Raw genomic sequence first — 115,343 nt, 5'->3', positions numbered from 1 at the left:
AATTGATAAGAATAAAGAGGCATTTGATTAACAGAATCATTTTTCACTTCGATCATTGCTGGATCAAAAGCTGTTCCTAGTTTTTGTTCTTCAGAAGAGGACAAGATCTGTCCTTGATCATTGACCACGTAGATGGTATGCAATGTTGTGTCTAACAACTGCCGATAAATAGAAGAAAAATCAGATTCTTTCAAAAAAATCAATGCGTAACCGAATAAAGCATCGTCTTTCATTAATTTCCGCACGTACATCAGTCCTGGTGAATGGCTCGTAGAAGTGCTCAACCCTTGTTCCAGAAAATAGTATTGACTAATAGCCTCATTTTCATTGATTTGCTGCGTAAATTCACTTGCCAAAAAAGTTTCAACCGACTGGTTTCGGACAGCATCATTTTGAAAGAATGATCGTCCGTTCGTTCCAATCAATACCAAGTTGGAAGGAATCGTTTGAAAAAGCGAGCGAGTATCTTTCAACTGTTCATTGAGTTCTAAAATCGTTCTTCCCTGATTTAGCTGTCCTTTTAAATAATTTTCTACGGCTTTGCTCTCATCGACGACATCAAAAATACGATTGATATTCTCATTCAAGCGCTCATAATCTTCCTGGATCTTATCCAAAAGCAAGCGGTTCGAGCTCTGATACGAAGCCACATAAGCATCTTTGGACCGTCCATAGATAACGATCACTGTCAGTAAACAAACACTGATTACTCCTACCACAACAAACAAAAAGATTCGGCTGAACAATTCATTTTTTTTGAGCCACTGTTGGATTCTCATAATTGGTTCAACCGCCGATACTTAGAAGGAGTGACTTGAAATTCTTTTTTAAAGATTCGAGAAAAATAGCTGATATCGGAATAACCAACTGCTTCACTGATTTCTGACAAATTCAACTCAGATTGGGTCAGCAACTCTTTGGCTTTTTCTAGACGTGTATTTTTTAGATAATCAGAGAAACTCATTTTTAATTTTGAAGAAAGGAAAGCTGACAAGTAGGTATAACTAAAGTGGAACGTTTCTGCCAACTCAGATAGTGAGAGGCTCTTCATATAATTGTCTTGAATGAAGCGCTGGATCGAGACCAGTAAGTCATCTTCATCCATAGGGGAAAGAGTCGTCAATTGCAGACGTATCTCATCGATCGTTGACAATAACAAATCGGAAAAATCTTCTAAATACAAGATATGACCGATCTCATGGAGAAATTCCGCTCGCAAGCGACTAAAGCGGGAAGCTGTTGGAAATTCTTCTTCTAAACGGGACAACAGCGTATAAAAAATACTGCTGGCCTGCTGCTTCAGAAAGTTAGGATCGACATTTGATAGAATCATCTCATTGAAATAGTCTTCGATACGTGTAATCCCCAATAAAAAATTATTGTCTAATAATGCCCGTAAAAATTTTTTTGTATCAAAACGATCACTTTCCATATACAAAAAAAGCTCTTGTTCCAAGACAAGCCGCTGCTGCTTATAAAAAAAAGATTGTTCACGACTTTTATCTTTTAGAGTCAGAAAAGCCGAACGCAAGTCTTCAATCGATTCAAACGGGCATCCAAGGGTAAAAAAGGCATTCGGTTCGGTATAGTTCAACTGGTCCAAACAATTTTTCAAAGAAGCAAAAAAATCACTTTCTTCTGCGTAACTGATCAATAGTCCCGCATCATTATTACTGGTCTTGAACGCCAATGTTTTCAAGCGAGAATTCGATTGCGAAAATTCTGTCAATGCATGAAAAAGCTGTTCAGTAGAACGAAAATAACTGACATTCGTATAAAGAAAACATAGTTGCTGTTTCATAGCTATTTCAAGATAGTCAGCAAAAGGAGTAAGTGGTTCTTCATACCCAGCCAGATAGCGATTCAAAGATTCTTGTAATGGGACCTCAGCGGTTATTTGGCGGGTATCAGATATTTTTTCGCGGATGGTGTTTAGGGCTTTCAGCAACAAAGCAGGCGTCAATGTTGGCTTTAGCAAGTAATCAATGGCACCGTTCTTAAAAGACTGACTGACATAGTGAAAATCATCATAACTGCTCAATACCAGAAAATGGATAGATGGGTATTGTTGTTGAATGATGGTTGTTAATTGGATGCCGTCCATTTGCGGCATTTTTAAATCTGTGATCACGATCTCTGGCTGTAATTGCTGGATCAGGGTTAGAGCCTCCTGTCCGTTTGCTGCATCTCCTAGCAAGCGAAAACCTTCTTGCTCCCAACGAATCATATGTTTTAAACCATCACGAATAGTGGTCTCGTCATCCACAAGCAAGACTGTATGTAAATGATGCATGGTATCCCCCCTATTTCTTTATTCTAGTATAAACGCTTTCATAAAAGAAAGGTATTGGTAAAAATTTTCTATTTTTGGACTATTTTAGTAAGCTCTTCCACGCGTATTGTATCCGTTTACAACTCCAGTGTATAGTAAAAATGTAATTAAAAGGAAAGAGGGAGAAAAATGAAAAAATTGCTTGCATCACTTGTGACTGCCGCTACTGTATTGACATTGACAGCTTGTGGCAGCAACAACGAAAGTACTGGTGACACTGGAGGTTCTTCTGATAAGGTTACAGTTTGGGCTTGGGATGAGACTTTCAATATCAAAGCTGTCAATGAAGCGAAAAAGGTTTACGAAAACAAGGATGTTGATGTGGAAGTAGTGACCATGTCACAGGATGACATCGTTCAAAAGTTGAACACTAGTCTAGCATCAGGCAATACGGATGGCTTGCCAAATATCGTTTTGATCGAAGACTATCGTATTCAAGGCTATTTATCTTCCTATCCGGATGCTTTCAGCGACTTAACTGATATTGTCAATGAAGATGACTTTTCCAGCTACAAATTCGCCGTCAACAAAATCAATGATGTGATCTACGGTGTACCTTTTGATAGTGGGGTAGCAGGGCTGTTTTATCGTACAGATTATTTAGCAGATGCAGGATATGAAGCTGCTGATCTCCAAGATATTACCTGGGATGACTTTATTCAAATTGCCAAAGATGTCAAGGAGAAAACGGGACATGCCATGATGTCTCTAGATCCAAGCGATTTGGGATTGGCACGGATCATCATGCAGTCAGCTGGTGAATGGTATACCGGTGAAGACGGCACCACAGTAACGATTAAAGACAACGAATCATTCAAAGCCGGCTTGAATGTATTGGCGACACTACTGAATGAAGGATTAGTTGAACAAGTCTCTGATTGGGATGGCGGCGTCAATGCAGTCCAATCCGGAAATGTTGCTGCAGCACCAACAGGCGCTTGGTATTCTAGTACGATTCAAGGGGCTGAAGATCAAAGCGGCAAATGGGCGATTGCACCGATTCCGGCACTAGCTGGTGGCAATTCAGTGAACGCATCAAGTATTGGCGGAGCAGGATGGTATGTCATTAAAGGCGTAGCTGGTGAAGAGAATGCGAAAGACTTTTTAGCGAAAACGTTTGCTTCAAATAAAGAATTGATGGGAACATTGGCAACTGAAATTGGGCTGGTTTCAACGATGAATGCTGCCGAAGAGACAAAAGAATATACTTCAGGACTTGATTTTTATGGAGGACAAAAAGTTTTCCAAGACTTCTCTCAATGGTCACAAGAGATCCCGGCCGTCAACTACGGCAATCATACTTATGCGATCGAATCTGTATTGACAGAAAGCTTGCAGCGAGTAATCAATGGGGAAGATATCGATAAAGTACTAGAAGATGCACAAACACAAGTAGAAGCACAAATCGCAAACTAAGCAAATCATTTAGCTATGGTTTCATAATCAACAAATCAGATACGAACGATAGCTGCTGGTACCAATAATTTCCCATTAGAGGAGATTGTTAAGCAGCAATCGTTCGTATAGTCATTAGATTGGTGCCATAGTGTCGTTTGAAGGAGGAATCACCATGAAAAATAAATCGAAAAATTGGTTTGCGAATGGAAACGCGTTTATTTCTTTGCCTGTGATCTTGATTACACTATTAGTATTTGTTCCTATGATTTCAGCTCTTTTTACGTCTTTCCAGTCGGGACCGCCGACAACGATGTCATTCAACGGTTTGGGAAACTATCAGCGGATGCTGAGTGACTCAACCTTTAAGAAAGCTTTTGGTAATACATTTTTATACTTATTAATCCAAGTACCGATCATGCTGTTTTTGGCATTGATCGTCTCGAACATACTAAATGACAAAAAATTAAAATTCAAAGGTCTTTTCCGAACGGCCTTGTTTTTACCTTGTATCACTTCATTGGTCTCTTACTCGTTGATCATGAAAAGTTTATTCTCAGCGAATGGGTTAGTCAATAATTTTTTAATGCAAATTCATTTGATTGAGGTGCCGATTCAATGGCTAACGGATCCTTTCTGGGCAAAAGTCTTGATTATTTTTGCCATTACTTGGCGCTGGACAGGCTATAATATGATTTTCTTTATTTCTGGTATGCAAAACATTGATCCTAGCATCTATGAAGCTGCTGAAATTGATGGTGCGACTAAATGGGATCAACTTTTCAAGATAACTATTCCTAATTTGCGGCCAATCATTTTATTCACGACAATTACTTCAACGATCGGAACATTGCAATTATTTGACGAAGTACAAAATATTACAGGTGGGGGACCTGCCAATGCAACCACCACGCTCTCGCAGTACATTTATAATTTAAGTTATAAATTCACCCCGAACTTTGGCTATGCGGCGGCAGTATCCTTTGTGATCGTGATCGCTATTGTGGTCTTATCCGTCATCCAAACAAAATTAGGAGGGAAAGAAAATTGAAAACACTCTCTTTAAGCTTAAAGTATCTTTTCTTAGGTCTTTTGGCCTTTATTTCCGTCTTTCCATTTGTCTGGATGGTATTGGGAATGACCAATCAAACCTTTGACATTGTGGCAGGAAAAATCATGATCGGTGATCAGCTAGTGATCAATTTCCAAAATTTATTTGCTTCTGAACTGAACTTTACTCGTGCTTTGGGCAACTCTGCAGTGATTGCGGTCATTACGACCGTCTTCGCGTTGCTGTTTTCTTCCATGGCGGGCTATGGGTTTGAGATCTATCGAACCAAAACAAAAGATCGCATTTTCAATATTTTACTCTTATCGATGATGGTTCCTTTTGCGGCTTTGATGATTCCGTTATACCGCATGTTTAGTCAGCTTAGCGGAACCCCAATCGGAATCAATACTTTTGCAGTGGTCATTTTACCTTCTGTTTGTACAGCGTTCCTGATTTTCTTTTTCCGCCAAAATATCAAAGCTTTCCCTAAAGAATTAGTAGAAGCAGCCCGCATTGATGGGCTAAATGAGTTAAGTATTTTCTTCCGAGTCTATATGCCTACTGCTAAAAATACTTATGCAGCAGCAGCGATCATTACCTTTATGAATAGCTGGAACAACTACTTGTGGCCATTAGTTGCCTTGCAATCACCAGATAAACGGACAGTTCCGTTGGTTTTATCTGCGATGGGGGCTTCCTATACACCGGATTACGGCATGATGATGTGCGGGATCGTGATCGCCACTTTGCCAACAGCGATTATCTTTTTCGTATTACAAAAACAATTCGTACAAGGCATGTTAGGTTCTGTGAAGTAAAGAAAAGAGAAAACGAGGAAATGAAATGATCCATTTTGATAAAAAAAACCAAATTTTTCATTTAAGCAACAACAAAATCAGTTATGTGATGCAGATCGAAGAAGGTGGAAATTTAGCGCATATCTACTTTGGAAAGAAAATTACCCATTATTCTGGCCATTATCGTTACCCGCGATTAGATCGTTCTTTTTCGCCGAATCCAGCAGGCAGCAAGGATCGCTTATTCTCGCTGGATACGCTGATGATGGAATTTCCTGGGAATGGGTTCGGTGATTATCGTGAAGCGGCATATGATATCCAACTGCCAAATGGCAGTCATGTTGCGCATTTTATCTATCAAAGCCATGAAATCAGTCAAGGCAAACCAGCACTTGCGGGGTTGCCTCAAACTCACGGTGCTCCGCAAGAAATCGAAACGTTGCAAATCATATTGCGAGATGAAGTTGCCGCGCTTGAATTGGTTTTGAACTATAGTATTTTTACTGATACATCAGCAATCATTCGTTCAAGTGCCTTAAAAAATGACGGTCTTGAACCAATCGTTATCCATCAACTAGCCAGTCAATCACTGGATTTTCCCAACCGACCGCTTGATTTGATCCAATTGAATGGTGCATGGGCGAAAGAACGGCAAATCAGTCGAGAACCAGTTCAGACAGGTATCAAGAAATTGGACAGCAAGCGAGGTTCCAGCAGCCATCAACAGAATCCTTTTGTTATTTTGGCAGATCCCGCTACAACAGAATTCTCGGGAGAATGTTATGGCGTTAGTTTACTGTATAGCGGCAATCACGAAACGATTATCGAAAAAGATCCTTATGATCAAACGCGGCTCATCATGGGCATCAATAGTTATCGATTTGCCTGGACAGTACCACCTCAGGAAAGCTTCCAATCACCAGAAGTGGTTACAGTTTATAGTAATCAAGGGCTCAACCAAATGTCACAAACCTATCATCGCTTTTATAATAGTCATCTTATTCGTGGACAGTATCAGCTGACTGAACGTCCGACGTTGATCAATAACTGGGAAGCCACTTATTTTGATTTCGATGAAGAAAAACTGGAGCAGATCGTCGATGAAGCGAAGGCATTGGGAATTGAATTGTTTGTTTTGGATGACGGTTGGTTTGGTGCACGAGAAAATGATTTGACTTCTCTGGGTGACTGGTATGAGAATGAAGGAAAGTTAGCTTCTGGTCTGCGAGGGTTTGCGGAAAAAGTCCATCAGAAGGGCTTGAAATTCGGTCTCTGGTTAGAGCCGGAAATGATCTCAGAAGCGAGCGAGTTGTATCGTCAGCACCCCGAGTGGGCCTTAAAAGTACCTGGACGTTCTCCCGCATTAAGTCGCAGTCAGTTTGTATTGGACTTTTCTAGAGAAGATGTTCGGAAACATATTTTTGATCAGTTAGCCCTTCTATTTAACGAAGTACCCATTGATTATATTAAGTGGGACATGAATCGCAACATGACGGATGTCTATTCATTGTTGTTAGATCCTACCCAGCAAGGGGAGGTGTTCCTTCGCTATATTTTAGGTCTGTATGACTTTTTAGAACGATTGACAGCTGCTCATCCCACTATTTTGTTTGAAGGATGTTCTGGCGGGGGCGGTCGTTTTGATGCAGGTTTCTTGTATTACATGCCGCAGATATGGACGAGTGATAATACCGATGCGATAGCCCGTTTGAAAATCCAATATGGAACCAGCCTGTCATACCCGGCTTCTAGCATGGGTTCGCATGTTTCAGCAGTGCCTAACCATCAAACACAGCGGATCACTGACTTAGCGATCCGCGGAAACGTTGCAATGTCTGGTGTCTTGGGCTATGAGCTGGATTTGACGACAGTGACCGATGAAGAAAAAGCAGCCATCAAAGAGCAAGTTGCCTTTTATAAAAAACATCGACAACTCTTCCAATATGGCACGTTTATTCGCTTGTTGAGTCCTTTTGCAGGAAATGATACTGCGTGGATGTACGTTTCTGAAGATAAACAAGAAGCGATTGTTTTCTATTTCCGTGTATTAGCCGAAGCATCTGCACCGCTAATCACTCTCAAATTGGCGGGATTAGCGGCAGATACAGTGTATCAAATGGGGGGATATAAAATCGGCGGCGATGAATTGATGCAGATCGGTTTCTATATTGATCCTGCTTTATCCGGCGACTATGCAACACAAATGGTTCATCTAACAGCGATCAACAATGACTAAGGTTCTTTTCAGTAATCACTATCAAATGAAATCAAACGAATAGAGCTGTAACAGAAGCAAAAGCAGACGAAATGATCCAAACTGGACTTGAGAAAGAATTCTTCTCTCTGTGACTAGGGACGAGGATCGGATTGTAGAGAGGATTCGATGTGTCTTCGGATCGTTTGTTTGTTGAAGTGCTTATGTTGCAGTTTTTTCTAGTAGAGTTGTTTTTTCTGCTAAATCTTTTACGTATAAATGGCGATTGTTTTATTTTTTTGTTGATTTAGCTTATGATGAAGGGGGTCAATAAAAGTCAAGCAGTGACGGAGGGAAAACAACGACAGAGCACTTAAAAGAACACGCAGAGGAACAGTTGCTTGCTGATGGGTATCGCAAATATCATGGCTCAGCATTCGATGTTTATTCTCACAAAGACATTTGTATTCACAGTGGGAAGTGTGTTTGAGGTAATCCAACTGTTTTTGAGGTAGGACGTCGACCGTGGGTCATTCCCGATAATGCTCAAAAAGAACAAGTTGCTCAAGTGAATCAATCTTGTCCAAGCGGCGCATTAAAATTTATTCAAAGGGGAGAAAACTAATGGAAATCAAGGAAGAAAAAAATCGTTTTGCCTTATTAGACGGCGAGAAAGAGATCGGCGAAATGACTTGGTCGAATGCAGGAACAAAACGAATGATCATTGATCATACTTTTGTCGATCCAGCCTATCGTGGTCAAGGACTGGCAGAAAAGTTAGTGGCAAAAGGGGTAGAAAAAGCGCGTGCGGAAAAGAAAACAATCATTCCACTCTGTCCATTTGCAAAAAAAGAGTTTGAACGTAAACCGGAATATAGCGATGTTTGGAGTAAATAACAATTCTCAATTTTAAAAAAAGAAGTGGTTCTTTTAGGGAACCACTTCTTTTAGCGTTAATCTATCAACATGTGACTGTTAATGTTGAAATTGAGCATGGTAGAGACGGTAATAATACCCTTTTTCCGCTAACAATTCTTCATGAGTACCTTGTTCGACGATTTGTCCGGCATCCATAACCAAAATTTTATCAGCCGCACGGATCGTTGATAAGCGGTGGGCAATGACGAAACTGGTTTTTCCGTCCATCATTTTCAAAAAGGCATCCTGAATTTTCTTTTCTGTCAGTGTATCGACTGAACTGGTGGCTTCATCGAGGATCAGCATCGGGGGATTACTGATCATAGTACGAGCAATGGTCAGTAATTGTCGCTGCCCATCGGAAATCTTGATGCCCTGTTGCCCAATCGGCGTATCCAATTTATCTGGTAACCGCATAACGTATTCATACATATATGCATTTTTTAAAGCATCGTATATTTCTCCATCGGTAGCCGTGTCATTGCCATATTGGAGATTCTCTCTTAAAGAAGCATCGAACAGCCACGTGTCTTGAAGGACCATACCAAAACTCTTTCGTAACGCTGTTCGCTGCAATTGACGAATATCGACGCCGTCTACTCGGATAGTTCCCTGATCAACATCGTAGAAACGCATCAGCAAATTGACTAGTGTCGATTTACCGGCACCAGTCTTTCCGACAATTGCCACCGTTTCACCTGGTTCAGCTGTAAAAGAAAAGTTTTCGATCAGTTTTTGTCCTGGATCATAAGCAAAAGCCACATTTTCAAAGTCGATTTTACCTTTGATTTCCTTCATCGTTTGTGTTGCTGTGTCATCCGCACTTTCTGGCATTTGATCCAATAACTGGAAGGTTCGTGCCAAACCAGCTAATGCAGTCTGAATCTGAGTGGTGATGCCTGACAGTTCAATAAATGGTTTTGAAAATTGGCTAGAATAGATCGTAAAGCTTGAAATCATCCCAACTGTTACCAGCCCCGAGCCTGAAAAGTACAATAAACCACCGACGAAGCCGACAGACAGATAGGAAAGATGGTCAACAAAACGGGAAAGCGGATTGGTCAACGAGGAAGAAAACTGTGCTTTTCGGCCACGAAGGTTTAATTCGTCATTGATCATTTCAAACTGTTCTTGGTTGATTGCTTCTCGTTCAAATGCTTTGACAATTTTTTGATTGCCGATCATTTCGGTAACGAATCCAGAAATTTCACCGACGATCTCTTGTTGACGCGCAAAATCTGCTTGTGATGTTCGTGCCACGATCCAATTGACTAAAAAGATGATCGGTGTTGAAACAAGAACGACGAGAGTCAGTGGCACACTCATCTTAACCATGACTACCAAGGCAATCAGCACGACAGAGATACCGGAGAATAATTGGTTGAAGACAGCAGCAACCGCAATTGAGATATTATCCATGTCATTGGTAAAACGACTGACGATATTCCCGTGAGACGTTTGATCGTAATAACGCAAGGGTAGTGTATTTAAATGAGCAAAACCTTCTTTGCGCAGATCAGCGACAGACAGATAGGCCACTCGATTCCCTAATCGTTGGATCAGCCATTGACTGACAACAGTAACGATCACTACACCGCCAAACAACGCGAGAATGCGATAAAGTTCTTCGAAATGAACCTTGCTAGGACCAATCATTTTATCGACAGCCTGACCTATTTCATAAGTCATAAAAACCGTTGAGATGCCAGCAGCGATCCCTAAAACGACAGCAGTCCAAGTTTCTTTGGCATACACAGCGAGATAGGGGAGGTAGCGGCGGAAGGCAGACCAATCAAATGATTTCTTTTTCATTTTTCTTCCTCCTCTTGAGATGCCACAATTTCTTGATAAGCTTTTGAAGTGATCATCAACTCGTCATGGGTGCCTTTGGCGACCAGATTTCCCTGATCTAACACTAAGATCTGCTGTGCGTCTTGAATCGAACGAACACGCTGAGAAATGATGATGATCGTTCCGCGAATTTTTTCTTTTAAAGCCATCCGCAGATCCAGATCTGTTTGGTAATCTAGCGCACTTAATGAATCATCCAAAATCAATATATCAGGTTTAGCAATAATTGCTCGAGCAATCGTTAAGCGTTGTTTTTGCCCACCAGAAAAGTTCTTGCCTCCTTCAAAAATCGTCGTATCCAACTTTTGCGGTAGTGCTTCGACGAAGTCGCGACTTTGGGCGATCTCTAATGCTTGCCAGCATTCCTCGTCTGTCGCATCTTTTTTTCCCCATTGTAAGTTTTCACGAATCGTACCAGTGAACAGAACAGCCGTTTGAGGAACCATGGCAATTTTTTGTCTTAATTGTTTCAGCGGCCACTTGCGTACATCCTGTCCATCAACGATCACTTTACCAGCAGCTGTGTCATAAAAACGCGGGATCAGTTGCGTTAATGTCGATTTCCCACTGCCAGTTGGACCAGTGATGCCCAAGGTTGTGCCAGGAGCAATCTCAAAATCGATATTTTTTAATGCTAAGCCATAGTTAGGTGAAAAGCGAAAGTCCACATGTTCGAAACGAAGGGCACCTGCCTGTTTTTGTTGATCCATAAAAACCTCAGATAAACTATCATCAATCGACGGTTCTGTATCAAGAACTTCATTGATCCGTGAAGCCGAAGCAGCAGCGCGAGTAAAAATGATGACGAGATTCGATACAACGATCAGTGCCAACAGCATTTGGTTCATATAATTGACCAACGCCAGTACTTCCCCCTGTTCCAAGTTTCCGATGTTCACTTTGAAACCGCCAAAGTAAAAGAGTGCAATAATTCCTAAGTTCATAATCATGGTTGTAGCCGGGGTCAATAATGCAGAAAGATTGGTCACACGAATATAGACATTGGTCAAATCATCTGTGGCTTGGTCAAAACGTTTGGTCTCAGTTTTTGTTCGAGCAAAAGCACGAATCACACGAATACCGCTCAAATTTTGGCTGACTAGTTCATTTAGTTCGTCCAAGCGGATCTGGACTTTCTTATATAATGGCACTGTCTTGCTAATGATCCAAAATAAAATGATACAAAAAAGTGGCAGCACACATAAGAAAATCAAGCCCGCTTGCCAATCGATGACAAACGCCATGATCACTGAACCAATACTCAAAAAAGGTGCTCTGACGACTAAACGGATCAACATAGCCAATGCAACTTGCATTTGGTTGATATCATTGGTCATTCGAGTGATCAACGTATCTGTTCCAAATAGATTCAATTCATTGTGGGACAACAAATTGATTTTTTTCATTAATGTATTGCGTAATTCCGTGCCAAAACCTTGAGAAGCAGTGGCTGCATAGTATTGACAGATGACCGCACAGATCATCCCGATGACGGACATCGCAATCATCCAGAGGGTCATTTCAACTACTTTCGACCAATTGTTTTGGCGAATTCCCTGGTCCACGAGTGCAGCCATTTGGAGTGGCAAAACCAGTTCAAACACAGCTTCTAAAAACTTAAAAAAAGGACCTAAGACGATCTGTTTACGATAGTCTTTGGCATAGCGTAATAATCCAATCATAAAAACCTCCTGTAAAAATAAAATAGTCAATGAAAGAAAAAATGCATCAGGAGAGGAATTCTCCACTGTGAATTTACGAATAAAAAATCTTTCGTTTCTAGCATATCTTACCATAGTTCCAAACTGAGGGGGAGCAATCAAGAAAGAAAAGAAAGTTTCATTTTTATTTCAGAAACAAACAATTAGTTTTCATTTTTTTTGATAATTATACGATAAATACTGCGTATGATACTTTACTTGGCTATGATCTTTTTAGATTTTTTCAAGGAAAAATCATAGGGAAATTTTTTCGAACAAATTTGCATTAGCATAAAAATTCACAGCAAAAATATAAAATATCTTAAAAAAATAGGCGCTGAAAACAAAATCTGGTACAATCGGGGAGAGTGAAGTAGGAAACATGAAGGAGGCACTATGGATAGAAAGTCGAAATTTAGCAAACAGCGGGCCCGCAAAGCTCGTAATAAGCGCCGAATCATAGGAGGCGTCGTACTTTTTGCGATTGCAGGAGTCTTTTTATTTGCAGGATATACGTATTATGCTGCAAAAAATTCTGTGGATAAAATGTTTAAAGAATCCGCTGTGATCAAATCCAATAAAGAAAAAGACAATTCATTGAAATCAGCAAATGTTGATTCTAAATTTGGGATCCTGTTAATGGGGGTCGACAATGATGCCGAACGAGAAAAGAAAGAGCATCTGGATACGACTCGAGCAGACAGTTTGATCTATATGGTCTATGATGGCGAAAATAAAAAGATCGACATGGTAAGTTTACCTCGAGATATTTGGACAAATATCTACGATGGTACCGGAAACGGGACGGTCGTCAACACGGCAAAAATCAATAGTGCATTTGCGATTGGTGAGGAAGATGCAACGATTGAAACGGTGCAAAACTATTTGAACTTGCCAATTGATTATTATGTCAATATCAATTTTACAAGTTTTGAGAAGATCATTGATGCAATCGGCGGTGTTACCGTAGATGTTCCTTATGACATTAATGAAAAGTATACTTCGGACAATTCTGGTAAAACACTGATTCCAAAGGGCCGACAGTCGTTGAATGGAGAGCAAGCATTGATTTTTGCTCGAATCCGTAAAATGGATACTGACGTGGACCGTGGCAATCGGCAGCAAGAAGTCATTGAAGCAGCCATTAGTCAAGCATTGAAAATCAATAATGTCACAAAATATCAGGAGATTCTTGACTCTGTCAGTGACAATGTCAATACCAACTTTAAGTTTGAAGACTTGGTTTCACTAGCTGGGAATATGCTTTCTGGTTTTACTATCGATAAACATACTTATGAATGGTATGATGGTGAATCTTATGATGGCCAATCAATCGTTTATATTCAAGATTACTCCTATAATGAGATCCGTAATGATATGCTGAAAGCATTGGGTCAATTAGATGAGACGACATCAGAAAATCAAGGGACTACTACGGATACAAGTACAAACTATTAATGAAATGATGTTCTTTTATAATAGGAAATAATAAAAAAAAGAAACGCTGCGGCGTTTCTTTTTTTTTGTTTCTAAAAGGGCCGTTTTTGGCGGTCGTATGCAATAAATTCATAGATCTTTGAGAAGAGAGTGGTTTTGGACATGTAGTTAGAAAATGATTGATTTTCTTCAAAAAATAGACACTATTCAATTTTTCTAATGAAATTCTTAGAAAAAAATATCTGAATGATTATGAGCTAGAGGAGAAAAAAATGGGTAAAAAAAGAGGATAAAAGCGATTATTCATTACGGATGAATAATGCCAATTTTTTGGCATTGGAAATGATAACTGAACCACAATGTAAGCGTTTTTAACTCGTTATCATATACATGTACCTGATAAATAATTGTTATTTCTCAGGAAGAAGAGTGATTGATTTCAGCTGAAAAAATCAATAAATAAAAGGAAAGAGGCGAGAGAGTATTTCATTTAGCTAGATTGGTTTTAATGCTTTTTGTGATTTTTTTTGCAAGTGGGATTTATGCAAGTTACTACACAATACTAAAGAAAGTTGGAGAACAATGGAAAAGAAAAGAGGAATCAGTAAAATCGGCTTGATTGCCTTAGTAGTCAGTTCATCCATTGGTAGTGGAATCTTCGGTATCACGAATGACTTAGCGATGTCCGCTGCTCCTGGACCTGCAATCATCGCCTGGATCATCGTCGGAATTGGCATTCTTGCATTAGTTTTATCATTGAATAATTTAGGCGCCAAACGACCAGATTTAGACGGCGGTATTTTTGGGTATGCAGAAGCGGCATTTGGGAAATTAGGAGGTTTTATCAGTGGCTGGGGCTATTGGCTCTCTGCCTGGCTGGGAAACGTCGCCTTTGCGACAATGCTCATGAGTGCAATTGGTGAATTTATACCCGCATTCAAGGGAGGACAAAACATTCCGTCAATCTTACTAGCAAGTGTTTTTATTTGGGTATTGACCTTTCTGGTGAATAACGGAATTGAGAGCGCTTCATTTATCAACACAATTGTTACGATCTGTAAATTAGTTCCTTTGTTTTTATTTATGGTTATCGCACTCGTTAGTTTTCATGTCGATATTTTCTCAGCAGATTTCTGGGGAAATGTCAGCAGCTCACTACAAAGTGGTGCTTCTGTCAGTCTCTGGTCACAGATCAAAGGTTGTCTAATGGTGATGATGTGGGTCTTTGTTGGGATTGAAGGGGCAAGTGTTTTAGCCAATCGTGCGGAAAAACGGTCAGATGCCCAAAAAGCATCAGTCATCGGTTTGCTTTCCTTGCTAGTCATCTATGTGCTAGCTTCCTTATTGCCATACGGCGTCATGTCGCAAGCTGAATTGATGGCGTTACCACAACCAGCAATGGCCAACATTTTGCGCTATATGGTTGGAGAGTGGGGTGCAGCCTTTATCAATATCGGTCTGATTATTTCCATCATTGGTTGCTGGCTGTCATGGACGATGTTACCAGTAGAAACAACCTTATTGATGTCCCGCGATGGAATGCTGCCAAAAAGTTGGGGCAAGGTCAATCGAAAACAAGCACCAAGTTATTCATTGTTTATCACTGCTGCATTGACGAACGTGTTCTTGTTAACGTTCCTTGTGACCGATTACGCGTATCAATTTGCTTATTCGATGTGTACCGCAGCGATTTTGATTTGTTACTTGCTCGTGGGGATCTATCAAATGATTTATTCCTATCAGCAAAAAGACAATAAACAATTGTTTATTGGTGCAGTCGCAACGGCCTTTCAGATCATTGGGATCACATTAGCAGGCTTTGCCTATGTTCTCTTATGCAGCATCGCCTATTTACCAGGATTCTATTTCTACTTACGGGCATGTAAAGAGAACAACTATCAAATCAGCAATAGGCAAAAAATGGTCATGGCTGTGGTCAGTTTAGCAGCAGTATTATCGATCGTAGCAATCGCTACTGGAATGATCTCAGTATAAGGGGGTTGATTATGGATATTGCTAATTTTGGTGTCGAGGAATGGTTGAATATCTGGGAGAAAAAAGCAACCTATGACATTGCCCAAAGTTCTATCGAAGCACTGACGCTAGAGGAAATCATGGCCTTCAGTGGCAAAACGAGTACAGATTTTTTGAAACGTGTCGCGCAGCAGCCTTTAGATTATGGCTGGATCGAAGGATCGGATCGGTTCAAAGAACTCGTCGCTTCATTATACCAACACATGACACCAGCGAATATTTTACAGACAAACGGAGCTACAGGAGCAAATTTCCTGGCACTATTCGCTTTGATCGAAAGCGGGGATCATGTTGTCTCCATGCGGCCAACGTATCAGCAACTCTATGATTTGCCAAAAGCATTTGGGGCAGAAGTAGACTTTGTTGAATTAAATCAAGCAAACTGGCAGCTTGATCTAGCAGTTTTGAAAGCCAAAGTGAAACCTGAAACAAAAATGATCTGCTTAAATAACGCGAATAACCCCACCGGTACGCTATTTGATCAAGAGCAATTACAGCAGATTGTCGCCATCGCTAAAGAAGCGGATGCCTACATTTTAGTAGACGAAGTCTATGCACCATTAACAGAAGAAGGCACATTTTGTTCCATCGTCGATTGCTATGAGAAGGGAATTGCCACCAACTCTTTGTCAAAAACCTACTCAACGCCAGGTATTCGTATCGGTTGGACTGCCGCTAGTGAAGAACTCACGGAACATTTTCGTAAATACCGAGATTATACGATGATTTGTGGCGGTGTTATCGCTGATGAAATAGCGATTCAAGTATTGGAAAACAAAGAGCAGATTATCGCACGAAACAAGAAAATCGTCACAGAGAATCTTGCCATTGTCAAGCAGTGGGTAGACCAAGAACCGAAAGTGGAATTAATCGTTCCCCATTATGTTTCTACGGCATTTATCAAGTTGAAGATCCAACAAGAGGACTATCAATTCTGTGTGGATCTATTAGAAGAAACTGGGGTCTTGCTTGTTCCAGGAACAGCTTTTGGGGTCCCAGGGCACGCCCGCTTAGGTTATTGCTGTAAGAAAGAGACGCTAGAAACTGGTTTGAGATTACTCTCAGACTATTTAAAAAAAGTTTCATAGAAAAAGGGAAACAAATTGTATAGGAATGAGGAGGATGAAAAAATGAATGAACCTATTCACGTTTTTTCAGAGATTGGACGATTAAAACAAGTGATGCTTCATCGTCCAGGAAAAGAATTGGAAAATTTAATGCCGGATTATTTGGAACAATTGCTGTTTGATGATATTCCTTTTTTACAGCAAGCGCAAAAAGAACATGATTTCTTTGCCGAAACATTGCGAAATAAAGGGGTTGATGTGCTTTATTTGGAAGATTTAGCAGCTGAATCTTTGACCTCTACAGGACTCAAGGAACAATTTGTTGCAGAGTACTTGCAGGAAGCAAACATCCAAAGTGAAAACACCCGCAAAGTGATTGAAGAATATTTACTATCGATCTCTGATAATCGTGAACTGATCGACCGAACGATGGCAGGATTGAGAAAAAATGAAATGAAGATCGCTGGCCATCAGAATCTGACCGATCTTGTAGACGATCAGTATCCGTTTCTGATCGATCCAATGCCGAACTTGTACTTTACCCGCGATCCATTTGCTACGATCGGAAATAGTGTTTCCTTGAACCGAATGTATTCAGAAACGAGACGAAGAGAAACATTGTACGGCAAGTATATCTTTAACTATCATCCAATTTTCAAAAAAGAAGCCGAGCATCTTTTATACAATCGGGATGAATCCACACGAATCGAAGGTGGCGATGAATTAGTCTTGTCATCAAAAGTGTTAGCTGTTGGGATTTCACAACGTACAGATGTCGCTTCAATTGAAAAATTGGCGAAAAAATTATTTGAGAAAGAACCGACTTTTGAACATGTGCTAGCTTTCAATATCGGTGAAGAGCGTAAATTCATGCATTTGGATACGGTCTTTACAATGGTGGATTATGACAAGTTCACTATCCATCCGGAAATCGAAGGCGAGTTAACGGTTTATTCCATCTCCAAACAAAATGACCAAATCAAAATCTATGAAGAAAAAGAAACATTGGAACGGATTCTTTGCCGCTATCTTGATTTAGATGCAGTGGAACTCATTCGTTGCGGAGGTGGGGATATCACAGCAGCTGCCAGAGAACAATGGAATGATGGTTCGAACACGTTGACGATTGCACCAGGAGAAGTAGTCGTCTATGACCGGAACTTGATCACGAATGAAAAACTAGTCGAAGCAGGGGTCAAACTTAATTACATCCCAGGAAGTGAACTCGTTCGCGGACGTGGCGGCCCTCGTTGTATGAGCATGCCATTTATCAGAGAAGATCTTTGAGCAACCTGAAATTTACAAAAATAAAGACTAACGGTATCATAGGAGGAATGAATAATGGAACAAGTATTTCAAGGAAGAAGTTTATTAGCAGAAAAAGATTTTACGAAAGAAGAAATCGAGTATCTAATTGACTTTTCGATTCACCTAAAAGGACTCAAGAAAAAAAATATCCCGCACCGCTATTTAGAAGGAAAAAATATTGCCTTGCTCTTTGAAAAAACATCGACTCGGACACGGGCGGCCTTTACGACAGCTGCCATCGATCTAGGTGCTCACCCAGAATTCTTGGGCGCCAATGACATTCAGCTAGGTAAAAAAGAATCTGTAGAAGACACCGCTAAAGTGTTAGGCAGTATGTTTGACGGAATCGAATTCCGCGGCTTCAGCCAGCAAGTCGTCGAAGATTTAGCGAAGTATTCTGGTGTTCCTGTATGGAACGGATTAACAGATGAATGGCATCCAACCCAAATGATCGCTGATTTCATGACAATCAAAGAGAACTTTGGCACGTTGAAAGACATCACGTTGGTGTATGTGGGAGATGGCCGTAACAATATGGCGAATAGCTTGTTAGTTACTGGTGCGATTCTTGGGGTCAATGTTCGAATCTGCGCACCTAAATCCTTATTCCCAGAAGACGACGTCGTTCGTTATGCCAATGAATTTGCCAAAGAATCTGGCAGCCAATTGATGATCACAGATGACACTGCTGAAGGTGTTCGTGGTGCGAATGTCCTTTATACGGACGTGTGGGTATCAATGGGTGAAGAAGACAAGTTCACCGAACGGGTCAATTTGCTAAAAGACTATCAAATCAATATGGATTTGATCAAAGCGACAGGTACACCAGACGACCGCTTGATTGTTTTACATTGCTTGCCTGCCTTCCATGATACGAATACTGTCTACGGAAAGAAAATCGAAGAAGAATTCGGGATCAAAGAAATGGAGATCACTGATGAAGTCTTCCGCAGCAAATATGGCCGTCAATTTGAAGAGGCTGAAAATCGGATGCATTCGATCAAAGCAATCATGGCCGCTACTTTAGGAAATCTATTTATTCCAAGAGTGTGAGAGGACGAGGGATACCATGACGAATAAAAGAACAGTAGTCATCGCATTAGGTGGAAATGCGATCTTGACCGATGATCCTAGCGCAAGAGGGCAGCAACAGGCGCTTAGACAAACAGCCAAACATTTAGTATCTTTGATCAAACAAGAGATCCAAGTAGTGATCACCCATGGAAATGGACCGCAAGTTGGGAATCTCTTATTACAGCAACAAGCAGCAAACTCTCCCAAAAATCCTGCGATGCCATTAGATACCTGTGTCGCTATGACTCAGGGAAGTATCGGTTATTGGTTGCAGAATGCATTAGAAGAAGAATTAGCAGCAGAAGGCTTACCAACAAAGGTAGCAACGCTGGTCACTCAAGTAGTAGTCAGTGAAAAGGATCCAGCATTTGCCGATCCGACAAAACCAGTAGGACCTTTCTTGACTGAAGAGCAAGCCCAGCAGATGATGACAGAAACCAATGCGATCTTTAAAGAAGATGCCGGTCGCGGTTGGCGCAAAGTCGTTGCCAGCCCGAAACCGATCACAATCCATGACCAAGCCAGCATTCGTGCATTGGTCGACAACGATTTTATTGTCATTTGTGCAGGTGGCGGAGGGATACCCGTTACTGAATCAGGACAAGGAGTCGAAGCCGTGATTGACAAAGATTTTGCTTCAGAGAAACTGGCAGAGGTCTTGGAGGCAGAAGAGTTGATTATTTTGACAGGTGTCTCTAAAATTGCCTTAAACTATGGAAAAGACAATGAGCAATGGTTAGACCAAGTCAATTTGACAGAACTGGAACAATACATCCAGGAAGGTCACTTTGCGCCAGGAAGTATGTTGCCAAAAGTTCAAGCAGCGATGGATTTTGTGCAGGTTAGCAAAAACAATGTTGCGATCATTACCTCGTTAGAAGACCTAGCTGATTTTGATCACGAAACAGGGACTCGTATCATTTCTGATTAACTGGCAAACAAAGTATTGGAGTGATGGATATTAGTGGAAACATGCGAGAATACGTAAAAGACAATTTTGATTGTCTAAAAGTGCTGACGCAAGAAAACAGGGAACGATTGGAAGAAAATATGTATTACCGAACCTTTCCTAAAGGGCAGATTCTATTCAACGATGGAGATTTGCGTGATCGTATTTTTGTTCTGTGTAGCGGACTGATTCGTATCGAAAAAAATGATCAAACCGATTCTTTCTTTTATACGGATTTCATCAGTGAAGGTGAACTGTTTCCGGTAAATGGCCTTTTTGAAGCAGCGTGTTATGACTTTTCTGCCATTGCGGTGACAGAGATCGAAGTCGCGTATGTGGCAACTGCTGTTTTGGAACAATTGATGGTAGCGGATCGAGAATTATTGAAAATGATCGTTAAGAAACAAGGTCGAGTACTGGAACAGCAAGTGAGCAGAATGCAATACTGTATTACTTCCAGTGCCCATGATCGTGTCATCAATACACTAGCGATCCTTATGAAAAAGCATGGAAAGCTAGATGAGTCTTGGTATATTCCTTATCCGATCATGATCAACGATCTTGCGAAATTCAGCGGTACGACGAGAGAAACGGTTAGTCAAGTGCTGAAACAATTGATCAAACAGAAAAAAATTTCCTACCAATATAAAGAATTGATATTTATCGATGATGCGTTTTTCCAATTAGATGAATAATAAAAGCACTGTGACGACAATCATTAAAGGGTGGGATCGATTTTCCAAACAACTACTGTGGCAAGCAGCTGATTTACGGATGATCGATCTCGCTTACTTTTAAATGACTCGAGTGTCCATCAGTGATAATTTTTTGAATGCGGATACATGAGGTATCCGCAGATAATGGATAGAGTAGAAGCAGGTGATCATTTTGAAGAAAAACCAGCGACAAGCGATTATCAAGCGTTTGATCCTCAACCAAGAAGTAGAGACACAAGAAGAACTGATGCGCTTATTGAACGAACAAGGCGTGTGTTCCACACAAGCGACCATTTCAAGAGATATGCGGGAGTTGAATATCGCAAAAACTTATACGAAAGAAGGCAAAACGAAGTATACGATGATTGCTACGGCGGAAGCAGATGTGACCGAAAAGCTGAAGCTATCGATGAATGAATACTTGAAATCAATTGAACAAGTGGAGTTCATCACAGTGATCCATACTGTCAGCAATGGGGCAGATGTTATTGCGAATTATCTAGATGAAATGGATCTTGAAGGGATTGTTGCCACGATGGCTGGCTTTGATGTATTATTGATTCTCTCGCCATCTAAAGAGCAAGCCACACAGTTGATTCATCATTTAGAAAAATATATCGACTAGCGGCGACGATGCCCATCACCAATGCTTGACCACCATTGCCTCTCGGCACGAACAAGCATGGAACAAATGAATACAGAATCAACCAGAGACAAAAAAGCAACGCGATTCACTCGGAACGACAAGCCAGAGAATGACAGTTACTGTCGCAATCCTCTCACTTGTAGCCAGCTTTCGAAGGAGAATGCAACGCTCACTTGTCTCTTTTTTTGTATTAAAAAAGTTAAATTCTATTTCTGGGTCTCGTCAGCGCTAAGCGCAATTGTTTTCCTCCTCTATTGGAAGGTGCTATTCTTAAATAAGCAGAAGGAAACACTTGATAAAAGTGGACAGAACGGAGACATAGAAAATGAAAGAGGCCGATCAAGAAAAACGACAGGCACGAGGGATTGTCTTAGTCACGCATAGTATTGCAGCAGTGGTCAAAATCATTGGATTTCTTTTCAGCGGCAGTGCGGTGTTGATGAATGAAAGTATTCATAGTGTCATTGATTGTCTCAATCAGGGATTACTAGCAATCGGCGAAAAACGAGCACGGCGCGGCCGAAGTGAACTTTACCAATTTGGTGAGGGGCGCGCGACTTATTTTTTTAGTACGGTTGTGGCAATGACGGTCTTTTTCGGTGGCGGCCTGTTGGCAATCATGGAGGCAAGTCAGGATCTTTTGGATCCTACCCACGAAGTGGAGAACATCCAACTAGTTGCAGCCATTCTTTTTGCTGGTTTTTTTATTGAAAGTTCAGCAGTCCAAAGTGGATGGCAAGAAATCAAAGAGCAAAACACGGATAAACAGCCGTTGATCGCTTTTTTGAAAGAAAGCCGAGAGAGCGAGATCCTTTTAGGCTTTACAGAAGACTTGTTTGCATTGATCAGTGTGAGCATTGCATTGGTGGGTATTTTATTGACAGCAATCACCAACAACCCCATCTTTGATTCTTTAGGGGGCGTCATTGGTGGGGTCCTTCTAGTGGTCGTAGCTGGTTTTTTAGGGAAAGAATTTTATAGTTTATTGATCGGAGAGAGTGCTTCGAAAAGTGATCTGAAAAAAATTCGTCAAGTATTATCATCTAGGGAAGTAGCTGAAGTGATTGACCTGCGTACTCTGCATTTAGGTCCAGATGAATTACTGATCGTTGCTGAATTGACGATTTCTCCTAAAACAACTTCGAGTGACTATGAGGTGATCGATCAATTGGAACAAGAAATTCGCACGGGATTAGCTCCGAAAAAAACATATATTTACTTAGAGACAGAAAGACAGCAGCAAGAACAGGTAAAAAAACCGATTCCATGAGGGGAAGAAGACCTCAAAGGAATTGGTTTTTTTACTAAGCAGTGGTTAGTTTTCCTCTAGATGATAAATATCTGGGGTTAAATGATCTTCTGCTACTCTCAAACCCGTTCGTAGTATTTCAAATGAATACTTGCGGCAAGCTGATTTCTTCAAGAGGATCACTTCTTTTTCTGGGTTGACTTGGATTGAATTGGGTTGACTTAAAACGAATAAATTCAGGTGGAAAAGCGCGAGCGAAAGAAATTTCTTATTAAAAAAAGTTGTTATTTTTTTATTTATTTCACAAGGAAAGGGATTGCTCTATCAGATTTATTTGTGAAAAGAAATCGGAAATCTTGATTCTCTTTATTTTAAATTCAAATTTACATAAATTTTGTTTTTTATCTTAATGATATTGATATTTTTCAAGCAAAATAATTTACCTGCCTTTTATTCCATGATAACTTAAAGATGGAAAGATAGTTTTTTTCACAAAGTAAACATCCTTATCTGCAGACACCCTTTTACGAAGTACCCAGATCTCCCTTTCTAAAACCAATGATTTTCAATTGCTGTGTTCCAATCAACTCGTAAAAAACTTGTGGAGGCGTTTTCCCATCTGTATTCGCATTCGATCAAGATTACAGACACCCTCACAACATACGAAAGAAGCAATCCTTGCTTGATTTTTCCGTTTTGTCAATCATACGCCCTGACTCCAAGCACAAGTGACACAACTTTACTTGAAGCCATAATTTGTCATGGACAAAATCTCACTATAAAAACAGAGCTATAGACATAGAAGATACTTATACAAGGAGGAGAATAGATGGAAAATTTTTATCAACGAACACCGACAGAAGCACTTGAATACTTTCATTCAGATCAGACGAAAGGGCTTAGTAAGCAAGGCGCAAAAGAGGCGCTAGATACATATGGTGAAAATACGATTCAGCAACAAGAATCGACCTCCCCTTGGAAATTGTTATGGCACAATTTAAATAATCTGATCGTTTATTTATTACTAGCCGCCGCATTGCTCTCTTTTGCGATGGGAGAAACGATAGAAGGAATTGCTGTGTTGATTGCGGTGGTAATTGCCGTGATGACTGGTTTTGTGACAGAGTTGCGTGCACAGAAGTCAATTGATTCCCTTCAGGAAATGATTTACACTACCGCAAACGTGATTCGTGATGGGCAAGTGATGGAAGTCGAATCTGCTGCGATCGTTCCAGGGGATATTCTCGTTTTGGCAGAAGGTGATGCGATCGCTGCCGATGCACGTTTGCTGGAAAGCCGCAATTTAGCCTGTATTGAGTCCGCATTGACGGGCGAGTCCGAAGCTGTAGAAAAAAATGCGGCAGAACAATATGATGAAGACGTCCCTTTAGGTGATCGCCGCAATGTTGTTTTTGCAGGAACAGCAGTGACAAGAGGAAATGGCTATGCCGTCGTTACAGCCACCGGGATGAAAACGGAAGTCGGAAAAATCAGCGATATGCTGACTGGAAACAAAAGCGCGAAAACGCCTTTGGATATCGAGCTGGATAAATTAGGGAAAGCAATCATTATTGCGGCACTCTTTGCCGCCGTGACGGTCCTAATTGCAGGTCTTCTAACGGATCAGCCTTTGGTAGAAATGCTGCATATCTCGATCATCCTTGCAGTAGCAGCCATTCCAGAAGCAATGCCCGCTGTCTCAACCATTACTCTTTCTCGCGGCATGCGGATCATGGCTGAACACAAAGCATTAGTCAAAACCCTCTCAGCGGTTGAGACTTTGGGCGCTACGAGTATCATTGCCAGTGATAAAACCGGGACATTGACAGAAAATCAGATGACGATCGCTGAGATCATTCTAAGTAATGGAGAGCAATACACTGTGACCGGTAATGGGTACGAACCGACGGGGAGCTTCCATAAAGAAGGACAAGAAATCTCAGTCAATGAAGAGCCAGCACTTCAAGCGATGATTGAAAACGGTGCACTATGTACGTCCGCTTCTTTGAAAGAAACGGATGGCCAGTTTGAGGTCCTAGGAGATCCAACCGATGGAGCGTTTGTTGTATTAGGAAAAAAAGAAGGCATCGATCGTCAAACACTGATGGATCAAGGCATTGAAAAAATCGCTGAGCTTCCTTTTGATTCAGAAAACAAATTTATGATCACCGTCTATGAAAAAGAACAGCGAACGTTGATCATGAAAGGTGCACCGGATGTTTTGATTGAGAAAGCTGCCGTCGATCCGTCTGTGAAAGAGCAGTTGAACGACATCAATCATACACTAGCTTCCAATGGGCAACGAGTGATTGCGGTGGCACAAATCAGTAACTATCAGGGTGGTTTGTCGGAGTCTGAGCTGACAGAATCATTGGATAATTTAGAGATCCAAGGTTTTGTTGGCATCATTGATCCCCCACGAACAGATGTTAAAGAAGCTGTCAAAATCGCTCAAGAAGCGGGGATTCGTGTCAAAATGATCACAGGTGATCACCCGCAAACTGCCTCCATGATCGCACAAGAAATTGGTTTGATCGATTTTGATAAGACGATGACGGGAAAAGAGATCGACGCCTTGGCAGGTAAAGAAGCGTTTAATGAACGGATCGAAGAAGTGGCTGTATTTGCTCGGGTTTCGCCGGAAAATAAACTTCAACTAGTCAAAGCACTGCGGGAAGAAGGAGAGATCGTGTCGATGACCGGTGATGGCGTGAATGACGCTCCTGCTCTTAATGGTGCCGATATTGGGATCGCGATGGGCATTCGCGGCACGGAAGTAGCTAAGGAATCTTCTGATATGATCTTGACTGATGATCGCTTTGGGACGATCGTCGACGCAATCAAAGAAGGAAGAATCATCTTTGACAATATCAAAAAATACGTTTCTTTCCTTTTTTCTTGTAATATGGTCGAAATCGTGACAATCTTTCTAAGTGTCATTTTTCTTCTTCCCATGCCGATTCAGCCGCTGCATATTTTGTTCTTGAATCTAGTGATCGATATCGCTCCTGCGATGGCGTTGGCCTTTGAACCTGCAGAAGAGGACCTGATGAAACGTCAGCCTCGTTCCAAAGAAGACAGTTTGGTCAATAAACGATTCTTAGGTCGAATTATTTTAAGCGGAATAGTGATCGGATTGACGGCATTTGGTTTTTTTAGTTTTTTGATACAAACAAATCATGAATTAGCTTATGCCCAGACCGCTACGTTTACCTTTATGGCGATCGCACAACTGATGCATATTTTTAATGTTCGCAAGCAAAGCGGATTTGGATTAGACAAGTCTTTCTTTAAGAATAAACCGTTGATCGGCGCACTGATCCTTTCGATGGGATTGCAGTTGTCAGCTGTTTATCTCCCTTTCATGAATGAATTATTAGGGACTTCACCATTGCAAGCTGGCACATGGGGAATCATTTTCTTAGCGGCTAGTCTTTCCACACTGGTTGTAATGGGATTAAAAAAAGCCTTTCAGTTGAAGTGAAAAAAACAGCAAGAAAACCAACGATGATGTTGGTTTTTTTGTTTGCTTTTTGTCTATCGCAGGAAATTATTTACAAAGGCAAGAAAAAAAGTTATTATTGACGAGTCAACGATTGATGAGTCAATTATTAGAGAGGAGTATTCCATGCAGCTAAGAGAAATCAGCCGCCTGCTTTATCAGTTGAAAATTGCCAATCAAGAATTGACGGCAACTTTTGAAAAAAGCACCGGGTTCAGTCTGACCCGATATGAATTAATGATGTTCATCAAAGAAAATGGACGTTGTTCGCAATCTGACTTACAGACTGAATTGAAGATCGATAGTGCAGCAGTTACAAGACATCTAAAAATTTTAGAACAAAAGAATTATGTAGTGCGGGAAAGGAACAAAGACAACAATCGTGAAGTCTTTGTGGAAATAACACCTAAAGCCAAACAAGAGCTGTCTGCTTGCGAGAAACACCAAGAGAAGGAAGCATTCGCCCTATCGCTGACCGAAGAAGAAGCAGCTGCGTTTTTGCAGTTGTTGAATAAATTAATGAAATGAAAGAGGCTACTAATATGTCAACCAATAGAGTAAACAACGATTTTTCAGATATCACTTTTGGAAGAAAATCCGTCCGTGTCTATGATGAGACGGTCAAAATCTCTCATGAGGAAATGTTAACGATGATTCAAGAAGCAACGACTGCCCCCTCATCTGTTAACATGCAACCATGGCGTTTCGTTGTCGTTGAAAGTGCTGAGCAAAAAGCAAAACTAAAACCACTGATCCGCTTCAACACACGCCAAAACGACACATCGGCAGCCATGATCTTGATATTTGGTGATTTAGCTTGTTATGAATACGGGGAAGAAATTTACAATCAAGCAGTTGAAGCAGGAAAAATGCCGGCAGAAGTCAGAGACCAACAATTGGCAACGATCATTCCTTACTACAAGAGCTTCACGAAAGATCAAATGACCTCCATCGTAAAAGTTGACGCCAGCTTAGCGGCAATGCAGCTGATGTTAGTCGCGCGTGCCCATGGCTACGAAACGAATCCAATTGGTGGCTTTGAAGCAGACCAATTAGCAGAGGCTTTTGATGTCGATCCAGAACGCTACGTTCCAGTTATGATTCTATCAATTGGTAAAGCTGAAGAATTAGGCTATGAATCCATTCGTTTGGATGCAGAAAAAATCACGACATTTAAATAAATCTACTCTTACTTTCTATGTGGTCTTCCGTTTGTCTTTGTGTTCGCTAAGAAGCATGAAGGACGGAAGATTGCTTGGTTTACTTTATAATAAAGAAAACCAGATTTAAAAAAGGAGGAAGCAAAATGTCCACTATTACTATAGGTTTAATCATGTTCGTTGCACTTGAATTTCTATTTATCATGTATTTGGAAACTTTTGCGACTACTTCAAAGAGAACGCAACGGGTTTTCAATTTATCAAAAGAAGAATTAGAACGCCCTTCACTGAATACATTGTTCAAAAATCAAGGAATCTATAATGGGTTAATCGGCATCGGCTTGCTCTATAGCGTGTTTCTTTCCGCTTCTCCTGTCGAATTGAGTCGCCTGCTTTTGATTTATATCATTTTAGTTGCTCTGTATGGCAGCATCACTAGTGACAAAAAAATTATATTGACACAAGGCGGTTTAGCAATCCTTGCATTGATAGCAACTTTTTTCTGATTTCTGAAAGATAATCAAAATGACCTCTCACAGTTACGTGTTCCATTAAATGATGGAACCGTTGCTAGTGAGAGGTTTTTTTGTTGATTTCATTTGTTAAATGAGAGGACAAGTTTGCACTTGTCGTAAAAAATGATAGGATAAAGCTAACGATACAAACCTAAAAGAATCGGACTTTTGCTCAGCGATTTTCTGGACGTAAACTGGTGGCTGCGAAAAGCACTTTGACTAATATTGGTGTCAGGATCACTGCTGTGATCACTTCAGAAACGCCGTTAGTCACTGCAATAGCTCCTAATGTGACAAACAAAGCGGAAGCATCAACACCATAGGTAGTTGCCACCAAACTAGTGTACAGGGTTCCCATCAACGTTAACACGAGAACCGTGTTGGTAAGGGTACCAAAGATGGCTGCAACAATAGAAGCAAGGACAACTTTCTTTGTTTTACGATAGAGCCAAGTAAACAATATACCAGCGACGAGACCTACTAAGACCCTTGGCAGGACTGAGATGATCGGATTAGTGAATACTGTGATATCCAAAGGGGTCGTAGGGGAAGTGAATGCCCGAATAATCGTGAAAATCCCCCAAACCAAGCCGATAAACATCCCATCTCTCGTTCCTAAAACAATGGCAGCAACAATGACCGTGATATGAATGATCGTCAGACTAGTGATGCCGATAGGAATAAAGCCAAGGAAAGGTACCATAGTTTGTAAGATAATGATTGCGGTTAGAATTGCACGGATCACTAAACGATACGTTTTGTTTTTTGTGTTCATGAGAAAACACCCTTTCTTATAGAATGACACTCGTGTCATTTTTATGTTAGGATGATTATACAATAAAATGACACAGGTGTCATTAATAAAGTGAGGTGGAAGCATGAAAAAGCCGATCGAAGAAAAAAAACGGCAAAAACGAGAAGCGATTTTGGAAAGTGCCAAAGTAGTATTCAGCAAGAAAGGATTGATCGATGCGACGATGCAAGACATCATCGAAGAATGCGGCATCAGTCGCGGCGGGATCTATCTGTACTTTCAATCGGTGGATGCGATTTTCTTAGAAGTGCTGCAACAACGTTCGCAACGACGGTTTAATGAAGTTCGAGCAATGATCAAAGCGAATGCTTCTTTCGAGACTATCTTGACGAAATATTTTGAAGATCATAAATACCGATTGCTTCATAGCATATCCGACAGCATGCTGCGAGCGACGTATGAGTATTATTATACGCATAAGTCAGTTGAGACGAGTTCGTTGCAGCAAACGCAGTTGACTGAGACGAAACGCACGATCCAAGAGATTTTTCAAGTTGGAGTTGCGCAAGGCGTGATTGCCGATCGGAATCTGGAAGCAATCGCAGAGAACTATATGTTTGTTATAGAAGGTCTGGGTATTTTAGCTTTGACGGGTCATATTCAAGAAGAACAAATCGATCATCAAATTCAAGTGATGCGAACACTGTTGCCGTACCAATAAAAGTTTTTAGAAGCTGTGATAGAAGATAATACAAAAAATGGAGAAATAGCCTTTCTCAAGTTCGATTGAGATCGAACGATCTCTGGACTTTTTTGTAGTGAATTCTTCTGTTACGGCTTTTTTCTACGGCTTTGTAATCTTTTTGAAATCAAGAACGGTTTGTATCTTACAGATACTGCTTGATTTCATAAACTCACCAACTTAGATGTCTCTTCGAAAAGTGATCATAATGGAAGGTTGAGTGTTTTTTAAGAAACTATCGAGAATTAAAAAACAAGTGATTTCACTTGTAATGAAAATGTAAACGGGAAATCAATTGGGTTGTGAATAGGAGTATGTTAAAATGATAAATGTCAAATAAATGTAATTTGATGATCAAAATTGACGAATTGGAGGGGAAAATGAAAAAGAAACTTGCATCATCTTTGTGCATTTGTGCAATAGCGCTGACAAGTCCTGTCATCCCAACCGCCGTGTTCGCCGATGATTACGATCAATTGATTCAGCAAAAAAATAACGAAGTAGCTGAATTGAAACAACAGCATCAATCGGTGCAGACACAAATAGATCAGTTAACAAATGAAGTGTCTGATATCAATGAACAAGCAGCTGAATTAATCGCTCACCAGAAAAAACTAGGGAATGAAATTAATGATTTAGAAAAAGAAGTGACTGATTTGGAAGCACGGATCGAGAAACGACAAGTAGCGATCCAGAATCAAGCACGAGACACTCAAGTCAATGGGAAAAGTGATCGCTTTATTTCCGTGCTTTTGGATTCCGAATCTTTCGGTGACTTTGTTCAGCGGTTCCACGGAATGACGACGATCGTCAATGCCAATAATCAGATGATCCAACAGCAACAAGCGGACCAAGCAGCTGTTAAGACAAAGAAAAATGAAGCAGAAACCAAAATGGCGGAAATGCAGCAAATGCAAGGCCAGCTGGAAGCCCAAAAAGGGAAGCTGGCGTCCAAGCAAGCAGATCTGAATGTCTTGCAGACAAGCCTTGCTTTACGGCAAGCAAATAAAGAAAGTGAAAAGGAAGCATTGCTCGCTCAAAAAGAAGCCTATGAGGCAGAACAAACTCGAATAAGAGAAGAATCAGGGCGGGTCGCAGCAAGACAGCAGGCAGCAGCTGAAGATCAGCTCATACCAATGACTACCGAGTCTTCTGAAAATTCTTCGATTTCTGCAGCTGATTCTTCTGAAACCGAACGTTCTGTTCAAGGAGAATCCACTGATGTACAAGGGGATATCCAAGAAACACCAACAAATAATGAAACAAGCCCCGTAGCTACTCCAGATTCTTCTTCGACGGCAGCAAGTACGGAAAGCAGCAGAAATCCTGATCCTCAGCCTGCTCCTAGCTCTAAGCCTGCACCTCCGACACCATCTGCGCCAATTGGGAACGTTGGAGCTGTGATCGTAGCAGAAGCTTACCATCATCTCAATAAGCCGTATGTCTGGGGAGCAAAAGGACCAGATAGTTTTGACTGTTCAGGATTTACCCGCTATGTCTATTTACAAGTAACCGGAAAAGATATCGGTGGCTGGACAGTACCGCAAGAAACTGCTGGTACAATGATTTCTGTTAGTCAAGCGCAAGCTGGTGACTTACTGTTCTGGGGTGCTGCCGGCAGTACCCACCATGTAGCCATCTCTTTAGGAGGCAACCAGTACATTCATGCCCCTCGTCCAGGACAGACAGTTTCTGTGGGGAATACAGCATACTACACTCCGAGCTTTGCTGTTAGAGTCAATTAATTATTTTATCTTTATAAATACTTGATCCAGTGGACTGATTCTCATTGAACCCAATGCGCAGAATGAATCAGTGCTAGTAGAAGGAGAGAAAAATGAAAAGCAGAAAACAGATCCGCAAAGAGTTGCAACGGCAAAAACGCAGTCAATTGTACCGAAAAGGAGCTGCTACCACTACCGTTCTCGTTAGTACGCTGAATTTAGTACCGGTTAGTGCGCTCGCAACTTCTGTTGAAGAATCGAATGACACAGGTGTACAAGTGGTTGAACAGCCTACGGTAGCTTCGTCGGATGATACAGCCGATTTACACGATTTAGTAAATGAATCACAAGCGAGTCAAGCAACAACCACCGAGGATACTGGAACCGAAACATCGTTGACTGAGGACACAGATCCCACAGTATCATCAAGTGAGTCAACTACCAGCGAGTCTTTAGAAGAACCTCTAGGAACGGAGCCTGCCAGTGACGTTGATTCTGCAGAATCGACAAGTGAGATCCCAATGTTGTCAGAGGCAGAGCGAATTGCATTAGAAACAAAGATTATGCCTAATATCGATCGTGTGATGGCAAGATCTAATACACAACAAGCCTTCATCCAGCAAGTAGGACCAATGGCGCAACAAGTAGCAAGTGTCAACGATCTTTATGCCTCCGTCATGATAGCACAAGCGATCCTTGAATCAGGATGGGGACAATCCACACTTACGACGCAAGCAAACAATATGTTTGGGATCAAAGGTTCATACAATGGTCAATATGTTGAGATGCGAACAATGGAAGATGATGGCAGCGGCAATCTTTATGAGATCGTTGCAAAATTCCGCAAATATCCGTCTTTAAAGGAATCATTTGAAGATAATGCCCATGTCTTAAAAACGACTTCTTTTTCACCAGGCGTTTATTTTTACAGTGGGGCTTGGAAATCCAATACCTCTTCCTATCGTGATGCCACACAATGGCTTCAAGGGAGGTATGCGACAGATACGACTTATGCCGGCAAGCTGAATAATTTGATCGAAACCTACAATTTGACACAATTTGATTCCGCGACCGGTGGCGGCAGCGGGAATGGCAACAACACCAATAATTCAGAACAAACCATCAATAAGCAATTCAAGACCACGGCAGCGCTGAATATTCGTTCAGATGCTACAACCAGTGCCAGTGTAGTGGGGTCATTAGCCAATAATACGACCTTCAAGGCAGTGGCCCAAAAACAAGGAACCAGTGTTAATGGCAACAGTACCTGGTATCGGGTGGAAGGCAAAGGCTGGGTCAGCGCCGCGTATGTGACGGAAGTAGAATCCAACAATAACAGCAATAATTCAGAACAAACGATCAATAAGCAATTCAAGACCACGGCAGCGCTGAATATTCGTTCAGATGCTACAACCAGTGCCAGTGTAGTGGGGTCATTAGCCAATAATACGACCTTCAAAGCAGTAGCCCAAAAACAAGGAACCAGTGTTAATGGCAACAGTACTTGGTATCGGGTGGAAGGCAAAGGCTGGGTCAGCGCTGCGTATGTGACGGAAGTAGGATCCAACAATAACAGCAATAATTCAGAGCAAACGATCAACAAGCAATTCAAAACCACCGCAGCGCTGAATATTCGTTCAGATGCTTCAACCAGTGCCAGTGTAGTGGGGTCATTAGCCAACAATACGACCTTCAAAGCAGTGGCCCAAAAACAAGGAACCAGTGTTAATGGCAACAGTACCTGGTATCGGGTGGAAGGCAAAGGCTGGGTCAGTGCCGCGTATGTTACTGAGGCAGGGTCCAACAATAACAGTAATAATTCAGAGCAAACCATCAACAAGCAATTCAAAACCACCGCAGTTTTGAATATCCGTTCCAATCCATCAACTAGTGCTAGTGTCGTAGGGTCATTAGCGAACAATGCGACTTTTAAGGCAGTGGCCCAAAAACAAGGAACCAGTGTTAATGGCAACAGTACCTGGTACCGGGTGGAAGGCAAAGGCTGGGTCAGTGGTGCCTATGTGAAAGAAGTCAGCAGTACCTCTAGTTCTAAGACATATACCGTAAAATCAGGAGATACCTTATGGGGAATTGCACAGAGCTATGGGGTCTCAATCAATCAGCTGATGCAATGGAACAATATCAGCGGCTCATTGATTTTTGTGGGACAACGATTGATCGTCAGCAAATGACCCTAATAATAGGCAAAAGATAGAAACATTAAGATGAAAGTACAATGATAAAGGCACAAGAGGGCAATATTCGAATAGCTGCCAGATAAAAGAAATATGAGAAAAAAATCAGATGTAAAAAATTTCCAAACGAAGGAAGGAGACCGCACAATTTTTGTGTTGGTCTCCTTCTTTTGTTCGTTTGAGTTTAAAGCAACGGCTGTTCTGCATTCATGCCTTTATTGAGGGAGCTCCTGGAAACTATCCATGATCTTTGTTAGTTCATCTTTTGAGGAATCAAAAAGACTTGCTAAGGTCCAACCATACAATTGAACATAATTATTATCGGTTTCTGTTACATAATATAAGTAATGTATGTTCAACCCTTCTACAGTTGCAGCAAAATCAACCATTTGGGTTTGAGTACCAGGAACCGGTAAAAATGTCGCGTTGGTACCAAAATTCGATGCTAAACTGTCTTGAACCAATGCAAGATAACTGTCGAAATCTGTAAAGTCTTGTTTAGACTCCACAACAGCCGCCAGAAATTTTGTTTGTAACGAATCAGAAAGCATAAAATCATTATCTGGATTTAGTGACTCAAAATCGGCTACAGTTTGCCAATTTGTCGGCAGTTCCAGCGAATAGGAATAACCGCTTACACCAGTGATCGTCTGCTTCTCAACAGGAATCACATTTTCTGAAGTGCCAGTGCTGGCTGTTTCAGAAGATCCTACAGAGGAAGAAAGTTGTGTACGTTCTTTTTCTTTTGTGGAAGAATCAACCGATCCCGATGGTTTTTCTGTACATCCTGCTAAAAATAACCCAAACCCAACTAAACCTAAAACCATGTGCTTTTTCATTTTTTTACTCCTTCTAGTTTTTTTAAAAAACTTATTTTATTTATCCTATAATAAGCTCGTAAATAAGGCAATAGAAGAATCTTTATAAATAAGCACTATTGAAAGTAGTTTATCGAATTTTAAAAATTCAAGTTTCGTTTATCTGCTGGCTAAGTCTGGATAGTATAGGAGATTGTACACATTTTTCCTTACATGATGCAAAAATTGATTATAAAACCCACAAATCATTTGCTATGCTATATAAAAAGTGAATGCATCCCTCGCTGCTCAGGATGATTATTGCCGGAAAGGTACACTTGTGCTGTCATTGGCAATCAGAACTTTTTGTTAGCTGTCGATTATCCATTGATAGTCTCCTAAGCAGGGAAATGCTAGAAAACAGAGGTGAGTGGATGTTTTATCCAGATGTCAAAGAGTATTTGCGAAAGATGCGTGGGAATATTGATTTTGCAGTGATGAAGGAACGTCTGCCATTGGTTCATAGATACTGGCAAGTGACGGAAGCAGAAGTAGAAAGAATTGTTCGTGAAGAATCTGAGGAAGATTTCTGGACAAGTGTACAACAAATCATCTTACTCGATGCCAAATTGGTCCTTTTGCGAAGCTATATCAGCGAATTTGATTTCCAAGGTTTTTCAGAGGAAGAAATCATCGAGAATATCGAACTAGATCATAGCACCTATACAAAAGAATTGTGCGGTTACAATTTAACAGATACAGGACATCCCTCGATCCTTTTTGGAAAGGGCAGATGACTCGATCAGATTAACGCAAATCTTTTCTTTAACGACAAACGAAGCGTATACTGGAATAAGAAAGAAAAGTTTTCTACTATTATATTGCTCTTTTATAATGCTTTTCCAAAAAAGTTATTTTCCATTCGTTAGGAGAGATTTCCATGACTGAATTTACTCAGATCGTTTTGCTGTTTTTCTTGTATTCTTTTGTGGGGTGGCTGTGGGAAACGGTTTACTGCTCGATAAAAGCCAGACATTTTGTTTATCGAGGATTTTTGGTAGGACCGATCACTCCTATTTATGGCTTTGGAATTTTAGGTGTCTTGTATTTACTGCGACCGTTACATAACCAATTGCTGCTGCTCTTTTTTGCAGCAGCTGTTTTAGTGACCTTATTAGAGTACGTGACGAGCTTTTTATTAGAAAAACTGTTTCATGCTTCATGGTGGGATTACCACAATGTTTTTTTGAATATCAATGGTCGCGTGGCTGTCCCAATTTCAATCTTTTGGGGCATTTGCTGTGTCTTGATCGTCCGCATCGTTCATCCGCAAATGTTGATCATTGTCCAAATGTTGGCTGAAAGATTCAGTTTTTATCTACCTGTTGGATTGTTGATGGCGATGTCGTGGGATATGGGCTATACATTGGCTAATCTTGCTGCTTTTCAACGAACGGTTCAACGACTGGATCGTGCTATTGAACAGCAGAAAGCCACTTTATCAGAAAGTTTGGAACAAAAGAAAAACAATTGGCAGGAACGTATTTCTGAACTGCCAATCGATTGGCAGCAATTGCGTGAAACGTTACCGAAGCTGAATTTTCATCAGCGAAGACTTTTAAAAAACTTTCAAAAACTGCAAATCAATGAGATTACCAATGTTCAAGACTTACGGCGGTTTGTGGAAGAATTACGTAAGAAGAGAGAGTAATGTTACAAGAGTGTTACAAGAAAAAAAGCCTTTTCAAGGCTCTGATTTCCCACTTTCACGTGAATTATTTTTTAATAGACTCTTATTTCCCCCACTTTGGCTAAAAATTGTAATAAATTGTAAAAGAGTTGCAATATATCTTGCCCCCAGAATTTGTATAATAATAAGCGTTGGAAACCATAGTGAGAAGTGAGGGAATTTTTTTGAAGGCAAAGAAATTACGTACCATGGTCGTCGCAGTCTTTGCGGCAGGTATCGTTTCGCCGATCTTTGCGCAGGCTGAATCTCTGGAATCATTGAAAGAGAAAGAAAGTGCCGTTATGCAGCAAAGTCAGCAAATCAGTACAGAAGTACAAATCGCTTTGACCGATGTCAATAATAAATACAGCGAGGTTGAAGCATTAAAAGCACAAATCGCTAACAATGAAGAAACGTTGGCACAAACCAAAGAAGAAATAAAGGCAACTCAAGAAACGATTGAAAAACGTGAAGCTGTAGTTGCAGAACGAATGAAAGACATTCAGGTCAACGGTGGAGTAACTAGAGATTGGACAGTCTTGTTGGAATCTTCCAATATCCAAGATTTCATCAACCGGGCTTACGCCATGACAATGCTCCAAAATCTAGAAAAAGAAAAAATCGACTCGTTGACATCTGAAAAAGAAAAATTAGAGTCTCTGCAAGAAAAAGCCGAGTCTACCAAAGAATCCTTACAGCAGGATCAATCCTCTTTGGAAGCACAGGCGCAAGAGTTGGATAGTAAGATCGCCAACTTGCAGACACAGTTGAAAGAAAACGAATCGACCTTAGCAAAGATTGCTTCCAGCAAAGAAGCAGAAGAAGCTCGGATAGCTGCTGAAAAAGCAGCCAAAGAAAGAGCAGCCAAAGAAGCGGCCGAACAAGAAGCTAAAGAAAAAGAAGCGAAGGCAGCGGCAAAAGCAGCGAGTGAAAGCTCAAGTCAAGAGTCGTCATCTTCAAGTGAGAGCGCGCAATCAAACAGCAGTTCAAGCAGCAATTCAGCTTCAAGCAATACGAGCAGCAGTTCGACGAATAATAGTTCAAACAACTCGAATAACAGCTCCAACAATTCGGGTAGCAACACACCTTCCAGCGGCAAGACAATGATCATGGAATCAACCGCATATTCTTATGCAGAGAAAGGTGCTAGCCACCTGACTGCCAGCGGCACAGATCTTCGCAGCAATCCAATGGCGGTCGCAGTCGATCCAAGTGTGATCCCATTAGGTACCTTGGTGAATGTTGAAGGATATGGCGTGGCGCTAGCGCTAGATACAGGAGGCGCGATCAAAGGAAATATCATTGATGTCCACTTTGATAATGTAGCCAAATGTCTGCAATGGGGCCGACGTCAAGTAAAAGTAACGATTCTAGACTAATAAACGAAAAAGCGTATCTTGTAACCCTACCATCATTCATGATTGATGGTGGACAAGATACGCTTTTTTATTTAGTGGGTAAAAGCATCATCTAGAAAAGCTCGTTTCATTCCTGCAGCTGTGCCTGCATCGTTTTCAATGTTTGGATGGAATCGTACATTTGTTGTTGCTCGGACTCATTGAGAGGCATTTCAATAATTTCGCGAATGCCTTGACTATTGACGATTGCAGGGGAACTAATACAGACATCGGTTGCTTGATATTGTCCCTCTAAGTGTACAGAAACCGGCAGTACTGCATGTTCATCTTTTAAAATACTGCGGGTGATCCTAGCCAGCGAGATTGCTATCCCATAATGTGTCGAACCTTTGGCAGCAATGATGTCATAAGCGGCATTTTTCACTTTTTCTGCAATCAGGCCGAGATCTTGCTCCGAAAAACTTGGGTGTTTTTCCAGCCACTCGTGAACACTTAAGCCACCAATATTGCCATGGGACCAGACTGGAAATTGGGTATCACCATGTTCCCCTAAGACGTAAATCTGAATATCCCGTGGATCAATGGTCAACTGCTCGCCAATCGCATTACGCAAGCGCGCACTATCGAGAGAAGTTCCAGAACCAATCACTTTGTGAGAGGGAAAGCCAGTGATTTTTTTGACATAGTGAGTCAAAACATCTACTGGATTACTAGCAATCAAGAAGATCCCTTGAAAACCGCTAGCAATAACAGATTTCACGATCTTTTTCATGATCTGAGCATTCTTTTTCGTCAAATCCAGTCGTGTTTCATGGGGCAGCTGTGCTGCACCAGCGGTGATCACTACAAGATCTGCATCTCGACAATCCTCATAATCAGCAACATATAGTGTTTTGGGACCAACATATGCCAAGCCATGATTTAAATCCTGAATGTCACCCGCTGCTTTTGCCTTATCTAAATCAATAATACCAATTTCATTGCCAATTCCTTGAGCGACTAATGCAAAACTGTAACTCGAACCTACATCCCCATTTCCGATCAGAATGATTTTCTCCATGAAAGATCCTCCCAAATTTGATTCGACTTAAATACACCTAAACTGTACCAAAGAACCAGAAAAAAGAGTATTGATACGTTCTCAGGGGCGTTGCTGTCTTATGATTAGGCAAGCAATAGACGCTTAAGAGCACTTCCCCTGTCATAGTCGGAAGTGCTCTTAAGCATTCATATGAGGATTGAGACATTTGGCTAGCTTATTCCAGTCATTTTTGTCAGGGAAAGTTTTAAAAATCAAACAATCAATGTCATTAGCATAATCGGAAACATATTCTGTGTAATTTGTTACCACGAGATCAATGTGATTCATCATTAAATAATCAGGTGACAATTCATTTGAATCAGGAAAGAAAAAGTTTTTTGAGCTATGCAAGTAATGCATCGATTTGCTTTTTAAATACTGACAGAGAATATATGAGCCTTCAAATAAGAAAGCAACATTTTTTTTGGTATGCCAATAAAGCGATTTGATAGATTCCAAATAGATCGTCAGACTGGCGCTTAAATGGGATAAACTCTTTTTATTCCAAGTAGCAACAGCTAATGGATTTTCTGTGAGAAAATTCCGACATTTTTGATAAGACTCAGAAAACAAGCGCTGGGCGTAAAGATTGACATCGGCAATATTATGATTCAACAAAGGGGAGAGCAACTGCTTGATTTTGGCTACGGTAAAGAAAGATTCGATCAAGATATGATCGCGGGAGGAATTTTTGGTTTCAGGAATACAGGTAGCTACAAAATCACTGGCCAGCTGAGTGATTTCTGCCCACTGATTGTATTTTTGGCAGAAGACTTCCTCACCAGTAACGTCACTAATCGAACGCCGGCTCCAAACCAACAGAAAGAGATAGAGAATCTCTTCTTGGGGCAGTCTTTGTTGGTAGTGTTCAAAGATATGCTGATTGATTTCCGCAAATTCTTTGAAATCTTCTTTAGTTGAAAACAGTTTGCTGATTTTTTTTGGTAGTTTCACTGTGTGTCCCCCGCAATAGCGCTCAAGGGTTATGTACAAATAATAATTGAGCTCTCCAAATGAGCAGGCTTGCTTGTTGGTTCGCTGGCAGTCAGAAAAAGCTTTGACGGTGATGTCGTGAATCGCAATAGGGGGAAAGATCGTGTGTGCCGTGATTTCTGATTCATAATAAAAATCATGAAAAAATTTACGGATATCCATTTCATCGCCAATGAATGTGATTGGGTTATAATCCAGCTGCAAGTGGTAGTCGCGAAGAACAGGTTGTACTTTTCTCAAGTAACGAAGAACCGTACTCTCAGAGATATGATATCTTTCTGCCCATTCTGAAGAACGCATTTCTTCATGCTGAAAAATACTCTCGACAATATGGAAAAGAATCTCGTCAGTAATCAGTGCTCGTTTCGCTGCGAGGTACTTCGTCGGGTTCAATACGGTGAAAATATAGCCCTTGTGGGACGAATCGATATGGAGGGCATCCTTGAAATGGGACTTCATGTCTGTGATATCAGTCACAATCGTTCGCGTTGTACTTGAGGAAGCCTTTGCCAGTGCACGAGTAGAGCAAAGCGGCTCTAACTCAAATAAGTCGAGAATGCGCATCCAACGGATCGTTGCAGTATTCGTAACGAATTTCATCTGAAGCTCTCTCACTGGTTTGCTCCTTTCATTTTCCAATTAAAGAATTGAATCTGTCTATAGCTATCTTAATGAAGTTAGAATCGCAATAACAAATCACGTATTTCATCAAACGGTGAAAAAATTGACATGAATTGCCAATAAACCATTCTTTTGCAGTCATTTATTGGCAAAAAAACCAGATGAAAAAGAACAGACACCTTCCCATTTCAAAGAATAGAATATTGAAAAATAAGGTGGTTTATAAAAACAGATCAAAGCGAGCACTTAAAAATAGAAAATTAAATGAGTAAAAAATGGTTTTTTCAACTATTTAAATTTTTTAATTACTAGATTGAAAAAAGACTCAAAAATAATTGCAAACATCCAAGATTCCTTTAAGAAACAAAATCGTGATTTTTCTCGCTGTTCATGATGCTAGTTTTATTACAAGGGATATACCTTAACGAATGCCTGCAGGAAGATGAAAAAGAGAATGAAATTCTTTTAATGAAAAAATTGATCGTCAGGAATTAAATAACAAAATGTATATTTTTGGGTGTTTTTTTATATAAAAGAGATCGCTGTTTTATTCAAGTTAAATCACAATTTTTGCAAAAACATTGTTCTTAATGATGCAAAAACTTGGTAAATTACCTTTATTTAATTTCAATTTTCTCTTATAATTAACTAGAATTGAGCAAATTTGCTTTTCTTGATTGAAAAGATAAATTTATAAAGCACAAATAATTTAGGGAGTGTGTTCATGGGAAAGCCGTTACTTAAGACTTTGACCGTTGTGGCAGTCGGTGTTGGATCCGTTGCCATCTGTTTGGTTGGGTATCGCCAGAACAATCAGCGACAATACCAGCAGCGGGTAGAATATGCGCAAACTGCGATCGCCAGTGAGACCGACAGTATTGCATCATTGAAGAAGGAGGTCGCAAGCCTTTATCTCAATGAGGATCGAACATTCTTAAAAGCGGGCATCACCGCTGATGATATCAGCCAGCTCGTCGGAAAGTTGTCCATGATCAAAGTATCTGGTGAAGAATACGGCATCGAAGAGAATGCATTGCCGGCAGATGCAAAAGAGATCCAAAAGCAGAAACAAGCCATTGACGATGAATTGAAGGATATCGAAGCAAAGCAAAAAATCCAAGAAGCAACCGATAAGCTCTTCACGAAAGGCGTCTCCAACTGGCAGAAAGCCGAAAATGACGTCATCATCAAAAAAGATCTGAAAGAGACTGACGTTGGCAGCATTCGTGAAAACTTGAATTTTTTTGAGGATGACAAATGGACAGCGTTAGTGAAAGAATACCTTGGTTTTGCAGATGCTCAACTTGATCGCGTGACAAAACTGCAAAAAGAATTTGATCGTATGCTTAAAGACGATAAAGTGACGGATGCAGTGACCTACGAGAACTACTTATCAGCCGTTGACAGCATCAGCAAAATTCGCAATAAAGACTTGAAAGAAAAATATACCAAGCTTGCAGAAACCGTTGCTTCACAAATGGGCTATGCTGGTTATTACGGTAATACAACAGATACGGCAACGACTGGTGATGGCTATTCAGATAGTATGACGGATAGTTCAGAGACAGATTCAGAATCCTATTATTGATAGGAAGAGCCAACTGGAGGAATAATTATGTCAAAAGGAAAAAAGATTTTTTTGATTATTTTTGGAATCGTTGCAGTGCTCGTGATCGGTGTGGTAGGAATCGGCGCCAAGTTATACATGGATCTTTCCGGTTCGATCCAAAAGACCTATGAATCAGTGGAGCGTTCACAAGATGAAAAGAAACGGGAAAATCCTGTTGATTTAAAAAAACAAGAGTCCTTTTCAGTTCTATTGATGGGGATCGATACTGGGGACTTGGGACGTGTCGATCAAGGCCGTTCAGATACGATGATGGTAGCGACGGTTAGTCCAGAAGAGCAACAAACAACGATCGTTAGTATTGCTCGGGATACTTATGTGGACATTGTCGGTCATGGTACGAAAGACAAAATCAATCATGCCTATGCATTTGGTGGTCCTGCAATGTCGATGGATACCGTGCAAAAATATTTAGATATCCCCGTTGATCATTACATCTCAATCAATATGGCCGGTCTGAAAGAATTGGTAGATGCCGTGGGAGGCATTGAGGTCAATAACGACCTGACTTTTAGTCAAGACAATTATGATTTCACGATTGGAAAAATCACTCTAGATGGCGATCAAGCATTGGCGTATTCCCGTATGCGGCATGAAGATCCCAATGGCGATTATGGCCGTCAAGAACGACAACGCAAAATCGTTGAGGGAATTGCTAAGAAAGTGTTGAGCTTTGATGGTGTCAGCAAATACCAAGATATCTTGAGTGCTGTCGAAAGCAATATGAAGACAGATATGAGTTTTGATAATATGCGGACGATTGCATTGGATTATCGGGATGCTTTCAAAACGATCAAACAAGATCAACTTAAAGGGGAAGGCTTCATGCAAGATGGCATTTCCTACCAACGGGTTAGTGAGGAAGAACTGAATCGAGTTCAAACAGAACTGAAAGAACAATTAAACCTAGAGAATGAATAAGAAAGTGGAGAAGAAATGGAAGAAACAATTAGCTTAAAAGAGATATTTGAAGTCTTGCGAAAACACTTGGCTTCAATCATTATTGCCATGTTTGCCGGCTTGGCACTTGCAGGAATTGCAACCTTCTTTGTGATCACACCAAAGTATAGTTCACAAGCCCAATTGATCGTGACACTGCCGCAATCGGAAACCGCAAATGTCAATGATGTCAATACCAATCTGCAAATGATCAATACGTATAAAGACATGATTGTCAGTGACTTAGTATTGAACGAAGTCAAAGATCGTCTGGAATCAGAAAGCAATGTCAAAATGACGGCTGGAGAAATCAAAGACGCGATTTCAGTCAATCAATCTCAAAATTCCCAAATGTTTTCGATTCAAGCAACCAATCCGAATGCTGTGACCGCACAAAAAATTGCCAACACCACAGCACTAGTCTTTCAGGAAAATGCCAAAGACGTCATGAATGTGGACAAAATTTCCATCATTTCAAGTGCTGTTGCCAGCACATCACCGGTATCGCCAAATAATAAATTAAATTTAGCTATTGGATTAGTGCTGGGGCTGATGGTCGGTGTCGGACTTGCTTTCTTATTTGAATTATTAGATCGTACCGTAAAAGACGACAAATTTGTTACCGACACGATTGGCTATACGATTTTAGGGACTGTACCTCAAATGTCGCAAAAAGAATTAAATGCGACGATCCAAAAGAAACCAACAAGACCAACTTTGAAGAAACCAACGAATGACAAAACGACGGAATCTCGTCGCAGCCGTTCGAGAGTATAGGAGGAAGAGACATGGCTAAACAACAAGAACGTAAAGGGACCCAAACCCATGCAGTAAGTCTGATCACTTTAGTGGATCCTTCTTCTCCTATTTCAGAGCAATATCGGACGATTCGAACCAATATTCAATTTGCGTCTTCAGCGGATCAACAAATAAAAACATTAGTCGTCACTTCTTCGGGACCAGGAGAAGGCAAATCGACCACATCTGCTAACCTAGCAGTGGTCTTTGCAAAATCAGGTCAACGAGTATTGTTAGTGGATGCAGATATGCGGAAACCCACCGTCTACAAAACGTTTAATTTACTGAATAATGTGGGCGTTAGTACAGTTTTGAGCACTTCAACGAATCTAGCTGAGGCAGCCCAACAAACAGTGATCGACAATCTCTCCATTTTACCAAGTGGTCCTAAACCACCAAACCCTTCGGAATTATTGGGATCATCTAGAATGAACCAAGTGATGGCGGAAGCAAAGAAACTCTATGATATCGTGATTTTTGATATGCCGCCAGTAGTGGCAGTAACGGACGCCCAGATCATGGCTTCCAAAGCAGATGGGACGATTCTCGTTGTGCGCGAAAATGTTTCCCGCAAAGAGCCATTAACAAAGGCAAAAGAATTATTGAATATGGTGCAAGCTCGCGTATTAGGGGTAGTCTACAACGGGGCAGAGAATAACAAAGATTCAGGCTATTACTATTATTACGGGAATTAATGAATTAGGAGACGAACGAAATGATTGATTTACATTGTCATATTTTACCTGGTATCGATGATGGTGCCGAAACGATGGAAGCAAGTATTGCGATGGCAGAAAAAGCCATTAGTCAAGGAATCACTCACATCCTGTGTACGCCACATCACAACAACGGGAAATATCACAATCCAAAATCTGACGTTATTTCGTTGGTCTCTTCTTTGCAATCAGAATTAGACCAACGAAATTTGCCGTTGACCGTATTAGAAGGACAAGAGGTACGGATAACAGGAGATTTAATTGAGGATATTCGTAATGATGAGATTTTATTTACGGATCTGGACGATACGTATATTTTGATAGAATTTCCTACAATGGAAGTACCAACTTATTCCGAACAAGTCTTTTTTGAGTTGAAGAGTCTTGGAAAGACACCAGTTATCGTGCATCCAGAGCGAAACGCCTATTTTAGAAAAGATCCGAATAATTTGATTCCATTCCTAGAAATGGGGTGCTTAGCACAATTGACGGCTCCAAGCTATATGGGAGTCTTTGGAAAAGACATACAAAAAACGGCCAAATTAATGGTTGAATACAATTTGGTTCAGATGGTAGCTTCAGATGCTCACGGAGTCAAGAAACGGACTTTTTATATGAAAGAGGCTTATGAGCAAATCGCCAAAGATTTTGATCCAAATAAAGTAACTTTAATGAAACAAGTGGCGAAAGATTTGATAAATGGGGATCAAATCGATTATCCAGAATACACAATGATAAAAAAGAAAAAGTTTGGGTTATTTTAGGGGGCTTTTGGGTTGTTTGAGTTAACAAGAAGAAGAAAAATAGCCACGTTGATTCTAGTGGACAGCATCTTATTGGTTTTTGCCAATATTGCTTCGTATTATTTTATGAAACCATTTGTTAGTATTCCATTGGATTTCATGCAAATTTCAATTGTCCTTTCAATTGTCTTATACTGGCTATTTGGTTGGATTTTCCGCGTTTTTTCCAGAATCAATCGTTACACGAATCTGCGAGAAATGATCGCTATCTTTTTAGCGTTGACATTAAGTTCATTTGCAACGATCATTATTCTTTTTTTTAGTAAAGAAAATTATAGTATGCGACTAGTAGTCTCAACATACTTTCTTTCGATGTTCTTTATTATTGCTAGCCGATTAGTTTGGCGATTGTACATTGAGAAGAAAAACAGCCGCTGTATAACGAGTGAAGAAGTAAAGAATACCTTGATTCTCGGGGCCGGCGAGGGTGGCCGAATTCTCTATAATAGCTTACTAGGCTCAAAAACTGCAGGGGACATTAATGTCGTTGGGTTCATTGATGATGATCCCAACAAAAGACACACCTATCTTTCTGGCAAGAAAGTACTTGGCTCTATCAAAGATTTACCAGAACTAGTTGAAAAATATGAAATTGCTATGGTCACTATCGCGATTCCATCTCTTTCCCGGAAAAAGCTTCGTGAGATCTTTGACTTGATCGAGCCGTTACATGTAAAAGTGAATAGTATGCCGTCAATGGAAGAAGTCGCTTCAGGAAAAATCAATCTTTCTCGCTTAAAAGAAATCGATGTGGTTGACTTATTAGGACGAGATGAAGTCCAGTTGGACATTGATGCCATCAAAGATCAAATCACAGGAAAAACGATCCTAGTGACAGGTGCCGGGGGATCAATCGGTTCAGAGATTTGTCGTCAAGTAATCCGCTTCAACCCTCGTAGGCTATTGTTACTGGGTCACGGAGAAAACTCAATCTATTTAATTGATCGCGAATTAAGAAACAACTACTCAGAGTGTGTTACGGAAATCGTTCCTATCATTGCAGACATCCAAGACCGTAAGAAAATCTTTGCAATTATGGAGGATTATCAACCAGAAATTGTTTATCATGCTGCGGCCCACAAACATGTGCCATTGATGGAATACAATCCAAGAGAAGCTGTTAAAAACAACGTCTACGGAACTAAAAATGTGGCAGAAGCTGCTAAAGCAGCCAAAGTAAAAAACTTCGTTATGGTTTCAACTGACAAAGCAAATAATCCTCCGAATGTCATGGGAGCGACGAAACGAATCGCCGAAATGATCGTTACCGGATTAAATGAAGCAGGATGTACGAAATTTTCGGCTGTCCGCTTTGGGAATGTGTTAGGTTCTAGAGGAAGTGTGATTCCCGTGTTTCGGGAACAAATCGCAAATGGCGGACCAATTACCATCACGGATTTTCGCATGACACGCTATTTTATGACGATTCCGGAAGCCAGCCGATTGGTAATTCAATCAGGAGCTTTGGCTAAAGGTGGAGAAATCTTTATTCTAGATATGAGTGAGCCAGTCAAAATCATTGATTTGGCTAAAAATATGATCCGATTGAGCGGTTATAGTGAAGATGAGATAGAAATTATTGAGACCGGGATTCGTCCTGGGGAAAAACTCTATGAAGAACTGCTATTAGATAAAGAACGAAACGATGAAGCTGTGTTTGAGAAAATTTTTGTTGGCAATATCACTGGCTATTCAATAGCAGAAGTCATGGAATTCGTTGGACAATTATCTGATGATGACAAACAGCTAGCAAAAGATGTTGTTGCTTTTGCCAATGCTTCAAATAAATAGGAGTGGATCAAGTGTACAAAGATAGGGTAAAGCGAGGGATCGACTTTTTGCTGTCCTTAGCAGGGATAATCATTCTTTCCCCGATTTTTTTGATCTTGTGTCTAGCAATTAAAGTAGATTCAAAAGGACCGATTATTTTCAAACAAAAGCGAGTTGGTAGAGACAAAAGTCATTTTAATATCTACAAGTTTCGCACGATGAAAGTTGATACTCCAAAAGAAATGCCGACTCATTTGTTAGAGAATCCTGATTTTTTTATCACAAAAGTTGGGAAATTCTTGCGAAAAACTAGTTTAGATGAATTGCCGCAGCTTTTTAATATTCTAAAAGGTGATATGGCAGTGATTGGTCCGCGTCCGGCATTATGGAATCAATACGATTTGATTGAAGAACGAGATAAATCTGGGGCAAATGACATTCGTCCAGGATTGACTGGACTGGCTCAAATCAGTGGACGTGATGAGCTAGAGATACAGGAAAAAGCTAAGCTTGATGGGTATTATACAGAACACCTTAGTTTTGGAATGGATGTTAAATGTTTCTTTGGAACGATTACCTCTGTATTTAAAAGTGATGGTGTCGTCGAAGGTGGTACCGGAACGATGAAGAAGGAGGATGTGGAATGAAACGGATTTTAATAACTGGCGCGAACAGTTACATTGGCACCTCTTTCGAGAATTGGATGAAGCAGTTTGGTGATGAGTACCAAATCGATACATTGGATATGCATGGCGACCTTTGGAAAGCAAAAGATTTTTCTCATTATGAGTCTGTTTTTCATGTAGCTGGAATAGCTCATGCTGATGTTTCAAAAGTAAGTGAAGAAACCAAACAACTTTATTATAAAGTAAATTGTGATTTAGCTGTTGAAACAGCTAAAAAGTATAAGAATGATTTAAATGGAAGAATTGGACAGTTTATTTATATGAGTTCAATTATCATCTATGGTGAAGAAACAAATATCAATAAAAAAAGGGTAATAACACCCGAAACTGAACCAAAGCCATCTAATTTTTATGGGGACAGTAAATGGCAGGCTGAAAAACAATTAACATTACTTCAAAGCGAAAATTTTCATCTCGCAATTATTCGACCGCCTATGATTTACGGACCAAACAGCAAAGGGAACTATCAACAATTAGTAAAAATTGCCAATAAGCTGCCAATTTTTCCAAACATCAAAAATGAACGATCAATGCTAAACATTGACAGATTATGTGAATTTATCAAATTTAGAGTCGACTCCTCGGATAACGGGGTGTTTTTCCCGCAGGATGAAAATTATGTTAGGACAAGTTATATGGTTAGAGATCTTGCACTTAAAAATGGAAAAAAGATTTACTTGTTTTCATGGTTGAATTGGTTTATTTATCTTTTAGGATATTTTCCTGGAAGAATTGGAAAATTAGTTAACAAGGCTTTTGGAAGTCTAGTTTATGAAAAATAGTTACTTTTAAGGAGTTTTCCGTATGAAAAAAGCATTAATAGTTGCTTCAGTTGCTTCCATGATAGAACAATTCAACTTAGAAAATATTCAAATTCTTATAAATCTAGGTTTTTCAGTAGATGTTGCTACAAATTTTGAAAATCCAGGAACAATCACAAATGAAATTGTTGATAATTTGAAAAAAAAATTGCAGAAGAAACATGTTAATTGTATTCAAATAGATTTCCCTAGAGGAATTGGTACTTTAAAACAAGATAAAGAGTGTTATCAAGTGTTAAAGCAATTAGCAACGAATAACTATAATTTAGTTCATTGTCATTCTCCTATTGGCGGAGCGCTTACAAGATTAGCATTCAGAAATTCAAATTCTAAAGTAATATATACAGCACACGGATTTCATTTTTTTAAAGGAGGACCAGTCAAAAATTGGATTTTATTTTATCCAATTGAGAGATTCTTATCTAGATATACAGACATTCTGCTTACAATTAATAATGAAGATTTTCAAGTCGCAAAAACATTTCATGCAAAAAATGTAATAAAGATACCCGGTGTTGGAATAAAAGAAATTGATAAAACAATGGCAACAAATAAAGATCAGGAAAATTTAAAAGTTAGTCTTGGTATTAATTATGACGATTTGGTAATAATTTCGATAGGAGAACTAAGTAAACGGAAAAATCATATTACTGCAATTAAAGCATTACATGATCTGAAATTTAACTATCATTATATAGTATGCGGAACGGGAGAAGAACTTGATGTTTTAAAACGAGCTGTGCGCGAATATAATATGGAAGATAGAGTTCATTTCATAGGATATCAAGGTAATATACAGCCATATTTAGAGATTTCTGATTTGTCTATTTTTATTTCCAAAAGAGAAGGACTTGGACTAGCTGGTTTAGAAGCAATGTCAGCTGGTGTTCCTCTTATTTCTTCATATATAGGAGGAATTAAAGATTATACTGAAAATGGTGTAACAGGTTTTACAATAAAAAATCCTATGGATATAAGTGAATTAAGAGAAAAATTAAAGCAATGGGTTTCATTAACATCTCACCAAAAAAAAATTATGAGTAAGAATTGTATATCAATTTCTCAGAAGTATACAATTCAAGAAGTAAATAAAATAATGACTAAAATCTATTCTACTATGTAAAGGAAATGTATGTATGTATAATGTATCCGTAATAATGTCCACTTATAATGGAGAACGTTTTATTGAAGAACAAATCGAAAGCATTTTCCTTCAGAAAAACTGCAAAGTGAATTTATTTGTTCGAGACGATAACTCTAGTGATAATACACTAAATATCCTTAATAAGTTAAAAAATAAATATCCTATAGAAATCATTGCAGACCAAAAAAATTTGGGTCCTGCACAAAGCTTTTTAACTGCGCTAAAAAAATGCCCTTTCGATACTGAATTTTATGCATACGCTGATCAGGATGATGTCTGGTACTCAGACAAATTAGAAAAAGCGTGTTTGAAACTTAGTGAGGTATCAAATGAAAAAGTTTCATTGTATTGCTCCACATATGATGTTGTTGATAAAAATTTAGATGTTATATTTACTCGTGATTTAAATCAATATGGCAAAATAACGATGGAAAAAACTTTAATGGGTATCTCACCTTCAGGATGTACTATGGTTTTTAATAGAAATTTAAAAGAAAAACTGGATTTATCAAATCCCGACTATATGAGAATGCATGATTTTTGGACATTATTAACTTTGCAAGCTTACTCTGGAAATTTAATTATTGATAACGAAGCTACTATGGCATATCGACAACATGGAAATAATACAGTTGGATTTTCCAATAAATTTGAACTTAAGCACTGGAAACGGTTATTTCTGAGTATAAAAAATGATAATGAGCGTCTTAGACAAGCACAATCCGTTTGGAATAACTATAAAGATGTCCTCAATGAAAATAATAGGGTGAGCATTCTTAATCTATTGAATTATAAAAAGAATTTGCGAAATAAATTCAATTTGATTAGAAATAGCAGATATAACTCCAATGTATCTAGAATAAATCTTCTTTTCAAACTATCTATTTTAATGGGGATATTTTAAATGAAAAAAATAAAGGTGAATGTTTTATTATCGTATTACAACGGAGAAGAGTATATTAATGAATTGTTAAACAGCATAAATAATCAAATGGGCCCACTAAGTATTAAAATAATTATTAGAAATGATGGATCTCATAATGATTTTATAAATTCGCTAGCAAGCGATAATATCTCTGTTATAAATTGTCAAAATGTTGGAGTAAAGATGAGTTTTTTAAAATTAATTGAATTATCAGATGACGATGCTGAATATTTTTGTTTTTGTGACCAAGATGATATTTGGGATGCTGATAAAATAATCTCCGCCATTAACAAACTCGAAGAAACTAGCGATTGTGCCTCAATATATATTGGGAAAACAAGATTAGTTGATAATCATAAAAATATAATAGGAGAAGATTCCTTTGAAAAAGGAGCTTTTCCTTTCAGTAGAACATTAATAAAGAATAATGCAGTTGGATGTACAATGGTATTTAATAAGAAGTTTAGAGACGTAATATATATTAACACCGAAGAATATAAATGCATTTCAAAAGAATTACTCCATGATCACCTCTTATATATGGTATGTACAGGAATTAATGGTCGAGTATATTATGATGGAACCCCACATATTAGTTATCGCCAGCACAATAATAATGTTGTAGGTGACAATAGAAACATAATTGATAAAATTAAGACTAATGGATTTTTTGACAAAAAAAATATTCGGTTAAACTGGGCAAACGAATTATATTTGAACTATGGAGAAGCCCTAACTGATGAGAATAAAAATTTATTACTGCAAATTATCCATTATAAACAAGACATTGTACAGAGAATTAGTTTGGCTTTTGGCAATCCTTTAAGTACGAGATCATTATTGGAGAGACTCAATATAAGTTTGTTATTTTTGTTAGGAAAATATTAGGATAGAGGTATAAATGAATAAGATAATTAATAAACAAATTACCATTGATGATTTAAATAAATATATGGTTGTGTTTTTTCTTTTTTTTGCTTTAGTAACACCGGCAGATTCTTTAAAATTAAAACTGCTGAGCTTTGTTTGTGTTATTTTTTTTAATATAAATAAAATACTCGCTTTTCTAACAAAGAAAAAGAATCTGTTTTACACATTTTACATGATTTTCTTCCCTGTAATATTGTTTATCTTATCCTCTTTTAATAATCAAAATTGGGTAGAAATGATAAAGTTTTTTTATGTTTTCAGCTACCTTTTATTGATTCCGATTTGTGAGTCTAGAGGAATCAACTTGTTGAAATATTTCATTTACATTTTAAACATTATATCTTATATAATTGTCATCAGTGCTTTATTAGATAAAATTGGTTTATTGGGGATCAATAATAATCCTATTTTGATGTTTTTAAATAATGCGGGAGAGGCACAAATAAGTGTTTCTCCATATGCTATTTTTCACTATGTAATCTTTTTAAATGCATCGCCTTTGGTATTGATTTCTTTTTCCTATTATCTTTTTCAAAAAAAATATGCATTTGCTGGATTAAACTTTCTTGCATTAATCTTGTCAGGAACACGGGCGAATATTTATTTAGGGATTGTAATGATTTTATTATACGTTTTATTTGATAAAAGTATTAGGTTATTTAAACCATTGTTAGTTTTAGGACTAACAATGCTTATTATTTTGTACGGAAGCAGTTTTTATGAAAAAGTAACTATAATTAATTGGGCAAAAAGTCAAGGAGATGAAATAAGGACATTAAATTTAGAATCAATAAAAATAGCTATGAATAATTCTTGGGAAAATTATATATTTGGTATGGGAGCACGAACATCCTATTTTAGTTATGCAAGAAATGAATTAATCAATGAATCTGAACTAAGTTATATTGAATTATTGAGACAAATTGGACTCATCGGATTAATCCCTTTTATTGCTTTTCTCATTAAACCAATATACCGTCTTATAACAGACAGGAGGTTTATTTGGTTGGCACTTTCATTTTCCCTATATTTGTTTAAGTGCTATTTTGATCCTTTTTTGTTTACTTCAACTGGTTTTATACTAATAGCTGTTGTATATTTTGAATATAGAAAATCACTGACGGAAGTAGGGGAGTAGATGTGTTCTATTTATATAAGTTTAGCTTAAATATTATTTTGAACTTTATTGTATTTACTTTGAATTTTTTTATAAAAAGAGATAAAAATATAATATTATTCGGCTCCTGGATGGGTGAAACATTTTCTGATAATTCGAGGTACTTATTTCAATATATGCATAAAAGCTCAGATAAAAAAGTGATATGGGTCACCAGAAATCATGAGATTTTGAAAGAATTGAATAATTTAGGATATAGAGCATATAATATCCATAGTTTGCATAGTTATTATTACCATTTGAAATCAGGAACTCATGTGGTTTGTAATGTACCTTTTAAAACTAAAAGTTATAAAGGGGATATTCTAGGAGAGCTTTCACTTGGGGCAAAAAAAATCCAACTGTGGCATGGAATTCCATTAAAAGGAATTGGAAGAATTGCTAAAAATAACGACTACAATCGTGATAATACTTTATTAAATAAAATTATAGAGATAATAAAATCCAATAGATTTTTCAATAATTATATTAAGGTATCAGGGGACTGGAACAATTATTATATGCTAGCCACAAATAACCGTATTGGTGAAATTTTTTCAGAAGCTTTTAGTCTCTCTAGTACCAACATCATTATCTCATCATATCCTCGAAATTGTGAGTGTTTAGAATTAGTTAAAAGTGAAGAGCTAATATTAGGTAAAATGAGTGACACGAAAAAAAAAGTTTTACTCTTTGTTCCTACTTTTAGAGAGACAAATTCTATTATACCTAATCCTATACAAAACGACAATTTCAGAAAGTTTTTAAAAGAAAATAATGTGATTTGGGTCCAAAAAAAACATATGGCTGACAAAAAGAATAATATTGATAATTTTGATGATGTAGAAACAATAATGTTACCTGCAACTTTCGATTTAAATATTCTTACATCAAGAATTGATATTCTGATTACTGATTTTTCAAGTATTTCTTTTGATTTTATTTTTTTTGACAAGCCAGTTCACTACTATGTTCCGGACATCAATAATTATATTAGCGAGGAAAGAGGTTTTTCGCTTGATTTTGATGAGTATACTGCAGGTTGGATTTCGATGAATATAGATGACCTTAAAAACAATATAGAAAATCAAATCAGCTGCGAGACACCAATGAGTGAAACTAATTTAAAAGTACGCCAAGTTAAAAAGAAAGTTTATAGTAACAATCAAGCAAGCTATAAGTCAATAGTTAAAGACTTACTTATTTAGAAGGAGTAAATTATGATTGGGATATCCGTAATTATACCAGTGTATAACTCTGAGAAATATATTGAAGAAACATTAAGTAAAATTGCTGAGTGGACGTACCCTAATCTTGAAATTATTTTTGTAGATGATGGGTCAAAAGACCACACTTTTGACTTGATAAAGAATTCTAAAATTAATAATTTTAGATTAGAGTATCAAGAGAATGGTGGTGTTTCCAAGGCTAGAAATTATGGCTTTCAATTAGCAAAAATGGACTATGTTTTTTTTATGGATTCAGATGATTATGTTGAGGATTCTTATTTTTATGAAATGGATTCAATAGTAAAAGGAAACGATGAAATTGATTTAGTAATAAATAAATTTGTATTTGTTTTTGAAAATAAAGAAGAAAAAGTGTTGCAAGATTTTAATGAATTTTCTGGTATAAAAGATTCTCTTTCATCTTTGAAGTTACTATTTATGAATAAGATTGGTCCTGTGGGAAGAAACGTGATTTTTTCAAGAGCATATTTATTAGCTAATTTTGGTAATAAACCATTTCCTGAGGGAAGGACAAAAGAGGATGGTGCTTCGGTTTATAAATTTATTGGCTTTTCCAAGCAGATTTTTTTCTATGATAAAGCTTGTTATTATTATAACCAAAGAGATGAATCAATGGTCCATTCTTATAAAGCAGAAGATATGAATAATATTATAAAAAATTCAATAGAACAATTAGATTTTATAAAAAAATATAATTCATACAAACTTTATGTATTATGTATAAATTTTATTTACCACAATATATTTCAAGAATATAGAAAACAGATACTATTAAAAATAACCGCTGAAGAATTAAAAATGAATAGAAAGAAAATTGATTTGTTTGTAAAAAAATACATAAAATTGAGATTGCTGAATAGTAAGAATTTTTTTAAACAATTTCTTTTTAAAACAAATTTATTTGAATTAACACTAAAGGCTAATTTAAGAATAAAAAAGGGAAGAAACTCATGAAAAAAGTCCTTTCAAATTTAGTTTACAATTCACTTTATCAGGTTTTCATGATAATTGTTCCAGTTATAACTATTCCATATGTTTCCAGAGTACTTGGAGCTTACTACATTGGCGACTATAGTTACTACTCTTCCATCATATTGTTTTTGGGGTCGATAATACTTTTTGGTAAGAACCAACAAGGAGTGAAAGAAATTGCTCAAAAAAACTTTGATGAAAGAAAGCAAGCCTTTTATGACGAATGGATAATACAGATAATTTCTTTCTTTCCTGTAATGGTTCTTAATATAATTTGGTTTTACTTTACAAGTGAAAATTTTATTGGTCTATTTTTATTATTCTTTCCGTATTTATTATCTTACCTTTTTGATATATCATGGTTTTACATAGGAATTGGTGAGATAAAGAAAGTTGTTATAAGGAATACGATTATTAAAGTGATAAGTGTAATATGTATTTTTCTTTTTGTAAAAGATAAATCTGATTACTATCTTTATATTGCAATAAATAGTTTTGGAGCCATAATTTCCAATGTTGTTTTTTTTGTATCATTAGAAAATTATTATAATAAATTCTCACGTATAAAGATCAGAATAAATAAAACCTATCTAAACGAATCATTAAAATTACTAATTTCAGTTATCGCTGTTCAAATTTATACTAATGTTGATAAACCAATAGTTGGGACATTTTCTGATCAAGTTTCCTTAGCGTACTATACCCAATCTCAAAAAATAGCTAGAATTTTGATTGCAGTAATAGTTTCATTTAGTACTATAATTATGCCCAAATTAGCGAGACTAAAGAAAGATGGAAATAATGATAGAATGATAAATATTTTTCGAAAATCTCTAGACTATACGACCTTAATAGCTTTGCTATCAACTCTATTATTAATATTAAACGCTCAAGATTTTGTGCCATGGTTCTTTGGAACTGAATTTTCTGGTATGGTACCAGACATGGTATTATCTTCATTTTTAGTATATTTTATATCAATTGGTGGAGTTTACAGCAGCCAGTTTAGCCTGGCAAATGGAGACTATAATGGATATACAATACCATTAGTGGTTGGGGCAATCACTAGTATACCATTATTAATAGTACTGACATCTATATTTGGTTCAATTGGTTCGGTCATAGCAATTGTATCAACTGAATTTTTAGTTTTTTTATTTAGAGTAGTCTTAGTCAAAAATGAGTTACCAGTAGTTAATTTTTTTAAAGAACAGATTTTTTATTATTTTTCTTTCTTACTAACTACTTTGCTTTTTTTGTTTTTAAATCTTAATTTTATAGTTAGTGATTTTGCTAGAATGGTTGTTAGATCAATTTTAGTAATATTATTCTTTGTTATAAATATCATTATTTTCGACAGAAGTATTAGAATAAACATTTTTAAATTTTTAAAAAAGGAGAAATAATTTCATGAAAGGTATAATCCTAGCAGGAGGTTCAGGTACACGTCTCTACCCGCTAACCAAAGCAACGTCTAAACAGCTTATGCCCATCTATGATAAACCAATGATTTATTATCCGATGTCTGTTTTGATGTTGGCAGGAATCAAAGAAATTTTGATTATTTCTACACCACAAGATACCCCTCGCTTTCAAGAATTATTTGGCGATGGCCATGAACTTGGAATTCATCTCGAATATGCGGTTCAACCAAGCCCAGATGGATTGGCGCAAGCCTTCTTGATTGGCGAAGAATTTATTGGCAATGACAGTGTCTGTCTGATTCTCGGCGACAATATCTACTATGGTGGCGGCTTATCTAAAATGCTGCAACGTGCGGCTCAAAAAGAGCAAGGGGCAACGGTATTTGGGTATCATGTCACTGATCCAGAACGCTTTGGCGTGGTGGAATTTGACGAGCAAATGCAAGCTGTCTCCATCGAAGAAAAGCCAGCAGCACCAAAGTCCAGTTATGCAGTTACCGGTCTCTATTTTTATGACAACGAGGTGGTTGAGATTGCCAAACAAATCACTCCTTCTGAACGTGGCGAATTAGAAATCACCGATGTCAACCAAAGATACCTTGAATTAGGGAAACTATCGGTGGAAGTGATGGGCAGAGGGTTTGCCTGGTTGGATACGGGGACCCATGAATCTCTACTTGAAGCTTCAACGTTTATTGAAACCATTGAAAAACGGCAAAACTTAAAAGTGGCTTGTTTAGAAGAAATCGCTTATCGCATGGGCTACATTAGTCGTGAAGCGCTGATTGAATTAGCGCAACCATTAAAGAAAAATCAATATGGTCAATACCTATTGCACCTAGCAAGTGAGGAATAGAAATGGGAAAATTACGTATCACAAAAACAAACTTAACCGATGTTGTCTTGGTTGAACCAGCAGTCTTTGGTGATCACCGGGGCTTCTTTACCGAAAGTTATTCGCAAGAAGATTTCAAAGCCGCAGGCTTAGACTATGCGTTTGTGCAAGATAATCATTCCTTGTCAGTGGAAGCCGGCGTCTTACGGGGCTTACACTTTCAAAAAGGAGAGGCGGCCCAAACGAAATTGATTCGTGTCGTGACGGGAGCCGTGCTGGATGTAATTGTGGATATTCGCAAAGGAAGTCCGACCTATGGTCAATGGGAAGGGTATATTTTATCGGAAAGCAACCATCGTCAATTGTTGGTGCCAAAAGGATTTGCCCATGGCTTTGTTACATTGACACCGAATGTCAACTTTTTGTATAAATGCGACAACTATTACAATGCACAAGCCGATGCCGGCATTGCGTTTGACGATCCAGATCTGGCGATTGATTGGCCGATTGACAAAGAACAAGCGATTCTTTCGGAGAAAGATCAACACCATCCAACGTTAGAAGCGTTTGAAGCTGAAAACCCATTTGTTTACGGAGAAATTTAAGGAGTGTTCATAAAATGAAAAGAATCATCGTGACCGGCGGAGCTGGTTTTATCGGCTCCAATTTTGTTCATTATGTGGTCAATCACCAACCGGATGTTCATGTGACGGTTTTGGATAAATTGACGTATGCGGGAAACAAAGAAAATCTAGCCGGACTACCGGAAGACCGTGTGAAATTAGTGATAGGCGATATTGCCGATGCGGCATTAGTTGATGAGCTGGTCCAACAGGCCGATGCGGTGGTTCACTATGCCGCAGAGTCTCATAACGACAATTCATTAAAAGATCCCTTTCCTTTTGTCCAGACTAATTTGATCGGTACTTACACATTGATTGAAGCTTGTCGCAAACACCATGTTCGCTATCATCATGTTTCGACAGATGAAGTGTATGGCGATCTTCCTTTGCGGGAAGATTTACCAGGTCATGGGGAAGGGCCTGGCGAGAAGTTCACCGATAAAACCCCCTACAATCCTTCCAGTCCTTATTCGTCGACAAAAGCGGGATCGGATTTATTGGTCAAGGCATGGGTTCGGTCCTTCGGACTTCAAGCTACACTCTCTAACTGTTCCAATAATTATGGCCCCTATCAACACATTGAGAAGTTTATCCCTCGACAAATCACCAATGTATTAAGTGGGATTCGCCCCAAGCTTTATGGCGACGGGAAAAATGTGCGTGATTGGATTCATACTAACGACCATTCTTCCGCGGTCTGGGCAATTTTGACTAAAGGAACCATTGGGGAAACATATTTGATCGGCGCCGATGGAGAAGAAGACAATAAAACAGTGATTGAAATGATTCTTGAATTGATGGGGAAATCAAAGGATGCCTATGATCATGTCAATGATCGTCCTGGTCATGATTTGCGCTATGCCATCGATGCAACAAAATTAAGAGAAGAATTAGGCTGGACGCCAGAATTTACTAACTTTAAAGATGGGCTGGCGGATACGATTGAATGGTACAAAAACAATCGTTCGTGGTGGCAAGCAGAAAAAGAACAAGTTGAAGAAACCTATGCCCAACAGGGACAATAATCTGTAGGATGAAAGCAGGAGGATTCCTGCTTTTTTCGAAAGGAAGCGAAATAAAATGTATTTAATTACTGGTGGCAACGGTCAGCTAGGTACCGAATTACGCCATTTATTGGATGAAACGGGTGTTGCATATGTCTCAACTGATTCCCAGGAAATGGACATTACAGATGCAAAAGCAACGATGACAAAGATCCAAGAAATCAAACCCAAGGTTATTTTTCACTGTGCGGCGTACACAGCCGTTGATCAAGCAGAAGATGAAGGAAAAATGCTAGACGAAAAAATCAATGTCGAGGGAACCCGAAATGTGGCTCAAGCAGCTAAAGCGGTGGGAGCTACACTTGTTTACATCAGTACCGACTATGTCTTTGATGGGACGAAAAAAGAGGGGGAATACCGTGTCGATGACCCAGTGAACCCTCAAAATGAGTATGGCAGAACTAAATTATTAGGCGAACAAGCGGTTCAAGAAATATTGAATGACTACTATATCATTCGTACTTCTTGGGTCTTTGGGCAATATGGTCATAATTTTGTTTACACGTTGCAACGATTAGCAAAAGATCATGAGACATTGACCGTAGTGAATGATCAATTCGGACGCCCTACTTGGACGCGGACATTGGCAGAATTTATGAAGTATGCGATTGATCAAAAAGCACCTACCGGGATTTATCACTTGTCAAATGACAATCATTGTTCCTGGTATGAATTTGCGAAAGAGATCTTGAAAGAGACTGCAGTAGAAGTAAAACCGGTGACTTCAGAGCAATATCCGCAAAAAGCCAAAAGACCACAATATTCAGTGATGGATCTATCAAAAGCCAAAGCGATTGGCTTTGAAATTCCAACATGGCAAGAAGCACTTCACTTTATGTTGAAGTAAGGAATTGTTTTTATTACAATTCTAAAAACTTTTTTTAGGTCAAAGATTTAGCCATTTTTCGTTGTAGAATCAAAACTCTATCTCTTTCGATTAAGTCACTTTAGGTTCATAGATTACTCTATAGGAAGTTGTGATTAAACATTATAAAAAGATTTAGTTTATTTTATAACGCTGTATTACATTGGTCTACAAAGCTATTTTGACCCTATAAAATTGAAAAAATGAGGGAAGACAGTCACCAAATAACCGTCTTTTATTAACTCAAAGCCTAAAAACACCACCCCTAAGAAGATACTCCGTATCTTCTTTTTCTTTCCCGAAAAAATCCCCTCAAAAAACTCCACGAAAACGTATGTTCCCTCTTGCCAAAAGGTAACGCTTTCTATATGATGAAATGGAATAGAAACCAAATAAAAAAGGCACTTTCTACGGGTGTTGGCGCACCTGTAGAAAGCCCTGATCAGTCACCAAGTTTACACAGCTGACCAATCAAGTTGCCATAGTTGTTTCCCGAAGGAACCAACGTGTTTATTTTACCGAAAGTTGATAGCGATTACTAGTCGCTTTGTGCAATTTTTTGAAATTTTCACGTTTTTCCTGAGGTTTATTTCGCTATGTCAAAGGCATTGGACACGCTGGTCTGATGCCTTTTTTGCTGTTTCTTGATCGAGGGGTTTTCATGGGAATGGGACGCTGTTTCGTTATTGGAAGCTGCTTTTGTTGGCGGATCAAGAAATGCTTTCATCCTAGGTAAAAAGCAAGATTTGGTTTCTATTCGCCTTTCATCTTTCACTGTTGGTATTGATAGAATTAGAAACGGAGGAAAAAATATGTCAGTGATCCAGGCGTTGATCATCTCAATTTGGGTGGCGTTGATTCAAGCCCGCTTCTTCGGGTATGCAGGCTTGAATTTGCGTTTTAGTCCGCTTATGACGAGTTTATTTGTCGGTGTCGTTCTGGGAGATGTTGCCCAAGGGGTAACGGTTGGTGCAGCTATCCAATTGATTTCTATGGGTCAGATTGCGCCAGGCGGCCAGATGGCAACAGAACCGGCTGTCTCGGGAACTGTGGCTACAGCAGTCGCTATCTTGGGTAATCTAGAGCCGACAGCGGCAGTAGCAATCGCGATTCCCGTCGGAATTCTAGGAAGTTATTTATATACATTAAAAATTATCGTGAATTCTTTTGTGACCAAATACATTGATCGGGTGGTCAATAATCTGGAGGACAAGAAATTTACTTTTGCAATCGGTCTGTTGCCAACCCTATTGACGATGCTGACTCATGTGCCGGTATTGTTTATCGCTTTATATTTCGGGGCAGATTCGATAGCTAATGTTGTGACACAATTGGAAGGCACGGTTGTCTTTCATATACTGGATGTTGTCGCCAGTGCGTTAGCAGCTGTTGGGATCGCGATTTTGATTCGGATCATTGGTCAAAAGACCGATATGTTCTTTTTCTTTTTGGCATTCTTCTTAACGATTATTTTGAAAGATTTAGGAATCACCATGGTTACTTGGGCTGTCCTGGGTATTGTGACTGCAGGTATTTACACCATGATTATGATCAATGCAAAGGAGGCAGCCTAGATGGATGCAGAGAATACTATGACTGAAAACAATGGACTGACTAAAAAGGAACTGAACCAGATTTGGAATCGCTGGTACTGGATGAACGAGATCCCTCGCACCTATGAGCGACAAGTAGCACCAGCGTTGATGTATGCATTGACGCCTCTGCTCAAAAAAATCTATAAAGATCCTGAAGACTTGCGGGATGCCTACAATCGGCACTTGACCTTTTGGAACACTGATGCGATCTGGGGCGGCAGTACCATTTCTGGGATCACTGCATCTCTGGAAGAACAGCGGGCCAAAGAGTTGGCAGAAACAGGTTCTGAGCAGACCGTTTCAACAGAATTGATCGAAGCAACGAAAGTCGGGTTGATGGGGCCAATGGCAGGGATCGGGGATTCCATTAATAATGGCACGTTGCAGTATCTATTGATTGCGATTGCACTGCCTTGGGCTGCAGATGGTTTGTGGTTCGGTGCGGTTATTCCCTGGATCGTCTTTTCTGTTGTGACGTATCTCTATGGCCGTGCATTTGTCCACTTTAGTTATCGGTTAGGGAGGCAAGCGGCTCGAGAACTGATTGCCGGAACAAGAGCCAATTTAATCATGAAAGCGTTGACGATTCTTGGTATGTTCATGATGGGAGTGACGGCGGCACGGTTTGTGACGATTCAATCTTCATTATCTTTTGTCCTGTCAGAAAGAGAATTTGCTTTACAGAGTATTCTGGACTCTATCTTGCCAGGCATCTTACCACTTTCACTGGTCATGGGCTTGTACTTCTACTTTGAAAAGAAGGGTCTGAATGTACTAAAAGGGATGTTATTGTTGACTGTTATCGTTGGATTGCTGGCAGCGATCGGAATTTTATAAATCAGAAAGAGGGTGTCACAAATGGGGAAAATTACTTTTGCTCGAGTAGATAGTCGCTTGATTCATGGTCAGATCGTGACAAAGTGGGCCAAGTCTTCGGGTGCGAATACGATTTATATTATCGATGACGCGGTGCGTTCCGATGATTTTTCGATGGATATTTATATGGCTTCAGGAAAACGTTACGGTTTTCAAGTGAAGGTATACAGCATAGCGGAAGCGCTGGCAGCTTGGGAAGCCAATCAGTTCGGTGCAGATAAAGTATTTGCTTTGTTCAAAACGGTAGCAACAGCGATCAAGTGTTTGGAGTTGGGGTTACCGTTACCTTGTTTGAATCTAGGCGGCACGCCAAAAAGACAAGCGGCCGAGTTCTTCATCAAAAATGTTGCCCTAACCGAGACAGAGTTGGAACAATTGCGTCAATTATCAGCTGAAAAGGACATCAAGATTTATGCGCAAACGGTTCCTGAAGCAGCGAAGAAATCGATTTAGGGGGGACGTCGATGAAAAAAATTGCAGTAGTCAATTCAAAAAGTTTTGGTAAGTTTTTTCCGGAACATATCCAACGACTGCAAGCATTTGGCGAAGTGGACTTTCATCTGTTTGAACCAACGATTAAAGGGGCACAACTAGCTGAGGCACTCAGGGACTATCAGTGCATTATCGCTAGTGTCACGCCAACTTTCGATCGTACGTTTTTTCAGAATACACCAAAGCTTGGGCTGCTTTGCCGTCATGGTCTAGGGGTCGATAATGTAGACCTTAGTGCTGCAACCGAAAATCAGGTACTGGTGACCAAAGTTTTAGGACCAATCGAACGGCAAGCGGTAGCAGAACATGCGATTGCTTTGTTAATGAACGAACTTCGTAAGATCAATAAAGGGCAGCGGCTGATCAAAAATGATGAGTGGCACTTGCGGTCGAGCTGTAATAGTTTTGAACTCAAGCACGCAACGGTCGGTGTGATTGGCTATGGCAATATCGGCTCCAAGGTTGGCCAGATTCTGCATGAAGGCTTTGGTGCTGAAGTGCTAGTCTATGATCCTTATAAGTCTGCTGAAGACATTCACAAAGCAAAAGGAAAAAAAGTATCTTTGCCGGAATTATTGTCAGAAGCGGATGTCATCACACTTCACTGCAATCTTTCAGATGAAAACCAACAGATGCTGTCCGAAGCAGCTTTTGATCAAATGAAGCAGCATGTCTTGCTGATCAATACTGCACGTGGGGAATTGGTGGATGAAGCAGCTTTGATCCGTGCGTTGGCTAGAAAAGAAATTTCCGGTTATGCTGCCGATGTCTTTTGTCAGGAACCGTTAGAGCCTACGCATCCATTACTGGCTTTTGAAAATGTCACATTGACCCCTCATATCGGTGCGTATACTTCTGAAAGTTTATCCGGAATGGGAGATCATGTAGTGACGAATATTGAGCGCTTTTTTGCGCAACTAGAACCCTTTGATCTGGTGAATGAAAGGAGTTGGTCGGTATGATTGGTATGCAAATTATTTCTCATGGCGAACTCAGCCAAGGGATCGTTCATTCGTTACAAATGATCATTGGTGAGACACAGCAGATGGCGTTCGACACACTTGCTGAAAATGAAGAGGTCGACAGTTTCCGTCAAAAAATTTTAGATCAAAGTCGCAAGCTGGATAGGGGGCATGGGGTCTTGGTATTTGTCGATATGTTTGGAGCAACGCCTTACAACTGTGCTTATTATAATTCACAATTTTTTGACCCTAACCATTATCAGATCGTTGCCGGGTTCAATCTGCCGTTAGTGATTGAAGCAATCATGCAACGTGAACAGATGTCTTTGTCACAATTAGTCGCACATTTGCGTCAGGCAGCGATCGACACGATTGTCTTTCAAGACAAATATGAGTGAAGAGAAAGTGAGGCAGTCTATGTATACGGCATTAATGATGCGTCCCGAGGACAATGTTGCCATGGTTTTGCAACCAACGTCGGCGGAATCATCCGTGAAGATTGTTAATCAAGCGACCTTAAATGAATTCCTGATTGTCCAGTCTATTGACAGCTACCATAAATTTTCTGTAAAAGATATTGAATCTGGCGAAGAGATTATCAAATATGGCGAAGTGATAGGGATTGCTACAGCAGCGATTACCAAAGGTGAACATGTGCATACACATAATGTGAGGAGCATCAGAGTCTAATGAAACCAATAATGGGTTATAAACGATCCGATGGGCAATATGGAATCCGCAACAAAATTTTAGTCATTGCGACAGTGGGCTGTGCCAATGAAACTGCACGCCGTCTGGCTGAACGAATTGCCGGCACGGTCTTTATCCCAGCTGGAAAAGGCTGTGGTCAAATTGGAGATGCAGTAGAAATCACCAAACGAACGTTGACGGGATTTGTCTTAAATCCCAATGTCTATGGGGCAGTCTTTGTCGGGTTAGGCTGTGAGACGATTCAGCCTCACGAAATGGTGGCTCGGGTTCAGAAGGTATCAGACAAACCGGTCTACTCTTTTAGCATCCAGGAAGAAGGCGGGACAACAAAAACAATCGCGACAGTCGTTCCTTTATTAGAAAGACTGGTAGGCGCGGCTGCCCGGATTGTGAGGGAACCCGTTGAACTATCTGCTCTTACTTTAGCGACCAATTGTGGCGGCAGTGATGCAACCAGTGGGTTATCCGTCAATCCTGCTTTGGGAGTTGCGACAGAACTTTTGGTAGCTGCAGGCGGTCGATCGATCCTGGGAGAAACGACAGAATTGATCGGTACAGAGCATATCTTGATTCGTCGTGCCAAAAACCAACAAGTCAAACGGGATATTCAGACTATCATTGGCGGTCTCGAAAAACAATTTGAACGTCTCCAAGTAGATATTCGAGGAGCAAATCCTTCACCTGGTAATCAAAAAGGTGGTTTGACGACACTTGAAGAAAAATCGTTAGGCGCAATCATGAAAGCAGGACACGCCACGATCAATCAAGTCGTCAAATATGGAGAGATCGCCACTGAAAAAGGGTTGATCATCATGGATACTCCAGGATACGATATTGAATCTGTGACGGGTAATGATCAAGATTACCGGTAATCATGAGACGTATCAACGAATGACCGAACATATGGATCTTGAATTATCTGCGATCATTACCGGCGAAATGTCTATCAAGGAAGGTGGCGAAAGAATCCTTTCTGAGATGATCGCAGTGGCAAATGGAAAACGAACTGCAGCGGAGAAATTAGGCTTTCAGGAGCTAGCGATTTATCGCAACAATGAAGTCTGGGGCTGTGATTTATAAAACAGCCCCAACTAAATACTGCTAAACATCCTATCTAGGTGATTTAGCAGTTGCTATTAAGCCGATCGTACTTTTGAAAAACTGTCACTTTTAGCAATCGTCATTACTGCAATAAAAAAGAAATATCACGGAAGTACAATCAAGAAAGAACTGTTATCGAAAAACGATGTAGCGCCCTCCAGAAGTTAGCTGTTTCAGCTATCCTATAGAGGGCGCTCTCTTACGAATAGATTCTTGAAGAAACGTGTGAGAGTGCCTTTTCGGATAGAGAACGGATTTCTTCGTGAAAAAATTGTCTAGAGAGGCGACCCAAATGAGTCTATCTTCTTTGAAACAATAAATGGGTTAGGATTTTAGTATAAACCGGTATATTTTAGTATCATTTAAGCCCTAAACTTTTTATAATTGGATGAAGCGGTTACAAACAAGCATTGATGTCATTGATCAAAAAGAAAGATTCCAAGTTGATAATAGGAGGAATAGCATGTTAGCTAACAGTGAGCCATTACAGCAATTGATGGATTTAATTGAAATCCCCGTTTTAGTCCAAGAGAAAGTGAACGCAGCCATAGAGGAGCTGCAAGAACAAGAGATGATTACTAGTGTACATAAATTGCTCGATCCAGTAACAGCTTCAGCAGAAGCCAAGTGGTTATCCCAACTGTACAAAGAGGAGTCGATGAAGGAATTGGCGATCCATTTGTATGCAGCGACCATCAGCTGGAAACATATTTATCAACCGCTGCAAATTCCTCATGAGATTTATTTGGCTACGATGAGGGCATTTACTCGATTCTTAAAAGAAACGAAACAAGCCGATAATCAGGATGTGTTTGATCGTGGATTTTGGACATGGCGGTATTTGTGCGGATTAGAATTTAGGATCGATCAGCTAGAATTTGAAATGATCGCCGCTGATCATAAGAGCAAAGCACCACAACTTGAAGGTCAAGCCTATCTTTCTCTTCACATCCCTTCAGATGCGAAACTGGTTCATGAGCAAGTCCAAGAAAATTATCAGTCAGCCAGAATGTTTTTTGAAACCTACTTTCCTGCATACGCTTCAGCACCAATTGTGACGGATACTTGGCTGCTTTCGCCCAAGTTGAAAGAATGGCTGCCAGCAACTTCCAACCTCGTTTTGTTTGGAAATGACTACGAACTGCTGTTGACAGAACCAGAAAAAAATGACGGCGTACTCTGGCTCTTCAATACTATTTCTAACGATGTCAGCAAGTATCCCGAAAACACCACCTTACAAAAAGCAGCGAAAGCATGGCTGTTAGCAGGGAATGCGATTGGATCGGCTGTAGGACGATTGAAATAGTTTTTTCGAAGCAGAAGGACGGCGATTATCGCTAAAGTGGATGCGAGTGTTACAGGGAAACTAAGTATGATCGTGTTCGTTTGATAGTTGCTGTGAAAGAAGAGACATAACAGGAGTTTCCTGAAGAACTAAAAAAGCAAAGACCTGGAAATCAGAAAGAGATTCCAGGTCTTTTCTGCTAAGTAGAGGTATACCAGACACATTTATTCTGTGTCGGAATGGCGTCAGTAGAAGGCTATCTTTTAAAAAAAATAATTATTCAGTATAATAGAACCGAAGTACGTAGCACTAATGCGTAAGGAAAAGGGAAAGTCAATGAGAATAAAGAAAAAAATCAGAGAATATCATACACCGTTCGCAAGAGTAGCCGATAAAAGACTGGAATTAACGCTATCATCAGAGACGATTGCAGAAAAGAAAAATTTTTATAATGTATTGTTTAACGACGACCGTATCGGCGACGTTATGCAGCGGGAGTTTCTTTTGCAGGAAGGCAAGAAACCTGTTGCTTTGCTGAAATCGTGGATACCAGTCGATTATTTGGTAGAAAGAAAAAATGCTGATGTAGAATTATTAGTAGACCAGTCAAAAGGGGTATCTAGTATTAGAAAAGAGATTGCCCTGTCATGGCCGAATGAAATCGAGGCACAGCAACTGCAGATCATTGGAGACAGTCAAGTGCTGATTGAAAAAACCTTTTTTTTGGATCAAGATAAAACGATCATCCGCTACGAAGAAGAAATCTCTGATCCAGATGCGTATTTGTTTGAGGAGTGAGACAATGGGAAAGTTTTTGTACTTAGAAGCCAAAAGAAAAATTGTTGAGATGATTCAAGGCGGCGACTTTGGTTCAAATGATAAGATCCTGAGTGAGCGTGAATTGGCAGATATCTTAGGGTATAGTCGGATGACAGTTAAAAAAGCCATTGGTTCCCTGGTAGAAGATGGCGTTCTTTATAAAAAGCGGGGCGCGGGAACTTTTCTATCCAATGAGGGACATTCCAATCGTTTTGAGGTTGGAGACGAGTCGCCGCTATCTTTGACACAGGGGATTCGAATCAAAGGAATGGAGTCTAGCAGTTTTGTTGAATCCTTCAAACTGGTTTACGATGATCCGGAGTTGATGGCTGTCTTTCCAGAATACTTTGAGTTTTTTGAATTGATCCGGGTGCGGGAGGCTAATGAAGACAAAGTATCCTTGCAAATTGCCTATTTCCCTTTTCGTTTATTTAAAGATGCTCATCGCTATGATTTTGGTAGTTTTTCACTCTATGACTATATGGAATACAAAAATAAACGACCTGTCAAATTCAAGAAACAGTTTTATGCTAGCCGAGTGGAAGACGAAAAACAGTTCAGCAAAATCAATATGCGGCCTGGAGAATACGTCTTATGTATTGAATATTATGGCTATACTGATCAGAATGAGTTGGTGGAATATACAAAATCTTTTTTTAATCCAGAAAAAATAACCTTCAATGTAGAGACCGACTATTAAGTGGTTCTAAAATTGGTTGCTAAAAAAGACCTATTCAAGAAATTGGTCTTTTTTTTGTTGTTTTTCTATCGAATGGGTTCTATTATCTAGTTGTAAGTAATTGGGAAACGATTACAGATGAAAGGAGAAGACACATGAAAATTGTTTTGGCGAGTCATTCTAATTTAGCGCAAGGCATGAAAGATACGGCTGAATTTATTATGGGGAAGCAAGAAAATCTATCTGCGATCACCGCCTATGTTGATGAGAAGGTTGACTTTTCGGCACAGCTTACAGCGTTGATCTCAGAAATGGCAGAGGAACCAATCATATTTATCAGTGATCTGCTTGGAGGGAGCGTCAACCGTGTGATCACTGAAACAATTGCAGGAAAAGAGAACCAATTTCTAATTGCAGGGATGAATTTGCCATTGGTATTAGAAATTGTTTCAATGAGTTTTTCTGCAGAACCAGCAAAGATTAAGGAACAACTCCAGCAAGTGATTGTAACCGCTACAAGTGGTGTCAAATTGATTGAAGTAAATCCAGATCGACCAGATGAAGACGAATTTTAAGGGAGAGAGTCAACATGATCAAAATGACAAGAATTGATTACCGTTTATTACATGGACAAGTAGCATTTGCGTGGACAAAAAATTTGTCTGCCAATGCGATTTTGATTGCAAATGACAACGTAGTGAACGACTCATTTAGAAAGCAAACATTGAATTTGGCAAAACCTAATGATACGAAATTGATATTTAAAAGCATTGACGATTCAATTGCTGCGATTAAAAGCGGTGTCACAGATAAATACAATGTGTTCATCGTTGTAGAAAATGTTCATGATGCCTACCGATTGGCAAAAGGAACTCCGGAAATCAACAAAATCAATTTAGGGTTATCCGCAAAGCGTGACGATAGCAAGAACATTGCGAAAGCAGTCTATGTCACAGATGAGGAAATCAAAGAACTAACGGAACTGGAAAATTCTGGCATCGAAATCTTAGTTAAACAAGCACCAAATGATGCCAATATAGAATTCAGATCGTTAGTTTAGCCGAAGGGAGTAAGGATGATGATTGTTCAAACAATTGGTATTTTTATTATTGCACTAATAGCAAATATGCAGGATTTTCTAGGTTCTTCCTTCATTGGTCGTCCCTTAGTCACAGGATTATTTGTTGGGTTATTATTTGGGGACGTGACCCAAGGCTTGATCATGGGCGCAACCTTAGAATTGGCCTTTCTAGGTTTGATGGGCGTCGGCGCCACTGTGCCGCCGGATGAAATCATCGGCGGAATCTTGGCTACCGCACTTGTTTTAAAAAATGGTTATGGTGTCGATGTGGCATTGACACTTGTCTTGCCGATCGCAGCTTTAGGATTAGCCATCAAAAACATTTTATATGTTGTGATCTTTCCGGCAATGACTCATAAAGCTGATCACTTGATTGAAGAAGGCAAGATCAAAGAAGCGGCCAATATGCATTTATGGGCATCTTTCACTCGGATTGGATTGATGACAGTCGTGACTACTGTTGCCTATGTAATCGGCAGCGGTACAGTCGATAAAATTTTGAAATTAATACCACAAGCTTTTATTGATGGGATGAATATTGCAACCAATATTCTGCCTGCTGTCGGATTTGCTATGTTGATCAACATGACTTTCTCTAAAAAAGTGGCACCCTTCTTTTTCTTAGGTTTCGTTTGTGCCGCGTACTTGAAATTAGATATGATCGCAACTGCAATGATTGGCGCTATTTTTGCAGGCATCATGTACATCATTTTTGATGCGATCCAAAAAAACAAAGGGCAAGTGATGACGGATGGGGAGGAACAATATGATGACTTCTAAAAAAATCGCAAAGAAAGATTTGATGGGCGTCTTTTGGCGATCAATGCCGATGGAAGCTTCATTCAACTATGAACGGATGATGAGTTTAGCGTTTGCCTATACGATGGGCGGCGTGATTCAAAAACTTTATCCAGACAAAGATGATCAGAAAAAAGCAATGAAAAGACACATGGAATTCTTTAACTGTACATCAGCGACTTCTCCATTCATTGCAGGTGTTGCTGCTTCAATGGAAGAAAAGAAAGCAAATGATCCTTCTTTTGATGAATCTTCTATCAATGCCATGAAAGCTGGATTAATGGGCCCTATCTCAGGTATCGGTGATTCGATCTTCTGGGGAAGTTTGCGGATCATTGCCAGCGGTATCGGGATTTCATTAGCGAAACAAGGAAGTATTCTTGGTCCGATTTTGTTTCTGCTCGTATTTAACATCCCGAATGTTCTCGTTCGTTATTTCGGTACCATGTGGGGCTATAAAGCCGGGGTTTCTTTTATTGACAAGATGTCAAGCGGATTGATGGATAATATCACTTATGCAATCAATATTCTGGGAAATACCGTAATCGGTGGGATGGTCGCTTCAATGGTGATCATCAATATCCCAGTGAAATTGACCAGCGGTAAAGATGCGCAAACGATCCAAGGATTGCTAGACTCGATGATGCCAGCCTTATTGCCGTTACTGATCACATTCCTATTCTGCCGTTTGTTGAAAAAGGATGTCAAAGTCTTCTATATCTTATTGGCAATTCTAGCTGTAAGTATTTTAGGGGCGGTATTCGGATTTTTAGCGGTATAAAAAAGGAGAGAAACTCATGCCATTTGTAAAAGAACAATTTATTAGCAACTATTCTCAAGTGATCGATCAATTAGATGCGGTGAAAGAAACAGCTGACGAAATGAAGCAGCAGAAATTTACTAAGATCTTCTTGATGGGTTGTGGGGGAACGTTCACCAAATTTGTCGGATTAAGACCACTATTATTTGAAAAATTATCTGTGCCATTTTTGATTGTCAGCCCGGAAGAGTTGCTAAGCCTTTATTTTGATCAAATCGATGATCAAACATTGATCATTGCTGGTACAAAGACGGGTTCTACGCAAGAGATTCTTGATACACTTGGGAAAGTGCATCAAGTTTATCCTGAAACAACGATTTATGGGTTTATCGGTGATGATGACACACTTTTGGATGGAGCGGATATTCTTGATTACCGGACGAGCTCTGTTGATACAGATGTCCATTTGGTTCTGTTCGGCTGGTTCATTGAGTGCTATACTCAAATGGATCAAGACAAACTGGTTAAGATGCGAAAAGAAATTCTCCAACTTGGCACATTTGTCGGAGAAGCCATCGCTGGGGCCAAAGAATTCGCGCAACAACTGATTGCGACTGCCGATGTGGCGAAACCGCAAATGTGGGTGACATCTGGACGTTTATGGGGTGAAGTTTGTTGCTTCTGTAACTATATTTTGGAAGAAATTCAATGGATCCAAGCTCAGCCGATCCATTCTTCTGAATTTTTCCATGGTCCATTCGAAATGGTGGCCGAGGATTACCAAGTCAACTTGATTATGAACGCTGATTCTAATCGTGACCAAGATCAACGGGTGGAACGCTTTATTGCTTCTCACTCTGCGCAAGCTAAAACGGTTGATTTAAATGAGTTTGGGTTGGATCGTTTTTCAAAAGAAACACAGAAATTTTTGATGCCGTGGTTTTTGAATCACTTCTTTGATCTATTATTGACTGTCTATACAGAAAAAACTGGAAAGAGTGCTAAAACACGCAGATATTATCGGAAAGTAGCGTATTAAAAATGAAACAAGAACTGTTCGAATTTCTTTGCTTGTATTTTCCTCGGATTTTTACTCAGAAGCAGAAAAAAGCTTTTCGGCAATGGCTCGGTAAGTATTTAACTGAAGCTACAAATTGTCAGCAATCAGGAAACTATTTCTTCAGAGAAAATGCTACTTACACATTGATCATTGATATCTCGACACCAGAATGGTTTCCTTGGGGGAAAGACCATCTGACAAGAGAAAGTCGGTTACGCTATATCAAAGTTTTGGGGATGATAAAAATAGCTTTGATTTTAGCCGGGGCTCTAGGTATCTTTGCGGTCACAAAAATGATTGGTGAGCAGCAGTGGTTATGGTCCAGTGCGATGGTATTGGTAGTAGGCGGAGTATTGCTTTTAGGATTTGGCCTGCCGCACCGTTATAATTTTTCTAAATTAGCGACGCTGGCAACGGTGATCAATCAATTCATTCAAGACGAGCATTCCAATTTGTTCATTGTCGATTCAGAGATTCAGCTGTATGCTTCAGTATCATCACAAATAACGACAAAGACGATCAGTTCAGTAGATGATTTATACATTGGGGAACAATCTGGATACCATCAAGAGGCTACCGGGCAAAAACACTATTTTAGTTTTACGCAAGTAGCTGGAACGACCTTTATCCCTAACAAGCAGCGGCAAAAGTCGGATGTACCCCCCAAGACGTTCTATGAAGATTTCGCTGCGTTTCGGGAAGTAGATTGAAATGAAACCTAAGATCCAATTCTAAAAGATTCAATGGGGGAGCACATGGTAAAGGGAATTATTTTTGATTTTGATGGTACGCTTGTGGATACCGAGGAAGTTGCTTATCAAGCAGTAAAGCAATACCTTCGTGACACCTACCAGGTAACCTATACAAGGAGAGATTACCAAAAAAGTATTGGTTCAGCAGACGGGGTGTTTTATCAACACTTAGAAAAGTCTCTAGGGAAGCCCGTCGATGTAGAAGCCATTGAAGCATGTTTTACTCAAGCACAGAAAACGAAGTATCCTGAGGTGCCATTGCGGGAAGGCATTGCAGAAGTTATCCAGTATGGCAAAAAGAACCAGTTGAAGCTAGCGATCGTCTCTAATTCAAGGAAAGCAGAATTGATGCATTTCTTTGCTCATCATCAAGAGTTGATGTCTGTTTTTGATCTTATCCTCACCCGGGATGATGTGAAGGAAGGCAAGCCAGCTCCTGAGGGATATCAGAAATGTCTTGCACAGTTGGCATTGTCAGAAGAAGAAGTTATTGCACTGGAGGATAGTCCAACCGGGGTGACGGCCGCTTTAAGTGCGGGCTTGAAAGTATTGGCTTATCCCAATGCTTTTACCACCGGAATGGTTTTTCCTGAAGAAGCGATGGTAGTAGCTGCAGCTGATTTGGCAGCTAGGCGATTCATCTGATTTTGTCGAACGTCAAATGAAACTCCAACGAAGGTAGATGAATGTTCAATGATTGAGCATTCATCTACCTTTTTTTGCAAAAAATTCTTATCTGTTTTTTCCTCATGAAAAGATACAAAAAGCAATTTACGATTCATGCGGGAATCTAACAAGTTGATTGCAACGAGATGTCAGAATTTTGCATCCAGATGTTTTTCCTGTGATTCTGCCCAAAAGCAGCAAAATATTCGGTATGCTAGTAGAAATGAAAAGTAGGATTCAAAAGGAGATAGCATGAAAAAACTGGAAAAATTGATAGTCGCAAGCTCATTGGTGTGGATAGGTTTCCCATTGGTTGCAAACGCAGAGGATGTCGATCGTCAAATTCAACAACAAACCCAGCGAATCAATGAAATCAAAGGGGAATCTGCTTCAATAGAAGCGTTCAAACAAAAGACGGAAGCGGAGATCCAACAACTTGAATCTGAAATGGATTCGATTTTGGCGTCAAAGGCCAGCACAGAGCAAAAGGTCAACAAAATCGCGGTTGAAATCAAGGAATTGGAGGAAAAAATCGCCAAACGGAAAGAAACACTGGCGAATCAAGCAAGAGATATTCAAGTTTCAGAACCTTCGAATGCCATGATGACGACATTACTTGATGCTGACTCACTAGGTGAAGCAATTCAACGAGCCATTGCTTCTGTCACCATCATGAATGCCAGCAATAGTATCGTTGAGCAACAGCAAAAAGACATCGAGACAAGTATCAAGCTCGAAAAAGAACTAGAAGAAAAACTATCCGAAATTGAAACTCATGCGAGCGAGCTGCAACAAAAGCAAGGGGAGCTTGCGGATGTACGATTGAATCAGGATGTGGCATTGGCCGACTTACGATTGTCTCTGAATCAAGAAGAGAGCAAAAAGTCTGATTTGGAAGCAGAAAAAGCGGCTGCTGAAAAGAAACGGGAAGAAACACTGAAACAATTAGCAGCAGAAAAAGCGTTAGCTGCAGAAGCTAAGAAACAAGCACAAGCTGAGGCAAAAAAAACTCAGGAACAAGCGAAAAAACAAGTAGCCGCTAAAGCAGCGGTCTCTCAAGAAAAAGAGTCGGCAAAAGAAACCGGCACAGAAGCAACGACATACGCTAATGCTTCTACACCAATCAATGAAGAGACCAACATTGAAGAAACAAGTAAAAAAGAAACCAATCAAGATACTGATCAAGAAACACCGGAGCTTGCTAGTGGAAATCAAACAAGCGGTTGGTCTTTACCGGTCGATTCTGTCCATATCTCGAGTCGTTTTGGATACCGTACAGATCCAACGGGCTCTTCCGGCAACCAGCACAATGGGATCGACTTTACCGGCAGCAGTGGAACACCGATTTATGCGATTCAAGGTGGGAAAGTGGTAGAAGCCGGTTATGGTCCGTCCACAGGAAATTATGTGATCATAAAGCATCCGAATGGCATCTATAGTTATTACATGCACTTCAATGCATTGCCTGCTGTTAGTAGCGGTCAAAGTGTCACAGCACGTCAATACCTTGGTGGAATGGGAACAACTGGAAATTCGACTGGTGTCCATCTACATTTGGGAATGGCGACAGGACTATGGTCAGGCTTCTTTGACCCTGCGTCTGAATTAGGCCTCTAATAAAAAAAGCAGCGGCTGCTTGCAGTGATCCGAAAAGTTGGACCAAAAGTCAACTTTTCGGACACACTTCATTTTTGCCGCTGTTTTTTATTATGGTCATTGCTTGCTGTCCTCTTTTGAGAAAAGAAAGGCATTTCAGGCATTGCATCAGCCAACTGCCGATGGGTTCAGCTGACTTGCGGTTTCGCTTGCGGATCTTGCTTCGAAGATCAGTTGCTCTACTCGGCTAAACCTTCTAACAACGCTAGCCATCGCTCAGCGAGCTGCTCACTGCTGCATGTAACTGTAAATGATTCTTTCCCTGTCATTTCGACATAGATCTCTGTCTCTGAAATTTTAACGATACGCATACTAGTTTTCCTCCTTCGCAGCATTCCACCACTATTTTCTTAAAGTAATTTTTTCTTAAAGCACTACTTTCTTAAAGCACTATCTTCTTAGAGCACTATTTTCTTAAACTAGTGCTTTTTTGTTTCTCAAAAATAAAATACGCTAAAAGATCAAAAAAATTTTTTCTTTTGAATTTCTTCTAAATTTTCTGTAGCTGCTCCTTTCAGAAGCAAAAGCGTTGGTAAGAGGGAAATTTGACCAAATGCACTCATTTTTGGCGCATTTTTTGTTGGCTTTCTTCTGCATAGAGATCTTGATAAATCAGACTAAAACTTCCTCGTTTGCCGGGCAGATCATGAAAATGAAGATCTTCTAGTAAGTGGTTGGTGAGGGGAGAAAAAGAAAGTTCCAAAAACTCAGTGAGGCTAGTGTTCGCCCGAGGCAGTTGATAGCTATGTTCTCGTTTGATAATGCCGTGAGCAAGGAAACTGATCAGCATGGTTTGCTTTAAGCGGCGGGACTCAACCAAACAGGGGAAAGAGAACTGATTGTGCAGTTCAATGAACAGCTGCGGTCCAGAAGCGGACAAAGTCATGATTTTTCCAGGGTTCACCCAAATCGTGTCTTTTTTGGTCGCGTTTGTTAGGGGTAGCAAGCTATATTCACTAGTCGCACAAGGAATCTTGTATTGACGTTTGATATTCGACTGGCTGAATAAATGGTACAGTGTATCTTTGAAAAGCGCGTACTCATAAAAATGGAAATGGAGAAGAATCTGTTTGATGATAGGAAATGGCGGCTGTGGAAGAAGTGAACAATAGTCTTGATAAATGATCAAAGAATGCGTGCGATCATCATGAACAAAAGGCAGAATGGCAAAAATTTCTTTCTCGAAGTCAATTGTCATGGTTGGACGGATCAAAGCAGCAAGTTCCTGGCAAGTGGCCTGATCACTAGAATTGAGGAATCGTTTACATTTTGGATCAAAGGACAGACGATAAGGATCAAGTTTATTCGAACTTATAGGGGAGTAGCATCTCTTCATAGAAAAACTCCTTCATTTTAGATACTTCAACTATAAAATTATCTGACTATTTTTGCAATAAAAAGTGCATAATTCAAATGATTTATTGATTTTTGATAAAAATAGTCACTTCCTCTTTTTGCTATGGTTAATGTACCCGCGGGAACACCAAGCAAAAGGAGGAATACAATGAAAGAATGGCACACACTGATGGCTTCTTATGAGCGCCTCTTTTACAAAGTGCTGATTCGGGCGGGCATCTTCCCCAGTCATCCAGATTTTGAAGATTATTTGCAAGAGTTGCGACTCATGCTCTTTGAGCGCGCACGAAGGTATCCTGATGAAGGGATCTTTCGCAACGAAAATGAAGTGAATTATCTATTTGGCTTTTTGCTATGGCGAGTGATTGATTTACAACGAAAAAGTAATCGTCAAAAACAACTGATTCAAGCAATCGCATCAGAGCAGGAAGAAACGATTGATCTGAAAGAAGACATCGACAATCATCTATTGCTGATGCAATTCTGGGCATTTCTGAAACCGAAAGAACGACAAATGTGGCTTGATTGGGTCAATCAAGAGGGATCAAAACAGTCTCGCTATTATTATCGTCAGAAGTTGAGAGCCCGTTGGCAGCAATTTATTCACGAGGAGACGACAAGCAGCAAAAAATAGGTGTTCTATTTAGTCAGAATAAAAGTGAAGGACCCAGACAGGAGCTTTCTTACTCGTTCCTCTTGTATCGTGCAGCTTCTTTTTGTAAACTGAAATCAAGGAACAAAAGGCACCTTTTGTCTAAACTGTTCTCGCATTATCGACAGGTAATGACAGTTTTTCTTGGTACTTGATAAACTCCTTTTATGTTGACCATGATTTGGTGCCTTAAGTTCTAATTGAATGAGAAGCGTCTTTTTTTCAAATCATATTAACAGCAATCGTCGAATAAAGCGGTCTTCGAATGGAAGAGGCCGCTTTTTTTCGTCAATTCGCGACTTAAAAAGGCGCTTTTTTTGGTCAGACTATTTCTAGAATACGGTGGATATTTTGGTAGTCAAAAACAGCAACATAGGCTATACTTTGGCTATCATCATACGATATGTATGGCAAAGACCGATTGCCTTGACTGATCACTTGCAAAGCGGGAGTATCAAAAAGCAAGTGGGGCAAACCAGCAAACGATTTGCTAGTGAATAGACGTTGGTCAATAGGAGGAATGAATGATGGGGAAAATTGATATTTCCAATCTGACACGAGATTATGGCAATGGCAAAGGAATTTTTGACCTGTCATTTTCTGTGGAAGCAGGAGCGTTTGGTTTTCTGGGTCCTAATGGCGCTGGGAAGACCACAACGATCCGTCATCTAATGGGGTTCATCAAACCTCAAAGCGGCAACTGTTTGATCAATGGGATGAATTGCTGGCAGCAACGAGAACAAATCCAAAGAAATTTAGGCTACATTCCTGGCGAAATGACTTTTTTTGATGATATGACCGGAAGCGAATTTATTAAATTTATCGCAAAGTATCGGGGAAATACTGAAAATGGACGGGCCAAAGAATTACTTGATCGATTTGAGTTAGATCCGAACGGCAAGATCAAAAAAATGAGTAAAGGGATGAAACAAAAAATTGGCATCGTTGTGGCTTTCATGCACGACCCAGAGATCTTGATTTTGGATGAGCCTACTAGTGGCTTAGATCCCTTGATGCAGTCACGTTTTATTGATTTAATCACTGAAGAAAAAAAGCGCGGCAAAACCATCCTCATGTCTAGCCACATGTTTGAAGAAGTTGAGCGGACCTGTGATCGAATTGGCATCATTCGTGCCGGAAAATTAGTTGCGTTGGATTCCACCGACACATTAAGAGAAAAACATCTGCGTCGTTATACCGTCACTTTGCCAAATGAACAACTGGCGGCAGCCTTTGCAGCAGATTTCAATGGAGAAATCGATCCGGCACAACCTAGTCAAGTTCAAGTCAGTACGAGTCAAACATTGGAACAGATTTTTATGGATTATTATGGAGGTGAAGAGAAATGATCAATTTCACCCTTTACAAACGCGAATTGCGCCGCAGCATCCTGACGCTTGTGATTTTTGGTGCCGTCATGACCCTCTACATCTCAATCATTGTCAGTATGTACAATCCAGAAATGATGCAGTCTCTTGAAGAAATGCGCAAGATGCTGCCGGAGTTGATGTCAGCCGTCGGCATGAAAGCCGGCGCTAACTCATTATTGGGTTTCATGTCTTCTTACCTCTATGGTTTTATTTTAATCATTTTTCCAATGGTATTCTCGATTCTTCGAGGGAATGCATTGATTGCCAAATATGTGGACAGTAATGCGATGGTGGCCCTTTTGGCAGCACCCATCAAACGGAGAACGATTGTCATGACGCAGATGTCGGTTCTTTTAACGGGTATTTTCTTTTTGATCATCTATGGCACTGCATTAGAGATCCTTTGCGGATTACAATTTAAAGGAGAACTCGAGATTCCCAAACTGTTGCTGCTGAATGGTGGGTTGCTTTGTTTGCAGTTGTTTATCGCAGGAATCTCTTTCTTAGCTTCTTGTGTTTTTAATGATTCAAAATACAGTATTGCTGTTGGCGGTGGGATACCAGCATTAATGTACGTCTTACAGATGCTTGCCAACACCGGCGGAAATGCAGAAAAAGTAAAGTATTTTACTTTCTTTACATTGTTTGATCCAGATGCTTTGATCGCAGGAGATCGTAGTGGTCTCATCGGAATCTTTGTCCTATTGATTGGAGCGTGTATCCTGTTCGTGGCATCGGGCATGGTCTTTTGTAAGAAAGATCTTCATATTTAGTGTACAAGCAAAAAACAATCACTCCAATCCTGTATTTGGAGTGATTGTTTGTTTTACCCTTGTGCAGCTTTGCCTGTATAAGAATAAAATTAATTGTTTTTCTCCGCAACAAAAGCATCGACTTCCGCTAGATACAACTTCTTCTCTTCTTCTGGTAACCAAGCAATCTCAAAGGCATTTCTGACCAATTGAATGATTTGGTCCTCTGTTAGCTGATAATTTTTGCTCAATGCATAAAGGTCGTCAGAAATATAGCTTTGGAAATAAGCTGGGTCATCTGAATTGATCGTCACTTTGACGCCTTTTGCCAATAACTCGATGATTTCTTTTCCCTTCATATCATCCACGACGAAACTGTTGGAGACAGGGCAACACGTCAATCCGATTTGGTGCGTCCGCACATAATCGACTAACCGTTCATCTTCTACGATATTTGTTCCATGATCGATTCGTTCCACTTGGATTTCTTCAATGACTTGGCGAATGTGTTCGATCGAATCTTCCTGATCAATGTCGCAGTGCATCGTCAAATGAAATCCAGCGGCTTTTGCTTTTTCAAAGACTTTTTTGAACTTCAGTGGTGGATTGCCTTTTTCATCCGAATCAAGCCCGATCCCCAAAATCTTATCTTTAAAAGGTAGTGCTTGTTCTAAGGTTTCTGCTGCTGATTCAGCAGAAAAATCCCGTAAGAAGCACATAATTAGGGCACTTCGTACACCAATTTGTTCACTTTCTTGTGTCGCTCGATAATAGCCGTTGATGACGGTTTCAAAAGAAATACCGCGAGAGGTATGGGCTTGCGGATCAAAAAAAACTTCAGCATAAGTTACGTGATGTTCGGCAGCTTTCTTGAAGTAAGCCATTGCCAATTCATAAAAATCTTCTTCTGTTTGGAGGACATTCATCGCTGGATAATAAATGTTCAAAAAAGAAGGCAAGGAGTCGAACTGATAACTTGCTTCCACCTCTTCGATTGTTGATTGACCAATATCAATTTGATTTTTTTGTGCCAATCGTAATTTCAAATCAGGCTCCAATGTTCCTTCTAAATGCAGATGGAGTTCAGCTTTGGGAATTTCTTTGATAAATTCGTAGGTTACTTCTTTTGCCATAATTTTCGTCTTTCTCCTTTTAAAGTAAGTATTTTGCACCAAAAACCTTTTTTTATAACTTGAAAAGCGAACATCTTGTTGAATCAACATTCCTTTTATTCATTTTTAACATAAAATCCCCGTTTTCACAAGAGCAAAACTTTGCTGGAAGATACCTGAATAGTCCTTAAAAAGTTGTGCGAATATAGACGATTTTCTTCAGTAGTTTATTTTTTACAACCAAACATCAAAAAGTAATCGCTTGCATGATTTTTGATTTATGCTAAAATTAACTTGTTCGAACAAGTTTGGTTATTATTCGCGATAAAAATGATGAGAGAGGAGTGGATCATAACTATGAGAGGACAAAATCAGTCGTCCGGTGCCAATGCGTACGCACAAAAAAATATGCGATTAAACCGCTATCTGATTTTTCGCTATATGACAGCAATTTTTTTCTTTATCAATCTTTATTGGGCGTTGCTTAGTCTGGCAAATTGGACAGTGATGGGTCTGGTACCGGTGTTCTTGCTTTTGGTCGATGGCGCCATCATCTTTGAGCAGACACAAAAATATTGGCAGACATCAAATCGATTGCACTTGACTAAAGTTGGTTATTGGATTCAAACAGGGGTCAACATTACTGGTATCCTTTTTATCCTGTTAGGGTGGCAAGACGAATTTTTCCCATTTTTGAATCTTGCGGCCAGACCGATTTTACTGGTTAGTCTGACTCTGGGATTGATTTGTTGTTTATATATGGAACGAAAAGCATGGTTGATCGAAAAAGATCGGGATAGTTACTTGAACTATCTGCGGACATTTGAGAATAAAGGAGGAAAAATAGATGAACACAGAAAATAGTAAAATGTTTACCTTTCTGGATAAGTACTTAATGGGACCAATGGGGCGAATCTCGCAATTTCGAATCGTCCGTGGGGTGATGGCGGCCGGGATGGCTTCGATTCCGTTTACGATCGTTGGTTCAATGTTCCTGATTATTAGTGTCTTACCTCAAAGTTTTCCAGCTTTAGCATCGATTTGGGCGGCTTCTTTTGATAAGATCCAAAGTTTATATATGCTAGGAAATACTGCAACAATGGGGATCTTGGCCTTATATTTCTGTATTGTTTTTGGTTATGAATATACCAAGATCCAAGCGCAGGAAGAAAAAATTTCGTTAAGTCCTGTAAACGGGGCTTTGTTGTCAATGATGGCATTCTTCATGTGTTTACCTCAATTAGTATTTGAAGGCGGAGTAGCGACTCTTGTGACCCTTATTTCCGATGATCAAAAAATCATTGATGGTTGGGAAATGGCGGGTGGTGTGACACGTTTAGGAACGACTGGTATTTTTACTGCAATTATTATGGCTATTATTGCAGTGAAAATTTACGCGTTTTGTGTCAAGAGAAATATCTACATCAAAATGCCTGATACTGTACCAACTGGTGTTTCAAGTTCATTTACTGCATTGATTCCGACTGCGTTGATTGCTTTAGTCGTGATCGTGATCAACGGTGCTTTAGTAGCTTTAGGGACCGATATCTTCAAAGTCATTGCGATTCCCTTTAGTTTTGTTTCGCAATTGACGAGTACGTGGGTTGGGTTGTTAGTCATCTATTTCTTGATGCATGCATTGTGGATCGTCGGAATCCACGGAGCAACGATCGTGACCTCATTCTTGACGCCCATCGTTCTTTCCAACATGGTTGAAAACCAAAGCGGTGCAAATATTGCTTTTGCCGGTGAATTCAATAATAGTTTCGTGACCATTGGCGGTTCAGGAGCGACACTGGGCATGGTGATCTTCATCGCCTTCTTTGCTAAATCGGCACAACTAAGTGCATTAGGTAAAGCCGCGATCGTCCCATCATTCTTCAACATTAATGAACCAATTTTGTTTGGGATGCCAGTTGTTTATAACCCATATACGGCAATTCCTTTCTTTTTGGCACCAATGGCCTCTATGTCGGTGGCATATTTTGCAATCAATTTAGGGTTTGTCAATCCACCGATTGCCCAAGTCGCTTGGCCAACCCCAATTGGTCTTTCAGGGTTTATTGGTTCAGGTGGTGATTGGCGTGCCTTTGTACTGGCATTAATTTGCGCTTTGGTCGCCTTTCTAATTTGGTTCCCATTCATCAAAATGTATGATGGCAAACTTTTTGCACAAGAACAAGAAAAAGCTTGACCGAAAGTGCAAGTTTAAATGAACAGACCCCAGCTAAGGCATGTTTAGCTGGGTTTTCTTTTGTCATCATGAGATGAAAGAAAGATTTCCACTAAGGCAGTGGCTTTTGCGGTAAAATAGGAATAGTACAACATTTGGGGGAGAAGTGGAATGACAAAACAATGGACGATCGATTTATTAGCGGCAGATTTAATTGCCCGAATCGAAAAAAAGAGTTTAGCTGATCGCAACGGAAAGTTACCTAGTGAGAAGGAATTGATGGAACACTATCAAGTCTCTCGGTATTCCTTAAGGCAAGCACTAAGCAGATTGAGTAAACGCGGCTATATTTATCAAGTTCAAGGGAGAGGCTCCTATGTCCACGATCAATTGACACAAGAGCAAAAAGCAGTCCAAAGTGATCTTGGGTTTACCGAAGATCTTGCTAGAGAAGGAAAACTGATTCAAACCGTTCAAGCAACGCAGCGTTTGGTCTCGTACGCTGAGATCGATTTTTCACCAAGCCATCAACGATTTTCTGATAATCAGCTTTTTATTGAAGTTGAACGATTTCGCACACTGGATGATCAGCCGTATTTGATTGAGAAATCCTATTATCTGGCAGATATCGTTGGTCAGATCCCAGAATCTGCTATGTACGGTTCCATGTTTGAATATTTTGCACAAGAAAAGGGAGTGACTGTCAGTTTCATCGATAAATTTATCCGCTGTGAATTACTGACTGCTAAACAAGCTGCTTTTTTTGGCATGAACGCGGGGAGCCCTAGTTTGGTTGTTCGAGACGACAGTTACTTGCGAGAAGGTGATTTGATGGCCTTCTCAAAAATCTTCTATGACTATCGAGAAACAACGTTGTTTATGCATAAGAAATTACAAGATTGCTCCTTTAGAAGTAGCTCATAAAATGGTCTAAGCCACCAGAAATCATTCACGATTTCTGGTGGCTTATTTGTTTGAAAATTGTTTTAAAAAGGAGAAAGCGGTGAAAATCGCCTTTTTTAAGGAATTTTTTTCTGTTTTTTTAAAAAGATTTTAAAAAAACAGAATACTGTTCAGAAAATAATTCTTATTTCACTTTTTTACAAAATAAATATTAGAAGAAAAGATGGAAGCGTATTCTGAGAACATTAAAAAGTTTCTAATTTTTGTTAATAAAAAGGAGTAAAATCAAAAAAATCTCTTTTTAATGATTTTTTTGCGAAAAGAGGAGCACAAGTAATAAATAATTAACGATGGCGATAAAAATAAAAGGTTTCTGTTATTTTATTTCCAATAAAATGTTTTTTTAATTATTCATGGTGTTAATAATTTGTTGTATAAAAATAAAAATGCTAGAATTTGCTTAAATAACTGAATATTTTAGTTATTTAATCACAAAAAAGCACGGAAATCGTTCTGGTATGTTGAAAAATGTAATTGAGATTTTTTTCGAGTATTTGAATGGGTGTTTTTTTATTTTGCAAACGTTTTTTGTTTGTGATCTCTTTCTCCGGATATGTGATCATAGCGAACATCAAAAGACGAATGCCAAAGTTGGTTGGTCACTTTTGTTGGTTGTATTTATTTGAATAGGAGGAGTAAGAATGAAGGGCAATGACTATAAAAAAATAATGAATTCAAGGAGAAAAAGACGCGCAATAAACAAAAAATCGCTACTAGCGAATTTAACGGTCAGCGGGATGTTACTGACGAGTTCTGTGGTTGTTCCCACTACATTGTTGTGGGCACCAAAGACCGCAGAAGCATCATTGGTTTCTGCTGAGATTTTTAGTAATGTCCAAGCATCAAATGATTCTGGAACAAGTGCTGCAGCGCCATATTCAAATCCTGGAGATACCAACCCAGTCAACTTTACCATCAGCGGATCGAATGCGGTGACGCTTGACGTCTTAAACGGTGATAAAGTAGCAATCGTTGGTGTGCCAAAAGGTCTGACTGGCTTTGTACAACCAAATGGCAATGCCCGGGTATCAACAAATATCACTCTGCAACTTGAAAATATTGCCGCTATCCAAACACTGATTGGAACGCTTACGCCTGCTGTTGACACATTGGTAGGAACGGTGGATGCTCTTGTGAATCAGAACTTAGCGGATGCATTAGGGATTCCAGAGACGATTAATGGCTTTCCAAATTTATTGTATCAAGCAGCTTCCATCGTTGATATCAGTCAAGTAGTATCCGTCAATCTAGATGACATCTATGAACAATTGGATTTATTGAATCAGTTAGGACAATTTGGACAAGCCGATTTTGAAGTGCCTGCTGGATTGACAGATAATGAACGTGCCTTGATTGCCAATGTGGATGACGGCTTATTTATTGTGGTCAACCAACGCATCCAATCCGTTTTGGAGAACTTGAAACAGGCACAAATCCAAGTGAGCATCTTGGGCGGAGCAAGTAACATTCCTGGGATTGGCTCATTGATCGATGGCGTCAATACACTTGTCCAAGAAACAGTCAACACAGCTAAAGCTACTCTGAATGTTACCGTCGATGCTGCACAAGCTGTGTTGAATGGAACGACAGATCTTGCTGATCAAATCGCATCGGCATCTGTTTTAGGTCAAACGACAGTTGTGATGCCAACGACCGTGACGACACCAACGACTTCAGAGCTGATTGCAAATGGTGTGACGAATCCGTCGAATCCATACGAAGCTCGATTTGCAGGTACTTTTTCTCAATCTAATCTACTCACACTTGATTTATTTACAGATGAGGATGGCAATAATTCCATCTGGTTAGCAGCAGAACCTGCAGCAGAACAAACGGAAACACCAACCATCGATCCTGTTGCGGCTGGTGATACCACTATCAGCGGAACAGCAGAACCAGATTCAACAGTAACAGTGACTATCGGAAATGAACAGCCAGTCACAGCAGTAGCGGATGCCCAAGGCAACTGGACAGCTGAGGTACCAGAAGTCTCTCAAGGGGAAACAGTGACCGTTGTGGCAGAAGCAGATGGCAAAGATCCAAGCGAGCCAGTGACAGTGAACGTCGCAGGTTTGACCGTTGCAGCCCCTACAGCCTCCATTAGTGGCAATGAAACAGATGGCTATCCAGTCATTGGGAAAGCAACACCGAATGCAGCGATTGAGATCACGAACGCTCAAGGAGACATTGTCGGCAGTGGAACGACTGACAGTGATGGCAACTATCGCATCGTAATTGCCCCCGATCGAGTCGCCCCAGAAGAAAACTTGAATGTCAAAGCAATCGTGACGGCTGGTGGTCAAGACTACAGTAGTCCAGAAACAGCAATTACTGTTCCAATCGATGATACAGCGGAACAAACAACAGCGCCGGCGATTGACCCAGTGACGGCTGGCGATACTACGATCAATGGCACAACGGAACCTGGAGCAGCAGTCTCAGTCACAGTCGGCGAAGAAGACCCAGTGACAGCAGTGGCAGATGACCAGGGAAATTGGACGGTTGAAGTGTCAGAAGTGACGGAAGGTGACACGGTCACTGTAGTAGCCACAGCTGACGGAAAAACACCAAGTTCGCCAGTCAGTGTGAGCGTTAGCGGTTTGACGGTTGAGGCACCGACGGCAACGATTAGCGGTAATGAGACAGATGGCTATCCAGTAATTGGACAAACGGTTGCTGATGCTGCCATCGAGATCACGAACGCTCAGGGAGTTGTTGTCGGCAGCGGAACCGCAGATGGGGAGGGCAACTATCGGATTGTGGTTGCGCCAGATCAAGTTGCCCCTGAAGAAAACTTGAATGTTACAGCAATTGTGACTGCCGGAGGGCAAGACTATCGTAGTGGAGCAACACCGGTTGTTGTGCCAGCCGATACTCAAGAAAACCAAACTGAAACGCCGTCGATCGATCCGGTGAACGCCGGGGATCAAACGATCAGCGGTACAGCTGAACCGAACGCCAATGTAGTGGTAACTGTCAGCGGAGAAGAGCCAGTGACGGTCGTTGCGAATGACCAAGGTGATTGGACTGCGAATGTACCGGAAGTTTCTGAAGGTGAAACAGTGACTGTAGTAGCTGCTGCTGACGGAAAAGAACCAAGTATACCTGTGAGCGTCACGGTCAATGGATTGACCGTCAATGCACCAACAGCCTCTATTAGCGGCAACACGTTGGACGGTTATCCGGTTACGGGTAAATCTGTGGCTGACGCTGCGATCGAGATTACCAATGCGCAAGGAGAAATCGTAGGTAGTGGCACTGCTGATGGGAATGGCAACTATCGCATCGTGATTGCACCGGATCGTGTGTCACCAGAAGAGGATCTGAATGTGGCAGCAGTCGTGACTGCCGGAGGCAAAGACTACCGCAGCGTCAATACACCAATCATTGTTCCAGCAACGGTTCTTACAGAAACACCGACTGTCGATCCAGTTAAAGCAGGAGATACAGTGGTCAGCGGGACAGCAGAACCTGGAGCAACAGTCACGGTCAATGTGAGTGGCGAAGGGCCAGTGACTGTCAATGCCAATGAAGAAGGCAATTGGACAGCAAACGTACCGGAATTGTCAGAGGGAGATACAGTGACCGTCGTAGCTACAGCTGACGACAAAGACCCAAGCGCACCAGTGACAGTAAGTGTTAGTGGTTTGACGGTCGCAACACCGACTGCAGCAATTAGTGGGAACGAAACCGATGGGTACCCAGTAGTTGGTAAAGCAGTAGCTAATGCAGCGATCGAAATCACCAACGCCCAAGGAGATATCGTGGGTAGCGGCACTGCAGATGACGATGGCAATTACCGTATTGAGATCGCGCCAGATCAAGTCACACCAGAAGAGAACTTGAATGTCACAGCAGTCGTCTCTGCTGGCGGGAAAGATTACCGTAGCGGAGCAACCACAGTAGTTGTGCCAGCCGATAATCGTGAAAATCAAACAGCAACACCAACGATTGATCCTGTTAGTGCTGGTGATACGACAGTCAGCGGAACGGCAGAACCGGGTTCAACAGTAACTATTACAGTCACCGGAGAAAACCCAATCACTGTCGAAGCAGATGATCAAGGCAATTGGACGACGGATGTGCCAGAGGTTTCCGAAGGTGATACTGTAACCGTTGTGGCAGAAACGGATGGGAAAGATCCAAGCGCACCGATCAGTGTCACTGTTGGAGGAATCACTGTTGCTTCACCAACCGCGTCAATTAGCGGCAATGAGATCGATGGTTACCCAGTGACTGGTAAAGCAGCAGCGAATACAACCATTGAAATCACCAATGCGCAAGGAGATGTGGTAGCTACTGGCACCACTGATGGTGATGGCAATTACCGGATCGTAATCGCTCCAGATCAAGTAGCTCCAGAAGAAAGTTTGAATGTGACGGCAGTCGTAACCGCTGGCGGGAAAGACTATCGCAGTGGAGCAACACCAATTACCGTGCCTTTAGCAAACCAAACGACCACGCCAACGATTGATCCCGTCACAGCCGGTGATGAGACAATCAGCGGAACGGCAGAACCAGGTTCAACCGTCACCATCACCAATGGCGACAAAGATCCCGTCGTCGTTGAAGCAGATGATCAAGGCAATTGGACTGCTGAACTACCTGAAGTTTCCGAAGGGGATACCATAACCGTTGTGGCAGAAACCGATGGGAAAGATCCAAGTGCACCAATCACAGTTACGGTGGATGGACTGACGGTTACCGCACCAACCGCATCAATCAGCGGCAACGAGATTGACGGTTATCCAGTTGTTGGTAAAGCAGCACCTGATGCCACAGTTGAAATTACTAACGCGCAAGGGGATGTGGTAGGGACTGGCACTACTGATGGCGACGGCAATTACCGAATCGTGATCGCTCCAGATCAAGTAGCTCCAGAAGAAAACTTGAACGTCGCAGCGATCGTAACAGCTGGTGGGAAAGACTACCGCAGCGCCAACACGCCGATCACTGTACCAGAAGACAACCAAACAGGAATCCCAACGATTGATCCTGTAACAGCTGGTGATAAAACTGTAAGTGGAACGGCAGAACCAGGTTCCACTGTCACCATCACCAATGGCGACAAAGATCCTGTAGTCGTTGAAGCAGATGAGGAAGGTAACTGGACCGCTGAAGTACCAGAAGTTTCGGAAGGCGACACTATAACTGTCGTGGCAGAAACCGATGGCAAGGATCCAAGTGCCCCAATCACAGTAACAGTGGATGGCTTGACAGTTGATGCACCAACCGCATCAATCAGCGGCAATCAGACCGATGGCTATCCAGTTGTTGGGGAAACAGTGGCTAATGCAGTGATTGAAATCACTAATGGACAAGGCGAAGTTGTGGGTACCGGCACAGCCGATGAAGAAGGCAATTACCGAATCGTGATTGCGCCAGAGCAAGTGGCCCCAGAAGAAAACTTGAATGTCGCAGCAATTGTGACCGCTGGTGGCAAAGACTACCGCAGTGGTAATACACCAATCACAGTACCTATGGAAAAAACGGCTACGCCACTCATTGATCCAGCGATTGCCGGGGATGAAACAGTCAGCGGAACCGCAGAGCCAGGTTCTTCAGTCATTCTGACCATCAATGAAGCAGCACCAGTGATGGCGCGAATTCTGGGTGGGTTGAACACCACCCGTGCCTTTGCCGCACCACTTGAATTAAGAGCGGATGAAGCTGGCAATTGGCGTATCAATGTAGCCGAGCTATCGGAAGGAGATGTGTTGACGGCTACTGCACAAACTGATGGGAAATATGTCAGTGATCCGATGAGTATCGTCGTTAGTCCCGTGACGGTTGCCGCACCTACTGCAACAATCAGCGGCAATGAATCATCTGGGTATCCGGTTACGGGGAAAGCTGATCCAAATGTAACCATTGAAATCTCTAATGCTCAAGGAGAAGTGGTGGGCACTGGTACGACAGACAGTGAAGGCAATTACCGGATCGTAGTAGCAGCCAATCGCGTCGAACCAAAAGATAATTTATATGTTGTTGCGAGTGTCGTTGCTGGTGGCAAAGAATACCGCAGTGCAGCTGCTACAGTCACAGTCCCGGTTGCTGGAGTTGACGACGGTAACACTGGCGGTGGCAATACTGGCGGTGGTAATACTGGCGGTGGTAACACTGGTGGCGGCAATACTGGCGGCGGTAATACCGGAGGTGGTAACACTGGTGGCGGCAATACCGGAGGAAATAATATCGGTAATGGCAATAACGGTGGAATCAATATCATCGGCAATGGGAACATCAGCGGTGGCAACAACATCAATAGTAATAATAGTGGCGGCAAATACTTGCCGCAAACTGGCAGTGAAAGTACTTGGTTTGCATCAATGATCGGTGCTGCACTGGTTGCGATCGGTGGTCTTGGTTTCTTCAAATCAAGAAAGAAAAAAAATCAGTAACTGCTGAAACTGGACCAAAGCAAATAATTGCTGATCCATAAGAGAAAGCTCTTGCGATGTGTCCATGTCGCAGGAGCCTTTTTTTAGAAATGTTCCTGAATCTATATAGCCTTTCTACTGCGTTACCACCAATTCTACTAATGGTTTGAAGAGTTACGAAGACTGAGAGCGAAAAGAATAGAGACGTTAGTAGAAAATATGCAGATTTAAACAGGAATTTTTTCTTTTTTGACTATCCATGCTACACTAAATTTTGTAGTAAATGGAAAAAGCTTTCAATCGTTTGGTTACGCAGGTTGCGTGATTGGAAGGCAAAAGGATGGTGTAGAGGTTGATAGGCGACAAAGGCAAGGAAGCACGTGTCCATCACGTTTTTGAGCGTGTTGCGGAGAACTATGACCAGATGAATACCGTGATTTCTTTTCAACAACATAAACGCTGGCGAAAAGATACGATGAAAAGGATGCAAGTCCAAGCAGGTAATGATATCCTTGATGTCTGCTGCGGAACAGGAGATTGGACATTGGCACTGGCAGAAGCAACAGGATCTACTGGGAACGTGATCGGCATTGATTTTAGTGAGAATATGTTGGCTGTGGCAAAGAAAAAAGCAGCGGAGCAAAAGACAAAGATCGAATGGATGCAAGGAAATGCAATGACACTTCCTTTTGCAGACAATACGTTTGATGTTGTGACGATCGGGTTTGGTCTGAGAAATGTTCCTGATCTTGTAACCGTTCTAAAAGAAATGCAGCGGGTCGTAAAACCTGGCGGAAAAGTGGTTTGTCTGGAAACATCACAGCCCACTTTAATTGGTTGGCGGCAGCTGTATTATGCGTATTTCCGATTCATTATGCCGCTGTTAGGAAAACTGTTTGCTAAAAGTTACCAAGAATATTCTTGGTTGCAAGAATCAGCTAGAGATTTTCCTGGCAAAGAAGAGTTGTCTCACTACTTTCAATCAGCAGGACTGACTAATATAGTTGTCAAAAGCTATAGTGGAGGTACTGTAGCCATGCATCTCGGATATAAACCAACCAACTGAATCCAATAAAAAGCATGTGTTGACATAGAAGCTGTTAAAGGGATGTTGCTGAGAAAATCAGCTCATTTTCGAAAACAAAGACGAGTGCTTCAGATCAAAATAAAAACCAACGTCAGTTCACACTGGACGTTGGTTTTTTGCTGTCTATTTCACTGTGTTCATTTTGCGGGTGCTTATTGTTTTCCGGTATTTTTTAAAACGATATTGGTGTAGAGCCATACCGTTAAAAGATAATAAACGGCATAAAGGGCAACAAAGATCGCAAATGGTAACCAGATCTGATCATAGGGATCACTCAATAGCATTTTAAACATTTGCAGTCCGAATAGTACGTGAACGATTCCTAATAATCCTGGGACTAAGAAAAGCACGCCGATCTCTTTGCGGATCGATTTTTTCAGAAGCCCATTGCGAGCACCGATTTTTCTAAGCATGGTGTAGCGCATAATATCACTATTAGCCCCTGAAAGGATTTTGAACATCAAGCAACTAGCTAACATTGTTAGAAAGGCAATTCCTAAGAAGAAGCCCATGAATTCAAATCCTGAGAAAATGCCGTTGAATGTGTCATAAGCATCCGCTCGTTGCATAAGATTACTTTCTCCAGCGAGTGAGGGGTTGTTCTTTTGATTCAACTTAGCAAGTGCTGTTAATTTTGGTAAGATCGCTTGAAAATCTTTGACTTGAATCATTTGCAAAGTGGTTTCAGGTGCATTTACTTGGGCAAAGGCTGCAGCAGACAACAGTTTGATTTCTTTTGTCCGCTGTTCTGGTAATTCGAAGCTACGCAATTCATCCTGTTTCGCCACATCAGCGGCAATGGCTTGCCCATCCAATGTACGATAACCAGCCCTCTGACTAAGATCTCCCTGTTCTGTAACGATCAAAGGATCTTTGTCAAATTCTTCTTGAATGTAATAAACGGCTGTGTCATCCTCTTTTTGGCGATAGCTGACATTCAATGTTGGGTGTAAATCCGCAATTTTTTGTTGGTCGACAGTTTGGGCATTATTCAGAACCAAGTCATAAGAGGTCATCGCTTTGGCCATTTTAGGGATTTCATTTCTGAAACCAAGGCCAACGGTTAATGCGCCCAGTGCTAATGCGAACAGCATGGATACTAACGAAAGCATCTGCGTATAGTCACGGATACGGAAGTTTAACTGAGACAAAGTGAAATTATTCAATTTTTTCAGTGCGATGGCATCTGATTTCTTTAATAATGTCAAAATCAATACGATCACAGAGCGGAAAACTAGATAGGTTCCCAAAACGATCGTGACTAGGGCAATCGCAATACCCATAATTTGAAATTTTATTAGATCGCTCATAACATAATAACCGATTCCAAGAAAGATGATCCCCAAAAGAGTTTGAACCAATAAGAATGGGAATTTTTGCTTGATTTGTGCAGGTGTACTAGTTTCTCTCAACAAATCCAAGATGGCTTTTTTGGCAATGGCTGAAGCATTGACGATTGCTGCAATCAGGAAGAGAATGGCAAAAAAGACCAGTGTGATCACAAGTGCTTTTACATTGAATGGCGAAAAATGAGTAATCTTTATATTTAACTGTTGTACTAAAAGATCATTGACAATTTTCGTCAATCCGATACCTGCTAAAGCACCAGCAATGGTTGCAATAATCCCTACAAAAAATGTTTCGATGAAGATCATTTGGGCGATTTTTCGTCCTTTTGCTCCTAACATCATAAACATGGCATAATCCTTCTGCCGCATCGACATTAGGAAAGAATTGGCATAGAGAATGTAGGCAAATGTGATGATTCCTAGTAAGACCGTTCCAAAGTGAAAGATAATGACAACGACACCAATCGTTGAATTGTTTTTCAAGAATTCTTCATTACTAGCCATTGATTGAAACATATAAAAGATGGCAGAAGCCATAACCAGACCAGAAAACAAGACGATGTAGTCTTTTAAGCGGCCTTTGATACCAGTAAGTGATAATTTCCAAAGCATACCATTATCCTCCTACTGTTCCAGATTTCCTAAGATGACTAAGATCTGACGATAAAAGTCTTCTTGGGTTTGATTATTTCGTTTGATTTCTTGATGGATCTTACCATCTTTGATAAATAAGATTCGCTTGCAATAACTTGCCGAAAGGGGATCATGTGTTACGAGTAAGATCGATACTTGGTCATTTTTGTTTAAATCATCCATCATGTCTAATAAATCCTTGGCACTTTTTGAATCCAAGGCACCCGTTGGCTCATCCCCAAACAAGATCGTTGGTTCGGTGATTAATGCTCGCGCAGCGGCTACCCGTTGCTTTTGACCACCAGAGATCTCGGAAGGATATTTATCCAAAATTTGGCTGATGGATAAGCGATTCGCGACTTGTTGAATGAGCTGTTTGATCTTTTTCGGCCGTACGCCTTGTAAAGAGAGAGGCACAGCAATGTTTTCAGAAGCCGTGAGATTTTCTAGTAGATTGAAATCTTGGAAGATAAAGCCGATTTCTCTACTGCGAAAATCTGCCAATGCATCACCGCGTAATTTTGTGATATCTTTTTCGTTGATGCGGATGTTTCCGGAAGATGGATGGTCCAATGTGGATAAAATATTCAACAACGTTGATTTACCAGAACCGGAAGCACCCATAATACCAATAAACTCGCCTTTATCAATCGCAAAGCTGATCCCTTTTAGGGCTTCGGTTTTTTTCTCATTATTTTTGCCGTAAACTTTCGTTAATTCGTTTGCTTCAATAATTTTTGCCATTTTTTCATCACCGTTCACTTTCTAATTGTTTCAACGCTTTTTCAGGAATAGCATTCTTTTGCACTTCTTCATAGGAAGTCACGCCCTTGTTTTGATTCCAGGTAATTTTTAAGTAAGCGTCTTTTTTCAAAGGACGATCTTTCATCCCTAAGAATTCCAGATTTTTCTTCTTTGCGTCTTTGTCGTAACCAGGTAGTTCATATTTATATTCGATCACTTGATTGCCTCGATCGTCTTCGGTTTCGATCTTTTCGCCATCGGTCGTGATCTGAACATAGTAACTTTGGCCGCCCATGATGACTTTCTCAGCAATTTGTAACCCGGCAAACAAAACGATTATTAGGATACCCAGGCCGATCCAAAATTTCTTCATCTATTCTCACTTCCTTTAATTTGTAAAGTCTAAAGAGAATTATAGCGGGCGTAAAAACAATTGTAGTGTGAAAAACCTATCAATAAACTTTCATTTTTGTCATGAAAGCAATTTCATGATGTCCTTCTTTGTATTGGGAACTGTTAATCAAAGGTTCACCTTTTCAACGCATTCCGTGTATCAAGAGACCGTTGTAAACGAAAGACCATGGCATCTCCTTCATCAAAGAGATCCCATGGTCTTTAATATTTTTTTCGAAACAATGTAATGATCAAACGATCCTTCTCGTAACTGATTGTTGCTTCATCGATCAACAATCCTAATAAATAAAAGTCTTTTTCTTCATGAATCGACTGGTGCCCGCCTAAAAGTTCAATATAATAACTTTCTAGCGCAATGTCTCGTGGGGTATTCAACATTTCCGCAAATTGGGCTAAATCACTGGGCTCTTCTGGACAGGTCCCAGCAATAATGGCTCGAAATCCTGTTTTTTCGAAAGACATCTCAGTAGTGATATGAGGGCAGTCGTGGGAAAGAAAGTAGGTGACCACTTCATCCACGATCCGCCGTGCTTGTTCCTTTTCTATCATTGGTTCATCCGCCTTTTGATTTGGTTGATCTCATCTAACAAAGGTACCATAGCTGCCGCCACAAAGCCACTGGAAAAACCATTATTATAAAGATTCAACCCGCCATGTAAGTAGGTAATATTGCTTACTAACGCCGCATGGGCAATACCGGCAAAGATTCCTGCAATTGGTCCATAGTAGCCGCTGATTGGTGCTAAACTTGTTCCAAAAATCGCAGTCAACAGCAATTGAAAGGTCGAAGTCTCAGTGGTAAAACCTAAACGTGTGGCAAGAACGACCCCAATCAAAATCGGCAGACTATTTTTCCAGTGATTTCCGAAAGCACTAAAGCCAACCACTGTCAGAACAGCACCAAGTAATGGGCCTGATAGCTGGCCCCCAAGCAAGTAGATGAATACAAGCAGCAACATCCCCATGATCGCCATGTTCATCAGTGTGACCCCTAATGCAAAAATCGTGACGAAGTCTGTCACCAGTTTACCGGAAACATCGAATAGATGAGCCAATCCTTGGAAAGAACGGTGATTCAATAAATAGCCGGTTAAAAAGAGCAACCCGCATAAGCCGCACAAAAAGAAGAGTAAAAAGGAACTGTACTCAGTCGTCAAATACGTTTGTTCGGTAATGTCACGTCCAAATAGACGCGTGAAACTTGTAAAGAACATGGTCACGATTCCGGTGGCAAAGCCAATGTTATACAAAGAGAAGCCTTGATGAAAGTGTAAGAATTGTGCGGCCAGGGGCGGCAATAAAATGCCTAAGATAATTCCAATAGTATAGCCTAATAGAACGCCAGTCATTAATGGGAAACCCATCCCAAAAGCCAAATAACTGATGACAGGTGAAGCTGCACTCCCGAATAGACCAACAAGCGAGTACTGTCCAAAGGGCTTTTTTTGAATCCGTGCATAAAGATAAACGCCTAACGGGATCGGAATCGAATTGAATAAATTTTTCCCGAAAAAAGAAAATCCGGAAATGGTGAAAAAGGCAGCAATCATTGGTCCGGTGATACTGTTTCCTTTTGTTTTGGTGGTTAGGATACTTACCAAGGTCAACACGCCGCTATTTAAAAAGGCACTGCCTAAGTTGCCGATGGCAAAGTAATCCGAAACGAGATTACTAGGAGAAGTCAAAATCCGTAGTGAACCGAACCATAGATCACTTATCGGTGTACTCAGGACACCAATAGCAATCAAAAGGATGCTGTAAGCAATCAATAATCGTTGTGTCAACAATTGCGAAATCGGTGCAAAAGACTTATTCGTTGTTTGATAAAAGATTTTTTTATTTGCCATAAATCCTCCTTTTTTTTTATGTTAGCATAGATCGACTGGATTCGGGATACTTTCAGTCATTCAAAAAAGTTTTTTTGTTGTTTTTTGAGATTGGTTAGTGAATACGCTAAAAAGCGCTGTACATTTTTTATTTCTGAGAAAAGATAGGATAGACCTGGCACGGATTTGCATAAAGATGAGTTGCTCAATTTCGAAAGCTTATAGTGTTATTGAATGATTGGCAGAGCTAATTATGACTGAAAAAAAGCGCATCTTTCAATCAAATATTTCAGTGATCGATGAAAATAATGACATATAAAAAATGAGGAAACTTGCTATAATCAACACTAATCTCTCTTTATTTTTTAATTTATGCGCATCTAGAGAGCAAACTTATTGGTCGACGGGGAAAGTCGCCTTCTTTCACAGGTTAACTGTTGTAGCAGTATATGAATAAATAGAGATTAGTCTGAGAGAAGGAAAAACGAATAAGTGGACGATTATCGGGTAAGATTAAGGAGGAAGCTATGAAAAAATATCGGTTTGGCTTAATTACACTTATGTCAGTCTTTGTTCTGGGCGCCTGTAGCCAAGGAAATAACAAAACGGACTCGACAGGGGCACAGGGAACAGAGGATACAACAGCAAACAATGTAGAAAATATGCCACTAGAGGTCAAAAATGATGGTGATCCTATCGAAGGAGAAACCCTGGATGTGGCAGTTGTGATGGATACACAGTTTCAGGGCTTATTTCAATGGGAATTCTATCAAGATACCTATGATCGTCACTTTATGTCTCCAAGTCATGAATACTTATTTTTAAATGACGATGACTTTAAGATTGTGGACGGTGGCCCTGCGGATTTAGAATTGGATCAAGAAAACAAAATTGCCACCATTACACTAAGAGACAACTTGAAATGGTCAGATGGAGAAGAAGTAACTGCAGAAGATGTGATCTTTGCTTACGAAGTGATCGGCCACGCAGATTACACAGGGATTCGTTATGACAATGATTTCACGAACGTGATCGGTATGGAAGAATATCATGCTGGTGAATCAGACACAATTTCTGGAATTACTGCTGTCAATGATAAAGTTGTTCAAATCGAATACAAAGAAGTTCACCCGGGTATGATGCAATCAGGCGGAGGCGTCTGGATGTCTGCATTAGCAAAGCATACCTTTGAAGGAATTGAAATCAAAGACATGGAATCAAGCGATCCGGTTAGGAAAAATCCTATTGGTTTTGGGCCGTATGTGATGAGCAATATCGTGGCCGGAGAAACAGTAGAATATGTTCCCAACGAATATTATTATGGGGAAAAACCAACTTTAGATAAGATCGTTCTCCGAGGTGTACCGTCTGCTTCCATCAATGAGGCACTGAATGCCAAGCAATATGATATAGCACTGTCGATGCCAACTGATACTTTTGATGCTTACAAAAATACTGATGGGTACCAAATGCTTGGTCGTTTACAGCAGTCTTACACTTACCTTGGCTTTAAACTGGGAACATGGGATGCTGAAAACAAAACGGTTGCTTATGATCCTAATTCTAAAATGGCGAACAAAGCATTGCGTCAAGCAATGGGTTATGCAGTAGACAACGATGCAATCGGTGAACGTTTCTATCATGGATTGCGCACCAACGCAACCACATTGATCCCGCCAGTTTTCGGTTCTTTGCATAACGAAGAAATCAAAGGGTATACGTTAGATTTAGATAAAGCCAATCAGCTACTCGATGATGCTGGCTATATCGATACCGATGGCGATGGGTTCCGTGAAGATCCAGACGGTAATAAACTAACGATCAATTTTGCTTCTATGTCTGGCGGAGAAACTGCTCAACCATTAGCCGATTACTATGTACAACAGTGGAACGAGATCGGTTTGGATGTTCAGTTTTCGACTGGACGCTTGATTGATTTCCAAGCATTTTATGACAAATTGGAAAATGATGATCCAGACATTGATGTTTTCATGGGTGCTTGGAACACCGGATCTGACCCTTCGCCAACAGGATTGTGGGGACCAAATTCGCCGTTCAATTATACGCGCTATCAGTCAGATAAAAATACCGAGTTGCTAGCTGCCATCGACTTGAATGCTTCGTTTGACGAGGACAAACGGAAAGAAGCTTTTGATGCATGGCAAGAATATGCCTTTGAAGAAGCATTTGCGATTCCAACATTGTTCCGAAGCGAGATCCTGCCGATCTCTGACCGCGTGACGAATTTTTCATGGGCTTACGATGTCGATCATAATCCATGGGCTGCGATTGGTGTGACGGATAGTTCTCGGTAAAGTAGAGATAGAATAAATAGAAGAAAGTAAAAAGCAAAAAAGTAAAAAGGATTTCGCTATAAATGAATACCCGGAGGACTAAGTAGCCGTGTTCTGGCAATGCCAGAGCATCGTGGCGCAGACTGTACGTTTGCGCTACTGCTACTAAGTCTTTCGGGTATGTTTGTTCATTATTCTGTTTAACGCTGAGAGAAGGTTTTCAATGGTTGAATGACAGGAAAGATCCTATCGATCTAGCTGATGTGATTTGAGCGAAGTCAGCTTAGGGCATGAGCGTAATGAATATTTTTAAATTCTTTTGGGGTTGTCCCAGTGATTTTCTTGAAACTTTGAATAAAGTGGCTTTGACTGGAGAAAGCCAATAATGTGCTGATTTTTTCATAAGAATGATCCGTAAATAAGAGTAAGTGTTTGGCTTCAGCAATTTTCTTTTCTTGGATATAGTTATGGATTGTTTTGTCCATTTCTTTTTTGAATTGACTGCAAAGATGGGTCTTATGCTTTTGAGTAATATCCGCTAAGTCATCGATGGTGATTTTTTCATAGAGGTGGCCATCGATATAGTTGACGATCGTTTTGACCAGCAACGATTTTTGGGCGAAAGGATAGCTGTGCAACAGCTCCATAAAACGATAGGTCGCTTCTTTGATATACCGCAGGCATTCATCCGCCGTGTGAATGTAGATCAATCCTTGGATCAATGAATCCGATAATCCGAATGCTTGATTGACTGGGACGCCTTCATCGATACTCATGCGGGTGACTACAGCCACAAAAGCAGAAAATTTTAATTTCAAGCCTTCCAATTCAAAAGGGGACAAAGAGACACTATAAGTTTCCTTCATCTTTTTAAAGACCCAAGCAACTTTTTCTGGTTCATTCCGCTTGATATAATCAAGATAGCGCAACTCAAAATGATAAGAGTCAAAAGTTGATTCATGGACACGCCGGTCGTACAGATTGGCTTCTAAATTGAAGTCTGTCTGGATCGATCGATTACCTGGCTCTGTTTGGTAATGCCAGCGCAATTGTTCTTGAGTTAAAGGCTGATTCGCAAACAAGGTATGCACTAATTGAATGTATTCTTCAAATGAATATTTGTCTTCTTTAGAGTAGTGAATATTGTAATGGTATTCGTGTCCTAGAAAAACACAGGAGTTTTCTGGTGTCCCGATCACGCCGCAAGGACCAACCATTAAGTAAAAACGCTGGCCTTCCAATTGAAATTGAAAACAACCTAGCATATATTTTCCAAAATGATAAAGCGTTACGGATTGTTCATCAGTTGCTTCTAAATAGTGGCTGATGGGCTTTTTTGTCTGCCATGAACTTTCTGGATGCAACCAAGTACCATTTTCATCTAATAAGATCATAGGAATAAGATATTTCCGGTATAAAAGATCCATCGCAAGTTTAATGCTTTCTATATTCATGTGTTGACCACCTTATCTATTCGTTCTACATAATAGTTCTATCTCTACTCAAAGTATAATCAAAATTTTTTAGCATGCAACGAATATTTTGCTATGAACGCTATTTTTTTAGTATAAAATCTGTTGACTTCTTTTTATAATACATTATGTTAAAACGCTTACAGAAAGGAAACATAATGGACACAAGAGAATTAAGAAAGTTATTTATGCAATTATCACCTGAAGAAAAAGTTGCCCAGACGGTCCAGCTTAACGGAAGTTTGGTCGTGGAAAACGATGTAATGAATACAGGTCCGATGCAAGATTTGGGTTTACCAGAAGAGTTGAACTTTTACGAGGTTGGTTCGATTTATAATGTAAATGATTTTGCAAAATTAAAACGATTGCAAGAAGAAACACTGAAGAACAGTAAGCATAAAATCCCCTTACTATTCATGTCAGATGTGATCTATGGATTTCGGACGATCTTTCCGATTCCTTTAGCACAAGCTGGATCATATGATTTTGATTTGATTCAACAAGCCGCTGAAATGACAGCGAAAGAGAGTTATCTGAATGGATTGCACGTGATTTTCTCACCAATGTTGGACTTATCTCGGGATCCACGATGGGGTCGAGTGATGGAATCGCCAGGAGAAGATGTGTATACCGCGAAACAATTTGCTAAGAGTGTTGTGACTGGCTACCAAGGAGATTGTAGCAAGGGTGTCCCTGAGAATCATGTCGCAGCTTGTATCAAACATTTTGCAGCTTACGGTGCTCCAGAAGGTGGTCGAGAATACAACACTGTCGATATGTCCAACCAGCGTCTATTCAATGAATACTTGCAGCCGTATCAAGCGGCGATCGAAGCGCAAACGATGTTAGTCATGACGGCTTTCAATGTGTTGAACGGCGAACCGTCAACTGGCAGTAAGTGGTTAAATCGAGAAATTTTGCGGGAACGTTTTGACTTTGATGGTGTTCTTGTCTCAGATCACGCGGCAATCAAAGAACTAGTTCCACACGGCTATGCTGCGGATGACAGAGAAGCAGCCAAAAAAGGATTGGAAGCAGGCGTCGATTTTGATATGATGACTTCGGTCTACGCCACACATCTAACGGAATTAATTAAAGAGCCTGCCTTCGCAGAATTATTGGATGAAGCAGTTTGGCGTATTTTGGAATTAAAAAATAAATTGGGACTTTTTGAAGATCCTTACCGAGGCTTGCAGAGTGAGCAAACTGGTGAAATCTTAACAGAAGAAGCCAAAACTTTAGCAGTCAAGCTCGTTGAAAAAAGCAGCGTACTGCTGAAAAACAATGGCAGTCTTCCTTTACAAAAAGACCAAAAAATCGCTGTGATCGGACCTTATGGAGAAAGCCGATTGACTTTAGGCTTCTGGGCATCCGTCAGTGGAAAACCGCAAGATGCTGTTCCGTTAAAAGAAGGATTATTGAAGAACTTATCCACCGAGCAAGTTCAATTTGCTCGTGGCTATAATTTGTTTGACTCTTATGACGGGTTTGGTCCCCTCAAAGCTGGGATTGAGATGCTGAATGGTCCGATCGAGCCAGCTGATCAATTGTTGACAGAAGCCGTGACAGCCGCAGAAGCAGCCGATGTGATCGTCTTGACGTTTGGCGAACAGTTTTTAGAAAGCGGGGAAGGCGCTTCTCGAGCGAATCTGCACCTGCCGGAAAAACAAGTTCGCTTGATCAAAGCGCTGAAGGAAACAGGCAAACCAATCGTTGGTGTACTATACACAGGGCGCCCGCTGGTCTTGACAAATGTGGAACCACTGTTCGATAGTTTGTTACTCGTTTGGTATCCCGGAATCATGGGGGGCATCGGTATCGCAAATCTATTGACAGGAAAAGCAAATCCCTCTGCACGGTTGACAATGACTTTCCCAAGAAGTGAGGGCCAGATCCCTATTTATGGGGCCCAGCTTCCGACAGGACGTCCCTTTAAAGCGGCTAATCCAACAGATCGCTTTATCTCTAAATATCGGGATGAGTCAAATGACCCATTGTTTGCGTTTGGTGAAGGGCTTAGCTATAGCTCGTTCCAAGGAAAATGGCTGGGCAGTGAAGTCAATGAGCAAACGATCAACTTAGAATGTCACATCAAGAATGATTCTGATCGCACGGCTGACACAGTTGTTCACGTTTATTTGAATCAACGACCAGCAACGATCGTACGTCCCATAAAACAATTGGTGGCTAGTGAATTTGTTTCGTTGGGACCACTGGAAGAACGTTCCTTAAATATCGAACTATCGCTGACAGATCTTGTCTTTTATGATAATCAAGGACAAAAACATTTTACTAAAGGAAACTATCAGCTCGTTTTAGCGATTGATGGAAAAGAAGAGTCACTAACTGTGACAGTATAAGAGAAGGAGTGTAAAAAAACATGGAAAAATTAGAAGCAATTTTAAGTAGCAAATTATTGCCAATGTCTCAAAAGCTACAACGAAATAAAGTGTTAGCTGCATTGATGGAAGGATTTATTCGTACCAGTCCGATTACGTTGGGGATCGCCTTCATTACGATCGTCGGGAACTTCCCAATTCCTGGTTGGACAGACTACTTAACGAAAATCGGTATTTTTCAACATGTCGAAGCCATCACTAATGGTGCTACTGGCGTCTTTGCATTGTATGTTGTCTATAGCTTAGCGTATTCATATGCCAAACAGTTAGGTTCCAATGAACGGAACTCAGCAATTATTTCATTAGCCAGCTTTATCATGCTGATGCCTCAAACGATCGCTACAACTGTGATGCAAGATGGTCAAGCCGTAGAACAAACGATTGGCGCATTGAAATTGGACTTCTTAGGAGGCCAAGGACTCTTTATTGGTATGTTGACGGCATTATTGGTTACTCGTTTCTATGCCTTTCTTTCTAAGAAAAACATCATGATCAAATTGCCAGACAGTGTACCACCAATGGTGACACAATCTTTGGCTCCAGTCTTTGTCGTTACGATCATCTTTGTTCTCGTCTTTATCATTCGCGTATTATTTGGCTTAACGGCGTCTGGATCAATCTTCCAATTCTTTATTGATGTGGTGAATGCGCCGTTGAATTCATTGGTCGCTAGTCCACTGTCCATCATCATTATTATGGAAGTTTTGGCGGTGCTTTGGTTCTTCGGTATCCACAATGCTGTGTTACAAGGACCTCTTGGGGCAATCAGTATGACAATGGTCGTTTCAAATATTGCGGCATACCAACAAGGACAAGAACTTCCTTATCTCGTTCCATCAGTTATCTACATGGGCATGTATGCGGCTGGGTTCATGGGCTTTGTCACATTCTTCATGATACGCAGCAAATCAGCAAAAATGAAACAATTAGGTAAATTATCCTTTATCCCATCGATTTTCAATATTACGGAACCAATCATGTTTGGAATGCCGATTATTTTGAATCCGATATTCTTTATTCCACAAGTATTTACTCAACTGATCGCTGGTTTTGTGACATGGGGACTAACTACAACGATTTTGCCGATCAATTTGAATCCAACAATGAGCTTATTGCCATGGACGACACCAACATTTATTAAAATGCCATTCTCAGGTGGCGTCAACTACACGATCTTGATGGTGATCTGTATGTTGATTGGTATCGTTATGTGGTATCCTTTCCTGAAAATTGCGGACAAGAAAGAATACGAATTAGAACTTGAATCAGAAAAGATGAAAGCACAAGAAACAGAAGCAGAAATGACTGCAGAAGAAATTCAAGCATAGTCAAGTTTGCTCAAGCGTAATATAAGGAAGTGGGAAGAATGAGTTATTTAAGTATCGATATTGGCGGCACAAAAATCAAATCAGGATTGGTCCAGCAAAATATCGTCATAGAAAAGAACAATTTCCCAACACCTCAGTCTCTCGAAGAATTTTCTGAATTGCTGGAAACGATCATCAACAGCTATTCAGAGAGCCACTCATTTAAAAAAATCGCTTTTTCAGTACCAGGTTCGGTCAACGAATCCGGTACTGTCTTCTTTGGTGGCGCATTGCCTTATCTAAATGAAGTCAACTTAGGTCAGCTAATTGGAAACTTCGATCTTACGGAAGATTACCAAGTATCCGTCGAGAATGATGCCAAGGCAGCCACATTAGGAGAAATGACTTGGGGGCATTTACAAAATGTATCCAATGGAGCAGCGATTATTTTAGGGACCGGCGTGGGTGTTGGACTGTGTATCAATGGTCAGCTTTACAAAGGGAGTCACTATCAAGCAGGAGAAGTCAGCTTTATGATCCGAGACCGGCGCATTACAGGTCCAGATTCATTTGTTGGCGTTGGATTGTCGGCGGTAGCGCTGATCCAAAAATTATCTGAAACCTTGCAAGTAGCTAACGACGGACCAATCGTGTTTCAGACACTGACAGATTCTGATAACCAAATGGCACAGGATCTCTTTCTTGGTTATTGCCATGAGGTCGCCGTTCTCTGTTTTGACATCCAATGCCTATTGGATATCGATAAAATCGTGATTGGCGGCGGGATCAGCCAACAGCCAAAACTAATTGAAACCATCCAAAGCTGCTATCAGCGGCTACTAAAAGCAGCACCAATCATTGAACAAACATTACGACCAATCAACATCGAAGCGGCCAAGTTTCAGGCAGATGCAAATTTGATTGGCGCGGTAAAGGGGTAAATGTATGAGTAAATTTCCAAATGATTTTTTATGGGGGGCATCAACCAGTGCCTATCAAATAGAAGGGGCTTGGGACACTGATGGAAAAGGTCCTTCTGTCCAAGATGTCAAAGAGATTCCTGCTGGAACCACAGATTTTAAAGTGGCTTCGGATCATTACCATCGCTATGAAGAAGATGTCAAATTGTTCAAAGAACTAGGCATGAAAGCCTATCGTTTTTCTATTTCATGGAGTCGTGTCATGCCAAATGGCGTCGTTAATCCAGAAGGTTTGGCATTCTATCAGAAATTGATCGATTTATTGCTTGAAAACGAGATTCAGCCGGTCGTTACTGTCTTCCATTTTGATTTACCGGTTTATATCGCAGAACAAGGTGGCTGGGAAAACCGGGAAACGATTCAAGCTTTTGCAGACTACTGCCAAGTGCTGTTTGAACACTTTGGTGACAAAGTACCATTATGGCAAACCATCAATGAACAAAATGTGGTGGCATTAGCTGGTTCTGTCATCGGTACAAGCCAAAAGAGTATGAAAGAAAAATTCCAAGAAAACCATCATATGCTAGTAGCACAAGCGTTAGTCACGAAGCAATTCCATGCCGGCGATCACATTGGAAAGATTGGTCCAGCGCCAAATATTGCCAGTGTATATCCAGCTTCGGATAAGCCTGAAGATCAGATGGCCGCTTTATACATGAGTGCCTTGAGAAATTGGTTGTTCCTTGATGTGGCCGTTTTTGGGAAATACAATCACAATGCTTGGCACTTATTGGAAACCATTGGTGCCGCACCAGAAGTTACGGCAGAAGATCGTCAAATCCTTCTTGACGGCACTTGTGACTATATTGCATTGAATTACTACAACACGATGACCGTCAGCAGTTATTATCAGAAAGAAAATAAAATCGATCAGCAATCAGGCTTTGGAATTCCAGGGTTCTTCCAAGCAGTTGAAAATAAAAATCTGCCAATGACTGAATTTGGCTGGCCCATTGACCCAGAAGGGTTCCGTTTTACATTGAATGAAGTTTATTCTCGCTATCGGTTGCCGATTTTGATCACCGAAAACGGTATCGGTGCCAAAGACGTTTTAACAGAAGATGGACAGGTGCACGATCAATACCGCATTGATTATCTGCAGCAGCATATTGCTCAAATGGAATTAGCCGTCAAAGATGGCGTCGAAGTGATTGGGTATTGTCCTTGGAGTGCGATCGATTTGATCAGTACCCATGAAGGCATCACGAAACGTTATGGCTTCATTTATGTCAATCGCACAGAAGATGATTTGTTGGATTTAGCCCGAGTGAAAAAAGATAGTTTTTACTGGTACCAACAAGTGATTGCACAAAATGGATTAGGAGAGTAAGTTATGTACATGCAAGAATACTCTTTCGATGAAGCAGCAGGGGCAGGATTAACCGTCTACCTTCATGAAGAAAAGCCTGAGTTTGCCCGCGTCGGCAAACGACCATTCATTTTAGTGATTCCCGGAGGAGGCTATTCCTTTTGTAGCGAACGGGAAGCGGAACCCATTGCATTGAATTTTCTTGCTCAAGGATACCATGCGGGGGTACTTCGTTATCATGTCGGGGAGTTTCGCAGTTTTGACGCTTCCTTACAGGATGCGCAAGAAGCACTAGCTAAAATCACCGAATTGAGTGCTGGAGCATGGCCTTCGATCGATGCAGAGAAAATCGCTGTGATTGGTTTTTCTGCCGGTGGTCATCTGGCAGCCGCATTATCAACGCTTTCTGAGAGAAAACCGAGTCTTTGTATTTTAGGTTATCCTGCGATCTTACAATCTTTTGCAAAAGTCATGCAGATCAAGGCACCGTCATTAGAAACTTGTGTGACGCCAGAAACGCCGCCTACTTTTGTCTTTTCGACGTTTGAAGACAATGTGGTACCAATTGAGAATTCACTTTTATATCTGCGGGCGTTGGAAGAAAATGATGTGCCTTTCGAAACGCATCTTTTTCAAAAAGGCAAACACGGTCTTTCATTGGCAACGGAGCGTTTCGGTAATCGAGAAGAACTGGTCGATCCCCGTTTTGGACGCTGGTTTAACGAGTGCGTGGAATGGATGGAGATCAACTGGGCGGAGTCATCGACAGGTGAAATGCCAGCTGCGCTTGTTGAATGGCCCATTGCAGCCTTGATCAAAGAACCGAAAAATCGCGCCTTATTAGTCAACAGTTTTCCTAGTTGGCAAGAGAAGAGTACCTTCAAAATCGTAAAAAACTTCAGTTTGCAACAGTTGACTGCCATCATTCCGGAACGCTTCTCACAAGCACAATGTGATCAGTTAGTTGCGCAGCTGGTGGATCCAAGGAGAGGAGAAATAGAATGAAAGCCTGGCTCGTTCATGAAAGTTATAAAGCAGCCACGACACCTTTTGCTGAGGTGCCAGCTGAACTATCAACGGTGAAAGGGTGCAAAAATAGTTTTGCCGCTTGTCAACTGTTACTGCATGATGGCAAGCGAAACCACTTTGTTTTAGGACGTGAATTTGCGATCCCTGACGAAATCGAGATCCCTATGTACCGGATCGAAATTACTAGCGAATTGCCGGTTACGAGTCAATTTGTCGGCTATTATACTGGACAGCAGGAAATCGATTTTGCAGATAAATTGCTGGATCAAACAGCCAAAACCTATCCAGGAGATCGGATGGCTACAGTTTATTTAGAATTCCCATTGGATCAGTCCATTGCAGCAGGCAGCTATCCAGTGGAGATCACTATTTACCGCGCCCAATTGGCCGGCGCTGATTCACTTGTTTTAAGCAAAAAAATCACGGTGGAAGTTTCCGCATTTGAATTTCCGGCAGATTACCGCGATGGCTTTAACTTAGATGTTTGGCAACAGCCATCGATTCTTGCGCGAACTTATGATGTACCGCTATGGAGTGAACAACACTTCTGTCTGTTAGAGGAAATGGCAGCAAGTTTGGCCAAAATCGGTCAAAAGGCGATTACTGTGATTGCCGGTGAAATTCCCTGGAAAGGTTGGTTTAATTATATCGTCAAAGACTATCCTGCGAATCTCTATGAGTATTCAATGATCAACGTCAATAAGACAGAATCAGGGGCTATCACCTGTGATTTTTCTGTCTTGGATCGGTATTTGAATTGTTTCTTTCAAGCAGGGATTGATCAAGAGATCGATGTTTTTGGTCTGTTAGGTGTTTGGCAGCCGCCTTTCTTCCCGGTAGTGCCTATTGATTATCCGGAGGCATTAGTGGTTCGTTACTTAGATGAAGCGACTGGCAAAATGATGTTTATTCAGCAGAAAGCAGATTTGCAAAACTACATTAGACAAGTTTTTGCCCACTTTAAAGAGCTGGGTGTCTGGAAAAAAGTCCGGATCGTTTCCGATGAACCAAAAAAACATCAGATCAACCTGTTCAAAGAGTCGCTTGCTGAATTAAAAGCAATCGATGAGACGCTGCAAGTCAAAGTCGCTTTTGACAAAGAGGATGTCTTGACGGAACTTTTGCCATTGGTTGATTATCCAGTGACTTCTTATTACTGTACCTGCAATCATTACCAAGAGTTGAGTCAAAGTCATTCAGGAAAAACCCAGTATTATGTCTGCAATTACCCAGACAAGCCGAATACATTCCTCCATAGTCCATTACTTGAAACTCGCGTTCAAGGGATCTTGGCCCACCATTTTAAAACCGATGGGCTTTTACGCTGGGCTTTTAATTGTTGGCCGGAAAACGCGCGGGAAGATATTCGCTACAATACGAGTTCGCTGCCGATCGGCGATATGTGCTTGATCTATCCAGCTTACTCTGGACATTTGGCACTGTCGCTACGCTACAAACAGTTACAGCGGGGAATCGAAGATTTCTATCTAGTCAAGCAAGCTGAAAGACAGCAGCCAGAACAGACAGCAGACTTACTGGATACTTTTTTGACAAATCCCAATAGTCAAGAATGGATGGTAGATAGTCACCAAAGTCAGCCAGATCTGTTCCTACAAACAGCATCTGATTATGAGGCTCTCCGTGACGCGCTATTAACAATAATCGCAAAATAAATCAAAGGACCGCGAATCCTTAAGGATTCGTGGTCCTTTTTTTCAAAAATTGCAAGAAAAACGCATTTTTCCATGAAGTGAGCGTTTCGTTTTTCATTTCATGAACATTCCTCTACACTTTTAAGTAAGGTCATGGTTCTACATGACGAGCATGAAAAAATAAGGAGGAAATGAACATGTCAAAAAAAATCAATGATCCATTAACGAAGTACTATAACGGCACATTTGAAAAGCAGGAACAGGAAGCACCAGCGGTCCAAGGAAAAATGCAGCCAGTACCAGATTGTGGTGAAACTAGCTACAATGGTTCAGGACGATTAGCAGGCCGCAAAGCATTAGTCACAGGCGGGGATTCTGGCATCGGTCGTGCAGCAGCCATTGCCTTTGCTAAAGAAGGCGCGGATGTGGCTATCAACTACTTGCCTTTTGAAGAAGAAGATGCCCAAGAAGTGAAGACTATCATCGAAGAAGCAGGTCAAAAAGCTGTATTGATTCCTGGCGATTTGAAAGACGAATCTTTTGCGCGTCAGTTGGTTCATGATGCAGCGAAAGCGTTGGATGGTTTAGATATTTTGGTCTTGAATGCAGGTATGCAACAAGCGGTCAAAGATATTAAAGATTTGACCACCCAACAAATCACGGACACATTTACAACGAATATCATCTCCATGTATTGGACAGTTCAAGAAGCCCTGGATTATTTACCGGCTGGCGGCAGTATCATTACCACTACTTCCATCCAAAGTGCAGAACCTAGTGCTCATCTGTTAGACTATGCAGCAACCAAAGGAGCGATCACTTCATTTAGTAAAGGATTGGCAGCACAATTGAGTTCAAAAGGTATTCGCGTGAATACTGTAGCACCAGGACCAATCTGGACACCACTACAAATTTCAGGAGGACAACCACAATCAGCGATCCCTGAGTTTGGACAAAAAGAATTATTAAAACGGGCTGGCCAACCCGTTGAATTAGCGCCAGTTTATGTTTTCTTAGCGTCAGATGAAGCCAGCTATGTCACAGGACAAGTCTATAGTGTAACAGGCGGAAGCTTCTTTGCTTAAAACCCGTTGTTAAAAAACGCTTACGACAATAAAAAATGCGAAGTAAGAAATACAGAGGCCTTGCATTGCTTTAGCAAGGAACCCATCTGATATTTCAGCTTCGCTTTTTTTATGGAATCATGATAAAAAATTTGTTTCAACAAGAGGATTTGCAAGTGAGGGCAAACATTTTTTTGGTAATTACTTGATTGATTTTTGCAAACAAAGATTCCCATTCATACATATTAAGTATATCTGAGAGTAGCAGAAGCTTTTCCGTTATCGCTACTTCTTCGTAATTGTCGGTAATAATCAAGTCCGCCCCTTCGATATCTTTAGTGAATGAGACCGACTTCTCTGAGTAGATGGATCGGATACGGGCTTCTATCAGCATTTTGGTTCGATATTGAATCGTTGTTCGAATGTAAATCCGAATAGTTGGACTTTCATGCATGGTGGTTTCCAGATAGAGTAGTTGGGCAAGATAGCGCAATTGTTTACGGTGAAAGAATTCTTTGTCTAAATCATTGTTTGGAAAGGTATTGACATGTTCTGTTAACAAGTGAGCAATTGCTGCATAAGTTTGACTATTGTTGTCAATCGAACTTTCATCGGGCAAGTTATAGTCTAAATTCCAAACTTTCAGCAAATCAACATCGATAAAAATCGATAGATTAAAAAATAAGAGACAACTGTTTAGAAGTTGGTCAAATGAATCTTGCTTCATAGTCGGCACAAATTTTTGTCGCCAATCTTCGATCATATCAATAAAAAAATGAACGAGAGGCTTTTTTGATTGGTAAACCAGCGCAATACTCTCTTGAATCTTTTGGCGATCAACAACTGCAGGAAGGAAAATATGCAAAAAGAAATTTAAATACAAGTATTCGGCTTGAGCGATCCGTTTATCTAAATTAGTTTTGGAGAAAAAGAACGAATCGAGAACTTCCATCGGCAAAAAGGAGTAAAAGTTCAAGAGTGCTTGAGCTTTTTTCTCGATTTCAGGCAAATATTTCTTTTGAGAAAGTCGGATGGTAATTGTTTTCCAAAAGGCAAACAATTTATTTTTAGTCAACTGATCTAAGAGAGTAGCATCAAAAAAGCTGTTGAATCGCTCGAATTCTGTTATATATTGATCAGATAAAAGCTGAAACTCGGTTGGTGCACTTTGCGTAAGAAAACTATAAATAAAGATGCGGATATCCAACTCTCTTCCATCAAGTTCGACAATATTTTCTTCATTGGAATAGATTGAGAGGTGAAATTTCTTTAATATTAGACTGACTTTTTTTATCAGACGATACATGTGAGATTGGCTAACGTGAAGATCCGAACATAACTGGGACATTGAAGAATCTGTATGCCCAATAAGGTACTGAACCAGTTGATATTGTGGAGAACTGAGCAAGTAATGATAGACCAGCTGTGAATAAGAAGGTTCGGCACTCTCTCCATTTCTTTCGATACAATATTGGTTGTAGGAATTTTTGGCGAGACAAAGGTTGACGGACAGATATTTCAAGTCTTCATTCAAAAAGTAGATATGTTTTTGCAAGCTTTTGATAGGGATTTTCAATACTCTTGATAATTTTAATAAGCTGATTCCATTGGTGTTGCATACTGCTTTGAATATGTCAAGCTTTTTTTCCTCTGCGGGAGAAATGAACTCTCGGTACATCAGTATTCTCCTTTTTTGCTCCATTTTTACGCACAATATGAAGCCTATTTGTAAGGTTTTGTGATCCGTTTTTTTGGTACTTTTGATTATACTAAGTACAAATGAGAAGTCAATGTGAGGCGATGAAGAAACAATCATTTTTTTGTGGTTGAAAAAATGAAAGTATTGCCAGAAAATTGGCATCTTGTTTAATAAACAAAAAAGAAGGAATGACTTATGAAAAAAATGGTGTTGGCATTAGGTATTTTAGGAATAAGTAGTTTAGGGGTCCCAGTGACTGGTTTAGCTGCGGAAGCAAATCCATCTACTTCAATGACCAGTGAAGCATCACTAACCATCAATCCAGGGATTTTGTCCCTTGATAGTGTTTCAAATTTTGATTTTGGTACTGGGAATATCGCAGATTTCGCTCAACAAGAGAAAGTGATCACCACGGTATCAAATGAAACGTCATCTGTTTCTGATTTTCGTGGTCCAAACACAGTTGGTTGGCAATTAACAGCAAAATTATCAAAAATCTCGAATGCCGATCAAAAAGAATTAGCAAATGCAAAGATTACACTAAAAGGTACCGAAACAGCAGGAGATGCAGCTTTATCAGCAAATGCTGAATTGGTTGCTGGAGCTACCGATCCTACTTCAGTAGCAACCGCAGATGGCGCAACTGGGTTAGCAATCAATACCTTTGATTTTTCGACCACAACGTTGACCGTTCCCCAACAAAATGTTTATGGTGGTGACTATACAGGAACGATTACGTGGACATTATCTAATTCTTATCAAGCACAGTAATAGGATGGATGACAATGAGAAGACTTCTTCAGAATGCAGTATGGATCTTTTTATTTATCAGCTTTGTTTATTTTCCTGTGACTCGTGGTTATGCTGAGACCACCAGATTTACTGTTATACCAGAACTTCCCCAAAATCAAGCAAGTGAAGCAACTTATTTCGATTTGCTGGTAAATAAAGAGACTGTTCAGGAATTGATTATCGCCGTACACAATACGAGTTCCGAAGAGATAACGATCACCGCTGATGCACTGAATAGTTATTCTGCTTCCACTGGAATCATCAGTTATCAACGAAAGAAAACGGCCGAAGACTATGGAGGTAAGTCTTTTACTAGCTTTGTTTCAAACCCCATTCAAGAAGTACGCCTAAAATCTGGTGAGGAACGAAAGGTGATTTTTACACTTGATTTAAAGGAAACAGTGTTTGACGGAGAAATCTTAGGGGCTTTTTTGTTCGAAGAAGTCAAACCTCAAGAAACTGCTCACGAAGCTGATGCAAGTTTGGAATCAAACTATCAGTTGCAGTTAGGGGTACGAATGCGTCAAAGTCTACAAGAGCTGCCAAAGCCAGATTTAAAACTAGTTGAAACTAAAGCAGTCGAAAAAAATGGCAAGCCAACTTTAAAAAGCAGTATCAGTAATATTCGTCCCGTCGCATTTGGGAATATTTCCGTGAATACGACGATACGTGACAAGAATCAAGCTATCGTCGGTGGCTTTAAGTCAGAAAATTTTCAATTCGCACAAAACTCTGTCTTAGATCTCTATAGTGAATTTGAACAAGAAGAACTCAAACCGGGCACTTATACGATTCGCATCGAATTATCCTCTCAGCGAGGCACATGGGTTTTTGATGATAAGGTCGATATCGATCGTCAAGCAGCAAAAGCTGTCAACCGAACTACGATATATGCAGCGGCTATCGCTCAAAGAAATTTTCTGTTCTATCTATTGATTGCTATAATCATTCTATTGATTGCAATCATCCTTTTCTTGTTAGTGAAGCGGCGTAAAAACTCCGATGAAAGTGAGTGAGAAGAATGAAAAAAATGCTAAAATCTTTTTGTTTATCGCTTCTTTTTATAGGAACTTTTTGGCTGTTGCAAGGACAGCAAACAGTCTTTGCGGCGGTCACTGCGCCGGACTTTGCTACTTTACCAATTAATCAAGTAATGATCTCTACTGCAGGTAAAGCAGGTTCATTGCAAGGTGTAGAAGGGCATAACTACGTTCAAATCAATGACACAACCATAAATTCTAGCGGGGCAGTTTGGTTCAACAATCCGATTTCTTTCACACGAGATTTCCATTTGGAAATGGCTTTCTATATTGAGAATACGGCTAATGATAGCGATGGACTGGCTTTTGTGATGCAAAGTAGCGGGCCTCAAGCACTAGCTTCAGAAGCTGGATCAACAATTGGAGTTTGGTCGAATATTTCTGGAACAGACCCACTTAGTCAAGGTGCAATCGCAAATAGTATCGCAATTGAATTTGATACATATTACAACAATAATGGCGGTATCCTTGCTACTGATCGGATGATGGATCGTGATGTGACAACAAAGGGACACCATATTGCTTGGTCTTACCCTGGTTCCGATGCTTCTTATACGACAGACGGCTGGCTGATGGTGGATAAAGTCTTAAATCACTATAACACGGTTGGCGTTACGGACATTTCCGATGGAAATTGGCATACCTTTATCGTGGATTACAATGAATCTACGCAACAGTTTCATTATGCTGTTCCAGATTTTAATGTAGATGTATCGATTCCTGTCGATGATACTTTTAAAAGCAATCTTAATTTAACAAATTCGGCGCCAGTTTATTTTGGTTTTACCGGTGCCAATGGCGGATTTGCCCAAAACAAAGCAGTCGCTTTCGTGGATGTTCAAGGTCTAGTCGAAATTGATATGCGGACGGGCGTCTTCCAAAGAGAGCCAGATCAGTTTATGCTGGACACGGGAACAGTAATGGATAAACCAATTGAAGTGGATGCAAGTAAAGAGATTACTTATGCAACCTATATTGATTTTAAACAAACAAGCGATCTATCAAGTTTGAATCCAGGGATTAAACTCAAACTCACACTTCCAGATAATGTATCTGTGAAAGATACTGTCTATTTTGGTAAACCAGAAGATACCATGATCAACGGTTTTCCTGATGGGGGGGCCCCAATCGAATATATAAGAGAGACAGGACAAATAAGTGTAGTATTGCCGAAATTGGAAAAAGGGAATGCCTATATTGTTCATTTTAGGGTCAAGTATAGTGGGACCCCTATAGATGCGAATATTGATGAAGTAATACCAGTTGAGACTACCTTTAGTGGAAATGCTTTTATATCCAGTTTTACTTCAGGAGGAGCCGCTACCCATTTTTATACGGTAAAAGGCAAACTCCCACCAACATTGACCAGCGGACAAGCCACAATGTCAGAAGCGCAGAAAACTGCGCCGATCCTTCGACAAAATCGAAATGCCTATACTGACATCTCTGTGGAAGATAGTAATTCTACGCAGGCGCAATTATTTATAAGTGATTTATTTTCACAAGAGAAGGAATTACAGGAAGAAGACTTTACTCTAAAAACAGTTCTTGAACGAACAGATTTGTCAGATCCCTTTCACTACACTTTAGAGTCAGAGACGAGTGATCTTTCCCCAGGGACTACCTATTATTTTGCAACATATGTCGTTGACACAGAAGGCAATTCATCAGCAATCCATTACTTTGCCATTGATTTTCGAGGAATCGTCGAATTAAAATCAGTCCCAGAATCTTTCAAAGGAACAACAGTCACAATCAACGAGTTGGCTCGAGCAATGGATTCTAATGGCTTGGTATCAATAAAAGTTCCAATTGCAACAACCAGCAAGCCTCTCGCAATCAGCAATACGAGTGAAGGTACATGGAAATTATCGGGACAAACCACCCCATTTATGAATAGTGGCGCCTCATTGGCTGATGAAGTCCAACTAGTTCTATACGATTCTACTGATAATTCATTGTTTTGCACCATTACTTCAGATAAAAAAGTACTTTTTGAGCAGACGCCTAGCGATAAAGATCTCTCTCTCGATTTAAGTCAGTATGATTGTTATTTACGGTTTGCCCCTAAGATAGAGACCCTTTCCCCAGGAACCTATCAAGGAAAAGTCAATTGGCAGTTAGACAGCACGATCACAGACTAATGCACGTTGGTCAGAAAGACAGACAAAAAAACGCCATTTCGGCGTTTTTTTGTCTGTCTAAGGATAAGAACTCAGCTTTCCCGATCTTTGACTACTTTTAGTACTAAAGAAAGGGCGGCCAAGGCAAAACTGCCATACTTGACAAATTTCTCAAGTGACTCGATTTTTTGTTTTTTGCTTTGTTTGCAAGCAGCACATTTCGTTTCAGCGCCATCTAGTTTTTTCCCGCACCTACAGTGTTTTTTCATTTGATCCGTCTCCTTTGCAATTTTATCGATGTTTCATCAATCTCTTACTATCAATTATACATGGACAACGGGTTTATGTCCGAGATAACGCTGTTCCCCTCTCAAAGCAATCAGTGACCGCGGATAGGCTATTTTCTTGGGTATGAATGATTCGGGAGATTTGACGTGCTACCTTAAAACACCAGCAGTGGGTTTATCTACAATGAGGCGGATGAACTTTGAAAACGGCTTGAAAGCCTGCTACGTTAACGATTCTCTTTCTCATTTAACGGTTTTTTGTTTCATTTCGTTCCTGCAAGTGGTACGCTTTTGGTGAAAGGTGAGGTGGATAAAATGAATCGTTTAAGTAAATTTTTGATTGCCATCGGCGTAGGAGCTGCGGCGTTGATCGCTGAATTTGGCTTTGATCGACCTCCCATTGCTTTTGGTTTGATCGCGATCATCGGCGGATTGACAGCGTTGACGATGTTGATCGACATGATCCAAACATTGCGTTCAGGAAAATATGGCGTGGATCTGTTAGCGATCACAGCCATTGTTGCTACACTTGCTGTTGGCGAATATTGGGCCAGT

101 protein-coding genes and 1 pseudogene (2 of these 102 running past the window's edge) are annotated in these 115,343 nt (G+C 40.3%); 83 read left to right on the top strand and 19 right to left on the bottom strand.

Going from position 1 to position 115,343, the window contains the following annotated elements; genetic code table 11:
• Both HED61_RS13470 and HED61_RS13465 read right to left on the bottom strand, forming a co-directional pair.
• Positions 1-779, bottom strand: the beginning of a protein-coding gene (locus HED61_RS13470; protein WP_171917403.1) for a cache domain-containing sensor histidine kinase. Its footprint begins 907 nt before the window's first position; only the first 779 of its 1,686 coding nucleotides appear in the window; it begins with the start codon at positions 777-779; the stop codon falls past the left edge of the window.
• On the bottom strand, positions 776-2,293 hold the full coding sequence (locus HED61_RS13465; protein ID WP_219644937.1) for a response regulator transcription factor: 1,518 nt from the start codon (positions 2,291-2,293) through the stop codon (positions 776-778). Before HED61_RS13465 ends, HED61_RS13470 begins: the two co-directional genes overlap by 4 nt.
• Positions 2,294-2,461: 168 nt before the next feature.
• Here HED61_RS13465 and HED61_RS13460 point away from each other — a divergent pair, with 168 nt between their 5' ends.
• The 6 genes and pseudogenes from HED61_RS13460 to HED61_RS13435 all read left to right on the top strand — a co-directional run bounded on the left by HED61_RS13460 (position 2,462) and on the right by HED61_RS13435 (position 8,666).
• A complete protein-coding gene (locus HED61_RS13460; RefSeq protein ID WP_219644938.1) occupies positions 2,462-3,748 on the top strand; it encodes an ABC transporter substrate-binding protein in 1,287 nt (428 codons plus the stop codon).
• A 154-nt stretch (positions 3,749-3,902) separates the two neighbouring features.
• Positions 3,903-4,778 (top strand): carbohydrate ABC transporter permease, encoded by an 876-nt coding sequence (locus HED61_RS13455; RefSeq protein WP_021150076.1) that lies wholly within the window; start codon positions 3,903-3,905, stop codon positions 4,776-4,778.
• The gene (locus HED61_RS13450) at positions 4,775-5,596 is read left to right on the top strand and encodes a carbohydrate ABC transporter permease (protein WP_138372152.1); all 822 of its coding nucleotides are present in this window, start codon (positions 4,775-4,777) and stop codon (positions 5,594-5,596) included. The genes HED61_RS13455 and HED61_RS13450 overlap by 4 nt, the downstream gene beginning before the upstream one ends.
• 25 nt (positions 5,597-5,621) lie before the next feature.
• Complete coding sequence (locus tag HED61_RS13445; RefSeq protein WP_219644939.1) at positions 5,622-7,811, top strand: alpha-galactosidase; 2,190 nt, start codon at positions 5,622-5,624, stop codon at positions 7,809-7,811.
• 355 nt (positions 7,812-8,166) lie between these two features.
• A pseudogene (locus tag HED61_RS13440) lies at positions 8,167-8,394 on the top strand ((4Fe-4S)-binding protein).
• The gene (locus tag HED61_RS13435; RefSeq protein ID WP_003126008.1) at positions 8,394-8,666 is read left to right on the top strand and encodes a GNAT family N-acetyltransferase; all 273 of its coding nucleotides are present in this window, start codon (positions 8,394-8,396) and stop codon (positions 8,664-8,666) included. Before HED61_RS13440 ends, HED61_RS13435 begins: the two are co-directional and overlap by 1 nt.
• A 78-nt stretch (positions 8,667-8,744) precedes the next feature.
• Here the strand turns inward: HED61_RS13435 and HED61_RS13430 are convergent, their stop codons facing one another.
• Positions 8,745-10,499 carry an ABC transporter ATP-binding protein gene (locus tag HED61_RS13430; RefSeq protein WP_219644940.1) on the bottom strand — a complete coding sequence of 585 codons (1,755 nt, stop codon included), beginning with the start codon at positions 10,497-10,499 and terminating at the stop codon, positions 8,745-8,747.
• Entirely contained in the window at positions 10,496-12,220 is a 1,725-nt protein-coding gene (locus HED61_RS13425; protein ID WP_219644941.1) for an ABC transporter ATP-binding protein, read from the bottom strand. The genes HED61_RS13430 and HED61_RS13425 overlap by 4 nt, the downstream gene beginning before the upstream one ends.
• Positions 12,221-12,634: 414 nt before the next feature.
• Between HED61_RS13425 and HED61_RS13420 the strand changes: the two genes are divergently transcribed.
• From HED61_RS13420 to HED61_RS13360, 13 genes are all read left to right on the top strand, one after another.
• On the top strand, positions 12,635-13,696 hold the full coding sequence (locus HED61_RS13420) for an LCP family protein (protein WP_081131461.1): 1,062 nt from the start codon (positions 12,635-12,637) through the stop codon (positions 13,694-13,696).
• A gap of 561 nt (positions 13,697-14,257) precedes the next feature.
• A complete protein-coding gene (gene arcD / locus HED61_RS13415) occupies positions 14,258-15,670 on the top strand; it encodes an arginine-ornithine antiporter (RefSeq protein ID WP_003126013.1) in 1,413 nt (470 codons plus the stop codon).
• Between the two features lie 11 nt (positions 15,671-15,681).
• The gene (locus HED61_RS13410; RefSeq protein WP_113849498.1) at positions 15,682-16,797 is read left to right on the top strand and encodes an aminotransferase; all 1,116 of its coding nucleotides are present in this window, start codon (positions 15,682-15,684) and stop codon (positions 16,795-16,797) included.
• Positions 16,798-16,839: 42 nt separating this feature from the next.
• Positions 16,840-18,063, top strand: coding sequence for an arginine deiminase (gene arcA / locus HED61_RS13405; RefSeq protein ID WP_029486596.1), 1,224 nt, complete (start codon positions 16,840-16,842; stop codon positions 18,061-18,063).
• Between the two features lie 51 nt (positions 18,064-18,114).
• On the top strand, positions 18,115-19,137 hold the full coding sequence (gene argF, locus HED61_RS13400; RefSeq protein WP_171917423.1) for an ornithine carbamoyltransferase: 1,023 nt from the start codon (positions 18,115-18,117) through the stop codon (positions 19,135-19,137).
• 16 nt (positions 19,138-19,153) lie between these two features.
• Positions 19,154-20,089, top strand: coding sequence for a carbamate kinase (gene arcC, locus HED61_RS13395; RefSeq protein ID WP_003126017.1), 936 nt, complete (start codon positions 19,154-19,156; stop codon positions 20,087-20,089).
• 23 nt (positions 20,090-20,112) lie between these two features.
• Positions 20,113-20,802, top strand: a complete 690-nt coding sequence (locus HED61_RS13390; RefSeq protein ID WP_228073952.1) for a Crp/Fnr family transcriptional regulator — start codon at positions 20,113-20,115, stop codon at positions 20,800-20,802.
• A 184-nt stretch (positions 20,803-20,986) separates the two neighbouring features.
• A complete protein-coding gene (locus HED61_RS13385) occupies positions 20,987-21,448 on the top strand; it encodes an arginine repressor (protein ID WP_225585845.1) in 462 nt (153 codons plus the stop codon).
• Positions 21,449-21,794: 346 nt separating this feature from the next.
• Positions 21,795-22,739 carry a cation diffusion facilitator family transporter gene (locus HED61_RS13380; RefSeq protein WP_219644942.1) on the top strand — a complete coding sequence of 315 codons (945 nt, stop codon included), beginning with the start codon at positions 21,795-21,797 and terminating at the stop codon, positions 22,737-22,739.
• Between the two features lie 808 nt (positions 22,740-23,547).
• Positions 23,548-26,202: a cation-translocating P-type ATPase gene (locus tag HED61_RS13375; RefSeq protein ID WP_219644943.1), complete on the top strand. Its 2,655-nt coding sequence runs from the start codon at positions 23,548-23,550 to the stop codon at positions 26,200-26,202.
• Between the two features lie 144 nt (positions 26,203-26,346).
• The gene (locus HED61_RS13370; RefSeq protein WP_081131456.1) at positions 26,347-26,748 is read left to right on the top strand and encodes a MarR family winged helix-turn-helix transcriptional regulator; all 402 of its coding nucleotides are present in this window, start codon (positions 26,347-26,349) and stop codon (positions 26,746-26,748) included.
• A 14-nt stretch (positions 26,749-26,762) separates the two neighbouring features.
• Positions 26,763-27,401: a nitroreductase family protein gene (locus tag HED61_RS13365; RefSeq protein WP_034704225.1), complete on the top strand. Its 639-nt coding sequence runs from the start codon at positions 26,763-26,765 to the stop codon at positions 27,399-27,401.
• Positions 27,402-27,526: 125 nt separating this feature from the next.
• Positions 27,527-27,886 (top strand): DUF1304 domain-containing protein, encoded by a 360-nt coding sequence (locus HED61_RS13360; protein WP_005470923.1) that lies wholly within the window; start codon positions 27,527-27,529, stop codon positions 27,884-27,886.
• Between the two features lie 181 nt (positions 27,887-28,067).
• Here the strand turns inward: HED61_RS13360 and HED61_RS13355 are convergent, their stop codons facing one another.
• Positions 28,068-28,670: an ECF transporter S component gene (locus HED61_RS13355; RefSeq protein ID WP_219644944.1), complete on the bottom strand. Its 603-nt coding sequence runs from the start codon at positions 28,668-28,670 to the stop codon at positions 28,068-28,070.
• A 103-nt stretch (positions 28,671-28,773) separates the two neighbouring features.
• Between HED61_RS13355 and HED61_RS13350 the strand changes: the two genes are divergently transcribed.
• The 3 genes from HED61_RS13350 (at position 28,774) to HED61_RS13340 (ending at position 33,307) form a co-directional block, all read left to right on the top strand.
• The gene (locus HED61_RS13350) at positions 28,774-29,370 is read left to right on the top strand and encodes a TetR/AcrR family transcriptional regulator (RefSeq protein ID WP_003126028.1); all 597 of its coding nucleotides are present in this window, start codon (positions 28,774-28,776) and stop codon (positions 29,368-29,370) included.
• A 401-nt stretch (positions 29,371-29,771) separates the two neighbouring features.
• Positions 29,772-31,136, top strand: coding sequence for a C40 family peptidase (locus HED61_RS13345; RefSeq protein ID WP_219644945.1), 1,365 nt, complete (start codon positions 29,772-29,774; stop codon positions 31,134-31,136).
• Between the two features lie 92 nt (positions 31,137-31,228).
• Positions 31,229-33,307, top strand: a complete 2,079-nt coding sequence (locus HED61_RS13340) for an SH3 domain-containing protein (protein ID WP_219644946.1) — start codon at positions 31,229-31,231, stop codon at positions 33,305-33,307.
• A gap of 218 nt (positions 33,308-33,525) precedes the next feature.
• On the opposite strand, the gene HED61_RS13335 is transcribed toward HED61_RS13340, so the two are convergent.
• Positions 33,526-34,149: a hypothetical protein gene (locus tag HED61_RS13335; RefSeq protein ID WP_219644947.1), complete on the bottom strand. Its 624-nt coding sequence runs from the start codon at positions 34,147-34,149 to the stop codon at positions 33,526-33,528.
• Between the two features lie 392 nt (positions 34,150-34,541).
• On the opposite strand from HED61_RS13335, the gene HED61_RS13330 reads away from it, so the two are divergent.
• The 3 genes from HED61_RS13330 (at position 34,542) to HED61_RS13320 (ending at position 37,215) form a co-directional block, all read left to right on the top strand.
• Complete coding sequence (locus HED61_RS13330) at positions 34,542-34,904, top strand: DUF7006 family protein (protein ID WP_005470943.1); 363 nt, start codon at positions 34,542-34,544, stop codon at positions 34,902-34,904.
• Between the two features lie 143 nt (positions 34,905-35,047).
• Complete coding sequence (locus HED61_RS13325) at positions 35,048-35,818, top strand: putative ABC transporter permease (protein ID WP_219644948.1); 771 nt, start codon at positions 35,048-35,050, stop codon at positions 35,816-35,818.
• 203 nt (positions 35,819-36,021) lie between these two features.
• A complete protein-coding gene (locus HED61_RS13320; protein ID WP_159151289.1) occupies positions 36,022-37,215 on the top strand; it encodes a 3D domain-containing protein in 1,194 nt (397 codons plus the stop codon).
• Between the two features lie 106 nt (positions 37,216-37,321).
• On the opposite strand, the gene HED61_RS13315 is transcribed toward HED61_RS13320, so the two are convergent.
• Together HED61_RS13315 and HED61_RS13310 are read right to left on the bottom strand one after the other, a co-directional pair.
• Entirely contained in the window at positions 37,322-38,254 is a 933-nt protein-coding gene (locus HED61_RS13315) for an L-lactate dehydrogenase (RefSeq protein ID WP_219644949.1), read from the bottom strand.
• Between the two features lie 159 nt (positions 38,255-38,413).
• Positions 38,414-39,883 (bottom strand): helix-turn-helix domain-containing protein, encoded by a 1,470-nt coding sequence (locus HED61_RS13310; RefSeq protein WP_219644950.1) that lies wholly within the window; start codon positions 39,881-39,883, stop codon positions 38,414-38,416.
• 730 nt (positions 39,884-40,613) lie between these two features.
• Here HED61_RS13310 and HED61_RS13305 point away from each other — a divergent pair.
• The 38 genes from HED61_RS13305 to HED61_RS13125 all read left to right on the top strand — a co-directional run bounded on the left by HED61_RS13305 (position 40,614) and on the right by HED61_RS13125 (position 74,491).
• Positions 40,614-41,477 carry a hypothetical protein gene (locus HED61_RS13305; protein ID WP_103299526.1) on the top strand — a complete coding sequence of 288 codons (864 nt, stop codon included), beginning with the start codon at positions 40,614-40,616 and terminating at the stop codon, positions 41,475-41,477.
• Positions 41,478-41,504: 27 nt separating this feature from the next.
• Positions 41,505-42,437, top strand: coding sequence for an LCP family glycopolymer transferase (locus HED61_RS13300; protein ID WP_219644951.1), 933 nt, complete (start codon positions 41,505-41,507; stop codon positions 42,435-42,437).
• A 15-nt stretch (positions 42,438-42,452) separates the two neighbouring features.
• Positions 42,453-43,232, top strand: a complete 780-nt coding sequence (locus HED61_RS13295) for a YveK family protein (protein WP_113849503.1) — start codon at positions 42,453-42,455, stop codon at positions 43,230-43,232.
• Positions 43,233-43,243: 11 nt separating this feature from the next.
• Positions 43,244-43,948, top strand: a complete 705-nt coding sequence (locus HED61_RS13290) for a CpsD/CapB family tyrosine-protein kinase (RefSeq protein ID WP_219644952.1) — start codon at positions 43,244-43,246, stop codon at positions 43,946-43,948.
• A 20-nt stretch (positions 43,949-43,968) separates the two neighbouring features.
• Entirely contained in the window at positions 43,969-44,733 is a 765-nt protein-coding gene (locus tag HED61_RS13285; protein WP_171917389.1) for a tyrosine-protein phosphatase, read from the top strand.
• 12 nt (positions 44,734-44,745) lie between these two features.
• Positions 44,746-46,563 carry a polysaccharide biosynthesis protein gene (locus tag HED61_RS13280; RefSeq protein ID WP_219644953.1) on the top strand — a complete coding sequence of 606 codons (1,818 nt, stop codon included), beginning with the start codon at positions 44,746-44,748 and terminating at the stop codon, positions 46,561-46,563.
• An 11-nt stretch (positions 46,564-46,574) separates the two neighbouring features.
• Positions 46,575-47,189 (top strand): sugar transferase, encoded by a 615-nt coding sequence (locus tag HED61_RS13275; RefSeq protein WP_219644954.1) that lies wholly within the window; start codon positions 46,575-46,577, stop codon positions 47,187-47,189.
• On the top strand, positions 47,186-48,010 hold the full coding sequence (locus HED61_RS13270; RefSeq protein WP_219644955.1) for an NAD-dependent epimerase/dehydratase family protein: 825 nt from the start codon (positions 47,186-47,188) through the stop codon (positions 48,008-48,010). The genes HED61_RS13275 and HED61_RS13270 overlap by 4 nt, the downstream gene beginning before the upstream one ends.
• A gap of 22 nt (positions 48,011-48,032) precedes the next feature.
• The gene (locus HED61_RS13265) at positions 48,033-49,172 is read left to right on the top strand and encodes a glycosyltransferase (protein WP_219644956.1); all 1,140 of its coding nucleotides are present in this window, start codon (positions 48,033-48,035) and stop codon (positions 49,170-49,172) included.
• Positions 49,173-49,185: 13 nt separating this feature from the next.
• Positions 49,186-50,097 (top strand): glycosyltransferase, encoded by a 912-nt coding sequence (locus tag HED61_RS13260; protein WP_219644957.1) that lies wholly within the window; start codon positions 49,186-49,188, stop codon positions 50,095-50,097.
• Positions 50,098-51,006, top strand: coding sequence for a glycosyltransferase (locus HED61_RS13255; protein WP_195971527.1), 909 nt, complete (start codon positions 50,098-50,100; stop codon positions 51,004-51,006).
• Positions 51,007-51,019: 13 nt separating this feature from the next.
• Positions 51,020-52,186: an O-antigen ligase family protein gene (locus HED61_RS13250; RefSeq protein WP_219644958.1), complete on the top strand. Its 1,167-nt coding sequence runs from the start codon at positions 51,020-51,022 to the stop codon at positions 52,184-52,186.
• A gap of 2 nt (positions 52,187-52,188) precedes the next feature.
• Positions 52,189-53,412: a CDP-glycerol glycerophosphotransferase family protein gene (locus HED61_RS13245; protein ID WP_219644959.1), complete on the top strand. Its 1,224-nt coding sequence runs from the start codon at positions 52,189-52,191 to the stop codon at positions 53,410-53,412.
• A gap of 12 nt (positions 53,413-53,424) precedes the next feature.
• A complete protein-coding gene (locus HED61_RS13240) occupies positions 53,425-54,408 on the top strand; it encodes a glycosyltransferase family 2 protein (RefSeq protein ID WP_219644960.1) in 984 nt (327 codons plus the stop codon).
• On the top strand, positions 54,405-55,832 hold the full coding sequence (locus HED61_RS13235) for a lipopolysaccharide biosynthesis protein (RefSeq protein ID WP_219644961.1): 1,428 nt from the start codon (positions 54,405-54,407) through the stop codon (positions 55,830-55,832). Before HED61_RS13240 ends, HED61_RS13235 begins: the two co-directional genes overlap by 4 nt.
• A 4-nt stretch (positions 55,833-55,836) precedes the next feature.
• Entirely contained in the window at positions 55,837-56,706 is an 870-nt protein-coding gene (rfbA, locus tag HED61_RS13230) for a glucose-1-phosphate thymidylyltransferase RfbA (RefSeq protein WP_219644962.1), read from the top strand.
• 2 nt (positions 56,707-56,708) lie between these two features.
• Positions 56,709-57,290, top strand: coding sequence for a dTDP-4-dehydrorhamnose 3,5-epimerase (gene rfbC, locus HED61_RS13225; RefSeq protein ID WP_103299555.1), 582 nt, complete (start codon positions 56,709-56,711; stop codon positions 57,288-57,290).
• Between the two features lie 14 nt (positions 57,291-57,304).
• A complete protein-coding gene (gene rfbB / locus HED61_RS13220; protein ID WP_103299556.1) occupies positions 57,305-58,333 on the top strand; it encodes a dTDP-glucose 4,6-dehydratase in 1,029 nt (342 codons plus the stop codon).
• Between the two features lie 55 nt (positions 58,334-58,388).
• Positions 58,389-59,219: a dTDP-4-dehydrorhamnose reductase gene (rfbD, locus tag HED61_RS13215; protein WP_219644963.1), complete on the top strand. Its 831-nt coding sequence runs from the start codon at positions 58,389-58,391 to the stop codon at positions 59,217-59,219.
• 830 nt (positions 59,220-60,049) lie between these two features.
• Positions 60,050-60,811, top strand: coding sequence for a PTS sugar transporter subunit IIC (locus HED61_RS13210; protein WP_034707002.1), 762 nt, complete (start codon positions 60,050-60,052; stop codon positions 60,809-60,811).
• Positions 60,812-61,669 (top strand): PTS system mannose/fructose/sorbose family transporter subunit IID, encoded by an 858-nt coding sequence (locus HED61_RS13205; protein WP_156247910.1) that lies wholly within the window; start codon positions 60,812-60,814, stop codon positions 61,667-61,669.
• 21 nt (positions 61,670-61,690) lie between these two features.
• Positions 61,691-62,161 (top strand): PTS sugar transporter subunit IIB, encoded by a 471-nt coding sequence (locus HED61_RS13200; protein WP_005470998.1) that lies wholly within the window; start codon positions 61,691-61,693, stop codon positions 62,159-62,161.
• Between the two features lie 11 nt (positions 62,162-62,172).
• Positions 62,173-63,162: a D-isomer specific 2-hydroxyacid dehydrogenase family protein gene (locus tag HED61_RS13195; RefSeq protein WP_219644964.1), complete on the top strand. Its 990-nt coding sequence runs from the start codon at positions 62,173-62,175 to the stop codon at positions 63,160-63,162.
• Positions 63,159-63,560: a PTS sugar transporter subunit IIA gene (locus tag HED61_RS13190; protein ID WP_003126065.1), complete on the top strand. Its 402-nt coding sequence runs from the start codon at positions 63,159-63,161 to the stop codon at positions 63,558-63,560. The genes HED61_RS13195 and HED61_RS13190 overlap by 4 nt, the downstream gene beginning before the upstream one ends.
• A 19-nt stretch (positions 63,561-63,579) precedes the next feature.
• Complete coding sequence (locus HED61_RS13185) at positions 63,580-63,852, top strand: UxaA family hydrolase (protein ID WP_234981394.1); 273 nt, start codon at positions 63,580-63,582, stop codon at positions 63,850-63,852.
• A complete protein-coding gene (locus HED61_RS13180; RefSeq protein WP_258015125.1) occupies positions 63,852-64,745 on the top strand; it encodes a UxaA family hydrolase in 894 nt (297 codons plus the stop codon). The genes HED61_RS13185 and HED61_RS13180 overlap by 1 nt, the downstream gene beginning before the upstream one ends.
• Positions 64,726-64,953, top strand: a complete 228-nt coding sequence (locus HED61_RS16935; protein ID WP_258015126.1) for a UxaA family hydrolase — start codon at positions 64,726-64,728, stop codon at positions 64,951-64,953. Before HED61_RS13180 ends, HED61_RS16935 begins: the two co-directional genes overlap by 20 nt.
• A 484-nt stretch (positions 64,954-65,437) precedes the next feature.
• On the top strand, positions 65,438-66,280 hold the full coding sequence (locus tag HED61_RS13175; RefSeq protein ID WP_219644966.1) for an acyltransferase domain-containing protein: 843 nt from the start codon (positions 65,438-65,440) through the stop codon (positions 66,278-66,280).
• A gap of 315 nt (positions 66,281-66,595) precedes the next feature.
• Positions 66,596-67,057: a hypothetical protein gene (locus HED61_RS13170; RefSeq protein WP_034704255.1), complete on the top strand. Its 462-nt coding sequence runs from the start codon at positions 66,596-66,598 to the stop codon at positions 67,055-67,057.
• Between the two features lie 4 nt (positions 67,058-67,061).
• Positions 67,062-67,778 (top strand): GntR family transcriptional regulator, encoded by a 717-nt coding sequence (locus tag HED61_RS13165; protein WP_034704258.1) that lies wholly within the window; start codon positions 67,062-67,064, stop codon positions 67,776-67,778.
• 134 nt (positions 67,779-67,912) lie between these two features.
• A complete protein-coding gene (locus tag HED61_RS13160) occupies positions 67,913-68,332 on the top strand; it encodes a PTS sugar transporter subunit IIA (protein WP_103299569.1) in 420 nt (139 codons plus the stop codon).
• Between the two features lie 14 nt (positions 68,333-68,346).
• On the top strand, positions 68,347-68,817 hold the full coding sequence (locus HED61_RS13155; protein WP_002343746.1) for a PTS sugar transporter subunit IIB: 471 nt from the start codon (positions 68,347-68,349) through the stop codon (positions 68,815-68,817).
• Positions 68,818-68,835: 18 nt separating this feature from the next.
• Positions 68,836-69,618, top strand: a complete 783-nt coding sequence (locus tag HED61_RS13150; RefSeq protein ID WP_034704263.1) for a PTS mannose/fructose/sorbose/N-acetylgalactosamine transporter subunit IIC — start codon at positions 68,836-68,838, stop codon at positions 69,616-69,618.
• Positions 69,608-70,417 carry a PTS system mannose/fructose/sorbose family transporter subunit IID gene (locus HED61_RS13145; protein ID WP_003126076.1) on the top strand — a complete coding sequence of 270 codons (810 nt, stop codon included), beginning with the start codon at positions 69,608-69,610 and terminating at the stop codon, positions 70,415-70,417. The genes HED61_RS13150 and HED61_RS13145 overlap by 11 nt, the downstream gene beginning before the upstream one ends.
• Positions 70,418-70,433: 16 nt before the next feature.
• A complete protein-coding gene (locus HED61_RS13140) occupies positions 70,434-71,435 on the top strand; it encodes an SIS domain-containing protein (RefSeq protein ID WP_219644967.1) in 1,002 nt (333 codons plus the stop codon).
• A 2-nt stretch (positions 71,436-71,437) separates the two neighbouring features.
• Complete coding sequence (locus HED61_RS13135; protein WP_219644968.1) at positions 71,438-72,166, top strand: hypothetical protein; 729 nt, start codon at positions 71,438-71,440, stop codon at positions 72,164-72,166.
• A gap of 45 nt (positions 72,167-72,211) precedes the next feature.
• On the top strand, positions 72,212-72,853 hold the full coding sequence (locus tag HED61_RS13130; RefSeq protein WP_002343741.1) for an HAD family hydrolase: 642 nt from the start codon (positions 72,212-72,214) through the stop codon (positions 72,851-72,853).
• A 273-nt stretch (positions 72,854-73,126) separates the two neighbouring features.
• Positions 73,127-74,491 carry a peptidoglycan DD-metalloendopeptidase family protein gene (locus tag HED61_RS13125; RefSeq protein WP_219644969.1) on the top strand — a complete coding sequence of 455 codons (1,365 nt, stop codon included), beginning with the start codon at positions 73,127-73,129 and terminating at the stop codon, positions 74,489-74,491.
• 218 nt (positions 74,492-74,709) lie between these two features.
• Here HED61_RS13125 and HED61_RS16930 read toward each other — a convergent pair whose 3' ends face one another.
• Entirely contained in the window at positions 74,710-74,841 is a 132-nt protein-coding gene (locus HED61_RS16930; protein ID WP_005471013.1) for a hypothetical protein, read from the bottom strand.
• A gap of 248 nt (positions 74,842-75,089) precedes the next feature.
• A complete protein-coding gene (locus HED61_RS13120) occupies positions 75,090-75,866 on the bottom strand; it encodes a hypothetical protein (RefSeq protein WP_219644970.1) in 777 nt (258 codons plus the stop codon).
• A 168-nt stretch (positions 75,867-76,034) separates the two neighbouring features.
• Here HED61_RS13120 and HED61_RS13115 point away from each other — a divergent pair, with 168 nt between their 5' ends.
• The 3 genes from HED61_RS13115 (at position 76,035) to HED61_RS13105 (ending at position 78,681) form a co-directional block, all read left to right on the top strand.
• Positions 76,035-76,520: a sigma-70 RNA polymerase sigma factor region 4 domain-containing protein gene (locus tag HED61_RS13115; RefSeq protein WP_021150014.1), complete on the top strand. Its 486-nt coding sequence runs from the start codon at positions 76,035-76,037 to the stop codon at positions 76,518-76,520.
• 542 nt (positions 76,521-77,062) lie between these two features.
• Entirely contained in the window at positions 77,063-77,887 is an 825-nt protein-coding gene (locus HED61_RS13110) for an ABC transporter ATP-binding protein (protein ID WP_197081165.1), read from the top strand.
• Positions 77,884-78,681, top strand: a complete 798-nt coding sequence (locus HED61_RS13105; RefSeq protein ID WP_003126093.1) for an ABC transporter permease subunit — start codon at positions 77,884-77,886, stop codon at positions 78,679-78,681. The genes HED61_RS13110 and HED61_RS13105 overlap by 4 nt, the downstream gene beginning before the upstream one ends.
• 89 nt (positions 78,682-78,770) lie before the next feature.
• On the opposite strand, the gene add is transcribed toward HED61_RS13105, so the two are convergent.
• A complete protein-coding gene (add, locus tag HED61_RS13100) occupies positions 78,771-79,793 on the bottom strand; it encodes an adenosine deaminase (RefSeq protein WP_003126094.1) in 1,023 nt (340 codons plus the stop codon).
• A 336-nt stretch (positions 79,794-80,129) separates the two neighbouring features.
• Here add and HED61_RS13095 point away from each other — a divergent pair, with 336 nt between their 5' ends.
• From HED61_RS13095 to HED61_RS13075, 5 genes are all read left to right on the top strand, one after another.
• Positions 80,130-80,636: a hypothetical protein gene (locus HED61_RS13095; protein ID WP_219644971.1), complete on the top strand. Its 507-nt coding sequence runs from the start codon at positions 80,130-80,132 to the stop codon at positions 80,634-80,636.
• Complete coding sequence (celB, locus tag HED61_RS13090) at positions 80,620-81,966, top strand: PTS cellobiose transporter subunit IIC (protein WP_103299584.1); 1,347 nt, start codon at positions 80,620-80,622, stop codon at positions 81,964-81,966. The genes HED61_RS13095 and celB overlap by 17 nt, the downstream gene beginning before the upstream one ends.
• Before the next feature lie 150 nt (positions 81,967-82,116).
• A complete protein-coding gene (locus tag HED61_RS13085; protein WP_219644972.1) occupies positions 82,117-82,869 on the top strand; it encodes a GntR family transcriptional regulator in 753 nt (250 codons plus the stop codon).
• 680 nt (positions 82,870-83,549) lie between these two features.
• Positions 83,550-89,309 carry an Ig-like domain-containing protein gene (locus HED61_RS13080; RefSeq protein ID WP_219644973.1) on the top strand — a complete coding sequence of 1,920 codons (5,760 nt, stop codon included), beginning with the start codon at positions 83,550-83,552 and terminating at the stop codon, positions 89,307-89,309.
• Between the two features lie 331 nt (positions 89,310-89,640).
• Positions 89,641-90,354 (top strand): demethylmenaquinone methyltransferase, encoded by a 714-nt coding sequence (locus HED61_RS13075; RefSeq protein ID WP_176333466.1) that lies wholly within the window; start codon positions 89,641-89,643, stop codon positions 90,352-90,354.
• Between the two features lie 173 nt (positions 90,355-90,527).
• On the opposite strand, the gene HED61_RS13070 is transcribed toward HED61_RS13075, so the two are convergent.
• The 5 genes from HED61_RS13070 to HED61_RS13050 form a co-directional block, all read right to left on the bottom strand.
• A complete protein-coding gene (locus HED61_RS13070) occupies positions 90,528-92,336 on the bottom strand; it encodes an FtsX-like permease family protein (protein WP_219644974.1) in 1,809 nt (602 codons plus the stop codon).
• 12 nt (positions 92,337-92,348) lie between these two features.
• Positions 92,349-93,101, bottom strand: a complete 753-nt coding sequence (locus HED61_RS13065; RefSeq protein ID WP_003126103.1) for an ABC transporter ATP-binding protein — start codon at positions 93,099-93,101, stop codon at positions 92,349-92,351.
• 7 nt (positions 93,102-93,108) lie between these two features.
• Positions 93,109-93,474, bottom strand: coding sequence for a YxeA family protein (locus tag HED61_RS13060; protein ID WP_003126104.1), 366 nt, complete (start codon positions 93,472-93,474; stop codon positions 93,109-93,111).
• Positions 93,475-93,716: 242 nt separating this feature from the next.
• Positions 93,717-94,064: a hypothetical protein gene (locus HED61_RS13055; RefSeq protein WP_081131678.1), complete on the bottom strand. Its 348-nt coding sequence runs from the start codon at positions 94,062-94,064 to the stop codon at positions 93,717-93,719.
• On the bottom strand, positions 94,061-95,362 hold the full coding sequence (locus HED61_RS13050) for a DUF1576 domain-containing protein (protein ID WP_156247897.1): 1,302 nt from the start codon (positions 95,360-95,362) through the stop codon (positions 94,061-94,063). The genes HED61_RS13055 and HED61_RS13050 overlap by 4 nt, the downstream gene beginning before the upstream one ends.
• Positions 95,363-95,868: 506 nt before the next feature.
• On the opposite strand from HED61_RS13050, the gene HED61_RS13045 reads away from it, so the two are divergent.
• A complete protein-coding gene (locus HED61_RS13045; RefSeq protein WP_219644975.1) occupies positions 95,869-97,656 on the top strand; it encodes an oligopeptide ABC transporter substrate-binding protein in 1,788 nt (595 codons plus the stop codon).
• A gap of 257 nt (positions 97,657-97,913) precedes the next feature.
• Here the strand turns inward: HED61_RS13045 and HED61_RS13040 are convergent, their stop codons facing one another.
• Positions 97,914-99,089: an AraC family transcriptional regulator gene (locus tag HED61_RS13040; RefSeq protein WP_103299593.1), complete on the bottom strand. Its 1,176-nt coding sequence runs from the start codon at positions 99,087-99,089 to the stop codon at positions 97,914-97,916.
• 176 nt (positions 99,090-99,265) lie between these two features.
• Here HED61_RS13040 and HED61_RS13035 point away from each other — a divergent pair, with 176 nt between their 5' ends.
• The 7 genes from HED61_RS13035 to HED61_RS13005 all read left to right on the top strand — a co-directional run bounded on the left by HED61_RS13035 (position 99,266) and on the right by HED61_RS13005 (position 108,868).
• Entirely contained in the window at positions 99,266-101,467 is a 2,202-nt protein-coding gene (locus HED61_RS13035; RefSeq protein ID WP_219644976.1) for a glycoside hydrolase family 3 N-terminal domain-containing protein, read from the top strand.
• 20 nt (positions 101,468-101,487) lie between these two features.
• Positions 101,488-102,834 carry a PTS sugar transporter subunit IIC gene (locus HED61_RS13030; RefSeq protein WP_171917364.1) on the top strand — a complete coding sequence of 449 codons (1,347 nt, stop codon included), beginning with the start codon at positions 101,488-101,490 and terminating at the stop codon, positions 102,832-102,834.
• Positions 102,835-102,872: 38 nt separating this feature from the next.
• Positions 102,873-103,754, top strand: a complete 882-nt coding sequence (locus HED61_RS13025; RefSeq protein ID WP_171917363.1) for an ROK family protein — start codon at positions 102,873-102,875, stop codon at positions 103,752-103,754.
• 4 nt (positions 103,755-103,758) lie between these two features.
• A complete protein-coding gene (locus HED61_RS13020) occupies positions 103,759-105,123 on the top strand; it encodes a glycoside hydrolase family 1 protein (protein WP_219644977.1) in 1,365 nt (454 codons plus the stop codon).
• Between the two features lie 3 nt (positions 105,124-105,126).
• Complete coding sequence (locus HED61_RS13015; RefSeq protein WP_176333472.1) at positions 105,127-106,107, top strand: alpha/beta hydrolase; 981 nt, start codon at positions 105,127-105,129, stop codon at positions 106,105-106,107.
• A complete protein-coding gene (locus HED61_RS13010; RefSeq protein WP_176333473.1) occupies positions 106,104-107,804 on the top strand; it encodes a DUF4091 domain-containing protein in 1,701 nt (566 codons plus the stop codon). Before HED61_RS13015 ends, HED61_RS13010 begins: the two co-directional genes overlap by 4 nt.
• Before the next feature lie 176 nt (positions 107,805-107,980).
• Positions 107,981-108,868, top strand: a complete 888-nt coding sequence (locus HED61_RS13005) for an SDR family oxidoreductase (protein WP_003126107.1) — start codon at positions 107,981-107,983, stop codon at positions 108,866-108,868.
• Between the two features lie 136 nt (positions 108,869-109,004).
• Here the strand turns inward: HED61_RS13005 and HED61_RS13000 are convergent, their stop codons facing one another.
• Entirely contained in the window at positions 109,005-110,525 is a 1,521-nt protein-coding gene (locus HED61_RS13000; RefSeq protein WP_219644978.1) for a helix-turn-helix domain-containing protein, read from the bottom strand.
• Between the two features lie 216 nt (positions 110,526-110,741).
• Here HED61_RS13000 and HED61_RS12995 point away from each other — a divergent pair, with 216 nt between their 5' ends.
• Genes HED61_RS12995 through HED61_RS12985 form a run of 3 tightly spaced genes read left to right on the top strand, consistent with a single transcriptional unit; the run spans position 110,742 to position 114,522 of the window.
• Positions 110,742-111,317, top strand: a complete 576-nt coding sequence (locus HED61_RS12995) for a WxL domain-containing protein (protein WP_081131666.1) — start codon at positions 110,742-110,744, stop codon at positions 111,315-111,317.
• A 14-nt stretch (positions 111,318-111,331) separates the two neighbouring features.
• A complete protein-coding gene (locus tag HED61_RS12990) occupies positions 111,332-112,354 on the top strand; it encodes a DUF916 and DUF3324 domain-containing protein (protein WP_176333475.1) in 1,023 nt (340 codons plus the stop codon).
• Between the two features lie 5 nt (positions 112,355-112,359).
• Complete coding sequence (locus HED61_RS12985; RefSeq protein WP_219644979.1) at positions 112,360-114,522, top strand: L-type lectin-domain containing protein; 2,163 nt, start codon at positions 112,360-112,362, stop codon at positions 114,520-114,522.
• Between the two features lie 71 nt (positions 114,523-114,593).
• Here HED61_RS12985 and HED61_RS12980 read toward each other — a convergent pair whose 3' ends face one another.
• Positions 114,594-114,770 (bottom strand): hypothetical protein, encoded by a 177-nt coding sequence (locus HED61_RS12980; RefSeq protein WP_005471055.1) that lies wholly within the window; start codon positions 114,768-114,770, stop codon positions 114,594-114,596.
• Between the two features lie 333 nt (positions 114,771-115,103).
• Here HED61_RS12980 and HED61_RS12975 point away from each other — a divergent pair, with 333 nt between their 5' ends.
• On the top strand, positions 115,104-115,343 hold the 5' portion of the coding sequence (locus HED61_RS12975; protein ID WP_138372088.1) for a heavy metal translocating P-type ATPase. Its footprint extends 1,593 nt past the window's final position; only the first 240 of its 1,833 coding nucleotides appear in the window; its start codon is at positions 115,104-115,106; the stop codon falls past the right edge of the window.

Origin of the sequence: Enterococcus gallinarum (assembly GCF_021496385.1) — a bacterium.
GTDB lineage: Bacteria > Bacillota > Bacilli > Lactobacillales > Enterococcaceae > Enterococcus_D > Enterococcus_D gallinarum.
This window is presented reverse-complemented; position numbering and strand designations above follow the sequence as displayed.

What these genes read in the sequence shown, in the direction of transcription:
- HED61_RS13465 (WP_219644937.1), bottom strand. Translation starts at nt 2,293, where the DNA reads ATGCATCATTTACATACAGTCTTGCTTGTGGATGACGAGACCACTATT.
- HED61_RS13460 (WP_219644938.1), top strand. Translation starts at nt 2,462, where the DNA reads ATGAAAAAATTGCTTGCATCACTTGTGACTGCCGCTACTGTATTGACA.
- HED61_RS13455 (WP_021150076.1), top strand. Translation starts at nt 3,903, where the DNA reads ATGAAAAATAAATCGAAAAATTGGTTTGCGAATGGAAACGCGTTTATT.
- HED61_RS13445 (WP_219644939.1), top strand. Translation starts at nt 5,622, where the DNA reads ATGATCCATTTTGATAAAAAAAACCAAATTTTTCATTTAAGCAACAAC.
- HED61_RS13435 (WP_003126008.1), top strand. Translation starts at nt 8,394, where the DNA reads ATGGAAATCAAGGAAGAAAAAAATCGTTTTGCCTTATTAGACGGCGAG.
- HED61_RS13430 (WP_219644940.1), bottom strand. Translation starts at nt 10,499, where the DNA reads ATGAAAAAGAAATCATTTGATTGGTCTGCCTTCCGCCGCTACCTCCCC.
- HED61_RS13425 (WP_219644941.1), bottom strand. Translation starts at nt 12,220, where the DNA reads ATGATTGGATTATTACGCTATGCCAAAGACTATCGTAAACAGATCGTC.
- HED61_RS13420 (WP_081131461.1), top strand. Translation starts at nt 12,635, where the DNA reads ATGGATAGAAAGTCGAAATTTAGCAAACAGCGGGCCCGCAAAGCTCGT.
- arcD (WP_003126013.1), top strand. Translation starts at nt 14,258, where the DNA reads ATGGAAAAGAAAAGAGGAATCAGTAAAATCGGCTTGATTGCCTTAGTA.
- HED61_RS13410 (WP_113849498.1), top strand. Translation starts at nt 15,682, where the DNA reads ATGGATATTGCTAATTTTGGTGTCGAGGAATGGTTGAATATCTGGGAG.
- arcA (WP_029486596.1), top strand. Translation starts at nt 16,840, where the DNA reads ATGAATGAACCTATTCACGTTTTTTCAGAGATTGGACGATTAAAACAA.
- arcC (WP_003126017.1), top strand. Translation starts at nt 19,154, where the DNA reads ATGACGAATAAAAGAACAGTAGTCATCGCATTAGGTGGAAATGCGATC.
- HED61_RS13390 (WP_228073952.1), top strand. Translation starts at nt 20,113, where the DNA reads ATGGATATTAGTGGAAACATGCGAGAATACGTAAAAGACAATTTTGAT.
- HED61_RS13380 (WP_219644942.1), top strand. Translation starts at nt 21,795, where the DNA reads ATGAAAGAGGCCGATCAAGAAAAACGACAGGCACGAGGGATTGTCTTA.
- HED61_RS13375 (WP_219644943.1), top strand. Translation starts at nt 23,548, where the DNA reads ATGGAAAATTTTTATCAACGAACACCGACAGAAGCACTTGAATACTTT.
- HED61_RS13370 (WP_081131456.1), top strand. Translation starts at nt 26,347, where the DNA reads ATGCAGCTAAGAGAAATCAGCCGCCTGCTTTATCAGTTGAAAATTGCC.
- HED61_RS13365 (WP_034704225.1), top strand. Translation starts at nt 26,763, where the DNA reads ATGTCAACCAATAGAGTAAACAACGATTTTTCAGATATCACTTTTGGA.
- HED61_RS13360 (WP_005470923.1), top strand. Translation starts at nt 27,527, where the DNA reads ATGTCCACTATTACTATAGGTTTAATCATGTTCGTTGCACTTGAATTT.
- HED61_RS13355 (WP_219644944.1), bottom strand. Translation starts at nt 28,670, where the DNA reads ATGAACACAAAAAACAAAACGTATCGTTTAGTGATCCGTGCAATTCTA.
- HED61_RS13350 (WP_003126028.1), top strand. Translation starts at nt 28,774, where the DNA reads ATGAAAAAGCCGATCGAAGAAAAAAAACGGCAAAAACGAGAAGCGATT.
- HED61_RS13345 (WP_219644945.1), top strand. Translation starts at nt 29,772, where the DNA reads ATGAAAAAGAAACTTGCATCATCTTTGTGCATTTGTGCAATAGCGCTG.
- HED61_RS13340 (WP_219644946.1), top strand. Translation starts at nt 31,229, where the DNA reads ATGAAAAGCAGAAAACAGATCCGCAAAGAGTTGCAACGGCAAAAACGC.
- HED61_RS13335 (WP_219644947.1), bottom strand. Translation starts at nt 34,149, where the DNA reads ATGAAAAAGCACATGGTTTTAGGTTTAGTTGGGTTTGGGTTATTTTTA.
- HED61_RS13330 (WP_005470943.1), top strand. Translation starts at nt 34,542, where the DNA reads ATGTTTTATCCAGATGTCAAAGAGTATTTGCGAAAGATGCGTGGGAAT.
- HED61_RS13325 (WP_219644948.1), top strand. Translation starts at nt 35,048, where the DNA reads ATGACTGAATTTACTCAGATCGTTTTGCTGTTTTTCTTGTATTCTTTT.
- HED61_RS13315 (WP_219644949.1), bottom strand. Translation starts at nt 38,254, where the DNA reads ATGGAGAAAATCATTCTGATCGGAAATGGGGATGTAGGTTCGAGTTAC.
- HED61_RS13305 (WP_103299526.1), top strand. Translation starts at nt 40,614, where the DNA reads ATGGGAAAGCCGTTACTTAAGACTTTGACCGTTGTGGCAGTCGGTGTT.
- HED61_RS13300 (WP_219644951.1), top strand. Translation starts at nt 41,505, where the DNA reads ATGTCAAAAGGAAAAAAGATTTTTTTGATTATTTTTGGAATCGTTGCA.
- HED61_RS13295 (WP_113849503.1), top strand. Translation starts at nt 42,453, where the DNA reads ATGGAAGAAACAATTAGCTTAAAAGAGATATTTGAAGTCTTGCGAAAA.
- HED61_RS13290 (WP_219644952.1), top strand. Translation starts at nt 43,244, where the DNA reads ATGGCTAAACAACAAGAACGTAAAGGGACCCAAACCCATGCAGTAAGT.
- HED61_RS13285 (WP_171917389.1), top strand. Translation starts at nt 43,969, where the DNA reads ATGATTGATTTACATTGTCATATTTTACCTGGTATCGATGATGGTGCC.
- HED61_RS13270 (WP_219644955.1), top strand. Translation starts at nt 47,186, where the DNA reads ATGAAACGGATTTTAATAACTGGCGCGAACAGTTACATTGGCACCTCT.
- HED61_RS13265 (WP_219644956.1), top strand. Translation starts at nt 48,033, where the DNA reads ATGAAAAAAGCATTAATAGTTGCTTCAGTTGCTTCCATGATAGAACAA.
- HED61_RS13260 (WP_219644957.1), top strand. Translation starts at nt 49,186, where the DNA reads ATGTATAATGTATCCGTAATAATGTCCACTTATAATGGAGAACGTTTT.
- HED61_RS13255 (WP_195971527.1), top strand. Translation starts at nt 50,098, where the DNA reads ATGAAAAAAATAAAGGTGAATGTTTTATTATCGTATTACAACGGAGAA.
- HED61_RS13250 (WP_219644958.1), top strand. Translation starts at nt 51,020, where the DNA reads ATGAATAAGATAATTAATAAACAAATTACCATTGATGATTTAAATAAA.
- HED61_RS13240 (WP_219644960.1), top strand. Translation starts at nt 53,425, where the DNA reads ATGATTGGGATATCCGTAATTATACCAGTGTATAACTCTGAGAAATAT.
- HED61_RS13235 (WP_219644961.1), top strand. Translation starts at nt 54,405, where the DNA reads ATGAAAAAAGTCCTTTCAAATTTAGTTTACAATTCACTTTATCAGGTT.
- rfbA (WP_219644962.1), top strand. Translation starts at nt 55,837, where the DNA reads ATGAAAGGTATAATCCTAGCAGGAGGTTCAGGTACACGTCTCTACCCG.
- rfbC (WP_103299555.1), top strand. Translation starts at nt 56,709, where the DNA reads ATGGGAAAATTACGTATCACAAAAACAAACTTAACCGATGTTGTCTTG.
- rfbB (WP_103299556.1), top strand. Translation starts at nt 57,305, where the DNA reads ATGAAAAGAATCATCGTGACCGGCGGAGCTGGTTTTATCGGCTCCAAT.
- rfbD (WP_219644963.1), top strand. Translation starts at nt 58,389, where the DNA reads ATGTATTTAATTACTGGTGGCAACGGTCAGCTAGGTACCGAATTACGC.
- HED61_RS13210 (WP_034707002.1), top strand. Translation starts at nt 60,050, where the DNA reads ATGTCAGTGATCCAGGCGTTGATCATCTCAATTTGGGTGGCGTTGATT.
- HED61_RS13205 (WP_156247910.1), top strand. Translation starts at nt 60,812, where the DNA reads ATGGATGCAGAGAATACTATGACTGAAAACAATGGACTGACTAAAAAG.
- HED61_RS13200 (WP_005470998.1), top strand. Translation starts at nt 61,691, where the DNA reads ATGGGGAAAATTACTTTTGCTCGAGTAGATAGTCGCTTGATTCATGGT.
- HED61_RS13195 (WP_219644964.1), top strand. Translation starts at nt 62,173, where the DNA reads ATGAAAAAAATTGCAGTAGTCAATTCAAAAAGTTTTGGTAAGTTTTTT.
- HED61_RS13190 (WP_003126065.1), top strand. Translation starts at nt 63,159, where the DNA reads ATGATTGGTATGCAAATTATTTCTCATGGCGAACTCAGCCAAGGGATC.
- HED61_RS13185 (WP_234981394.1), top strand. Translation starts at nt 63,580, where the DNA reads ATGTATACGGCATTAATGATGCGTCCCGAGGACAATGTTGCCATGGTT.
- HED61_RS13180 (WP_258015125.1), top strand. Translation starts at nt 63,852, where the DNA reads ATGAAACCAATAATGGGTTATAAACGATCCGATGGGCAATATGGAATC.
- HED61_RS16935 (WP_258015126.1), top strand. Translation starts at nt 64,726, where the DNA reads ATGATCAAGATTACCGGTAATCATGAGACGTATCAACGAATGACCGAA.
- HED61_RS13175 (WP_219644966.1), top strand. Translation starts at nt 65,438, where the DNA reads ATGTTAGCTAACAGTGAGCCATTACAGCAATTGATGGATTTAATTGAA.
- HED61_RS13170 (WP_034704255.1), top strand. Translation starts at nt 66,596, where the DNA reads ATGAGAATAAAGAAAAAAATCAGAGAATATCATACACCGTTCGCAAGA.
- HED61_RS13165 (WP_034704258.1), top strand. Translation starts at nt 67,062, where the DNA reads ATGGGAAAGTTTTTGTACTTAGAAGCCAAAAGAAAAATTGTTGAGATG.
- HED61_RS13160 (WP_103299569.1), top strand. Translation starts at nt 67,913, where the DNA reads ATGAAAATTGTTTTGGCGAGTCATTCTAATTTAGCGCAAGGCATGAAA.
- HED61_RS13155 (WP_002343746.1), top strand. Translation starts at nt 68,347, where the DNA reads ATGATCAAAATGACAAGAATTGATTACCGTTTATTACATGGACAAGTA.
- HED61_RS13150 (WP_034704263.1), top strand. Translation starts at nt 68,836, where the DNA reads ATGATTGTTCAAACAATTGGTATTTTTATTATTGCACTAATAGCAAAT.
- HED61_RS13145 (WP_003126076.1), top strand. Translation starts at nt 69,608, where the DNA reads ATGACTTCTAAAAAAATCGCAAAGAAAGATTTGATGGGCGTCTTTTGG.
- HED61_RS13140 (WP_219644967.1), top strand. Translation starts at nt 70,434, where the DNA reads ATGCCATTTGTAAAAGAACAATTTATTAGCAACTATTCTCAAGTGATC.
- HED61_RS13135 (WP_219644968.1), top strand. Translation starts at nt 71,438, where the DNA reads ATGAAACAAGAACTGTTCGAATTTCTTTGCTTGTATTTTCCTCGGATT.
- HED61_RS13130 (WP_002343741.1), top strand. Translation starts at nt 72,212, where the DNA reads ATGGTAAAGGGAATTATTTTTGATTTTGATGGTACGCTTGTGGATACC.
- HED61_RS13125 (WP_219644969.1), top strand. Translation starts at nt 73,127, where the DNA reads ATGAAAAAACTGGAAAAATTGATAGTCGCAAGCTCATTGGTGTGGATA.
- HED61_RS16930 (WP_005471013.1), bottom strand. Translation starts at nt 74,841, where the DNA reads ATGCGTATCGTTAAAATTTCAGAGACAGAGATCTATGTCGAAATGACA.
- HED61_RS13120 (WP_219644970.1), bottom strand. Translation starts at nt 75,866, where the DNA reads ATGAAGAGATGCTACTCCCCTATAAGTTCGAATAAACTTGATCCTTAT.
- HED61_RS13115 (WP_021150014.1), top strand. Translation starts at nt 76,035, where the DNA reads ATGAAAGAATGGCACACACTGATGGCTTCTTATGAGCGCCTCTTTTAC.
- HED61_RS13110 (WP_197081165.1), top strand. Translation starts at nt 77,063, where the DNA reads ATGATGGGGAAAATTGATATTTCCAATCTGACACGAGATTATGGCAAT.
- HED61_RS13105 (WP_003126093.1), top strand. Translation starts at nt 77,884, where the DNA reads ATGATCAATTTCACCCTTTACAAACGCGAATTGCGCCGCAGCATCCTG.
- add (WP_003126094.1), bottom strand. Translation starts at nt 79,793, where the DNA reads ATGGCAAAAGAAGTAACCTACGAATTTATCAAAGAAATTCCCAAAGCT.
- HED61_RS13095 (WP_219644971.1), top strand. Translation starts at nt 80,130, where the DNA reads ATGAGAGGACAAAATCAGTCGTCCGGTGCCAATGCGTACGCACAAAAA.
- celB (WP_103299584.1), top strand. Translation starts at nt 80,620, where the DNA reads ATGAACACAGAAAATAGTAAAATGTTTACCTTTCTGGATAAGTACTTA.
- HED61_RS13085 (WP_219644972.1), top strand. Translation starts at nt 82,117, where the DNA reads ATGACAAAACAATGGACGATCGATTTATTAGCGGCAGATTTAATTGCC.
- HED61_RS13080 (WP_219644973.1), top strand. Translation starts at nt 83,550, where the DNA reads ATGAAGGGCAATGACTATAAAAAAATAATGAATTCAAGGAGAAAAAGA.
- HED61_RS13070 (WP_219644974.1), bottom strand. Translation starts at nt 92,336, where the DNA reads ATGCTTTGGAAATTATCACTTACTGGTATCAAAGGCCGCTTAAAAGAC.
- HED61_RS13065 (WP_003126103.1), bottom strand. Translation starts at nt 93,101, where the DNA reads ATGGCAAAAATTATTGAAGCAAACGAATTAACGAAAGTTTACGGCAAA.
- HED61_RS13060 (WP_003126104.1), bottom strand. Translation starts at nt 93,474, where the DNA reads ATGAAGAAATTTTGGATCGGCCTGGGTATCCTAATAATCGTTTTGTTT.
- HED61_RS13055 (WP_081131678.1), bottom strand. Translation starts at nt 94,064, where the DNA reads ATGATAGAAAAGGAACAAGCACGGCGGATCGTGGATGAAGTGGTCACC.
- HED61_RS13050 (WP_156247897.1), bottom strand. Translation starts at nt 95,362, where the DNA reads ATGGCAAATAAAAAAATCTTTTATCAAACAACGAATAAGTCTTTTGCA.
- HED61_RS13045 (WP_219644975.1), top strand. Translation starts at nt 95,869, where the DNA reads ATGAAAAAATATCGGTTTGGCTTAATTACACTTATGTCAGTCTTTGTT.
- HED61_RS13040 (WP_103299593.1), bottom strand. Translation starts at nt 99,089, where the DNA reads ATGAATATAGAAAGCATTAAACTTGCGATGGATCTTTTATACCGGAAA.
- HED61_RS13035 (WP_219644976.1), top strand. Translation starts at nt 99,266, where the DNA reads ATGGACACAAGAGAATTAAGAAAGTTATTTATGCAATTATCACCTGAA.
- HED61_RS13030 (WP_171917364.1), top strand. Translation starts at nt 101,488, where the DNA reads ATGGAAAAATTAGAAGCAATTTTAAGTAGCAAATTATTGCCAATGTCT.
- HED61_RS13025 (WP_171917363.1), top strand. Translation starts at nt 102,873, where the DNA reads ATGAGTTATTTAAGTATCGATATTGGCGGCACAAAAATCAAATCAGGA.
- HED61_RS13020 (WP_219644977.1), top strand. Translation starts at nt 103,759, where the DNA reads ATGAGTAAATTTCCAAATGATTTTTTATGGGGGGCATCAACCAGTGCC.
- HED61_RS13015 (WP_176333472.1), top strand. Translation starts at nt 105,127, where the DNA reads ATGTACATGCAAGAATACTCTTTCGATGAAGCAGCAGGGGCAGGATTA.
- HED61_RS13010 (WP_176333473.1), top strand. Translation starts at nt 106,104, where the DNA reads ATGAAAGCCTGGCTCGTTCATGAAAGTTATAAAGCAGCCACGACACCT.
- HED61_RS13005 (WP_003126107.1), top strand. Translation starts at nt 107,981, where the DNA reads ATGTCAAAAAAAATCAATGATCCATTAACGAAGTACTATAACGGCACA.
- HED61_RS13000 (WP_219644978.1), bottom strand. Translation starts at nt 110,525, where the DNA reads ATGTACCGAGAGTTCATTTCTCCCGCAGAGGAAAAAAAGCTTGACATA.
- HED61_RS12995 (WP_081131666.1), top strand. Translation starts at nt 110,742, where the DNA reads ATGAAAAAAATGGTGTTGGCATTAGGTATTTTAGGAATAAGTAGTTTA.
- HED61_RS12990 (WP_176333475.1), top strand. Translation starts at nt 111,332, where the DNA reads ATGAGAAGACTTCTTCAGAATGCAGTATGGATCTTTTTATTTATCAGC.
- HED61_RS12985 (WP_219644979.1), top strand. Translation starts at nt 112,360, where the DNA reads ATGAAAAAAATGCTAAAATCTTTTTGTTTATCGCTTCTTTTTATAGGA.
- HED61_RS12980 (WP_005471055.1), bottom strand. Translation starts at nt 114,770, where the DNA reads ATGAAAAAACACTGTAGGTGCGGGAAAAAACTAGATGGCGCTGAAACG.